Source organism: Thermoflexibacter ruber, from assembly GCF_900113045.1.
GTDB lineage: Bacteria > Bacteroidota > Bacteroidia > Cytophagales > Thermoflexibacteraceae > Thermoflexibacter > Thermoflexibacter ruber.
In genome coordinates, this window is the sequence record NZ_FONY01000017.1 from 1 (window position 1) to 110,877 (window position 110,877).

Below are 110,877 nucleotides of genomic sequence, written 5' to 3' on the forward strand. Positions count from 1 at the left end.
AAGACTAATATCTTAGCTATTGGCGATAAAGGGTATGTAGGGTTGGGAAAAAGGCTTGAGAATACACTTGATTATGAGCTAATTATACAAAATAGAGCAAACCAAGTAGCTAATACTGCTACTGAAAAAGCATTTCTTGGTATTTTTCGTAAAACCATTGAAACAGTAAACTCAATACTGACAGAGCAGTTTAACATACAATATACACGTGCAAAGAGTGCTTGGGGACTAACAAATAGAATTATCGCAAAAATAACATCCCTAACTTTTGCTATTTATTTAAACTTTATAACTCAACAACCTATCTTAGATATAAAAAACTTTATATTTTAACTAGCACAATTGGTTGAAATAATCTTCTCCTAAGGACTGAGCGATGCGGTCAGGAAAAGGTAACATAGCATTTTGGATACGCTTTGCATAGTTGATACTATCAGTAAGGTCTTCATTCTTCTTTTGCAACTCGGCAGTGCGTTCTGCTATTTTCAGTTCAAGCTCTTGGTTGTAGCGAACTAATTGTTCATTTTTTATCTCTAATTCCCTATCTGCCTGATATTTGCCAAGTGCTTCTTTTACTGTCATTATCAAATCGCTCTGTTCCCAAGGTTTGCTGATATAGCGGTACAGACTTGCTTTGTTTACTACATTTCCTATGGCTTCTACGTTGGCTTGCCCTGTAAGCATAATTTTCAAAGTAGATTTGGAAATAGCGTGTACTTTGATGAGCAATTCATCACCTTGCATATTGGGCATGATGTGGTCAGAAATGATGATGGGAAAAGGTGCGCCTGAAGACAAAATATTCCGAATTACATCTAAGGCTTCCTCTCCACTTTCAGTAATTTCTATAGAGTAATCTTTGCCAAATTGACCACGTAGCTGGGCTTTTAGGCTATTCAAAACAAAATGTTCATCATCTACGCAGAGAATTACTGGTTTTTCCATTCTTATTCGTGCAAATTCGTGTAATTAGTGGCTAAATATATTCATTCGTACAAACTTGTGTAATTAATGGCTAATCCAGACCTAATCGTTTCCACTAACTCCTCCTCTTCCCAAGGCTTATAGATAAACCTATGCAAGTTTGCATTTTCTTGTGCATTTTTTATAGCCTTTTCTGCCGCCTGCCCAGAGAGCAAGACCTTGACTATCTGAGGGAAACGCTTATGCACTGCAATTAAAAACTCATCTCCCTTCACATCAGGCATGAGCCAATCGGACACAATAATAAGAATTTGTGTGCCATGTGCCACTAATTCCTCAATAATTTCAAAGCCCTCATCTGCACTTTCTGCAAACTCATATTGGTATTCACTACCAAAGTTTTTTCGTAACTGCCCTTTTAGACTCTCCAAAACGATTCTTTCATCATCTATACACAAAATTGCTTTTTTCATATTCTTATTCTTCTGATAATAAAGCATCAATCACGACTTCAAAGCCAACTAAAACATCTTCTCCTGTGATAAGTTCGGAGAAAGGAATAGTTTTTAACTCTCTATCAGGGCGATAGATATAAGTTTGCTTGTGTTGGGGGACTACTAACCATGCTAATTTTACGCCTTGTTTCATGTAAAAATCCATTTTTGCTTGTGCTTCTTCCCAATCATCATAGGTAGAAAACCACTCCACCAAAAAAGTAGGAGTAACTGTAATAAAACTTTTTTGAGGGATAAGTTTAAGTTCTGATTTTAAGATGTAGGTAATATCAGGCTCTTTTTTGCTTCCATCGGCGAACCTTACTGTGCTATTAGAATCATAAAATTGCCCTTGTTTGTTGTTTTTGATTCTATTCCAATAAAAAAGTTCATCTAAGAGATTAGATAAACCTCTTTGGTTTTCTTCATAGTTAGGCATATATTTTAAGATAAGAGAGGTATGGTTTTCAGTTTCTATTTTGAGCAAGGGATTCTCAGAGGAGAGTTTTACCAGAAAATCATCGCTGACATCTCCTAAGTCTTTGAGCGCAAGTCTGATACTTCGGCGTTTTAACCTTGCTCCATGAAAACTCAAGCTATCTGCAATGTGCCTTATTAAGGCTTCCGTCTCCGCTTGCTCTACTGCCCAATCTACTTCTTCATCTGTGAATATTTCCATTTGTTTGAAATATATAAATTCATATTTAACTTATCAAAAATAAGAAAAACTTTACAAAATCACCAAACTTTCCACAAACTTGATGCTTTACACTCTTATTTACCCCTCTATTGGCAGCCGTACCCAAAAGGTCGTCCTCTTGCCTATAACTTTCTCAAAGAGATAAAAAAGTAAGCATGTTTTGTAGCTCTTCTAAGTCTCCTACTTTGGCAACTAATGCTGTGTTCTTATGCACTCAACAATACTCATTTGCAGGAGATGAACAAGTCCAAAAAAAACCAAAGGAGCAGACTTGCGAAGAGGTTTGGGACTTACCCTAAATCTTACTCTTTCCTTTATGATTTTTTTACTAAGCTATGAATTTTTGTTTTGATGAGTTCGAAATAATCACCTTTCACCATACTAAATTTTTTGATAATCTTGCTTTGGTGGATGGTAAAAAGTTTGTGTGCCTTTACTATGGAACTTTCAGGTAGGATTCCTATTTCTAAGTCATGATTTGACAAATCCACTGAGTATGCATCCTTATAGTCATTGCTTGTAATCACACAAACAAGTACATCTTCAAAGGATTGATTGTAATCATTGTTTGAAACAATCAATACAGGTCTCTTTTTATTGTTACTCAAATCGGAGTAGGGAAAAGGTACTAATACGATTTCTCTTTGCTTATACATTATCCCAAGCAGAATTTTGGCTGTCCCAAGAGTTATCTATTATACATTCTGTCAAGTCATCAGTGAAATTACCCATATAAAGACCATATTTGTCTTGAAAGAGTAAGTCTATTAACCGATTCATTTTAATAAGTAAGTCGGTATTTTTAAGTAGATTAATTTCTTCTTGCAAACTTTGGTACTCTGTAAGTGGTAGTTGGATTATTTCCATAAAATTTTTTTCTTTCTCCAAAAATAACAAAATAGCATTTGAAAAGCAAAAGAAAAAGAATCAAAGTCTTTGAAAATTTGATTCTTTTTGCAATCTCCCCAAGAAAGTAACAGTATTTTGCAGATTTTCTAAATTTCCCACTTTGGCGACCAGTTCTATATCCTTTATACACTCACCTACACTTGATAGATAGGGAAAATGGAGGAAAAGTTCTTCTGCACCCCAGCCATAAGCTAAATGGAAAGTAATTAGCTCGGATACTTTGAGGTTGGCGCCCTTTATAATTGCCTTTTCCTCAGCATTAATAGAAAGGTGAGGATAATGTATTGCCACTTCAACCATATTGTTTTCTATTTTTTCAAAGATAGGAAATTTTACCCAAACATGGAGAAAATCATCAAACTTTCCACAAGTTTGGTGATTTACCCCTCTATCGGCAGCCTCACCCAAAACCTTGTTCCCCTGCCTACTTCGCTTTCAAAGCCCATTTCGCCATTGTGTTTTTTCACTATTTTCTGGCATATATCCAGCCCCAAACCACTGCCTTCGCCTACGGGTTTGGTGGTGAAAAAAGGTTCAAATATCTTGGGTTTGATGTCATCAGGAATCCCCTTGCCTGTATCTGCAAAACTCACTATCAGGTTATTGTTTTCTTGCTTCATGCCTACGGTCAGCTTGCCTTTGTGGTTCATGGCTTGCAAGGCATTGTGAATCAGGTTTGTCCATACTTGGGCAAGTTCGTCGGGGTAGCACCAAAACTCAGGATTAGCCTCGTATTCTCTCTCTACTTCTACTCCTTGCTTTAAAAGGTTGTGGTACAAAGTGAGTACGGTTTCTAAGCCATTTTTCAAGGTTGCCTGTACTTTTTCGCCCAAGTGGTCTTGGCGGGCATACGTTTTCAGGGCAAAAACTACCTTAGAGGCTCTGTCCACCGCAACCTGTATGTTTTCTGTGCTTCTCTGTTGGTTTACAAGGTGATAGGCAGTTTGCAAAATCAGGCGGGCTTCCTTGTCTCTGAACAGAGGAAGAAAATCCATGTAGCCTTCGTACAAGCCCATAGCTGTTAGGTCATAAGCGATTTCATCTGCATCTGCTACGCCCAGAGGCTCTAAGTCATCTTGCTGCTTCCTTCTGATTTGCCTTTCCTCTCTGGAAGAAACCAACTGCTTGTTAGCTAAGGCTTTGGCTACGAGGGCAAAAAAGAGGTTTTTCTTTTCCTCATCTAAGATTTCAAAGATTCTGGGCAGTTCGGTAATGGATTGGTTCAAGTCAGTAACGATATTTCCCGCAGAGGCACGGATAGCACCCAAAGGAGTATTGATTTCATGGGCTACATTGGCAACCAACTTACCCACCACAGCCAAGCGTTCCGATTGGACTAATTGGTCTTGGGTGGCTTGGAGGTTTTCCAAAGTAGTCAAGATTTCCTCTCTTTGGGTATTTATTTCTGCATTTTTGAGTTGGATTTCGTTAAAGCTTTCTGCATTCTCTAAGGCAATGGTGGTGTAAGTCGCTAAGTTTCGCAAGATGTTCAGGTGATAATCTGAATACGCATTTTTTTGGAAAGATTGTACCGTAATCAGCCCAAATACCTTGTCTTGATTTTTCATCAAGGGAAGGTAAATCAGCGATTGGGGTTCTTCTGCTGCTGTTCCGTCCTCTAAGGTAACATTATTAATGACCGTTGTTTTTCCATTTTCCTTGTCTAAGTCATTGATAAAGATTTCTTTTTTCTGCTCTATGCACTGCACCGCCCATTGTGTTTTGTCTTGCATACTGCGGCTATAGGGTAGGTAAGCTACGCCTCTTTCCATTGCCAACTCATACCTGATTTCCTGCTGATTTTCTTTGTAAATACCGATGCCAAAAATAGTAGCGTCCATGAGTTGGTTGATGCTTTGGTAGAGTTGGGCAAAAATGACTTCAAAGTTCAGGGAGGAGGTGATTTTTTTCCCAATCTCATTGAGCAGTTCTACATTCTCATACGATTTTTGCAAGCTGTCCCTTTGGGCGAGTACTTCTTCGTTGATTTGGTAGAGTTCTTCGGATTGCTGGGCAATCTCTTCGTTTTTTTCTTGTAAAAGTTGATTAGCTTGTTTTTGACGGAGGCTATTGCGGTAGGTAATGCCTAAAATAAGTAAAACGACTAAAAAGCCGCCCCCTGCTATTGCCCAATACAACCTTTGCACCTGCTTTTCTTTTTCTGTCTCAGCTTTTTCTGCCATACGCCTTTCCTCTTCCAAATTTTTCCGCACCGCTTGCATGGCTTTCTGTGCTTCGGGCTTATAAAGTTCCCTTTCTCTCAAATCTTGGTAAATAATTCTGTACTGGTAGGCTTTTTCATAGTCTTTCTTTTGGGCATACAACTCGTTTAATAGCCTGTATAAACCAGATGACGTAGGTTTATTGAAAACGGCTTTTTCTTCTGCTAATAGTGTTAATGCTAATTTTTCTGCCTCTAAAAGCTCTCCTTTATGAAGCAATATCTCGGCTTTATCCAACTTGGCATTAAATTTTTCTCTTGCACTATTAAACTTAGTAGCTAACTGCTCTAATTCGGGTAAAAAAGAGTCAGCAAGACTATCTTGTCCAAGCTGTATGTAAGTAGATACTATATTGGATAATACGGTAGCTAAACCTAATTCTTCTTTATTTTTTCGCCTAATGGCTTCTGCCTTTTTATAGTAGCTTAAAGAGAGTAAGCACAAGCTATCATGTACAGCTTTATCCTTGCTAAACTCTGCTTCTCCTGCATACATAGAGCCTATGTTGTTATAAACTACGGCTAATCTCTCTTCATTTTTTAATCTAATAAATATTTCCTCTGCTTTTTTAAAAAAAGACAGTGCTTCTTCTATATCTCCCATAGTACCACTTAGGCTTGCCAAACGAAGATATGCAAATGCTTTTTCAAACAAATGGTTGCCCTGAGTAGCTACTTTTAGACTTTTTTGGGCATAGTGCAAAGCCGATACATAGTTGCTCTTTTCTGTTTCGCTAAAAGCAATCATGCTTAAGGCAAAACTTTCTCCTTTGGTGTATTGTAGCTTTTCCGCAAGGGCAAGTGCTTTTTGACAATAATAAATAGCAGTATCAGAACTGGAATAGATATATGCCCTTCCTAAATCAATCAAAATTTTGACTTGGTTGGTATCGGACTGGCTGGCAGAGAGCAAGCGATTCAGGCTGTCCAGGGCTTGGGCATTTTGGGCTGAGGTAGGCATCGCGCTCAAGAGAAAGAAAGCAATAATAATAGAAAGTTTAACAAGTTTCATGGCGATTTGGGTTAGTAAAATTAGTTTCTCTAAAATTAAGAGAATAAATTTTTAAAAAGCAAAATTTTTGAAAAAAAGAGAAGAATGATTTGAAGTGAGTTTTAAAAAACAAAAGGAGCAGGCTTTGCGAAAAGGTTTGATGCCCTACTTTTTATTAAGAGTATGATTGATGTACTTGTTACAATGTATCTGCTAACTCAAAAATCTTCCCTATCATTGTTTCCCAACTAAAACGCTTTTTTTCTAACTTAATATTCTCAGCAAATTCTTTATCCCTCTGATTATCAAAAAAATCTAATATAGCGTTTTTAATTTCTACGGATTCAGGCTTTACTACATAACCTACTTTTTGGTGTGATACTATTTCTGCTAAGCCACCTACATTGGTTACTAAGATAGGTTTTTCAAAATGATAAGCTATTTGAGAAACGCCGCTTTGTGTAGCAGTCTTATACGGTTGCGCCACAAGGTCTGCGGCACAGAAGTAGTTGGCAACCTGCTCAGTGGGGATAAAGTGAGTATGTCTAATAATTTGATTTTCAAGTTGATACTTTGTTATTATCGCTTCGTATTTGCTCATATTTTCATAAGGCTCACCCGCAATGATGAGTTTTATCTTTCGTTTTTTCAATTCTCCCTCTCCAAAGGCTTCCAACAGCAAATCAAGCCCTTTGTAAGCACGAATCAATCCAAAAAACAAAACATATTGAAAGTCAGGGCTTAGTCCTAAGTTTTCAAGTGCTTCTTCCCTGCTGATAGGCGTGCCATAGTTGTCATAAATAGGGTGAGGGGTGTAGATTTTGGGCTTGTCTGGCTCAAAAAGGGCGATGTCATTAAGTACGGATTTTGCCATAGCAATAAAGCCATCGCAAGATGAAAGAAAATAGCGGGTAAGCAGTTTATCACCTAACCTTTTTTCGTGGGGAATAACATTGTCGGTAATAGCGATGAACTTTGTTACATTTCTCTGACTCCAACGCATAATACGGCTAAAAGTACCTAAACAGGGTGCCATAAAAGGTAGCCAAAAGCGAAAAATAACTATATCAAACGACTTTTTTCTGTACTCATTTCCTACCCGAAGCCAATTGAGTGGCTGGATAGAGTTAAGTTTTGGACTAATCAGTAAGGTAGAGGGGGCAGGCTCGTCAGTAAATTGGGAAGTACCCGGAAAAAGAAAATCAGGATACTGTAAGCTAAAACTTAGTATCTCTACCTGATGTCCTGCTTGTTGTAAACTTTTAGCTAACTGCTCATTAAACGTGGCAATGCCTCCCCTAAGAGGGTGAGCAGGACCTACAATAAGGATATTACTCATTACAATTCATTTTTGGTAGGCAAGATAGGCAAAAAGCAGAGAGTAAAACAAGCCTATCCGTTATTTTCACTTTAATAAATTTTATACAATTTGTAAATCTCTTTCTCTGAAAAAAATATTTTCTTAAAAAATTCCCTTTATCTTTGCAGTCCTAAAATTTTACATTAAAGCAGTTATCAATAAAAATACAAAAGGATAAATGATAGTGAATGGTAAGTAGTTATGAATTATTAGTTATAAGTTGTGAATTAATACAAAACATTAATAATCAATGTCTTAGTAAACATTTATAGTATAAGCTAATTTTGCAGGGCTACTTAACTACAAATAACAACTAACTATTCAACTATTTAATTATCAATTAAATCAAACATGGAACAGCAACAAGAAGGACTTTTTCAGAAAATTATTGCTCATGCCAAAGAATATGGCTTTGTTTTTCCTTCAAGCGAAATATACGACGGCTTACAAGCGGTTTATGACTATGGTCAGAACGGCGTCGAACTCAAAAATAATATCAAGCAAGCATGGTGGAAAACCATGACTCAACTTCACGATAACATTGTAGGCATTGATGCGGCGATTTTTATGCACCCTAATACTTGGGTTGCTTCTGGACACGTAGCAAGTTTCAATGACCCGATGATTGATAACAAGGACTCTAAAAAACGCTATCGGGTCGACCACCTCTTAGAAGGCAAGGCAGACCAGTTGGTGGCAGAAGGCAAGCAAGCAGAAGCAGATACACTACTGAGAAAAATGAATGATTTGCTTAATGCCAATGATTTTGATGCACTCAGAGAGTTGATTATCAATGAGAAAATTGCTTGTCCTATCTCTGGGACGGTGAATTGGACAGAAATCCGTCAATTTAATCTGATGTTTTCTACGCAAATGGGAGCGGTCGCCCAAGATGCTGATACTGTCTATCTGCGTCCTGAAACTGCTCAAGGTATTTTTGTAAATTTCTTGAATGTGCAGAAAACAGGAAGAATGAAGATTCCCTTTGGTATTGCTCAAATCGGGAAGGCATTTAGAAATGAGGTAGTGGCACGTCAGTTTATTTTCCGTATGCGGGAGTTTGAGCAAATGGAAATGCAGTTTTTTGTGCGTCCCGGTACAGAAATGGAATGGTACAATTTCTGGAAAGAAACCAGAATGAAGTGGCACAGGGCGATTGGTATTCCTGCGGAAAAGTTGAAGTTCCACGACCACGAAAAGTTGGCTCACTATGCCAATGCCGCATTGGACATAGAATTTGAGTTTCCTTTTGGATTTAAAGAAGTAGAGGGTATTCACTCCCGTACAGATTTTGACTTGGGCAATCACCAAGAATTATCTAAGAAAAAACAGCAATACTATGATAATGAGGTGAATAAAAACTATGTGCCTTATGTCGTAGAAACCTCCATTGGGGCTGACCGTACTTTCCTTATGGTTCTTTGCAATGCTTATACCGAAGAGATAGGCAAAGATGCAGAAGGCAACGAGAAGATTCGCACTTTCTTGAAGTTGCACCCCGCTCTTGCACCTATCAAGGCGGCTATTTTCCCGTTGGTGAAAAAAGATGGCTTGCCAGAGATAGCTCAAAAGATTTATAATGATTTGAAATTGGACTTTAAAGTATTCTATGAGGAAAAAGACGCTATTGGGAAACGCTATACTCGTCAAGATTTGATAGGTACGCCTTTCTGCATAGCTGTCGACCACCAAACCCTCCAAGATGAAACAGTTACAATCCGTCATAGAGATACTACGGAGCAGGAAAGAGTAAAAATCAGCGAGTTACGTAATATTATCGAGAAAGAAGTTTCCTTAAAAAGGATTTTTGAGGCAATAGTATAGCAAATAAATACAATAAAAAAACCTCCTTCAAAATTTACTTTGAGGAGGTTTTTTGTTGCTGTGGAGCATATCGGAGTCGAACCGATGACCTTTTGCATGCCATGCAAACGCTCTAGCCAGCTGAGCTAATGCCCCTTTCTTATTTGTATTGCAAAATTAGCAAGGGAAGATGAAAAAACAAATTATCTGACCAAATTCAATGCACCAGACCATTTTCTTCTGCCATTTTCTGCGGAGATAAAATAAAAATACGTGTGTGTAGGCAAGACTTGCCCGTTGTAAGTGCCGTCCCATGCTTTGGCATATCCCTGTGAATAAAATACTTTTGTTCCCCATCGGTCAAATATTTCTACCACTGCATCAGGTTGAAATAGGATATTTCCTATTTCCCATGTATCGTTTACTCCATCGCCGTTAGGGGTAAAACCATTAGGAATAAGCAATTCTCGCCTTACTGTAACATTCACATTATCTGTTACCTCACAGCCTACGTCAATAGTAACTTTGACAGTGTAAGTAATACTTTCTTGAGGGGTTGCTACGGGGTTAGGAATGTAGGGATTGTCCAAGTAGGTCTTAGGCGACCATTCATACCGCAAGTGAGGAGTGCGACTATTTGGGTTTGCTTCCAAATTGGTAGTGAGGGCAACGGCAGTATTCATTAGTGCACTGAGTTGGATACTTTCTCCTAAGGTAATAGCTACATCTTCGCCTGCATACACAGGAGTAGCGGGTGGCCTGATATAGACATCTGCCTGTATCTTGGCACTCACACAACCAAACTCTTCGTTGGCTACATAAAACGTAGTATTCCTTTTCAAGTCCTCAGTGGTGTAAGTGCTAAAATTGGCACCCTTGATAGGATAGAAGTTTGCGTCGTACCATTGGTACTTGCCTTCTTTGCCTCCTTGTGCTTTGAGTGTAACTTTGCCTTCCCCGCATCGACTTACAGGGCTACAAGTGGGAGGGGGAATCTTAGCTTTGAGGCTAACTAATACAGGTTCTGAAGTTGCAGAGGCACATTTATTGGAAATGGTTACAGTGTAGTCCCCTGGTTCAAAAGCTAACAAGGCACGGCTATTGACCGTACCTACTTTTCTGCCATTTCTTTTCCACTCATACTCTACGCCTTCTATGAAGGGAGTAGTTAGTTCTACGTAAGTTCCTTCGCAAAGAGCCAGAGAACCATTGTGCTGAACCTTAGGGACTGCAATGCTATTAGCAACGATTTGTACAGCATTAGAGGTAATCGTACACTCTGTTTGTCTATCCCTTGCCGTTACACTATACACACCCGGTTTAGAAACAGTAATGGTCTGTGTCGTTTGCCCGTCTGACCATCTAAATTCATTAGAAGAACTGATGGCTTTGAGAGTAACGGTTTCTCCATCGCAAAGATTAGTTGAGCCTGTAACTTCAACACTTACAGTAGGTGCAGGTCTAATGATGATGTCTTTGCCATTATCTCCGTCTTCGAAATAAGGAGCTGTAGCTATTACTCTAATGCGGTATCTTTCACTTGGTACAAGCAAGATAGGTAATCTTGCTCTTACCCCTCCGCCTGTTCTTCCTATGGCATTGGTCAATCTGCCTATGGTGCTGGCTCTGCTAAAACTTCCTCTCTCATCGCTCAACTGAACTGTAAACTCCGCAGAAACGAAGTTAGTGCTAAACTTTACCTCTATTTCCGAACCTGCACAAATCGCAGAATTATCTACAAAGGTGTGAAGAAAATCTTTCCTTTTTTTTGAAGTACCTGAAAAAGAATCAAAAGGCAAGAAAACAGTGAATAATAGGATAGAAAGAATAGTAAGATTTCGCATATCACTTTCATATTTTAACGTACTCTACTTATTGTTCAGGAGTAGTGTTTAATAATTAAGCGAAATTTACGCAGTATTTGCAAGGAAAGCAAAAAGCAAATGTATTTTTCAGTAATATTTGCTTTTTAACAAAATAAGAAAGGCTGCTTGTATTTGTCAGACAGCCTTTCTTGAAAAATCTAAAGTTCAGAGATGAAAACTTATTGGATTACTACTTTCCTCACAAAGTTATCCGTAGGTGTAGCTACCGAAAGTGTATATAGACCTTTGGCAAAGTTAGAAGGAACTTGGATAACTCCACCACCAAACTTAGTACGTTGGTAATATACCTCTTTGCCAAGTGCATCAACCATCTTCAGCTCGATTTCTGCACCTATCTGAGTAGGGACAATCACGTTAAAGCCTGTATTTTCATCACTTGGGTTTGGATAGATGATAAGTTCACCTCCGTCGCCTTCAAATAGGATAGCTACCACATTGGTCAAGGTTTCTGAACCATCTATATCTACTTGCAACAAGCGGTAGTAGTTCATACCCTGATGCGGCTTAGTGTCAGTAAAGAGATACTTTTGCGTAGTATTGGCATTCCCTTTTGCTACTACCTTGCCTATGGTAGTGAAGTTCTTACCATCTGTGCTGCGTTGAACGTTGAAGTGGCTGGCTCCTCTTTCTGAAATGGTTTCCCATTTTACATCTACCACTTTATTATTTCTTATTGCGTCAAAACTCAAGAACTCTACAGGTAGAATCTCACTTGTACTTACAGGTCCAAATTTGGAGAAAGAGTTAAAGTTGTCGCGTCTGCCGGCACTGACATAACAGCTATTCGCAAAACCCCACGGAGATGCTCCATTGGTTTGTTTCATAAAGGTAATATTTGCGTTACTGCATACAAAAGCACCTGAATCTATGGCAGGAAGTATGAGATTGTAGCTCGGTCCTGTTTCTGTTACTTCTGCACCATTGGCATTCGTAGTCTTCAAATCCCAATGCCCGCCGGTACATAGGTCATAAAGGAAGCTATTATTTGCACAAGCGTCTGTTACTGTACCCGGCAAATTAGGGGTGCCTGCTGGAGTTTCCGATGCAAAATAGGTTCTCAGGCTACTTGCTGTAGTCAAAGGCTGATTCAGTGTAATCGTCAGTAATCTGTAGCCGTTAAGAGGTCCTGCGGGGTCGCTATCTCCTGCGTTGCTTTCTCCACCTACAGGGAAATCATAAGTTCCTGTATGATTTACGTTTCTTCGCAGGGTCAGATTATTACCAGTCAAGGTCGTAATGATGTAGCTTGCATCTGAGTGATTCGCAATCGCACCAACATCAGAATTGCTTACATAGACCTCCTTGGCAGGGGTTGCTAAACTTGTGAAGATGTGTCCCTTATTCAGCACTAATTGATTTTCTATTATCAAATTTCCTAATTGTAAATTGACATCTCTGGTTTCATCTTGTTGATTGACAATGAAGTTGTTGAAAGCTTCCCTACAATCATCGCAAGCTACGGGCTGTTCTCTGTAATAAATCTGGTCGCCTACGGTAGATTTTCTAAACTCTACTGTTCCGCTACCATGCTCAAAACTTGCTCCCGGAATACCTCCACCAAGCGTAGCAAAATCATCATCAGTCGCAATTGGAGATGAGGAACCAAAGCTATTAAAAGTACCATAGTTGTTGTTTGTGTATCCATTTGGATATATAGTACTATTTTTACTGATACCATTAATGAACTTCTCACCACTAAACAATATATACTTCTGATTTGCGTCTAAAGTACCATTGATAATAGCTAAATCATTCCTTACATCTATGTCGTCTTCTAATTGTACCACCTGCTCTGGAGTTTTCTTTCTTACTACAAAACTTGCAAAGCTATTGTCTTCACCTACACCATTATTGGTAAAGTTACCTATGATTTTGGCAGTGTAAGGACTTGTCCCTGTAGCTGTAAATGTAACTGTAGCCCCTTCTTCTGCTACTAAACCTTCTTTGATAACTGGAGGGAAAGCCACATTCTTAGCATTAATAAAGTCGCCGCATACGTTCAAATTCCAACCATTTCTAATTGTAACCTTTGCTCCATACTCTATCCTAATAGTCCTTACCTGAGCTATATTCCTCCAATTGTCATTTCTACCTGTAGGATTAGCATTTGCCCATGCAGGGTGTCCACTTCCATAAGTATCTGGCTGAGAGGTGGCACTGCTTTCTTGAATAATAGGGAAGAAGTAAGGCACACCTGTATTAGTGGAAGTGGCAGGGATAATTACATCTGAGTTACAATCCGGAATAGTACAGTTACCCCAGTTATCAGCGTTGAACCAGTCAGTATTTAAACCTCTCCACACAAACTTGTTGGCAGTAGGGAAAAAGTCAGTATTGCCATCGCAACGGTAGAACATGATGTCATCTATGGACAAGTCATTTCCTGACCTTACCGTACTGGTATTGCGTATAGATAATTCTACGGTAGAGAGTTCGCCGCTATTCCAAAGGAATGTATATTGTCGCCAAACACATCGCGTAGTATTTCCACTGAGTACAATATTATTCCCAATTTGAGAACAGTTCGCATATACACCGTAGTTAGAAGATACATTGTTAAGGTTTACTGCCCAAAAACTAAATACATAGTCTGTATTTTTCCTCACTTTGAATCGCTGCGACCATACTTTATTGGCGGTAAATGGACTGGCATTGGCAGTGAGAAAACGATTTCCACTGGGGGAAAAGTTACCATTAGGGTAAGTAGCGGCTGCACCTGCGGGGGTACTGCCAGAAGTTATCACCTCAAAAGGAGTACTGATAAAAGGAGGTCCTTGCGTTCCTAAGGAAGATCCCATGCCGGGTACTCCTGCTCTCCATTCTCCTGTATTATTAGTCCCACAATTAATTGGGGCAGCCCCGCCTGTGGCATTACAGAAATTAGAGTGGTAGCGTCTGGGATTATCGGTAACAGCCCAAGTATTTTCTGGGTTCATAGAACCGCTACATACACTTGCTCTAAGCTCAGCTTCTCTACCCATATCTCTATCATAGTCATTAGGGCTTGCATTCACATTATCAGGTACGTGAGGTGGAGTATAAGAACTATTGGAATAACCATATTCTGTGCTGAAGCCATAAGGCGTATTGAAGCGAAGTTGTGCAGTTCCCCCAGCTAAGTAGCCTGCGGTATAAGTTTGTACCCGTGAGTTGTAAGCGTTACCTGCGGCATTAGGGTCAGTAACAAAGTACATATCTCCTAAGGGGGCACCGTAACCTCCGTTTCCATTGTAAGGAATCACCCCTTCTGCATCATTATTATTAGGGTCGGGTAGAGCCGCAGGGAAAATTCCTGTAGTAGTCCCTACAAAGCCCGAGCCTGAAGCAGGTCCTGCCTCGAAATCCCCATTAAAAGTAATATTCTTAGGACAGGCAGAAGCCGCAGAATTTTTTGCACAACCTGCACATTCTAAGATGATTCGTACTCTTTGAGTTTCCCTTGTACCGCAACTTGTGGTATTTACTTCGCAGAACAATTCATACACACCTACTCCCTCAGGGAAATGAATACCTGCACTTGCCATCATAGAGTTATTAAACTTAGTTCCGTCAGCTTGGAAGGTAGCAGAAGTTGCTCCTACTATGTTGTAAGTGCCTCCGCCTACTTTGGTTACTTTCCATTGGTAAGTGTTTATGCCTGAGCCATTTACCCTGAATACGTCAGTAAACTGATTGGGCGGTGTAGTGGTGATAGCTTGCGTAACCGGCAGTGAACTATCCACATCTCTTACAATACTATAAGAACGAATAGCTAAGTCATTTAAACTCCTTTCAGCCACCATAGGCGGGTCTGTACTGATTACCCTAATCCTAAAATTAGACCCCGTTGCCATGGTAGGCTGTATAGTGGCAGGGATAATCAAATTCACGCTTCCATTTAAAGAAGTAGCGGCTTTTCTACCCACCTCTGTAAAGTTTGTAAAAGAACCATCTGGAGCGGATAAGTGGAATATAAACTCATTTTTAGGATTGTAAACAAAAGAAGCAGGAGAATTAGTGCTGTAAGGGGCAGCAGTACCTCCATTAAGCGTAATGTTAAAATCTGCTCCTAAGTTGATACACAAAGGATTAGAACCCAAATTTGTTTGTGTATAAGTTCCTGTAAGAAGTTCTGCAATAGGATTGACTTTGATATTTTCCAAAGTAAAGCTACCGCTACCATTGTCGAGGATAATTTTTAGTGCATTCATAGCGGCACTGTTAGTTACTACCCCCAAAGTAGTTGCTGTATAGCGTGTAGTTCCGTTCCATACATGTACTTGGTTAGCAGGTAAGGTTACAGTAGTACCGCCATTAGGGGGGGTATAGTTTAGACTGCCCGCTGAGGTATTGATAAACCAAGTAATCGTTCTTCTGCGAGAGCCTGTATTGGGTAGAAAGTCACCTACTACCCCTGTGTTGGAAGGCTGATGAGTAATACTTACCTGATTGCTATTGCGGAAGTTAATGTCTAAACGAGCAGCTACTGTCCCGTCTATCGTGGCATTATCTCCAAAACCATTCCCTATAAGTATCTTAGCGGCAGAGTTTGCAACTGCACTGTTTACCGCACCTACTATGTCAAATCTTACTACTGCTCCATTAGCTACATCTGGAATATTGACATTTCTTACCGCATATACCGAACCTGCTCCTGTCCTATTGAATCTAATGTCATTCAGATGGCTCGAGGTAATCTCATTACTTCCATTATTGGAAGCTCTCATGGCATTAAACTTCCCTGAGAAGTTACTTGCCAAATACAAATCCGCAGGCGTACCCGGACCGTTGTAGCGAGAAATATCCCCATTGCCATTCGTATCTGTACTATCATTAGGAATGTAAGAATATCTCGCACCAGTCCTAATATTTACTCTTTGGTTGAGTAACCTACCATAACGCTGACCCGCTGGACTTTCATCATTCACATTAAAGATAGTTCCATCTCCTTCCACGGATAGCAAGCCTGTTACGTTATAAAATTGTTGGTTTACATTGATAGTTTTGGTTGTATTGGCTACGGCAGAGCGAGCAGTCAAGTTGAAGTAATTGGTAGGATATACCAATTGGTCAGCACCTAAGTCGTAAACTACCGTATTGTTAGTGGCAGTAGCTACCAACTTATTGGGCTGTCCTGTAAAAGGAACAGCGGTTCCCCTATACACCAAGCCTGCATTGGTACTATTAATAAATTGGCTACCTACTGCCGCATCGGCAGAGAGCGTATTCAACACGATGACTGCCCTTGGGGTAGTTACACTATAAGGAGCTACGGTACTAAAAACTACATTATTAGTAAGCCTTGCATTGCTTGTAATGTTTAAATCATTAGACACAAAGAAGGGAATACTATTAATCACATTCGTAGCCGCATTAGTCAAACTCATGTTATAGAAAGTAACATTTACCAGAGGATTGGTTACTGTAGAGTTCATTAATTGGGTCTTGTTCCCGTCGAAAAGAATAGTACTCGGCGAAGTAGCTGTAAAATTGGCAGCACCAGAACTATTATTGGCAAAATTTCCTCTGATTCTAAAATTATTTCTTGTGCTTAATGTACCTCCAGTTTTGTTATACGTAAAGTTATTGAAAATGAAGTTAGTAGAAGATGCACTGCCCTTGATAGCACCAGACAAATTGAGCACAAATGTAATATCGCCTGTATTGGCAGTAAAGGTACCGTGGTTAATCATATCGCGACGAATGCTAATATTCGAGCCTGCATTAGGGCTAAGCGTAGCACCGTCTTCTATGACCAAATCTACGATATTGACTGAACCCCCGGAAGCAGTAGGCATTCCTATATTAGCCGTAATGGTATGCCCTGTACGAATAATGACTGACTGCCCTTCTGCTGGGGTAACAGGTATGCCCTGTCCGGGATAAGTTGTTGCACTTATCCACTGAGACGATGCATTGAAAAACTGCCAATTACTTACGTCACTCCAGTTTCCACTACCTAAGCTTCGATAATCTCCTAGGCTAATAAAGGTAATCGTTCCGCCCCCCACTGTATTAGTAACTGTACCTGGTCCTGGTAGGTCTGTATTGCTGGTATTATTGATAACCCCTGAAGCAATGTTAGTTACGCCCCCGCCTATAGAACTGCCCCATACTTTGAGGTTATACCCCCCTGCAAAGTTAAGCGTCCCGTGTACTTGTAAGGTAATGATGTCCTCAAAGGGAGAAATATCTACGTTCATGGTATGTCCCGCCTTGATACGCACAATTTGTGATGTAGAGATAGGCTTTCTCTCTCCGGGATAGTCTGTAGCTGTACCTATGAGCATGGTGAAAGCCGCATCAGAGAATATCTCCCAATCATTAGGATTCGACCAGTTGCCTGTGGCATTGCGACTTTGATAGTAGGTAGCACTTGCTAAGTAAACAAAATCTGTTTCTGTTACAGTACCACACTGCTGTCCGGTGTCCGTAACATTACGCCCGCTTATCTGAATGCTCGTAGCTGCACCATTCGTAAGCGTACCTCCGTTTTCTACATAGATATTGACGATAGTCTGGGCTGGGGTGGCATTAAAAGTAATGTCATGTCCTGAACGAATAATGATATTTTGTCCTGGAGTAGGTGCGATTGCGCCTGGAGATTCTGGCGCAGCTATCCAAGTAGTTCCGTTGAACTTCTGCCATGAAGCTGCCGCAGACCAGTTACCTGTAGCTACGTTGGAGCGATAATCTCCTATTTTGATTTTGATAAATCGTTGGGCGCCAGTTTCTTCTGAAACACCAGTAATGGCTGGAGTGCCGTCAGGGATTAGCGTAGTGGTACCACGAATTTTAAGGTTGTGGCAAGTAGTCATGTCTATCTTGCCGCTGTACTCTATAAATAAAGCCCCTATGTCTTCTGGTGGGCTGATATTGTGCGTAACCGTATGTCCTGTCCTGACAAATACCCTTGAGTTGAAAGAAGAAGCAGAGGTAGCTCCTGGGTATTCACCTGCGGAAGTACTGTTCCAAGTAGTTCCGTCAAATTCCTGCCAAGTGGCATCTGTTCCCCAGTTTCCGCTTCCTGCGGTACGATAATCTCCTGTAGCTACGACTACATAAGTCCCTGTTCCCGACACGAAAGTACCATTGTTAGTCATGCTATTTCTGGCTCTTAAACTGTATCCCGCTGTGTTGCTAGGATTGTCTATTTCCAAAGTACCACCATTTTCTAAAAACACTCTGCCTATGTCTTCTATTGGGGTAAGGTTGAGATTGACTGTTGTGGTGGCTCTTACAAAGACTTGTTGAGTGTTGCTTAATGGGGCGGTTTGTCCGGGATAGTCGGTGGCACTGACCCAAGTAGTTCCGTTGAACTGTTGCCAAGTAGCTAAGGCACTCCAATTACCTGTCAGAGAGCGATAATCTCCATTGGCAGGAATAACTACTGCGGAAGCACAGGTAGTGCAAGTACCATTGATAACAGGGGCAGTACGAGAACGCATCGTATTCGTTCCTATGAAGTTAAGTGTTCCCCCTGCAAATATTGTTACATTTTGTGTGTCCTCAAAAGGAGTTACGTCTGCGTTAATCGTATAACCGCTCATTATGCTTACCTTAGGAGGATTCACAGAAGTATTTTTAGCAGGATAATCTCCCGGCAATACATCTATCCAATTTGTTCCTGTATATTTTTCCCAAACCCTGTAATCGCTCCATGCATAGCTTGTACTACCTATCAAAGTACCAGCTCCTCCCAGAGTGCCATTATTTCTGAATACATTATTCACGGTAAGCGTTTGGGAAGCGTTGATAGTCAGCGTTCCTCCGGTAGCTATTTCCAAATTAAAAATTCCACTTTGGGAGGCAGTTACTGTTACATTGTGTCCATTTTGAATAAGGACTTTGCCGGAAGACATGGGGGTCTGACCGGGATAATCTGTGGCTGCTACCCAAGTAGTGCCGTTATATCTCTGCCAAGTTGCCACACTGTTCCAGTCCCCTGAACCGTTGCTTCTATAATCTCCAATAGAATCTTTGAATATTTTAGTGCGGTAATCGCCTGCCGTACCAAAAGTAAGCTGTCCCGTAACAGTTCCGTAATTGATTACTGAACCTAAGGCAGTGATAGACTGCCCTCCACTGATAGTTAAGGAAGCAGTAATTTCTATCAATAAATTATTGATTTCTTGCGGAGTGGTAGGGGAGGTTATTGCATGACCCTTGCGGATAACTACTGTACCAGAACTCATTGGGGTCGTTTGTCCCGGGAAGTCTGTGGCAGCTACCCAAGCCGTACCATTAAACTTTTCCCAAGTAGATACGCTATTCCAGTTACCTGTACCAGTGGTTCTGTAATCTCCGATATTTACTTTTACCAACACACCATTGTTAGGCGTATAAGTACCGCAATTCAAAAACTCCCCTCTGTATCTCAAATCGTAATCACCACTAATAGTAAGCGCGCCGCTTGGGTCTATAGAGAGCGTTCCAATCTCTTCCATAGGAGTATCATCTAAGGTAACAGTATGTCCATTTTTAATAAATACTTTCGTTCCTGCGGTAGAGGCATTAAAAGCAGGATAATTGGCTGGAACCCCCCAAGTAGTACCATCAAAGCTTTGCCATGTAGCTGTATTTGTCCAGTTACCTGTGGCTACACTGCGAAAATCACCCACAGCCAAAATAAATACTCTTCCACTATTTGGAATGTAGCTTCCTGCATTGGTAAAAGACAAAGTTTTGACGTTATAGCAACTCATGATGTTGAGCGTACCTAAGTTTTCTACTCTTATGATGACCAATCTCGTGGGTGGGTGTGCCGTCCAAATCAACTGCATGAGAAGGGCGAATGAAAATATTAGGTGTGCCTACCATAACATTTTGACCCGGATAGTTAGTTGCACTTACCCAGTTGGTCCCGTCATATTGCTGCCAAGTGGTTAGATTAAGCCAGTTTCCTGTAAGATTGATAGTTCTGTAATCTCCTGCATTTACTTGTACGGCGGCAGAGGCACAACTGCCTCCAGTACAAGCAGTTCTATATCTTACTTTATTCCCTGAAAATACGGTGATAGAGCCACCTGTAGTATTCAGTGTACGTACATCTTCCATAGGAGTAAGGTCAAGATTGACTGTATGCAATAATGTAACCGTCTGACCTACGACGGGTACATTTTGTCCGGGATAGTCCGTAGCAGGGCTAAAAGTAGCGGGCATACCTGTAGGAGATACCTCCCACACACTTACATCACTCCAATTCCCATTTTTTACAGTTCTATAATAAATAGCATCATAAGTAATGAAACCTGTAGGAACCACCGTAAGCGTGCCACAATTTTTAAGCGTATTTACCTTTAATTCAAAAGGAGAGTTCACCGTAACAGTCCCTCCACTTGAGATGAATACATCTCCAGAGTTATTAGGCACATTGGCATTGACTGAAACGCTATGTCCGCTTTGGATAATGACATCTCTTGTACCTACCAAAGGGTTTTGTCCGGGGTATTCTGTGGCAGCTACCCAGTTTGAGCCATCATAGCGCTGCCAAGTTCCTACTATTCCCCAATCTCCTGTTCCTGCACTCCTATAATCACCTGCTTGGATAGTAACATACCTACCAGGTCCTACATTAAAAGTCCCATTGGAAATAAGAGATTTGAATTGAATTAGCGAACAGTTGGTGATAGACGCACTTCCAAAGTTTTCTATAATTGTATTTCCTGCAATATTTGGCACAGAGGCATTGATAGACATGCCGTGAACACTTCTCACAAACACACGATTATTAAGGTCTGCCACTTCACCAGGGTAGTTAGTCGCTGCACTCCATGTTTTCGTTCCTGCATTAAATACTTGCCAGTTTCCCGCAGTCTGCCAGCTTCCTGAAGCAGAAGTTCTGTAATCCCCTGTAGCTAAATTAAAAACTCTGGTAGCACAATCTGGACAGGATCCTAAGATAGTAGCAGGACCTTCTCGCAAGCGAAGTATATTGCCTGGGTCAAAGGTCAAAGTTCCCGAAGCAGCAACTCGCAGTTTATTTAAGTCATCAAAGGGAGTAGTATTCACCAGCACGTTATGTCTTACTAAGACTTCGCTGGTAGAGGTAGGGGCGCTTTCACCGGGATAGCCTCCACTTACCCAGTTTCCTGAAGGGGCATCATAAGTCTGCCAGATAGCTGCATCTGACCATTCTCCGTTCATTTTGCTTCTTATTAATCCGTCTGAGCTGGCACCAAGAATTTGTAAGTTACCCGGTGTACCAATAGTACCACAGTTCACGGGAAGTGAATTATCAGGTACTTCTAATGGATTACTCACATTTAGCGTTGCACCAACAGCTACAAATATGCCTTTGACTGTATTGGTAACTGTGTGGGCATCTACCGTTACCGTATGCGTATTCCGAATAATGACATTTTGGTTGTTAATAGAAACATTTTGACCCGGATAGGTAGTGGTAGCAGTCCAAGCAGTACCATTGTAAGTTTCCCATGTAGCCGAAGCCGTCCAGTTTCCCGTACCCACAGAGCGGTAGTCGCCGTTTTGGAGTACCATAGTAGCTTTGGAGGAGGGTTCAGTAAAAGTGCCATAGTTCTGCACTGTTGTCGCAGACCTTATGGCGACTCTGCTACAAGTAGAGGTAAGTGTAGAGGTATTTTGTATCACAAGTGTATCTATCGGGGAGGTACTGGTCGTAACGTTGATAGTAACTGTATGCCCTGGTCTGATAAATACTTTTCCATAGGCGACAACGTTTTGCCCTGGATGTTCGGTAGCTGCAGACCAAGTTTTTGATGGAGCGTCATACCTCTGCCAAGTTCCAGCGGCTCCCCAGTTTCCCGTAGCAACACTTCTAAAATTCCCAGTCCCTAAGCGAAAAACACGCGCATTGCACGAACCGCAAGTCCCATTAATTGTCAGTGTACCTCTTAACCTTAGTGTGTGATTAGTATTTAAGTTGAGCGTATTTCCTGTATTTACTACCAAACTACCTATATCCTCATCAGGAGTAACATTAAGATTAAAATTATTTTGAATAGTAACTACCTGATTAGTTGCGGGAGCAAATTGACCTGGATACCCCTGCATAGCGTTAGGTACTACCCAGGCAGAACCATTCCATCTCCGCCAATGAGATAGATTGTTCCAATTACCATTGTTTTGGTTTGTGCGGTAATCGCCTACAGCCTGAGCATGTACATCTAATAAGAATGCAAAAAAGCAAATAAAGAAAGAGGCGATAGCAAAAAGTCGCCGTTGAAACTTTACAGCGTGCATAAGTCCATTCATAATTTTTTTTAATAGATATTTTATCATAGAGCAATTCCTGTTTGAAGTATCATTTTTACAGTAAGAAAAAGACATAGCATTGAAGTAATATATACAAATATAACGACTAATTGTATTAAACGTAGCTTAGGTATGAAGGTTAGGTTTAATGCGTTATGTAAGTTTTAATTAAAGATGAATCATATCATAAACGAATAAGACTGACAAAATCTGCAAATTCCTTAATAATATTTCTCACAATATTCACACCTAAAAAGTAAAAAAAAGCATGATTATTTACATTTAACTTTTAAAAGATTGTTAAAATACAAAGAAAAAACAATAAAATCCAATTTGAATTTGCTGCTTTTTTCATTTTACTAAAAGATGCAGCTAAAACTTACAAGTGTGGATTAGCCTGCAATTTTGGTTTATCTGCAATTTCAATCAAATATCTACAGCCTATTAAGTGGGCTTTGATGAGTCCTTCTGCCTAAGTATAATGAGTAAAGGTAATGCTTTATTGCACATCATATTAAATTTGACAGTTCTTGGAAAAAATTTTTTCCAAAGTGAGTACAAAACTAATGAGGCAGCCTTTATAAGCATAAAGAATACTCAAGAACAGTTATTAAAGTGTATAAACTTTGGAATGACATGACTACAAACAACTACCAAAATTATTCATTAGAGGATTTTCTGGAAGATAAGTATTTCAGAGATTGGGTAAAGTGTCCTAATGAGCAGACTGATGAGTTTTGGAAAAGTATGCAAAAGCAATCTCCAGAAAAAGAAGCGATGATTGCTCAAGCAAGGTTGATTTTATTGGGCTTTATGGTAGAGGAAGAAGTTGTGAGTAAAGAAAACATAGATTTATTATGGCAAAAAGTGCAACAAAAGCAAAAACTTTCAGTTTTTTATAAAAATTCACAAAGACCTCTTTTTTCAAAGCCTTCTGCACGTATGTATAGTGTGGCGGCAAGTTTGGCTTTACTGATGGTTGTTAGCATCGTGTTTTGGTATAATTATATAAGGTTTGTACCTATCGTTTATCAAACAAAGTATGGTCAAATGCAAACGATTGTGTTACCTGATGGCTCAAAAGTAATGTTGAATGCCAATAGCCGTTTGGAGATTCATAAAGAGTGGAAAGAAACTGAAAGTAGAGAGCTTAGTTTAGTAGGAGAAGCATTTTTTGAGGTAGAAAAAAAGCCAGCTACCGAGCAGAAATTTATAGTGCATACGGCAGATTTAGATGTAGTGGTGTTAGGGACAAGTTTTAATGTGAGTGATAGGTATGCCAAAACCAAAGTCGTATTAAAGGAAGGAGCGGTAACACTTAAACTAAATAATAAGCAAGGCGTGAGAAACGAACAGGAAATAGTGATGCAAGTAGGGGAGATGGTAGAGTTTTCTAAAAAAGAAAACAAACTCGTAAAGCAAAAAGTCAATGCGGAAAGATATGCCTCTTGGAAAGAAAACAAGTTAATTTTTGAAGATACACCCATGCGAGAGATTGCCCTCTTAATCCAAGAAAATTACGGATTAGAGGTCAGTTTCGAGGACGAATCTTTGGCGAAACGCAAAATTACTGGTACTATTCCAAGTCAGAACTTACAAATTCTTCTATCCAGTCTGGAAACCATCTTTGATGTGAAAATAACCCAAAAAAATGAAAAACTAATTCTCGGGAAGTGAACCCTTGATAGTTGTAACTTAACAAACGAAAAATAAATTTTAACAAAACCAAATTGTATGAAAATGAAAAAGCGATTACTAACAGTGCTGTGCCTTGGTGCATTGTTACTTTGGCAATCAGCAGGTTATGCTCAGGAAGTAACCTTAGCAAGGCATGATGAAAAGCCTTCTGAAAGAACCTCTTTGGTCAGGAAGCACCTCAAAGACGTGATTCAAGACCTTAAAAAGCGTTTTGACGTAGATTTTATTTACGAGAATGACATTTTAGAGGGTAAGAAAGTTACCTATACGCCTCAAAAAAACGAGCCTATTGAGCATGTACTTGAGAATGTACTAACTTCCGTCAATTTGAGATACAAGAAGATAGACCAGAAAGTGTATGCAATTGTTTCGCAAACGATTGAGAAGAAGAATATCAACAAGTTAGATAGAGGAATAGCCTCCACATCTGAGCAGCAAGGGAAATTTTTTGCTCCTATTATTGAGCTGAATAGCTTTGACAGGAAATTTACTTTGACTCGCTTAGAAAGACGCATCTCAGGAAAGGTTACTTCTGCCGAAGATGGACAGCCCCTGCCCGGTGTAAGTATTTTACTAAAAGGAACTACTACAGGTACAGTTACGGATTCTGAGGGTAGATATGCACTTAGTATCCCTGATGCTGGAGGCACTTTAGTATTTTCTTATGTAGGTTTCGTTACCCAAGAGATAGTGGTAGGCACAAGTAATGAACTTAATATCACTATGGTAGCTGATGTAAGAGCCTTAGAGCAAGTAGTAGTGGTAGGTTATGGTACGCAAAAGCGTGAAGCTATTACGGGTGCTATCTCTACAGTAAGTGCAAAGGAAGTAGCGGCTCTGCCTGTGCCTAACGTAGGTGCGGCTTTGCAAGGACGTGTGGCAGGGGTTACAGTTACCAACAATGGTGCGCCGGGCGAAGCTCCGATTGTGCGTATTCGCGGGATTGGTTCTATCACCTACGGTTCTGGACCTTTGTATGTCATTGATGGTTTCCCCACAGGTGATTTGAATAGCTTTGATACCAGAGATATAGAATCAGTAGAAGTATTGAGAGATGCAAGTGCAGCTGCCATCTATGGCTCGAGAGCTTCAAACGGAGTAATTTTGATTACTACGAAAAAAGGAAAACGCAATAGTAAACTCAATGTCAATGTAGATTCTTATTGGGGTGTACAGTCTGCATGGAGGCAATTAGACCTGCTAAATAGAGAGCAATATGTGCAGTATGCGACTGCCCTACTTACCAATGCAGGTAATGCGCTTCCTCCAAGATTTGCTAACTTTAACGAACCTATTTATCCTGGTGCTTCTCAAACTTTTGCTCAGACCAATACTGATTGGCAAGCGGAGATGTTCCGCAATGCAAGCATTAGGCAACATACGTTAACTATTTCTGGAGGGAATGACAAATCTCGCTTCTTTTCTTCTGGAGGTTATTTTAAACAAGATGGTATTATGCTTGGTACAGGCTATGAGAGGGGCAATTTCCGCTTCAACTCCGACCACCAAATTAGTAATCGTATCACTTTTGGACAAACAATTACTATTGCCTATGATAGTAGATTTAATGAAAATAGCCCCGGTGGACGTACTCAGATTCAAAACATGATGAGGATGACTCCTTATATCCCTGTGATGAACCCTACTAATGTTGGTGGGTTTGGTGGGGCAACAGGGGCTGATGCTTCTGACCCTCAAAACCCTGTGCGTGCCGCTTTGCAAGATATTAACAATACGCAAAGAATGAAGTTGTTAGGTAATGCCTTTGTGGAGGTAGAATTAGCAAAGTTCTTAAGATATAAGTTCACCGCAGGTTTAGACTACGTTTCTGCACGTACTTACCAATTCTCTCCTATTTATAGCGAAGGTTTTAACTCTCGAAACCCAGCTACTATCAACGATAATAGAGATTTATTCTTTTCCCCTATTTACACCAACCAATTGACTTTTGACAAGGCTTTTGGCAAGCATAATATCAATGCGGCAGCCGTAGCTGAAAGACAGGAGTTTACTTTTATTGGCTTAGGTACAAGTGGTCAGTTTTCCTCTAACACTATCAGAGAAATGACAGGTACTACTAACCAAACTTCCTCTGGAAATCGTCAAGTCAATATTTTGGTTTCTTACCTTGGTCGTGTGAACTATGACTACGCAGGCAAGTACCTATTGAGTGCTTCTATTCGTTATGACGGATCTTCTAAGTTTGCACCCGGAAATAAGTGGGGGGCTTTTCCTTCTGCTTCTGTAGGCTGGCGAATAAGTCAAGAAGACTTTATGAAAGATATTTCTCAAATTTCTGAATTGAAATTGAGAGCAAGTTATGGGACTATGGGCTTCAATGGCATAGGTAACTATGATTGGCAAGTAGCGATTAACCCAAATACTTTTGCTGTAATTGGTGGTTCTACCCAACAAGGTGCATTTTTTAACCAATTGGGAAATACAGATTTGAAATGGGAGAAAACCGAAATGACCAATATCGGCTTAGATTTGGGCTTATTTGATAATAAATTTACCTTAGCTGCAGAGTATTACAGAAGATTGACCAAAGACTTGATATTAGCACAGCCCATTCCAAACTCATTGGGTTATTCTCAACCTCCTATAGTAAACATTGGTAGCATGGAAAATACAGGTTTAGAGTTTGTTTTAGGTTACAATAACAAGTTTGGAGATTTGACCTTCAATGCCAATGCCAACATTAGCTTCTTGAATAACAAAGTATTAAACTTAGCTACAGAAACCTCTTCTTTATTTGCGGGGGCTAATCCAGACTTTGGCGGTTTTGATATTACTCGTACAGTAGCAGGTCAGCCTATCCAACATTTCTTTGGTTGGAGGAGAGTAGGTATATTCCAAAGCCAAGCAGAGATAGACGCCGCACCAAGGCAACCTAATGCACGGCCAGGTGATATTCGTTTTGAGGACATTAATGGAGATAGGATAATAGATGCGGCAGATCGTACTATCTTAGGAAGCTACTTGCCTAAGTTTACTTATGGGGCTAATTTCGCTCTAAACTATAAAGGTTTTGACTTGACTATATTCTTACAAGGAGTAGGTGGCAATAAAATCTATAATGCTAACAAGGTAACAGGTCAAGGTATGTTACGATTATTTAATGCCCAAACAGATGTGCTAAGAGCATGGACTCCAAGCAATACCAATACAGATGTGCCAAGAGCAGTAAACGGAGACCCTAATCAAAATAGTCGTACCTCAGACCGTTTTATTGAGAATGGTTCGTATATGAGAATCAAGAACCTTGTCTTGGGTTATTCTGTGCCAAGTTCTTTATTAGATTCCTTTACCAAAGGTTCTATCAAGACAGCTCGTGTATATTTCTCTGCACAAAACTTATTGACTTTTACTAAGTACACAGGTTATGACCCAGAAGTAGGTTCTCGTAATAACAATAACCTCACTAATGGTATAGATTATGGTCAGTTCCCACAAGCACGTACATTGATGTTAGGGGTGCAGTTTGGGTTTTAATTTCATTTAGGTATTCCACTTCTTCTTAACTTAAAGGTGGAATATCTGAGTAAAACTGAAAGTCTAACATTCGTTAAAAAGGCAAAAAACTATAAACAAATTTTGTTACAAAAAGTATAAGCATTAAATTTAACTTACTAAATCATAGTAGATATGTTAAAAAAATATTTTTTTATTTCCATAGCTTCCTTGCTCTTGCTGGTAGCTTGTAGCAAAGGGTTAGACCAATTAGACCCTAACCGCGTAACTACGGATAAGTTCTTTTCCAATGCCAATGAGGTGACGAATGCAGTGAATTCTATTTATGCTATTATTCAGTCCAATAGCTTGGTGGCAAGAGAATACTGGTTTTTGCACGACCTTCGCTCTGATGATGTAGCTTCTGGGGGGGGGCAGTTGGAAACGCCTCGTAATCAGTTATTGATAGGTTCTCATGACCCCAATAACTCCGTGATGAATGATGTGTGGAGAGGGCTTTATCGTGCTATTCACCGTGCTAATTCCGTTGTAGAATTTGCCCCTCGTGCTACTATGGACGACAATCTAAGAAGAAGGTTAGTAGGTGAAGCAAGATTCTGGAGAGCATGGTCTTACTTTGAGTTAGTGTCATTATGGGGAGGAGTTCCTCTTTATACAGAAACCATAAAAACTCCCGCAGGGACAGCAGGAAGAGCAACAGCTGACGCAGTTTATCAGCAAATTATTGCAGATTTGAAAGAAGCTCAGACAGCCCTGCCTGCTCGCTACGAGGGAGCAAATGCTGGGAGAGTAACTTCTGGGGCGGCGAGTGCCTTGTTAGGTAAGGTTTATATGCATCGCAACGATTACAACGCCGCAAAGACAGAGTTGCAAAAAGTGATTAGCTCAGGGGTATATAGATTGGTAGATAATTACATTGATAACTTCTTAGAAGAAACTGAACTAAATGCAGAATCAGTCTTGGAAATAGGTTATTCAAAAATCGGTGATGTAAACTGGGACGGCGATGGTAATGGTGCAGGTAATAACGAAACCACTCCAAGAAGTCAAGAATACGCGGCGATTGGCTGGAGAAACTGTATCCCTTCTGACCGTCTCATCAATGAGTTTGAAACCGTTAAGCGTGGTGATGCCAAAGATGACCCTCGCTATCGCATGAGTTTCTACTTCTTAGGAGACAGGTTCAACAATGATAGGGATGTACTTACGAATGACAGAGTACAAGGTAATCTCTCTACAGTAGATGGAGAAAGAACCAAAGTAAGTTGGAGAAAGTATGCTGCGATGTATAAGACAGCAGATACTTATTATACTTCTGGTATCAATATGCGTTTGATGCGTTATGCAGAAGTACTGCTTATGATGGCTGAGTGCGAAATAGAAACAGGAAACTTAGCAGGGGCAGTGGCTTTGATGAACCAAGTAAGGGCAAGACCCAGCGTAGCTATGCCTCCCTATCCAACAGCTAAGTTCCCTACAAGTACAAAAGACCAAGTATTTGCGGCCTTGGTGCATGAGAAAAGTGTAGAATTGGGTGGAGAATGGATAAGAAATAGAGATTTATTGCGTTGGAGGGCGCAAAATAAACTCACTCGCGAACCTTTCTCTTACTTCCAAAGAAATAAGCACGAGCTACTACCTATTCCTCAGCAAGAAATAGACAATAATAGTAGAGTAGAGCAAAAAGACCAAAATCCTGGCTATTAATCTGAAAACTAAACAACTAAGTAAAAACGAGTTAAGCATCATGTTTAACTCGTTTTTTACTTAATTTCATGAACGAGTCTTTCAAAAATTGTTTTAATCTATCAACGCCAAAAACTAAACTTATGAAAATGAACAAATTAATTATATTTTTATCGACTATATTTGCAATAATGCTTTTGAGCGTTAGTTGCAAAAAAAACATAGATACTGTTCAGAATCCAAAGCCTGATAATAGTACCCCATTTGTACCTGAGCAGACCTTGAAAGAAAAAGCCCCATTCCCCATAGGAGCATCTATTGACCCTACACATTTGAAAACTAACTTACGCTATAAAAATGTGTTGATAAAAGAATTTAATAGCATCACTCCTGAAAATATGATGAAAATGAATATGATACAACCCGCTCCCAATCGCTTTGACTATACTAAAGCAGATGAGTTGGTAAACTTTGCTATTCAAGATAAAAAAAGAATACATGGACATGCACTTATTTGGCACGAGAGCTTACCGACATGGGTACAGAACTTTCAAGGGGATTCCCTTGCTTGGGAAAATTTATTTAAAACACATATACAAACAGTAGTAGGTTACTACAAAGGCAAATTAGCAGGTTGGGACGTTGTAAACGAAGCAATTGGTAACGATGGAGGCACCAGAAATGATAACACTAATCAAGGCAGTATTTGGCGGAGAAAGTTAGGAGCAGACTATGTAGCAAGGGCTTTCTTGTACGCAAGGCAAGCCGATCCTGACGTGTTACTTTTTTACAATGACTATGGGCAAGAAAGCAATCCTAAAAAATTACAGGCTATTATTAGTTTAGTACAGGATTTGAAAAGACGCAATATCCCCATAGACGGCTTGGGCTTGCAGATGCACATAGACATCAATACCTCTGAGGCAGGCATTAACTATGCCATTCAAGAATCTGTAAAAACAGGTTTGAAAATACATATTTCTGAAATAGACATAGCTTTAAATCCCAGCAACAGTACTTTGGAAAAACCTACGGCAGAGATGCTTGAGAGACAGCGACAAAAATACCTAATGGTGGTAAGAGCCTATAAAAACCTCGTGCCTAAAGCGCAGCAATACGGCATTACCCAATGGAATGTAGGTGACGCAGACAGTTGGATTCGCTCTTACCTCAAAAGAAATGATTTCCCTTTGATTTTTGATGTAAACTATGACCGTAAACCGTCCTATTATGGGGTTTTGGAAGGGTTCAAATAAAAATGCAACAAGTGGAAAATAAATGTAAATCGAGTTGCTAAAATACTCTCATAAGTAAAAATTACTCTTTCTCCTCTCAGTCAGGATAGAGAGAGGAGAAAAAGTATAAAAAGCATTTACCAATGTGGTAGATTATTAGTTTTCTCGTGCTTTAAACCCTGCTTTTTCTATAAGTTGGATGAGTTGTTTTTTATCTATATCTCCTTTTACAGTCAGCACTTTCTCGGGGTGTTGAATATCTACTTCCCACGATTGAATATTGGTTGCTGCATTTAAAAAAGGAGTAACCTGTGCTACACACCCCATGCACTTAATATTAGTCTTTAATTTTATTTCCATGATTTTGTTGTTTGATGAATATTGCAATTTTTTGATGTTTCCTAATCATTTTCAAATAGAACACAGATTTGACAGATATAATTGATTTTTACAGATAGAAAATCTGCATTTGTTCAGTCCGTTTTATCTGTGCCAAAACTTTACTTTTTCATGTTGATTTTTGCTAAAAATACAGGAAGCACCAAATCTTTTATTTGACAAAATTAATGGAATCAAGGGAGAAATTGTTTACATACTCTTAGTTATGATGTGTAAAATTTCGTAACTGTTTAGTTAGTCCTTAATTGCACATTGATTTTGGCATTGATATACTCCCTTGCCTTGCTGGCTGGATTGGTAAAGGGCTAATCAAAAATCACTCATCTTGGCTGCCCTGCTCGCTGACTGCCTTTAACTCTCGTAACAGATGTGCATGGTAAAGAGCCTGTTTGCAAGCATCAAAGCTAAAATAGCTTGACCAGCAATCATGAACCACATAAACCCGCAAGAAGGGTAATAAGGACGCATCTCTTGCCAATGCCTCTTTTTTTATCAACAAAGACATAAGTCAATAACTAATTGCAAACCGTATGAAACCAATGTAACTCTCCTGCTACATGCCTTCCCGTTTCATCAGCGTGCGCCACTGCTCAGCTTTGCAAACACACTTTGATTTGCGCTTCTTTCGCTCATATAAACACTCATTGGCACTCACTATCGTCCCCTCATTCAAAGCATAGCCAATATATATATCGGAAAAACATTGGCTTATTTTTTGATGAGGCAAGCGATAAGCTACATTCAACAGGCTCATAAAGGTCTTGGCTCGCTGACCATACTGAACAGGGGCAGCTACCTCCCAAGGGAAACGACCTACATGTGCCTGACCACAGCAAAGCCTACAACTAATCCTATGCGCTATCACCTCTAAGCGTGTCTCGGGTATATCAAATACCTAACGACAAGTAGGCAATAACTCATACGCCTCTTGCTCACTAAACTTACGACCACAACAACGACAAGTCTCAGCATGATGCACTACCACTTCCATTGTACTCCAGAAAGTGCAGAAACGGAGTTTTCTATTCCTTAGATTACTTCTGCTACCTACACTTGGACAACCAACAACCCTAATCTCCAAATCATCAGTGGGCAGGGACTAATAGGATAAGGGTGCTTAGGGCAGGGACTACTTGCCTTAACTATACTGTTTCTGTGAGCTATGATAGCGGCTGTGGGCAACTACGATTACTGCCACTACCAATGGCTCAGTGGGCGTAAGAGTAGCTAACGCTTGTGATGCAGGAGGCAGTCCAGCATTCAAAACGACCTCTATTAGCTGTTCTCCAATCTTAGCAAGTAAGCGGGGAGCAAATAAGGAAAATATAAACCTGTTATACTCACTCCGCTCCTACCCCCAAGTAAGACCTGAGCTTTTCTTTCTCAAATTTTGCCTCTGCCGCTGGCTCTTTGCTCATCAAGGACACTATCCAAGCAGTGAGGAAAGAGGCAGGAATGGAAATCAGGGCTGGATTTTTTAGCGGGAAAATGGCTGTTTCGTATTTTAAAATGTCCACCATAATAGTAGGGCTAAGGATAATCAGTAAAATCGCTGAAGATGAACCAACTATGATGCTTGCCGCAGTGCCTTTGGTAGTTAATTTTTTCCATAAAATAGACAAAAGCAAGGAAGGGAAATTGGCACTTGCCGCTATGGCAAAAGCCAAACCTACCATGAAAGCGACATTTTGTCCTTTGAATATCAAGCCTAAAAGTATGGCAAAAATGCCCAAAGCCAAGGTGGCTCTTTTAGCTACTTTGACTTCGCCTGCTTCATCAGATTTCCCTTTTTTAATCACATTTACGTATAGGTCATGGGAAATCGCTGTAGCCCCAGAGAGCGTCAAACCCGCAACTACTGCCAAAATAGTGGCAAAAGCTACCGCCGCAATGAAACCTAAAAATATACTACCTCCCACATTTTCAGAGAGTAACAAAGCTGCCATGTTGCCACCCTTGTCGAAAGTGCCAATGTTTTCCTGCCCAACTAAAACCATTGCCCCAAAGCCAATAATAAAAGTCAGAATATAAAAATATCCAATAAAACCTGTGGCAACAAAAACCGAAGTGCGCGCCGCTTTTGCATCAGGTACGGTATAAAAACGCATCAAGATATGAGGCAGCCCCGCTGTCCCAAGCATCAAAGCCAAGCCCAAAGAAACCGCATCAAAAGGATTGCTCACATAACTCCCCGCAGAAAGTACCGTATCTGTATATTTTTCTGCCGCTTGGTTAAAAAGTTCCACAGGGCTAAATCCAAACTCTAATAAGGTCATTACTACTAAAATACTCGCTCCCCCCAGCAATAAAACCGCCTTGATAATTTGTACCCAAGTAGTCGCTAACATGCCCCCAAATAGTACGTAAGCAATCATGACACAACCTACAATGATGACAGCCATCTCATAGCTCAAAAAAGGGAAAAGTGTTTTTATCAAACTTCCCGCCCCGACCATTTGGGCGATGAGATAAAAGGTAATGGTCAGAAGCGTCCCGATAGAAGCCGCAATTCGAATGGGCTTTTGCTGTAAGCGGTACGCCAAAACATCGGCAAAAGTATATTTCCCTAAATTTCTTAGCGGCTCGGCGATGAGAAAGGTAATGATAGGCCAGCCCACCAAAAAACCAATAGAATAAATCAAGCCGTCATAGCCTTTCATAGCTACCATGCCTGCTATGCCCAAAAAAGAGGCGGCACTCATGTAGTCTCCTGCCAAGGCAAGTCCATTTTGGAAGCCTGTAACGCTCCTTCCTGCGGCATAAAACTCTGAGGTAGTTTTCGTTTTCTTTGCCGCCCAGTAGGTAATGTAAAGTGTAATAGCTACAAAAATAAAAAACATAATGACTGAAATAGGTTCAGTCTGCCCAAGTGTAGTTTGGATTTGTAGAAGGTTCATGATATTACTTTTGACTTTGTTTGATGTTTAGAATAGTTTAGATATTTTGAGGTGGTGGCTCTGTATAATTGATTTATAAAAAACGCTTATATTTTCTTTTTTATCTCTCCCACAGTTTTATCGTAGCGATTATTTGCCCAATACACATAAATTCCCGTCAGAAGCCAAGAAAAAATAATGATACCTACCCCTAAAATTAAACCAATATTGATATGCAAGCCAATTTTAGTGGCTAAAAAATCTTTGGCAAAGGCAACGGCAAAGATAAAACCTAAATAAACGACTAACATCAAAGCAGTCAAAAAAAGGGCAACTGACCAACGTTGGGAAACCATTTTTTTAAATTCCGCAGATTCCAATATTTGATGTACTTGTTCTGTGCTTTTCATTTTCTTATTGATTTTCTTTTTCCAAATAAAAGAATCATTTAGTAAAAAAACTATTTTTGGGTTCAAAAATCAATAATATGCTTAAAAATCTTCTGCTCGGCAACAAATATTTACAACCTTTATACGAGTTTCTTTTCAAAGTAGCCCTTAAAGGCATGAACTATGATAGAGGGCATATCCCTGACCACAGCGGCGAAAGGTATGTATTAGAACTTTTGCAAAAAAATGCTCAGCAAGACAAACTCATGATTTTTGACGTAGGGGCTAATACAGGTCAGTATGCAGAAGTAGTCATCAATACCTTAAAAAAAGATTTTCAACTTCACTCCTTTGAACCTCAAAAAGAGGCTTTTAATCAATTGAAAAATGTGAGCAATGCACCTTTCTTTTTTCCTCATCACTTGGCTGTCGGGAGCGAACAGGGAGAATTAGAGCTATTTTACAACAGAGAAGGAAGCGTTTTTGCCTCTATGTTTCCTTCCTCTTACCAAAACTACGATATTTCTTTGGACAAATCTCAGAAAGTTCCCGTCATCAAACTTGACGACTTTTGCAAAGAAAACAATATCTATCAAATAGACTTGCTTAAAATCGATGTAGAAGGCTACGAAATAGAAGCGTTGAAAGGTTGCAAGGAACTAATAAGTGATAAAAAAGTGCAAATGATACAGTTTGAGTTTGGTATTGCCTCCATCAAAGCACGTATTTTCTTAGAAGACTTTTTTTTCCTCTTGGCTGACTATGACATTTACCGCATTTTGCAAAACGGCATTAGAAAGATTCACTACAGCGAGTACGCAGAGTTGTTTTTAACTACAAATTATTTGGCGATAAGAAAAAAATAAACCATTACAGGACTTAGATTCCTTGTAATGGTTTAAACTTATATTTGCAACTACTTAGTGATAGCTACCTTTTTCAAAATACCGTCAATAATATCCTTAGTTGTAACGCCCTCAGCTTCAGCTTCGTAGTTAAGAATGATTCTGTGGTTGAGTACATCGTAAGCGATTTCTTTGATATCTTCTGGAAGTACATAATCTCTGCCCTCAAAGAAAGCAATCGCCTTAGCGGCACGATTCATATTAATACTTGCACGAGGGGAAACTCCAAATTGGATAAAGGCAGCTTCCTCATTCAATCCGTACTCTTTTGGGCGGCGAGTAGCAAAGACCAGCTCTATAATGTACCTCTCCAAAGAATCAGATATTTTAACAGCATTAATCGCATCTCTGACTGCAAAGATTTCGCTTTTGGTTAAAACAGCATTGACATTGCTATCAAAAGTAAGATTGGACATACGACGCATGACCTCTAACTCAGACTCCTTGTCAGGATAGCTCACAAAAACCTTCATCATAAAGCGGTCTAACTGTGCTTCGGGAAGTGGGTAGGTACCTTCCTGCTCCACAGGGTTTTGCGTAGCTAATACTAAAAAGGGCTTGTCCAATTGGAAAGTAGTTTCGCCAATCGTTACCTGCTTTTCTTGCATAGACTCGAGCAGAGCGGACTGCACTTTGGCAGGAGAGCGGTTTACCTCATCTGCCAAAATCAAATTGGCAAAAATAGGTCCTTTTTTTACCTCAAACTCTGCTGTTTTTTGGTTGTAAATCATTGTCCCAATAAGGTCAGCAGGGAGTAAGTCAGGTGTGAATTGGATACGCTGAAAATCCAAGTGCAAAACTTTTGCAAGCGTATTGATAGTTAGGGTTTTGGCTAAACCCGGCACCCCTTCCAGAAGAATATGCCCATTAGTAAATAGCCCAATCAAAAGGCGGTTAATCATGTAGCGTTGCCCAACCACTACCTTGTTCATTTCCTCATATACTTGTTGGATTCGCAAACGCAAAGCTGACGCATCTAAGGGGGCTTTACCCCATTCTATATTTTCCATATTTTAAAATTCGTATCTAAGCAATTTTGCCAATTAAATTATTTAGCCCTATTCACTTTCATTTTTAGTTCGTGAAAACAGTAGCTAAATAATACAAGCCGTAAAAATAGAAATCTAATTGCAAATAAAGAACGATAAGTGTGTTAAGAATAGTAAAAAATACTTACAAACTTTCCATCCAAGATTTGTAATACTTCCCATCATCTATTTTCATAGCTTCAGTAGTCAGTTTGAGCGGTCTAAATGTATCGACCATAACAGCTAACTCATTGGTTTCTTTCTTCCCAATACTTCTTTCCATGGCGCCAGGGTGCGGTCCGTGAGGAATCCCGCCGGGGTGCAAAGTCATCTGTCCCTGTCCTATGTCGTTCCTACTCATAAAATCACCGTCCACATAGTAAAGCAATTCCTCTGAATCAATATTGCTATGATTGTAAGGTGCAGGAATCCCCCTTGGGTGGTAGTCATACAAACGCGGGCAAAAGGAACAAACTACAAAAGAATCTGTTTCAAAAGTTTGATGCACAGGCGGTGGCTGGTGTACTCGTCCCGTAATAGGCTCAAAATTGTGAATAGAGAAGCCATAAGGGAAATTATACCCGTCCCAACCCACTACATCGAAAGGGTGAGTAGCATAAACAAGTTGGTGAATCAAATCCTGTTTTTTTACTTTTATCAGGAAATCTCCCTTTTCATCATGAGTTTCTAAGTCTTGGGGTAGCTTGTAATCACGCTCGCAAAAAGGAGAATGTTCTAAAAGCTGCCCAAACCAATTTCGGTAGCGTTTCGGCGTATAAATGGGCTGATGTGATTCCAAGTAAAAAATTCTATTGTCCTGACTATCAAATTCTATTTGGTAAATCATGCCTCTTGGAATGAGCAAATAATCTCCATATTCAAAAGGAATAGTCCCCACCAAAGTTCGTAGTTTTCCAGAACCTTTGTGTATGAAAAGTAATTCGTCAGCATCAGCATTTTTATAAAAATAGCCATCCATAGATTGCTTAGGAGCCGCCACCCCAATCAGCACATCATTATTGAGCATCAAAGGCGTTCTGCTCTCTAAAAAATCCTCTTTGGGACTGACATTAAAGCCCAACATTTTGCGAGGAGTAATATTTTTCTCTACCGCAATCTCAGGTGCTACGCTGTACGCTTCCAAAATTTCCTTGACCATAGTAGGTCGGTAAGTATGGTAGAGCAAAGAAGCCATACCTACAAATCCTTCTGTGCCAAAAAGTTGTTCGTAGTAATACCCTCCATTAGGTTTTTCAAAAATGGTATGTCGTTTTTGAGGGATTTTTCCCAGCTTATGATAAATAGGCATATAGTTTATTGGTTACAATTTGTAAGTTATTTTTGATGTAAAGATAGGAAATTAGCAAAAATAAAGGAAGTTTAGGCAAGATGAAGTTTTTAAAAGAATTTTATAGGACTAACTTCTCCCATTTTTTGAAATAATATCTAATTTTGTCCAAAAGTAAAACCTATGTCAAAGAAAAAATTAGTCGTTTTATCAGGGGCAGGTATCAGTGCGGAAAGTGGAATCCCTACTTTCAGAGATGCAGGAGGACTTTGGGAAGGGCATGATGTCATGGAGGTAGCCTCTCCACAAGGCTGGCGAAAAAATCCAGCTTTGGTTTTAGATTTTTACAATCAGCGAAGAAAAGCCGCCAAGCAAGCCCAACCGAACAAAGCTCACCAGATAATCAAGCAGTTAGAAGACTACTTTGAGGTAACGGTCATTACCCAAAACGTAGATGACTTGCACGAGAAAGCAGGCTCAACTCACGTTATTCACCTACACGGCAGCCTGTTTAAAATGAGAAGTAGCTTAGATGAAAACCTAATTTTTAATATAGAAGGCGATATAAAATTGGGAGATAAATGTCCCAAAGGTTCTCAACTTCGCCCTCATATTGTTTGGTTTGGGGAGTCAGTTCCTTTGATATCTGTAGCCGCAGAGATAAGTGCAGAGGCAGATATTTTTCTCGTGGTAGGGACTTCGTTGCAGGTCTATCCCGCCGCAGGTCTGATAGATTACGTACATAGGGATACTTTGAAATTTTTGGTGGACTTGAATCCTCCTTCTGTCAGTCATATTAGAAATTTGACGGTCATTAGTGATAAAGCAAGTTCAGGTATGGAAAAAGTCATGGAAAAACTCTTAGAGATAAAAGCCTATTAAAGAAGAAGCAAGCAGTATTTACCCTATGAGCAAATGCGTCTTAGGGTACTCATACGCTGTACTAACCGCTTTTTTGCTCAATGCCAAAGCCAGCGTAACCGTGCCTACCCTCCCAATAAACATGGTCATGATGATGATAATTTTGCCTAATAATGAAAGGTCTGCTGTAATGCCCATGGACAGTCCAACCGTTGCAAAAGCAGAGATTTGCTCAAAAGCCACTTGTAAAATATCTTTTTCTGACTCTGTAATAGAAAGCAAAAAAATAGCTAAGCTATTGTAGCTCACGGCAAACATAAGCAAAGCAAAAGCACGATTAACAGCCTCTACTGGGATAGTTCTTCTTTCTATATTAATATTTTTTTGACCTGTAATGTTGGCAATAGAGGAGTATAAAATAACTACAAAAGTAGTGATTTTGATGCCACCTGCCGTAGAGCCAGACCCAGCCCCAATAAACATCATAAACATACACAAAATAAGCGTTGCATGTTGTAGCTTACTGAAATCCATAGAGTTAAACCCTGCTGTTCGCGTTACCACAGATTGGAAAAGAGCAGTAATAAAAGCTTCTATGATGGTTCTATCTCTCAACTTCTCAAACTCAAAAATCATAAATGCTACTATCCCTGTAACTACCAAAATAAAAGTAAAACGCAGTGTAATCCTTGTGTTGTGAGAGAGTTTTTTCCATGGAGTGATTATCCTGCTTTTGATATACTTAGGGTGGAAAACTTCTTCTATCACTGTAAATCCCAGCCCCCCTAAAATAATAAGTAAAGAAAGTACAAAATGTAATGTGTACATTCTTCCTGTTTTCATATCCTCGTCCAACATTCCCCCAGAGAAAAGGCTGAATCCTGCATTGCAAAATGCTGATATAGAATGAAATATAGAGAAAAAAACTTTCTCTCCCAAACTTTTAAACTGTTGGTCTGTGTCCCAAAGCTCCTCATCCCATGAAAAGAAAACAAGCAAAAACCCAATAAATTCTATCAAAAGCGTAATAAACACTACTTTACGCAAAAGTTGTTTGGCAGAAGCTAAATTTTCACTACTCAAAAAGTTTTGCATGATAGACTGTTGCCTTAGACTTACTCCACTTGACAAAAAACTGGAGAAAAAGGTAGCAAAAAGTACGATGCCTAAACCTCCTAATTGAATCAAAAGCATCAGTACCAACTTACCTTTAAAAGTAAAAAAAGTAGCCGTGTCCACCACTATCAATCCTGTAACACAAGAAGCACTCGCCGAGGTAAAAAGTGCATCTATGAAAGGCATAGACCCCTGTACCGTCATAGCGGGAAGCATAAGCAAAAAAGCTCCTCCTAAAATCAAAATCACAAAACTCATGACAAAGGTAGTTGCTGGTTTGAGTTTGAGTTCGGAAATGCGATTAGCACTTTTTGAAATTTCTAAGATAATAATGATAAATAGAAAAACACTGAGAAGATTTTGGTAGGTATTGACAGGATTGTCTATAGAAAATAGGTATAGGTAATACAAAAATAGGCGAAAACCAAACAGCCAATTAGCCAAGCCATATAAAATAATAATACTTGTCAAAAGCAGTTCTAAGCGTTCTCTATTGATAAAATCCCGTCGGTCAAAAGAAAACAGCATGCGTAGCCCAAATAAGATGACATAGATGAGAAATTGGAAATCAAATATTCTGAAAACTTCATTTGCCTCCTCATCTGAAAGCAAAAAACCGTAGCGATAGATAAGCAAAATGAAAGCAATAGAAACATTTATCTGAGATATTCTTCTGATTATCAGATTAATAATTTCGTTTCTTCTTACAATAAAAGTACCTAAGGTTTTCCACATAGAGCCTATTCTTGCTTGAAAGTGCTTTTATATTTTTCTCAAAGCATCAAAAGTATAAAAAATTTTAGTCTTTTCTTCTTAAATCTTTTTTTTCAAAAAGGCTTTTGAGAAACAATGTCAAAATAAGGACTAAATGTATGAAAATCACTTGTAAATGTTTACATATTTTGTACTTCTAAGTAAAATGATAGATTGCTTTTGAAACTTTTTAAGTACTTTTACCAAGAAAAATTTGTTTTTAGTCATGTAGATTTCAAAAAATCTTACTTATTTAGTGGCTAATTTTAAAAATTTCGTGTAGAAAACATTTTATTTTAAATATTTATTAAACATTTTATTTATTTCCTAAAAACAAAAACACTATGAATTTAGCAGTTATTGGAACGGGATATGTAGGTTTAGTTTCAGGTACTTGCTTTGCTGAAACAGGTAATCAAGTTATTTGTGTAGATAATAATGCTACCAAAGTTGCGCGTCTGCAAAATGGTGAAATGCCAATTTACGAACCGGGTTTAGAGGTGATTTTCAACAGAAATACTAAGCAAGGACGGCTTACCTTTACTACCGATTTGGAAAGTGCGGTGAAGTCTGCTGAGGTTATTTTCTTGGCTTTACCTACCCCACCGGGCGAAGACGGCTCTGCTGACCTTTCCTACGTATTGGGCGTAGCAGAACAATTAGGTAAAATTATTGACAGCTACAAAGTAATAGTCGATAAAAGTACCGTTCCCGTAGGGACTGCTGAGAAAGTTCATGCAGCAATCGCTAAAAACGCCAAAGTGGAGTTTGATGTAGTGTCAAATCCTGAGTTTTTGAGAGAGGGAGTTGCCGTAGAAGACTTTTTGAAACCTGACCGAGTAGTGATAGGTACTTCCTCTGACCGCGCTCGCGAAGTAATGCAACGCCTGTACGAGCCTTTTGTACGCCAAGGCAACCCTATTATATTTATGGACGAGCGTTCTGCTGAGATGACTAAATACGCAGCAAACTCTTATCTGGCTATGCGTATTAGCTTTATGAACGAGGTAGCTAACCTATGCGAAAAAGTAGGTGCCAATGTCGACCATGTACGTAGAGGTATTGGTAGCGACAAAAGAATAGGCAATCGTTTTCTATTCCCGGGAGTAGGTTATGGTGGCAGTTGTTTCCCCAAAGATGTTCAAGCATTGCATAAAACCGCTAAAGAATACAACTATGACTTCCGTATCATTGATTCAGTAATGAAGGTAAACCACGACCAACGCTTTATCTTATCAAAGAAAATCAAAGAATACTTCAACAATAACCTCAAAGACAAGAAGATAGCCATTTGGGGGCTTGCTTTTAAACCTAATACAGATGATATTCGCGAAGCACCTGCACTGTATATTATAGAAGAATTGGTAGCCGCAGGCGCAACAGTAACTGCTTTTGACCCAGAAGCAATGGACAATGTACGCCAAGTCATGGGAGATAAAGTAGCTTTGACCTTTGGACATTATGATGCCTTGCACGGAGCTGACGCTTTGGCTATCATTACAGAGTGGAGCCTATTCCGCACACCCGATTTCAACAAAATGGCTCAATTAATGAAAAGTAAAGTCATTTTTGATGGAAGAAACCTTTATGGAGTAGAAACATTGGCAGAGGCAGGATGGTACTACAATAGCATAGGCAGACCGATTGTGATGCCTAACTAATACTTTTGCAAATAAAAATTACTTTTTTACCACTATTCCCAAAAATAGTGGTAATTTTTTTTGTAAATGTTAATTTTTTCACTAACTTCATACATTGAATTAATGTCTTACCTTTCTATCAAATTCCAGTTTTAACGATACTTAATAGAACTTTTCTAAGACGAAATATTGTATTTTGCAGTTGGCATAATGCACACGGCTTGTTTATGTTAAAGAACTATAAATAATTAACAAAGTTCTTACATTCAGCAACTATTAATTCACTATAATCGTATAATATAATGACTTGAATTATAACTGTTTCTGACTTTTAAACTCTGTCTTGTATGATAAAAAATATACTGTCTTGTATTTTAGTTATTTGCACTATTTCTGCATCGCTTGCATTGGGAGGAGAAAATCTTACTATCTTGCCTTTGCAACATAGTACAAGCGATTATTTCTCCGATGATAAATTATTTGTCAATGAGCAAATAGACATTTCTAATATTTATCCTAATCCAGCAAACGATTTAGTAAAATTTAATTATCATATTATAGACACCAATGCGAAGGTAAAAATTACTATTAGAAACGTTTTAGGCAGTATAGTGAAAGAGGAAGAACTCTCTCCCCAAGCACACCAATTAGAAATTTCTGTAAGTGAGTACTCCTCAGGAATCTATTTCTACACTCTATCCATTAATAATAAGAGCATTATTACTAAAAAATTCTTAGTGAGAAGATAAAGCATATTTGTTTATGAAGAAGTACCTAAGTTTGAGTATTTGTCTTGTAATTATAGGCTTAACTTCATGTGAAAAAGAATTTCAAAAAAAAATAGACCCCATAGTAGGCAACTGGCATCTTAGATATATTACTTTTCAATACAGTCAAGCAAGCCCCAATACTCGCTACACCACTCATATTCTTCCTGCTGACTCAAACCGACTCACCCTCTCCGTAGGACGATATTACGAGGCAAAAACAAATCCAAGCTACGATTTTATGTATTTCGTCCGTTTCGGTAGTACATTTCGCGAAAATAGGAGTATAAGACAAGGGGTTTGGGAGTATTATGGAGAGGTTTACAGCCCTAATAATGACCTGACCAGTGGCAAACTGGTTTTTGATAGAGGAAATGCTTTTTATGCCAATCAAGCAGAGATTTTTTTGGACTATGATTTTAAACAAGACAGTTTACGCTTATTTTCTAATACAGCTAACTATGCAGGACTAAGCGTAGTATATCGCTTTTTAGGAGAGCAAGAGGCACGCCGAAAACCTGAAAACACTTTTAGCTATGGATTTAGCATAGGGAGCAAGTGGGCTTTTGCTGAAGGATTTGCAAGAGCAGCAGATAGCCTGAGGTGGAGGGTGCAAAACAGTGCTTACTTAACCGTTTTAAGAGATTATTTTGTTTATTTTCGGCAGGGGGCTTATCTTTCTGATTATGAAGATACTTACCCTACGTTTACTGCTTTTTTGCAAGGCATCAAAGAAGGTAGAAAAGGTAAGTTTCAGGAAGGTTATAATTTTGCGCTTAACCTCAAACCCAACGAGCAACCTCAATATGAAATTTCTTATTATTTCAGTAGATAAAAGTAGATTTTTTTAAATTGATGACTTGACTAAATTTTGCTTTTCAAATAGTTTTTTTAGGTATTTCCCAATAATATCAAATTCTAAATTCACAACTGTACCTACACCAATTTCTTTGAAATTGGTATGCTCGTACGTGTATGGAATAATTGCTACACTAAAACTTCCTTCTGAGGAATCTACTACTGTTAGGCTTACCCCATTGACGGCAATAGAACCTTTCTCCACGGTAAAATTTCCTTTGGAAACCTCATAGGCAAAAGAAAAACGCCAACTTCCATGCTCACTAATTACCGAAGTGCATACTCCTGTCTGGTCGACATGCCCCTGAACAAAATGACCGTCAAAGCGACCGTTAGCAGGCATACATCGCTCTAAATTGACTATTTTACCAACTTCCCAACTTCCCAAATTAGTCTTTTGCAAAGTTTCATAGATAGCAGTAACACAATGCTTGCCTTCGGCAACGGCAGTAACAGTCAGACACACGCCATCGTGAGCTATGCTTTGGTCTATTTTTAGCTCATGGGCAATATTTGATTCCACCCAAAAAATAATATTATCTTGTTGTTTTTCAATGCTATGTATAATACCTTCTGTTTCTATAATTCCTGTAAACATTTGTTTGCTTTTTTTAGAATCCAAAATTACAATAAATTTATTGGAGTAACAACGTGCAACCCTGATATTAGCAATAAGGAACTATTTACCAATAAAGGTCAAAGAGGTTCATTATCATCAAGTTAAATTTTTTGATGCGTTGCTTTTTTAGAAAATAAAAATAGATATTTAGGTTTTTCCAAATAAAAATAAGTACTATATTTTTGATTCATTAGAAAATTACTAATTTGTAGCATAGAAATTATTTTTTTCATTTATGTTATTATTTTAGTTTATGTTGTTCAAAATCAAGCATACTACTCACTATCGTTATTCTTCTGAAGTATTTTTAGAGCCACACCTACTTAGGGTAAGACCTCGTACCGATGCTTATCAAACATTAAAAATATTTGATTTAGATATTCTCCCCTTTCCAAGTACTAAAAATATGAAGGTAGGTCTAAATAATCATAGTGATTATATGCTTTGGTTTGAAGGACATACCACTGAGTTGAAAATTGTAGCCACTTCAGTAGTTGAAACGGAAAATTCCAATCCTTTTAATTTTATTATTTACCCTTTTACAGCTACTCAGTTGCCCATGCGCTATAATGATGCTACTCACATAGAAGTAATGCCTTTTTTGACTCAAGTAAGTAAAGATGAAAAGGTACAAAAATTAGCCAAAGAGCTAATGTTAGATATTGATTTTCAAACACTTCCTTTTATATCTCATCTTACTCGCTATCTGTACGACCACTTTCAGGTAGAAAAACCCAATCCATTTAGTCCTCCAGCTATGCCAGAAGTTACCTTAGAAAAAATGTCAGGTTCTTACAAAGATTTGGCTTATTTACAATTAGCCCTTTGCAGGGAAGCAGGCATAGCAGCACGCTATGTACTTGGCTATCAAGTAGATAATTTTAATTTTCCCAACTCACTTCATGCTTGGGTAGAGGTTTACCTGCCGGGAGCGGGGTGGAAAGGTTTTGATGCTACTACGGGTATGGCAATAGGTGAAAGGCACATAGCCCTTACCGCCGCCCATGTACCATCGCTATGTAATTTAGTTACAGGAACTTATCGGGGTAATGCTTCTTCTCACTTGGATACTTCTATAGAAATAAATCATATATCTTCCTAAGTTTTGGAAATTTTCCATGCAAGATACTTATTAACAATATTAGTTATCACTAAATCTACCCCATTCTATTTTTCGGGAGAAAAACAAAGAAATAGAATTTGCTGAGGAGAGTATAGGATTTTGCTCAAAATCAATCATACGCCGAATCTCCTCCACTAAGGGAACACTATTGGTACTGATGACTACTTTGAAACCTTGATTCACTAAATTGCCTATAAAATTTCCTATAAATATCTGATTATCAATACTTAACCCTTTTTCTGGTTCTCTAATAATTAAGCAGTCCTTAGGCTGTGCCAAATGCCGCAAGTAAAAGCTCAGCGATGGAAAATCATGTGAGATAGTGTCCAATTTATCTGCTAAATAGACAAAAGGCGAGGTTTGCTGTGCTAAATCTTGTACCTCCTGTTCAGAACCCAAGCTAAATTTTTGCTTTGCTTGAAAAATTTGGGTTTGTAAACCTAAAAGACTATGTACTAAACTAATAAAGATATTCATACTGATAGCACTCTGCAAACGCTCAGTAGTAAACTGGTGTTGTGGCGTAACTTCAAAACTCAACATGGGAGAGAGCGAGGGTTTGGAGGCTGTCATAAAATATCCTTTTTGCATATTGCCAAAGTGCGTTTCATAGTTAGAGAGGATAATTTGCCTTTTAATAAACTCATTATCAGCATCTATTACTATCTCTGTATTAATAAAGGACTCTTTGAAGCCTGTAAAAATTTCTCTAATTTTTTCTCTGAGATAAGTAGTCGTAGTAGATAAAATTTGATGCTTGTATGGTAAGAAATAATTATCCACTTTCTCTAATAGATTGATTTCTAATCTATTATTTTCCTGTAATTCCTGTACCAGTTCTTGCAAGTCTTCCCACTGAGCAAACTTAGTCAGTTCTAAGAAAAAGCTGGTATCAAAACTAAACAAATGATAAATGGTATGCGTAAGGTAAGTCTGCCAATAGTCCTGCTCTCCACAAAGCAAAATTAAATCCTTGCTCAAATCAATTTCTGCTTGGTTGATGCTTCCTAAGTTTTTGATTTTTAGAATCATAGTATCACAGCATATATTAAAGTAAACATAATTTTTGCTAAAAACCTTATTTGAGCATCACACTCACAATTAGGCATTGACAAAGGTACAAAAATAATGCAGTAAGCCAAATTAAGCGAGTTTAGATTCCTCACTACTTATAAACAAGAGTAGGAAATCTAAGTTTTGGCTTTTTTACATCTATCCAATTATGAAATAAGCAAGAATATCCGTATTAGAGAAACGAGACAAACTACTTCTAAGCAGTTCCTCTCAAAATCCTGTTCCAATATAGCCAAGAGAGTACTTTTTTCTTCTTGCAAAGATTAAAAGCGAAAATATCCCTGCCCTACTCTCCTCACTTCGTAAAAAAGTAAATATCTTTGAGCCTGACTTCACGATATTTGAAATGAAAATAGACTTTAAAACTTATATCCAAGAACTACAACAAGTTTCGCTTGACCAACTAACAGAACACTCCCAAAGGTCAGTTCTGGAAAATCTGCTCAAACAAGCAGCTCAGATTAACCAGACCCAGAAAATTACAGTCTTGCAAGAACCCAAACGCAAAGAAAACTACGGCTCGCCTGATTTTAAAATCTTTACGGCAAGTGCTATCATTGGCTATGTCGAGAATAAAAAGATTACGGAAAATTTGGATAGAACCTTACAAAGCGAACAGATAAAAAAGTACCGAGAATTATCAAAAAATCTACTCCTTACCAACTATATAGACTTTGTTTGGATAAGAGGAGAAAATATACAGAGCGAAAGTCTGTGTTCCCTATCGGATATTGAAAACAAAAACTACAAAGGCGATGAGGAAAAACAAGAAAAGGTAGAACAACTTTTGCTCAATTTTTTTTCGCAAGTACCTGAAAAAATAACCAATCCTGACCACTTGGCTCTTGCCTTAGCGGTGCGCTGCCGAAATTTGAAAGATTTTATCTATGATGAATTGGAAAGACAAAGCAAGCAAAACGAACAGGAAAGACTATACGACCTATACGATGCCTTTAAAAACAACATTTTTAGCGAGCTAAGCATAGCAGAGTTTGCAGATGCTTTTGCTCAAATGCTCAGCTACGGTATGTTCTTGGCAGGATTGAATGCGGATACCCAGGCAATTTCTCTGGACAGTGTAAAGAAATATATTCCTTCAAGTTTTCAACTTATCAAGGAATTAATCCATTTTCTTGATGAATTGGAAAAACCTGAATACCAAGAAACTAAGTGGATTATTGATGAAATCATTGCTATTATCAACCACATAGAATGGGCAACTTTTCAGCAAAATATGAGCTTTAAAAAAAGAACCTCAGAAGATTGGGACAGCGCAGACCCCTACATTTATTTTTACGAAACCTTCCTTGCCGCCTATGACTATAAGCTGCGAAAAGCCAAAGGTGTTTACTATACTCCTCCCCAAGCAGTGAATTTTATTGTGCGAGCTATTGATGAAATTTTAACGCATACCTTCCAACTCCCTAATGGCTTAGCTGAACACAAGCAAGTAACCGTCTTGGATTTTGCCACAGGAACAGGAACTTTTTTATTAGAAATATTCAGAACAGTATTGGAAAACTTACCCCAACAGAACCCTGAAAAAAGAAAACTACTGATTAAGGAGCATCTCTTGCAAAACCTCTACGGTTTTGAGTACCTAATTGCCCCTTATACTGTGGCTCATCTCAAACTTTCGCAGTTTTTGAAGGAAAATGGCTACGAACTCGAGGGCAAGGAGCGTCTGCAAGTATATCTGACCAATACCTTAGAGCCTGTAAATAGGCAAGTCAGAGTGCCTTTTATGCCCCAACTTTCTAAAGAAACACAGTCGGCTCAGGCTATCAAAGATAAACCAATTTTAGTTATTACGGGCAACCCTCCTTATTCTTATGCTTCTAAAAATAATAGCCTTTGGATTAGCAATAAAATAAAGGACTATTACAAGGTAGATAGTACAAAACTCAACGAACGCAATCCTAAGGGTTTACAAGATGATTATGTGAAGTTCATTCGTTTTGCCCAAGACAAAATGGATAGGGTAGAGCAGGGCGTAGTAGGCATTATTACGAATCATTCTTTTTTGGACAATCCTACTTTTAGAGGTATGCGACAAAGTCTGATGAGTACTTTTAACCAACTCCATTTTATTGATTTGCATGGAAATAGCAGGAAAAAAGAAACTACTCCCGAAGGCAGAAAAGACGAAAATATTTTTGATATTCAGCAAGGCGTATGTATTTCTATTTTGGTCAAGAAAAAAGGATTAAAGAAAGGCATTTTTCATACAGATTTTTGGGGAAGTAGAAAGGAAAAACTCAAGCTCTGTGTAGAAAACTCTTTGAAAACCATTGAGTTTACTGAACTACAGCCCAATGCGCCGTTCTACTTGTTCATACCTCAAAATCAAGCACTCAGGGAGCAGTACGAGCATTTTTGGAGCATAAAGGATATTTTTAACCTCAACAGTGTGGGGGTAGTAACGGGAAACGATGAACTATTCATAGATTTTGAGGAGAAAAATCTGCAAAAAAAGATACGAGAACGATTCAAAGAATATCACAAAGAACTTACTACCTCCATCTTGTATCGTCCTTTTGATGTACGAAAGCTGTACTACGATGCGGACAAGATAGAGCGGTCAAGGAAAAACATAATGATTAATTTTCAAGATAAGAATGTTGCACTCATATCTGTTAGGCAGGTAGCTGAAGGCATATTCAACCATGCTTTCATAACAAGCTTTATTCCCAATTTTAGGGCTACATTAAGTAATAAAGGTGGGGCTTTTATTTTCCCTCTTTACATTCTTAAAAATGGGGTAGAAAAAACATTTTTTGGAGTAGCCGAGCCACAAGCCCCGTATGGAAATGAGAAAGAAGAAAACGGCTTTATCAAGACCGAAAATTTCACTTCTGCCTTTCGCAAGTTTATCAATCAACAATACCAAAAGCATTATAACCCTGAGCAGATTTTAGGTTATATCTATGCCATGCTGCACAGTGAAACGTACAGAACCAAGTATGCAGACTTTTTAAAGATGGATTTTCCCCATATTCCATTTACCAAAAACCAACAAAGTTTTGAGCATCTTGCAGTGCTGGGAGAGGAGTTGATAGAACGACACTTGATGCGAAAAAACTTTGCTTTCAAAGAGTTGGCAGATTTGGGGAACTACCCTGTTGAGGGCGACAATGTAGTGGTGAAACCTGAATTTAAAATCATTAACATACAAGGCAAAACCCACCAACGACTATACATCAACCCAACGCAGTATTTTGAAACCGTACCCAAAGAGGTCTACGAGTTTTACATTGGTGGCTATCAGGTTTTGGACAAGTACCTCAAAGACAGAAAAGGAAGAAGCATTGCAGAGGATTTATTTCACATGACAGAAATTATCAAAATCATATATTTCACTATCAAGCAAATGGAAAAGATTGATGAAGAAACTAAGGAGTGGATTTAGCCTTTATTAACTACTGAACTATCTATTTTAATAGGTTAGAGTTTTATACTCAATCAAAAGTGGTTTTGAAATTTTCTTTACTCCAAAGTCCCTGTTCTCTGACACTTCCTGTGTAAAACTTATATAAGCATTGGACTTTCATCTGCCCTTGACCAACACAGTAGGTGTGCTATTTTTGTAGAAAATAATGAATAAAACCGCGTAGCGGTGGCATATTTCATGCCTACGACCTTGCTATATGTTATATGTTGGTTGGGCTTGCTCTTTTCTACAAAGATGACAGCCCTATGGGCTTAAAGTTACATGTAGTATTGTTCATTGGAAAAAGTGTCAGAGAACCCAAGTCTCTTTCTCAGCAAGAGAAAAGGATTGGAAAATCATTTTATTTGGAGTATCCTGATTTTATTTAACTTTGGATAAATTTTAAATTGATAGAATCTTTGTAATACAAAAACAAAAAGATTTTTTTCATTTTGTTTAATTGTGATTTTTTGTTTATTTTTGGTAAAAAGAAAGCTCGAGCCTATGCCTGCGATACTTGAAAGTGAAAATATCTTTACTCAAATTCCGCCTCTTGACGAAATCCAAGAGGGAGAAGTATTTTACATGAGCGAGGAGGAGTACTTGGAACTCGTTGAAAAACATGAGGGTAGATTTCAATATGAAAACGGAAAAGTAATCCTTATGCCTTACGCACAAAAAAATCACAACATCGTTGAAGCGAATATAATAGGAGAATTATATATCGCTTTGCAAGCAAGCCCACTGATTGTTTCTACCAACGAAACGCTTATTTATGTCCCTGCTTTTGACCTCTATGCCAATCCTGATGTAGTTGTTTTCCAAGAACCTACCGAGTACAGAGAGCGTAAAAAAGGCATACAAGCTCTGCTTAATCCCGTTTGTATCATTGAAATTCTGTCCCCAAGTACAGCCCGCTACGATAGAAGCAAAAAACTCCAAATGTACCAGTCCATTCCAAGTCTTCAGCAGTACGTCATGATTTCCCAAGAGGAAGTCCAAGTAGAAACCCTGACCAAAAACAAAGAAAGAGAGTGGGTGTACCGATTTGCTTTTGAGGCAGACCAAAGCATCAGTATTTTAGACCACCCTATCCCTCTTTCAAAGATGTATGCCAAAGTACAATTTGAAAAAGCTAATACCACCACTACCTAAAACTCAATGATAAAGCCCAAAGACGGTAAAACTGTAGCTTCGTTATTGGACAAAATTAAAGGAATACCATTGGCTCCGTCAGTTCGCAAAGGATTACCGTCAGTAGTCGCAAAGGCGGAATTGTCCGCAGTGCGTTGGAAAGTATATTGCGGGAAAGCAGGTGTTTGGAAACCTAAGGCATTCTGAACATCTAAATACAAGTCAAAAGTGGCTCGGCGAAAATTCCATTTCTTATCTATGCGGAAATCAAACTGGTTAAAAGCGGTTAATCTTTCTGAATTGAGCTTTGAAAAGTCCAAAATCCCTACCCCCAAAGTTGGGTAATTTTTCTGCGAAGCCACCAAATCAAACGGAGTCAGCGGTGCTCCACCTGCAAAGCGGTATCTCATGCCTATTTCCCAGCCTTTGTTGAATTTTTTACCAAAAAGAGCAGAAATCAAATGTCTATTGTCCCAAGCCGATGGCACTAACTTGCCGTCAAGCCCTGCAAACTGACTGCGAACAAAAGTATAAGAAAAGACTGCAAAAATATTTTTGGTAAGTTTTTGCTGGGCATAAAACTCAAAGCCGTAAGCATTGCCTATACCATTGGTGGTAACTTCTTCATTGCCAATAGCCCCAAAGTCGCCCCCTTGATTTGCCAAAGAAATGCCATCTCTGACTGAAACAGGATAATTACGATAACTTTTGTAAAATCCTTCTACGGTAAAGCGTAAGTCATCTTTGGGCAGAAATTCTAATCCGCCTACGTAATGCGTTGAATTGGTGTACTTGGCATCTTTGTTTACTAACTCGCCTTGCTCATTCCTATAACTCAAAATGGTGTAAATAGGTGTTTTGTAATATGTTCCTACTGAGGCATTAAGATTCCACTTGTCTGCCAAAGCATACGAAAGCGAAAGTCGCGGGGAAAGTGTTTCCAGTGGATTATTTCCTGTTTCGGTAAAGCTATTCATGTCTGTTCTTAGTCCCAAAGAAAGCCCTAATTTATTGTTTAGCAGACTTTTAGAAACTTGTCCAAACGCTCCATAGCGGAAAAAGTCTATGTCAGTATTGAAGTTTACGGCGATTTGCGGTTGCAAGAGTTGCCCTTGTGCATCTCTGATTTCCTTACGTATCCTATTGAAAACGTCGTTATTGAACTGCACGTATTGGGCAACTAAGCCGTAAGAAAACTTCCAACCATTTACAAATTTGTTTACATCTATACGTAGCTTATTTTCAGTTTCTTGGGAGCGGGCTTTCAAAATTCGCTTGCTTTCGTTTCCTTCGTCTTTGTCTTCAAATCTATCTAATTGATTATCAAAAGTATTTCTACTCAATGCAATATTGATGTAACCGTTATTTACTAAGCGTTTCAAAGCAAAACCTACGGTGTAGTTCCACTGATTGATGCTTGGGACTGAGCGCAAAATATACTCCTTCTCAGGAGAACTTTGTCTTGGGATAGCGAAAGTAAACTCGTCTATCGCTCCCACACCCAAAGCGGTAATGGAAGTTTTTGCATTGATTTTGTGCGTAATCTTGTACTGAAAATCCCAATAGTTAGGGCGAATAGGCAGGTCAATCGCTTGGAAAAGCAACTGCAAGTAAGACCTTCTTACTGATGCCAAATAGGTAGTTTTAGGGGAAATAGGTCCTTCAAAAGTCGTGGCTAATTCGGTGGAACTCAATCGGATATTGCCTGAGAAACGGTCAGGATTGCCTTCTCTTTGTTTGAATTGGAAGGTGGAAGCGAGAGCATTGTCGTAGCGGGCATCAAAAGCCGAAGAACTCAATTTTACGTCCTCTATGAAAGATACATTCAAAATACCTGTAGGACCGCCTGCACTTCCTTGCGTAGTAAAGTGATTGATGACAGGGATTTCTATGCCATCTAAGTAATATACATTTTCGTTTGGCGCCCCACCGCGAATCACTATGTCATTGCGAAAGCCCCCTACCGAACCACTTGTCCCACCAACACCAGGAAGTACCTGGACTACTCTTGAAATATCAAAATTGCCACCGGGGTTGCTTCTGATTTCTTCTGTAGTCAGGCTTTGCGTGGAAAGCGGGGTAATAATGTCTGCTACTGAAGCTGATTTACTTTGCGTAGCAGTAATTTCTACTTCTTTGAGTGTGCTTACTTCTTCCTCCAATTCAAAGTTGATAATCTGTGCATTGCCCGAAGTCAAGTTGATATTGAACTTGGTGAGGGTTTTGTAGCCTACAAAACTCGCTCTGAGGTTATAACTGCCTACGGGAACTTTGTCCAATTTGTAGTTGCCGTCTGCATCGGTAGTAGTGCCTATTTGCGTGCCTTCTATCAATACAGTAACGCCAATTAAGGCTTCTTGGGTATTTTTATCTTTGACCGTACCGCGAATGATACCGACATTTTGGGCAAAACTTAGAGGTAAATAAAAGAATGATAAAATACTAAAAAATAAAAACTTTTTCATAAAATAAGATGTTTTAATACTAATTTAGTACAAAAACATTTTTATTTGGAAAAGGTTTAAGAAAAATAGTATTTTTTTATACATTTAACTGTAAATTAAAGTGCGCCATCGTAACATATAACCTGTGCCTCTGGTGTACTTATGGTTATTAAAAGTAACAAAAATAGAATGATGAATTACCAACTCATACACGAATTGATAGACCAAGCAGCTGATTTTCAAAAAGAAAATCAGAAAGGAAGTTTGCAGGATTTCTCCGCTTGGCTTTCGCAAAAAATAGAAAATGAAAAGAAATGGCAAAAACAGAATGATGATAAACTGAAAGATAGTTTTCAAGATAGCGATAATCATTTTCAAAACAATGAAGAAGATTTCAAAGAGCAGGAAAACTATTCTGTCCTTGCCCTGATTACTTACCTGTATCGCTATGCGAAGCTCTATGCTAAAAAAGCCTTAGAGGAGCATCAATCTGCTTTTGTAACTTTTGATGAGTTGGTTTATTTAATTACGCTTTATTTTAACCCAAACCCACTGAGCAAGACCCAACTCATAGAAACTAATATACACGAAAAGCCTACAGGCATGGAAATCATCAAGCGCTTGCTCAAAAACAAATTAATAGAACAGTTTGATAGCCAAGAAGATAAGCGAATAAAGTACTTGAGAGTAACCGAAAAAGGCAAAACAGAGTTTATGAAAGTCTTTGGCACGATGCGAGCTATTGCGCAGTTAGTTTCAGGAAATCTGACCAAAGAAGAAGATTATCAACTTTTTCAGTTGCTAAAAAAACTACACCTTTTCCACAATCCTATTTTCTTGCATGAAAAAGAAAAGCCTTTGCAGCAGATTTTGACAAGGGTTTAATACAAGGTTATACTACTTGATAGTTTTACTTTTCAAACTCTATGATATGCTCTGAGGCATACTCGTCGTCGCCCGGTTTGATTCGCTTTACAAAAAATCTTGCTTTTTTGCCTAAGCGTAAGCAGGTGTATTTTTCTTTGATGTCCTCTGGCGTATTTAATGGCTGTAGAGAAGGATACCACAAAATATAACCCTCTTTTTCAAAAAGTAGCTGAGGTTTTGTCCACTCCTGCGTGCTTGCTGGATTAGAAAAATCAGGATTCCTATTGAAAGAAATATATACTTGACTTCCTTGCCAAGAGGGTCCCACTACTTTTCCCATAAGCATAACCCAGCAGTTCAGATAAGTATTCCAACTCACCGAAGGTCCCCAATGAAAGCCTCCCGTAGGCGAAGAGGCAGGACCACCTCCCTCTTCAATAGGAATTTGCAGTGAAGCAATAGGTTTACCGATTCCATTGAAAGGAGCATTAAAGCCTGTGCCGTCCCACCTTTTGGCTTTGCCTTGCGGATTGTCTAAGTCTGCCAGAGCAATCCTTGCTACACTGATGCACTGCCCTGCCCATTCTGTTTGTCGGCTGTAAGTAGCTTCTTCATAGACACCAGGGTAGCCATATTCGCCGTAAAATAGGTACAAATAATCTCCACTCGCTACGGCAGAGGGGTCGCCTACGCCGCCTGCAAAGGTATTGGAAGTATTGTGAGGTTTTAAAATGAGTCTTTCGTTGAGGTCTTCTATGAAGATGCCTTTGTTTTCCCAACTCCTGCCTCCGTCAGTAGATTTCATAATCCCGATACGACAAACTGCCGCAGGGCTGGTAGGTCCTTGCAACCCTTGTGGCCACTTTTCGTTTTTGTATCCTTGCCCTGTAAGAGAATCATAAGGATAGGTAGAGGGGTAATTTTCGTTGTGATAAACGCCGTAGAGCGTTTTTCCAGAGGGGTCTTTGGTATCTTGATAAACAGTTTCAAACCAAACCGCTCCGTGCAAGCCATCTTGCCCAACGGGTACATTAGGAGGCATTTTAGGGTCAAAAAAGCCGTCTTTCCCCTTTCTAAATGCCTCATCTGCGTTTTTTCCATCAGCAAATTTCAAATCTTTGGCATCTCCCCAGAGAGGGTCTTCGCCATATTTTCCGGGGAAAATCCTAAAAGTATCTCCTATCCACGCCTCTGCCATGTTGCAATCTACGAAGGAATTGAACGTTATTTTGTCAGCAGGAAGTAGCTTAAACTTAGGAGCGAAGTTTTCTTTCTCATGGTTTTCTTGGGAGGAGCAGGCGTAGAACCCAAAAATAGCTATGGATACGCTTATAAAAATGGTGGATTTTTTCATTTTCATATTTCTTTACTATGATAGCAAATATAAAAAATTTCCTATATAGATGCTATTTTTGCAGATAAATTAATAGTTTGCCGATTTTATTTTGTTCTATTGTGATTTTCCCGAGAACAGTGAAAGCAAGGCAGAGCTTTCCCTCATAACCACTGCTTTTTCTTGAAAAAGAACAAAGTAATGATAGAGGAAAGCACCATCAAGCCTAAGGCAAACGGATAGCCTCCCATCCAATCCAACTCAGGCATCACTTTGAAGTTCATTCCGTAAATACTCGCTATCAAAGTAGGAGGCATAAAAATCACAGAAACTACCGTAAAGATTTTGATGATTTTATTTTGCTCAATATTGATTAGCCCCATGAAAGTATTTTGCAGGTATTCCAAGCGCTCAAAACTAAAAGCAGAATGGTCTAAGAGAGAGCCTGTATCTTTGATGAGAATACGCAAGTCTTCATAGTTGTACGATTGGAAATATTTGCTTTTTAGCATGGCAGAGAGAACTCTTTGCTTTTCAATCACATTTTGGCGAATAAGCATGGTGCTTTCTTGGAAGTTAGCAATATCTATGATGAGTTGTTCGTCTATACTGCGTTCCAAACTTAGTTTTTTACTCATTTTGGAAATATGACGAGCATTATATTCTATAGTATCTGCATCATTTTCAATGATATGCTCAAAAAAGGAAGTTAGTACATCTATGCCGTTTTGATAATACTTGGAGTTAAGAAAAGTTTTTTGAGAGATTTCTGTAAATACAGAAAGCGAATCTTGGCGAATAGAAAAGAGCGTATTGTCCTTCAAAATGAAAGAAATAATCCCCTGCTCCACATTTGATTGTTTTTGGGAGATGCAGGTAAGGTTAATAAAAAAAGTACTATCCACCTCAAAATAGCGAGATTGGATTTCCTCTGCTTCTTCTCTGGTCAAAAACTCTATTTGGAAAATAGATTGCAATGCCTCTAATTCGTTTGTAGAGGGTTGCAACAAATCTACCCAAATGACAGAAGTGAGGGGAATGTGCTGGAGTATGTCTAACTGATTAGATGAAATAACTTGATTTTCAAACTTATAAAAAATAGTAAGCATATTTTCAAAATCTCTTTTGCAAAGATAGGAATTTTGTATCTTTGAATTCTATTTGTCAAAGTATTTATGAACTTTCAAACACAGACAGATTTTCTTTTTTTGCCCATACTTATCAAGGAAACCATTTATATTCTTGAAAAAGAGGTACAAATACTGCCAGAAGAAGGTGATATTGTTACGAAGCCTGTTTTACCCTTTTTAGTTTTGCATGAGGAGGCAAGTCCTCTGCCTGAATCGCTTGGCGAGCAGCTTCACAATATTTTGAAAGCGATTAATATTCCTCTAAATAAAGTTGAAAAACTGCCAATTGCCACATTCCAACAAGCTATGATGAAAGATAGAGAGTTCATTTTCATATTTTCTAACCATGCACCACCTCCTTTTGTTTCTTTGGAAAAAAATAAAGTACGGAGTATTAGCCAATCTACTAAGGCTTTACTTTCTGATGCTTTAAATGATTTGATAAACGATAAGCAGAAAAAAATAGCTCTTTGGAACGAGTTGAAAAAAAATTTTCCGCAGTAAAGTGATTTACTTTAACCCGACTTGCTTTCGCAGTTCCGCTACTTTTTCTAATTTTAGTTTACGAAGGCGGGCTTCCTGTTCTTCTATCCATTTGATTTCATTGTATTTGCGGTCAGCGTGAACGTCATCGTAGTATCGGTAAGTTACATTGAACTTAGCAAACTCTTCTTTGAGTGCATCTTCTATAATAACAAAGTTTTCATAAATATTTTTTTTGAGTTGGACTATGTCGCTGCGTTCCTGCATGATTTGACTCTCTAAGGTAGCTAACTGCTTCATTTGCATCTCACTTTTTACGGGACGGTTTGTCCCTGCTGCCTTCGTAGGGGGTGTTTCTTTGAATAGGTCTTCTTCGCGTTCTCTGGCTCCTAAAATGGCTTCTTTCTCTGCAATGGACTGTATATAAAGTTCTTGTTTCCAAATTCCTATTTCTTCTAACTCTGCTTTGGTCATGGCAGACCATTTCTTTCCTAAGTACAAAGCCCAAAGAGTTGAGTCATTGGGATTTGTCCTCAATTTTTTCCAAATTTGCGGTTTTTTATAGGGGTCGTCTTGAACCTCTTGTGCAAAAGATGCAGAAGAAATTAAAATTAGAACAGATATAAAAAAGAGTTTAAACAAAGTATTCAAAGGAAAACACGTATTCGTACAAGTCATACTGTAAATCACATTATAATCTACTCAAAGTTAAGTATCTATACCTAAAAAAAAGATTTTGGGTTGCACGTATATTGCTAAATTTTTGAGTAAAGCTAAGCTCATTTTATACATTTTACTCATAAAATTAGGCAGTTGCATACGCTATTTTTATGGATAAAACGACTACTTTGCTTGATAATCCTGCTGGTAATTAGTCTTTTAACACAAAAAAAACTGTATTTTTAACATTTTCAATACATTCAAGAGTAGAAAGCAAAATTTGTAATATTTTACTTTTTATACCCAAAACACACTTTTCAAGATTAAATTCAAATACAATGCCATAGGGAAAGCTAAAAGGAAGGAGAAGAAAAAATCTTACTTTATCGTGCTATGATTTTCTCTATAAGCTCGATAAAATAACTACCTTTTTTACCTAACCAGTTCATTTCTCTGGTTTCATAATGCGGTAGATTGTAATACTCATCTGGGGTAAGATAGCCCATGTAGCTCCCATTAAAACTGGTAATGATGAGTTTTTTATTTTTTTGAAGGGCTGTTTTTTCTACTATTGACATAAACTCGCCTGAAAAATCACAAGGCATTCCCAGCCATAGTATATCGCCTATTTGCAAAATAGCGATGTAGATGTGGTGTTCGGGGTACAGGAACTTAAAAGCCCAATCCGCTAACTTGATGTTATCGCTCACTCTCACATTAGTTGCTCCAAATTCCACAGGTAGTTGTTGAACAGATAGGGGAACGGTGTCTTTCAACAGTACGCTATCAAATTGGTTTAGTAGCTTTTCTGCTAAACCCTGCCCCATTTTACCTATCCATGCTTCATTGTGCAATCCAAAATCCATAGGCGTATGGCTGGCAACCGTGCCTGCACTGAATACCGCTAAGTCGATGGATGTTTGTGTATTCTTTTCTAAGGAATCTACTACCGCTCCTGCATAGTCCCTGCTAAAAACTTCTAACAGCCCATCTGTGCAGGTGGCATGAGCCGAGTAAGACAGCAGGCAAGCAGTTTTTCCTGAGGACTGCTGAATTTTCAAATATCTTACCCAAGTATCTAAGCGTTCTTGATGCTCGTGCAGGCGACTTTTCACAAACTCTGGGGCGTTGACTTTTCCAAAGCCGATGCGTGCAGGCAAAAGGTGATGCTGTGCCTCTTGGATAGCTAAAAAAGTTTGCTTAACAATATTTTCAGTAATCTGAGCATCATACCCTCCTGCAATGAGCCAGCCAGCTACTCCTTTTGCCCAGCCGCCTACGCCATGATGAGTATGCGTGGCAGTAAAAAAAATATGTTCTCTTTTTAATCCTAATTGGGCTAATTCCCCAGCTAAACGATTTACAATCAAAGGAGGGGCTATCAATAAGTCATAGGAAAGAATAACAACTTGCTTTGCATTGCTTTCTAAAACAACGGCACTGACAAACAAGGAGTCATGAATAGCTTGGGTTTTCCCCCTTGCTATGCCATATCCTGCCAAGGGAGCTAATTTTTCAGGGGTAATGCTTCGCCTTGCCCAGCCCGCTTTGAAAACAGTATTTGTATTCTGTACCGTATCAAATTGAATTTGAGAAAGTTGCTTAATGGTTTCTTTGTAATAATTGCTTTCTTGGTAAGCATCTTCTGAGGCTGTGGTGAATAGCACCAAAGCTAACAGGACAGAGAGCAATGCTACAGTAATAAAAAAGCGAAATAGTAGTTTGATGAACTTTTTTTGCATGAGCGTAAGTCGGCAAAAATCAAGTTTAAGGAGGCACAGAAAAGTTGGGTATGCTATGCCAACAATGTTTTGACCATTTCAGAGATTTTTCTGCCGTCAGCCTGCCCTGCGAGTTCCTTATTGGCTACGCCCATGACTTTGCCCATATCTTTGGCAGAAGTAGCCCCTACGCGACTAATGATTTCTTGTAGCTTAGCTTTAAGTTCCTCATCAGAAATAGCTTTGGGAAGAAACTGCTCTATCACAGCCAACTCATCTAATTCTTTTTTAAGCAAATCTTCTCTATTTTGTTGCTTGTAAATCTCTGCGGATTCTCTGCGCTGTTTTGCCGCTTTGGTGAGTAACTTCATCTCCTCGTCTTGGGTCAGTTCTCCACTTTTCCCTTCAGCAGTTTCTGCCAACAGAATCAACGATTTGATGGCTCTTAATGCCCTTAGTGTATCTTGGTCTTTTGCCTTCATGGCATTTTTAATAGCTTCTTCGACTTTACTTTTCAAACTCATAGCATACAAAAATTAAATGTGTATATTCAAAAAATAGGATTGAGCAGACAAAGATAGAGATAAAACTAATTCAACGATAACAAGTGAGGAATAAGTAACAACTTTTTTAATAATATCTCCTGAAATGTGCTAATTTTGGGTTTAAAATGAAAAAAGCATCATGAAACTCAATCAACTTACTTACCTGCTCGTTGCTATTGTAATAGTCGCTATTCTTATCTACACCCTTAGCGAAACAGGAGATACGCCTCAAAAATATATAGAGGAAATACAAAAGGAAAGAACACAAAAAGACAAAGACTTTAAGAGTAATGAGAATATTTCCCCTCTTACCCCAGAAGATAGAACTAAGTTTGAAACATTGAACTACTTTCCACCTGATATTCACTACAAGATAGAAGCCGACTTAGAAGTTTTAAACGAAGATTCGGTAATTAATATGCTTACCACAACTGGCGAAAAGCAAAAGTATGTCAGGTATGCCTACGCACATTTTAGCTTAGCGGGGCAGAAACTCAGACTGACGGTTTATAAATCTATGGAAAGGCTTACTAAGGGCATGTTGTTTTTACCTTTTAAAGACCAAACTAACGGAAAAGAAACCTATGAGGCTGGGAGATATATAGAAGTAAAAAACACTAACGGGAGTACCATAATAATTGACTTTAATAAAGCCTATAACCCATACTGTGCTTATAATGAGGCTTATAGCTGTCCGATTACTCCCAAAGAAAATGATTTGCCTGTGAGCATATTGGCAGGGGAAAAAAATTATAAAAAATAATTTTTTCTTGATTATTTTGATTTTCTATTTTAAATGGCGAATTTTACTAAATATACGTAAAAATAATGGCTTTACTAAGTACAATTACTTTACTCTTTTTTCTTGTCCTTTGTAAAAAAGGATAGAGGGGGTTTTGTACTAAGAATGATATATCGCCTTTCTATCCTGAAAATAGAAAGGTTTTTTTTTACAACGATACAAACCAAATCTCCAAGTATTCATGTATTACAGCGAAAAAACAGTGGTCTTTTACGATGGTAAGTTCGTCAAAGCCAAACAAGTAAGTTGTAGCCCTTTTGCCCAGACTATGCACTACGGCTATGGTATTTTTGAAGGTTTACGCTCTTATCAGACCTCCAACGGAGTATCCATTTTCAATGCGAAGGCACATTTTGAGCGAATGAAGTACGCCGCTCATAAACTTTCTATTCCTTTGCTCTATTCAGTGCAAGACTTAGAAAATATTGCCTATGACCTCTTAGACCAAAACAATTTCAAAGATGCCTATATCCGCCCCTTGCTTTTTTGTCCTGACAATATGCGACTGTCCTCGAGAAGAGAATCTATTTTATTTATGGGAGCGTGGAAATGGCCGCGATACCACGGAAATAACTTGCTTTCTGCCTGTATATCAAGTATTGAGCGACCCAACCCTAAGTCTTGCCCAGTAGATGCTAAAATTAGTGGGCTATACGTCAGTTCTATTATGGCGACCAACGAGGCGCATCTCAAAGGCTATGACGAGGCAATCATGCTCGACCAGTTCGGTAATGTTGCTCAAGCATCAGGAGCTAATGTTTTCTATGAAAAAGAGGGAGAGTTATTTACCCCTCCCAAAGGTCATATCTTGGCTGGTATTACACGAAAGGTCATTATGGATTTGGCAAGAGAAAAAGAAATCAAAGTAACTGAAAAACCAATCTCTCCTAAAGAACTGCAACAGGCAGACATGGTGATGCTTACAGGGACTGCCGTAGAGGTTGCCTTAGTAGGAGCGATTGATGGAATTTCCTTCAAAAAGAATCCTAAGCATACCAAATGTGCGGAGCTTGCCGAAGCCTACTCGGACTTGGTGCATAGTGCTTACGAACCTGCTTATACAATTATTTAATTGGAGAAGTAATTGAAAAACATAAACACTAAATATTTTAAGCTATTCAAATTAGGATTAATCTTTCTAATGGTAGGCTTCTTTTTTGCTTGTAGCGAGAAAACAAATTTTATACCTTCCGAAAGTTTTAATAAGATTTACAATGAACCTTCTTTCTCCGACTTCCAAGCGATTGATATAGCACAAATGGAAGACGGAGGTTATCTGATTTTGGGTTCTATAGAAAATAGCTTTGCAGGGCAGTCTGATGTTCCTTATGTGCTAAGAACAGACAAGGAGGGCAATTTTCTGTGGGATACTAAATTAGATGTGAGCTTGGCAGAGTACACCAATCCCATCCCCAATCTTAGGGCAAGTCAAGGGATTTTTCATTTTTTTTGTGTTAAAAAAGACGCACAGACTCCTGTTTTACTTAGAATTAATGATGCAAATAAAAAGGTAGAGCAAGTACGTGTTTATCCACAAATCGAGGGAGACTTGGTTTATGCGGGACAAGCAAAAGACAATGGCACGTTGCTGACTGTACTATCTGAAAAATGCAAACCTGATAACGACCTGCAAACTCGGAATGTAGAACTTTTTAATCTGAATACCAATTTTAATATTCAGTGGAATAAGTGTTATTCTTATTCTATTTTCATTCCACGCAACCCTGTAAGTCGGAAGGTCAATGATAACTTTTTCTGGAACGGCAGCTTTAATGCCAACGGGAAAGATTATTATTTTGCTACATTCTTAGGGCAGGAAAACTCCTCTGTGGTGATGTTTACAGATAACCAAGGCGAAGTGAAAGGAGTTAGTTTTCTTCCTTTTGTTATTAATTCTATTTCACATATCACCAATAACCGCTTTGCCATGACTTTTGTGAGGCAGCGGGATACCAACATCATCATTAATGCTCAGTTTGACTTAGATAATACTTCTACTCCCTCTATTTTTGGTAGCACTTTCCATGAAATCAACTCACAAGCCCGAACTATTACCAAAAAAATGAATTTAGTTAATAAGGAAGTTGTCATCATTGCAAGTACTTTGGAGAATATCCCTATCCGTGTTTACGCTTTTGATGCCCAAGTAACTACCAATGATTTGCTGAGAGGAACGCTCACGCTTGGCAGAGTCAATCCTTATGAAATTGCTAACATTATCCCTACCACAGACGGAGGCTTGGCAATAGTAACAAATACCTTGGTAGGTGACAGATTTAGGCGCATTGCCCTTCTGAAAGTATCTGCTAACGAAACCAATAGTTTTGTCAATAGCTGCTTATCAACAGGTACATGCAAAGAATAAGGCTATAAAGTGAAGCCCTTACCATTTTTTAAAAACAAAAAAGACAGCTAAAAGGATTAACACAAAACCTACAATGTAGTTCCACCTCACTTGTTCTTTCAAGTAAAAAACAGCAAAGCACATAAATACAATCAAAGTGATAATCTCTTGGATTACTTTGAGTTCTGTGGCATTGAACTGTCCATGCCCTAAGCGGTTAGCAGGAACTTGGAAGCAATATTCAAAAAAGGCAATTCCCCAGCTCACTAAAATAACTTTCCACAAAACAGTTTCTTTAAATTTCAAATGACCATACCAAGCAAAGGTCATAAAAATATTAGAGATAGCAAGTAAAATAATGGTTTTCAATTTTTTAGCAATTTTTATCAAAAATTCACTGCAAAATTAAGAATAAATACGATTGAAAAATATTTTTTTCACAAACTATTTCCTATTTGACATAAAGATAAGTAATATTGTTACTAAAAAGACTGACTTTATTCTGTACCCATGATTTACGACAACCACGGAAGACCGATTAACTATTTAAGACTATCTGTTACAGACCGTTGCAATTTGCGATGTTTTTACTGTATGCCTGAGGATGGGATTAACTACTTGCCTAAAAAAGAATTATTGACCTACGAAGAGATGTTTCGTTTAGTGAAAATAATGTCAGATTTAGGGGTAAGTAAAATCAGGATAACGGGAGGTGAGCCTTTCGTAAGGCGAGAATTGATGTCTTTCTTGTGGAAAATCAGCGAATTAGGAGGAGTTGAGCAGATACACATTACGACCAACGGGGTACTTACCGCGCCCTTAGTGCCAGAACTAAAACAAATCGGCATCAAATCTGTGAATTTGAGTTTGGATACGCTTGATAGAGAGAATTTTAGAAAGATTACGCGTAGAGATGAGTTGCCCAAAGTACTTGATTGCTTAGAGCAGCTGCTCAAACACAATATCGCCGTTAAAATCAATGCAGTTGTCATGGAAGGGAAAAACATAGACGACCTCATTCCTCTGGCAGAACTAAGCAAAAATGCGCCCATAGATGTAAGATTTATAGAGGAAATGCCTTTCAATGGTGAAGGGAATCACTATCCTACCTTATTTTGGACTTATCGCCGTATTCTTGACCTGTTGAAATCCCATTACCCTGATATGTATAAAATTGCGGATAGCCCTAACTCCACTTCTTATAACTACCAAATACCTCATTATCAAGGGACAATAGGCGTAATTGCAGCTTTTACTCGTACATTTTGTGGTACCTGTAACCGCATACGTGTAACCGCACAAGGCATACTCAAAACTTGTTTGTACGATGATGGCGTATTGGACATCAAAAAACTGATGCGAGAGGAAGCAGACGACCAGGCAGTAACTCATGCTTTACTTCATGCTTTTAAGCATAGAGCCAAAGACGGCTACGAAGCAGAGCAAAAACGCCAAAGCCATGCACCCGTTACTGAATCCATGTCCACCATAGGTGGGTAGCCCAAGAACTTCTATGTCAAACAATTTCTTGCTGTTAGGTAGTAGCTCTATCTGCTTGACGATTAAACCAATAATGCCAAAGCAGAAAGATAATCCCATAAACAATGAAGTTAAAAACAAAGTGATGATTGAGGTCGAATAGGTTGCGGTCTATTATCAGAATGTAAAGTAAGGCAATTACACGAATGATGTTGAGGACAAAAATAAGCCCTATTCCTAAGACAGTGAAAATTAGCTTTTGCTGCCAATTTCCCGTGCTGAGCAAGATAAAACACGCATACAGGACGTATAACAAGAAACCATTACAAGGTGCCCCTATGAATACTACCGCTCTATTCCCTAAGTAGAGATAGTGCTGGGATAGAGGTTCTTGGGGAATAATTTTTAGATAGGCTTCGGGACTAATCAGTTTTAATACTTGCTCACTTGTTACACTCAAAACGTAGGTAAGCCAATTATCTATCCTTCCGTCAGGCAGTATATACCATTGGTGAAGAAAATAAATAGAGAGATAAATGCTAATAAGCAAAATAAAAAAACGAAAGGCAGGGGAAATACTTTGAAAAGTATCAATGAGTTTATTTCTTCCTTTTGTCATAAATTTTCTTTGCTCCGTAGATTGCACCTGCGGCTAATAGTCCTAAAACTCCTCCGTCTATGGGAATCTCTGCCTCAGCACCAGGAGGCACGGGGTCGCTCCCTTGTGCAAGCAAATTACCCATAAATAAACAAAGGAAGATAAAAAGGGAAAATAGTTTTTTAAAGGCATTTGAAGTCATAGCATTGTGCGTTTTATGCAAGATAAACATTTGGTTTCAAATTTCATGCAATTACCTATTTTTTACTGAAAATTTTAAACTTTTTATAGAGAAATTATTAGCACATATCACTAATGAGAGGGAAAAACACCCAGTAAAAAACAGGAAGTGGGTTAGAATTGATGCTTGCCAAGCATATTTTTCCAATATCATCAAGCAGCTATTGCTTGTGAGATACCAGAATAAAGCCCGAATCAAATCAGTTTTTCCAAACATTTCAATTAAGATAATTGATTAAAAAATTACGCAAACATTTTATTCCTTATTTTATAAGAAATTCAAGGTTATTAAAGCTTCACGTACCTCTTGCTTAAAATTCTGGTAAGAAGATAATCTCTCCAATGAGCTTAGCTCTAATGATTGCCCAATAATTTGGTATAGGTCTGAGATGTCAAGCTCTCTACCTCTTTGCCTTTGCTTTCTATCTGCTTGTGTGGCTCTAATAATTTCCCGTATCAAATTTTTGGGATTATTAACTTCTTCTGGATTCCTATGCAAGCCCAATTCTGCATCGCTTTGAGTAGTTCCAATTTGCTCTTTTAGTAGAGTAGTATCAGCCAACATCCATGCTTCTGTCATTTGGATAGGTATAATAGCCGCTACTATTTTGCAAAATCTATTTTCGTCAAGACACGATAAAAATTCCTTTGCAGGCTGTATCTTACTTTGCCTAACTTGCCTATCAGTAATATCATCTGCATCTGTATGTACACACAACAGCATAATGCCAAAATCTTCTATACCTTTTTTTGAGGCTTCTTGAACCTGCTCTACGAAATTTAGATTTGTTTTTACAATTTCAATAGTTTTAACCTCTATCTCAATATTGCCTTTACACTCAAAAGCGATTTCTGCTAATGTTTTTTCAACAATAGGTTCTAAAAAGCGAACATCAGTAGTCCCCTCAGTAAAAAGCCCTGCAAACAGTTGTCTATTCATAGGATTTAGGTGCTATTTCATCTTGCTCTAAATATTTTTTTACCATTGCCAAACTTAATTTCTTGTCTTGTTCTGAATATTCCATACTAAGTTGATTATTTTTAGGGATAGGTGTTATCTTGGTCGCATTTAACTTGATTCGTTTAGCATCTAAATCCACTACTTTACTTCTCATTTGTGAAAACCAAATACTCACATTCCTATCTTCTGACCAATGGTATATATTCTCAACCAATTTTGGGGAATGTGTATTTACAATTACTTGACGCAAAGGCATGGTTCTATTTGAAAAATCAGTACTTAAATCTTTGAGTAGTTTTGCCATGGTGCTGATTCTAAAAGGATGTATCCCATTTTCTGGTTCTTCAAAACAAAGCAATCCAGTGTGTTTACTATCATATTCTAAAATGCAAAGAGCCAAAATCCGAAGAGTACCTTCTGAAAGTACACGTGAGGAATACTCGTTTTTTTCACTGTCTTTGAGTTTGATAATATACTGTTTGTTTTCTTTATCATCTACCACACTAACCTCAATAAAATTAGGTAAAAAGCTATTTAGTTTACGAGAAATTTCTTTTAAACTATATTCATTTTCCTGCTTAATTCGGAAAAGGGTCGCCGCTAAATTGCCCCCATTAGTAGTAAGTTTGTCTTCTCCTTTATCTTTGTTGGTAGGTTTTCGCAATTCTTCAGGGTTGAGTTGCAAAAACTTCCAACTTCGCATTTCCTCTTTTGCTGCTAATACATGGGGAAAATCTACTGTATCAAAGCTACTCAGTACTGTTTTATTGGCATTGATTAATGGGAAACGTCTTTTATTTCCCCCTTGTACACCATCTTGAGGGACTAATACAGTGGGAATATTATTTTCTATTTCTGTATTGATATAAGGTGTCCCTCTTTTTCCTGCGCTCACTTTGGGGCGCCAGAAATCTAAACTATCCTTAGGAATACATTGAATCCACCTGTCGTCACTGTGTTTCAAATTTTCTAAGTGTTCCTCCATAACTGCCAAATCCTCGATTCCTATATCATTGGTAAAACGTTTAATTTTTAGTCTATAACGCAAACGAGTATATTTCAAGTCTTTCTGATTCCCCCAATCATCTTTTACTGTTCTATTTACCAGCATTTCTATTTCAAAAGACATTACTTTAGCATATTCATTTTCAGCATATTGGGTAAATAACTCTATAAATTCTCCCCTCTGCTCTTTAAAAGCCTTTTTAAGATTGTCCGACTCCGCTAATCGTGAAAGCAACATCAAAGCATCAAACAGATTACTTTTGCCTGAAGCATTAATGCCCGCTATAATAGTAAGAGGGGTAAACTCCATTTCAAAGTTTTGAAAAGATTTAAACCCGTCTATCTTGATTTTTGTAATCATATTTTCAACAGTTAAATCGCAATAATAAGAAATTTAGACAAAAAATATCTCCCTGTTTTCACATTTTACTGCTACAATAAAAACTTTAAGCTAAGTTTAATTTCCTTTTAAGGTCTTTTTAAGGTCAGTATTGCACATTTGTATTTGAAATAAAATTTAAAAAGTACAAATGCGTATCTTACTGTTTATCATTTTTTTATCCCTTGTTCATTCTTTTTTTGCTTTTTCCCAAACTTCTATTACTCTACGGCAGGCGGAGCAACTTTTCCTGAAAAATAACTTAGAACTCTTAGCAGCTCAATTCAATATTTCGGCTGCCCAAGCCCAAGTCATTCAAGCGCGTTTATGGGCAAATCCTATCTTCTCCGCAGAACTCAATGCTGTCAATCCTGAGCAAAACCGCACTTTTGACATAGGAAAAAGTGGGCAAAAAGCTTTTGAAATAGAGCAACTTATCTATTTGGGTGGAAAAAAAAGAAATGAAATCAATTTTGCCAAAAGCAATGTAGAATTGGCAGAATTGCTCTTTGTCGACCTTTTGAGAAACCTCAGATTTCAGCTAAGGTCGAGTTTTTGCGCAATGTACTACGACAATCTGTCTGTCAGAAACTTAGATGTCCAACTCTCCTTGCTTGATACTTTGGTTCAGGCTTATGCTGCCCAAGCCCAAAAAGGCAACGTGCCTTTAAAAGACTTGGTACGTCTACAATCTTTGTACTTGAATCTAAGAAATGAGAGAAACGACCTGATAAACAATATTTTAGAAGAACAGAAGCAAATACAAGTCCTATTAGGGACAAGCAAAGCCTTTTTTCCTGCTCCCGAAAATAGCGAGTTGGCTACTTATCAAAAAGATATTTCACTTACTGCAAATATATTGTTAGACAGTGCTTTGCAAAACAGACCAGATTTGAAGTTTGCCCAAAAAGCTACCCAATCTGCCGAGTTACTCTTGCGGTGGCAAAAATCTTTGGCTGTCCCTGACCTGAACTTAGGCTTGGCTTATGACCAAAGAGGTGGAGCTTTTAACAACCAAATTAGCCTGACATTAGGTATTCTCCTACCCTTGTGGAACAGGAACCAGAGCAATATCCAGCTTGCCAAAGTGCAATTGGAGCAAAATAAAATACTTCAAAACCAGCAAGAAATACAAATACAAAACCAAGTAAGTACAACTTTGGCACAGTATATAGAAGCCAAGTCAAACTATCAAAAAATCAGTGGCTTTTTCAGTGAAAATTTTGAACAAGTATATAAAGGCACGGTGGATAACTTTCAAAGAGGCAATATTTCTATGCTTGAGTTTACGGACTTTATGGAAAGCTATCAGCAGAACCTGCTCCAACTCAATAAAACACAAAAGATTTTGACCAACAGTTGCGAGCAGTTGAATTGGGTAAGTCATTCGAGTATTTTTTAAAAATAAATACTATCAAGAACATGGGCAAATGTAAAATCATTGATATTAAGGAAAAACTGTTTTTTGACTGTAGCTCCGATTTTCTAAACCTGCATGAAATTGTCAGATATTTTCTGACTTGGAAAGTCAGACCTACAACAAAACGAATATAAAAATAGGCAAAAATTAAGAAAATAATGAAAAAATATATTTTTATACTCCTTATTTTTCTTTGGGCTTGTGATGAGAAAGCCAAGAAGATAGATGCACAAAACAGCAAGGAAACTTTTGTGCTGAGTGAAACTATGCTCAAAACCACAGAAATAGATTCGGTAAAAATGGAGTTTTTGAGGAATGAACTCAAATTCTATGGAAAAATTACCGCAGACAATAACAAACTCATTGAGATTTATCCTATTGTAGGGGGAAATGTTGTAAAAGTATATGTAGAATTGGGTGATTATGTGCAAAAAGGACAAGTTTTGGCAAGTATCCGAAGTACAGAAGTCGCAGGTTTTGAGAAGGAACTCCAAGATGCCAAAAATGATGTCTTGGTAGCTCAGAACAATCTCAAAGTAGCCCAAGAACTTTTTGCAGGGAAAATTAATACAGAAAGAGAAGTCTTAGAAGCTAAAAGCAACTTGGAAAAAGCCCAATCGCAGTTGAACCGTATCCAAGAAACTTACCGCATTTATAGCCTCAAAGGAGGGTCTATCTACGAAGTTACCTCCCCGATTAGTGGCTTTATCATTGAGAAGAAAATCAACCAAGATATGCAACTGCGTAGCGACCGCACTGACAATATTTTTGACATCGCCCAGATAGACGAGGTGTGGGCTATTGCCAACGTCAATGAAAGCGATATTTCGGAAATCAGAGTAGGAGAAGATGCCATAGTAACTGCTCTAAGTTATAAAGACAAGACTTTTGCAGGAAAGGTCGACAAGATTTTCAACGTGATAGACCCAGTAACCAAAGCCATGAAAGTTTTGATTAGACTGAAAAATCAAGATTTCTTGCTCAAACCCGAGATGCGTGCCTCTATCCTCATCAAATACCAAGAGAACAAAAAAATGCTTGCTGTGCCTTCAAAGGCAGTGATTTTTGATAAAAGTAAGCACTTTGTCATGGTTTTTAAAGACCGCTACAACATAGAAACGCGCCAAGTGGAAGTATTTAGGCAAGTTAATGGGATTACCTTTATCGCCTCGGGTTTGCAGGAAGGCGAAAAGGTAATTACCAAAAATCAATTACTGATTTATGATGCCTTGAATGATTAAAGGCAGTAGTGCGATTTCCTAAATCGGATAAGTCCGCTTGACTAAAGGTATATATTAGGTTAGCCCAATTAGTCCCGTTAGAAACGACAGCTTTGTAGCTTAATAGAAAAATAAAACATTCATTATGAATAAATTTATTAGAAATATCATTGCATTTTCCCTTAAAAACAGAGGATTCACCTTCTTTTGGGTAACTGTCTTAGTCATTGCAGGTTTTGTGAGTTTTAGGAATATGCCTATTGAGGCTTTCCCTGATGTTACTAATACGCAAATCATTATCGTTACAGAATGGAACGGCAGAAGTGCTGAGGAAATAGAACGCTTCGTTACTACGCCCATAGAGATTGCCATGAATCCTGTGCAAGGCAAAACAAGTGTGCGAAGTATTACCATGTTTGGACTTTCAGTGATTAAAATTATCTTTGAAGATGAAGTAGAAGACTTTTTTGCTCGCCAGCAGGTCAATAACCAACTCCGCAATGTAAGTCTTCCCGAAGGCGTAGAACCCGAAGTACAGCCTCCTTATGGACCTACAGGGGAGATTTTTCGCTATGTACTCAAAAGCGATAGCAGAGATACCAGAGATTTGCTTACAATTCAAAACTGGTTGATTGACAGGCAGTTAAGAGCAGTAGCAGGGGTGGCGGACTTGGTGGCTTTTGGAGGGCAGGAGAAAACTTATGAGGTAAGCGTCGACCCCAATCGCTTAGCAAAATACGACATTACGCCTTTGGAGGTGTATGAGGCTGTAAATCGCAGTAATCTCAATGTAGGTGGAGATATAATAGAAAAAAATGGGCAAGCGTATGTGGTGCGTGGCATTGGTCTGTTGGAGTCTATCAAAGATATAGAAAATATTATCGTTACAGAAGCAGGAGGTAATCCTATCTTAATCAAGCAGTTAGCCGATGTCAATGTAAATTCACTCCCAAGAGTAGGGCAGGTAGGTTTGAATGATAATGATGATGTGGTAGAGGGGATAGTAGTGATGCGGAAAAATGAAAATCCTAAGGAGGTCTTAGCAAGAGTAAAAGCCAAAATTGAGGAGTTGAATACGCGAATTTTGCCTTCTGATGTAAAAATAGAAACTTTTTATGACAGGGACAATCTGATGAACTATACCACCCATACCGTCATGCACAACTTGACAGAGGGCATTGTCTTTGTTACGGTGATTGTGTTTTTGTTCATGGCGGATTGGCGAACTACTCTGATAGTGGGCATTATTATTCCACTTTCTTTGCTTTTTGCTTTTTTCTGTTTGAATCTCAAAGGATTAAGCGCCAATTTATTGTCTTTGGGGGCTGTGGATTTTGGGATAATCATAGATGGGGCAGTAGTCATGGTCGAGGGAATTTTTGTAGGACTTGACCACCTTGCCCATAAGGTAGGCATGGAAAAGTTTAATCGCTTGGCAAAGGCGGGACTTATCAAGAAAACAGCTACACAAATGGGCAAGGCAATTTTCTTTTCTAAGCTCATCATTATCACTGCCTTGATGCCTATTTTTTCCTTTCAAAAAGTAGAGGGCAAAATGTTTTCTCCTCTGGCATATACTTTGGGTTTTGCTCTTGTGGGGGCATTGATTTTTACGCTGACCTTAGTACCTGTTTTATCTCATATCTTACTGAATAAGAATGTCAAAGAAAAACACAACCCCTTTGTCAATTTTTGGGACAGGATAGTAGAAAAAGGGTTTTCATTTACTTTTTATCATAAAAAAATAAGCCTTTTTGTAGCTACTGCATTTTTGGCTTTGACCTTGTTCTCTGCCAAATTTTTAGGTACAGAATTTCTCCCCCAACTCAATGAAGGGGCTTTGTGGGTAACAGCAGAACTACCTATGAGTATGTCCTTGCCTGCAAGTATGGAAATGACCAATACACTTAGGAAAAAATTGAGGGAGTTTCCAGAGGTCAGAGATGTACTCTCGCAAACAGGACGTAGCAATGACGGCACTGACCCTAACGGCTTTTATTTTGCTCAGTTCCAAGTAGATTTGCTTCCCAAAGAAGAATGGAAAAGAAAAATTACTTTGGAGGAGCTAATTGAAGAAATGGACAAAGAGCTAAGTCAATATCAAGGCATTACCTATAACTACTCGCAACCTATCATCGATAATGTAGCAGAGGCGGCAGCAGGCATCAAGGCGGCAAATGCAGTAAAAATCTATGGAGATAATTTAGATAAGTTAGACGAGTTGGCAAACCAAGTCATTGAGCAAATCAAAAACGTAGAAGGTATCAAAGACGTAGGGATTTTGCGGAATGTGGGGCAACCTGAAATCAGCGTAATCTTAGACCAAGAGCGCATGGCAGCGTATGGCGTTACGATTGCCGATGCCCAAGCAGTCTTAGAAATGGCTTTTGGAGGAAAAACTGCTACACAAAAATATGAAGGAGAACGCAAGTTTGACGTAAGGGTGCGCTACGAAAAATCTTATCGCAAAGACGAGGAGGACATGGCTAATCTCAAAGTTCCTACCCTAAGTGGAGCAAAAGTTCCTTTGAAAAACATTGCAGATATAAAGAAAATTACAGGACCCGCCTTCATCTATCGGGACGATACCAAACGGTTTATTGGAGTAAAGTTTTCAGTAAGAGAGCGAGATTTGGGCAGTACCATTGCCGAAGCCCAAGAAAAAGTAGAAAAAAACGTCAAATTGCCAACAGGTTACACCATAGGCTGGACAGGAGAGTTTGAAAACCAAGTGCGCGCTACTGCTCGCTTAGGACAGGTAGTTCCTATCAGTTTATTAGCAATTTTTATCTTACTGTTTATCCTTTTTGGCAACCTCAAAGATGCTGTTTTGGTCTTGGCAAATGTGCCTTTTGCTCTGATAGGAGGTATTTTAGCTCTGCATTTTACAGGCATCAACTTTGGCATTTCGGCAGGGGTAGGCTTTATCGCTTTGTTTGGGATATGTATCCAAAACGGTGTGATTCTCATTAGTGAATTTCACCATAATTTAGATAGGCGAATGTCTTTGGATATGTCTATCAAGGAGGCTGTCAGAGTGCGTACTCGTCCTGTGGTGATGACAGCCCTCATGGCTTCTATTGGTTTGCTTCCTGCGGCGATTTCTACGGGCATAGGCTCAGAATCTCAAAAGCCTTTGGCAATCGTTATCATTGGAGGCTTGATTACGGCTACGATTTTGACTTTGTTGATTTTCCCTATTATTTTTTGGGTGTTTGATAAGAGGAGAGTAAAGAACGAGGAGGATGCAATGACATAGAGGAGAAGGAATACTTTTGTAAGTACGAAAGTTTAAAATATAAATTTTTTCACATAATCTTTCCATATTTCAAAAAATACCCTTACCTTTGCACCCACAATTCGCTCCCGTAGCTCAACTGGATAGAGCATCAGACTACGGATCTGAAGGTTGCAGGTTCGACTCCTGCCGGGTGCATTTATAAACATATTAGCCCTGTTTATCAGGGCTTTTTTCGTTATATTATGCATATAGATGTTATTACTTGCGTACCTAAACTATTGGAAAGCCCGTTTAACCATTCTATTTTGCTTAGGGCGCAGAAAAAGGGCTTGTTGGAGGTGGTAGTGCATGACCTCAGAGATTACGCCACGAATAACCAAAAGCAAGTAGATGACTATGCTTTTGGCGGAGGGGCAGGCATGGTACTGATGATAGAGCCTATCGCCAAGTGTATCAATGCTTTAAAAGAAAAAAGGCAATATGACGAAGTGATTTATATGACCCCTGACGGGAAGAAATTTCATCAAAAAACCGCTAATCGCCTTTCTCTATTAAACAACCTGATTATTCTCTGTGGGCATTACAAAGGAGTAGATGAGCGAGTGAGAGAAAAATTTATTACCTTAGAATTGAGTATTGGGGATTATGTGCTTTCTGGGGGGGAGTTGGCGGCAGCAGTAGTAGTAGATGCTATAGGAAGGCTTATCCCTAATGTACTTTCTGATGAAACCTCTGCGCTTACAGATTCTTTTCAAGATAACTTGCTTGCTCCACCTGTTTACACGCGACCTGCCGAGTACGAGGGCATGAAAGTCCCAGAAATTTTGCTTTCTGGGCATGAAGCCAACATACAAGAATGGCGATTGGAGCAGTCATTAAAACGCACTCAGGAACGCAGACCAGACCTATTAGACGGTTATGAACTATAAATGATTGACTTATGAGTTTAGAATTGATAAATAAAATCAAAGAAAGACTCCCTTTATTAGAAGATGTTACTTCTAATACTTTTGGCAACACTCCCAGACTGGCATCAGTCATGCTTGCCCTCTACCATATTGATAATGAATTATATTTACCTTTTATCGTTCGCCCTAATTATGATGGGGTACACAGTGGGCAAGTCGCCTTCCCTGGTGGAAAAATGGAAGAAACAGACCCAAGTGCAGTACATACTGCTATTAGAGAAACTTACGAAGAAATAGGGGTGGTTGTGGCACCTGAGCAGGTGATTGGGACTATGCCTAAGATTTATGTAGTCCCAAGCAATATGTTAGTTACGCCTGTCATTGCCTATTTGGACAGCAAACCTGAATTGGTCATAGATCATAACGAAGTGGCTAAAGTATTGGAAATCAAAGTATCAGACCTACTCAATCCTGATAATCACAGCAAGAGGCAAGTCATCATGCCCAATAATATAAAAATGAATTTCCCCTCTTTTTTAGTTCAGGGAGAAGAAATTTGGGGAGCAACCGCCAGGATGCTCTCAGAGTTTTTTAAACTCATTCGTTAAAAAGTATCTCCACTATGCTAAATACCTCTTCTAATTTTTTTTAGTAGGGTAGTTGCTTTTATCATTTATGGTTTTCAGTCGCCATTTTGCCCAAAGTTAATAAAACCTTAACATTGCTTATGGGAAACCCCCTTTATATTTAACGATATTTGCAAAAATACGTCAAATTCTGTTTCCTAATGATGATAAGAGTCAAACTATTTGCATCTTATTTATTTTTTATTCTTTTGAGCAGTCTGAGTGGTTTAGTTGTATGGTGGCTATACGCTCAATATAGGGAAACCTATCATTTCTTTGAAAACTTCAATGACCTTCGCACCAAGATACAGCAGAATATAGCACTTAGCCAGCGTTTCCTCCTATACGAAACGATTAATCCAGAGTACTACATAGAAAAGGAAAGCGAAATACTGGACGAGAGAAAAAATTTGGTGCAAAGTGCCTACCGAAATTGGGAGTCTCTCAAAAAAAATCGGCTTAGCATAGACGAAAAACTCATGCAAGCCATTGATTCTATCAAGTGGTTTTTGGATGAGGATGAAAAAATCATGAAAAGTCTGACAGAAGCTATCCAATTGCGTGGTTTTAAAGACTTTGGCTTGGAAGGAAAGATGCGTAGCTATGCTCATCAGTTAGAGCAAATGAAACAAATAGATTTGGATAGAGTACTGCTCCTAAGACGCTGGGAAAAAGACTATATGCTCCGCAATGATACCATTTATATCCAGCGTTTTAAGAAAGTTTTGGAGAGTTTAAAAGCTGATTTTCAGTATTCTAAAGAAATTACAGAAGCCTTAGACAGCTATTGGGTAAATTTCCGAACTATCGTAAACCTCGATAAAACTATTGGGAAAAAAGTAAATGAAGGACTTAATTCCCAACTGCAAGTGCATGGCATTAATACTGAAAAATACTTGAAAAATATTGCTCACCTGCTCGTTCATGAACAGCAAGAACAAATTGGTCGTTTGCAAAAAGTATTTTGGTTTGCACTTATCTCCATGATAGTATTCGGACTTGTTATCAGTTTTTGGTTTTCAAAAGCCCTCACTAAACCGCTTATTGCTATTTCCTCTATGCTCAATAGTATTGTCAAGAATAATTTTGACGGAAAGACCCCTATAGTAGTGTTGAAAAGCAAAGATGAAGTAGGGCAGATGACGCAAGATTTAGCCCTTATGATTGAGAAAATGAGCGAAAACTTTACTACGCTTAGAAACATGAACCAAAAGCTAACAGAATCGGAAAAGGCATTAAAAGAGTATAACCAAATCAAAGATAAGTTTTTCTCTATCGTTGCTCATGACCTCCGCGGTCCCTTCAATACTCTCAAAGGACTTATTAACCTCCTAATCAATTACAGAGAAGGGCTAAGTAAAGAAGAAGTAGATAATTTTATTTATCAGATTAATCAAACAGTCATCAATCTTTCTAACCTCACCAACAATCTGCTTACTTGGGCTTTAGCACAGACAGAAGGAGTAAATATACAGATGCATACCTTAGACCTGCGAGATGCCGTAGAGGATACTATCAAGCTATTGCAGAGCGGAGCAGAAAATAAGGCAGTTCGCCTGCTCAATTTCGTACCTCCAGACTTAAAAGTAGCCGCAGACGAAAACGTACTTTATTTTGTACTTAGAAATCTCATTTCCAATGCAATAAAGTTTTCCTATAAAAATGGAGAAGTGAAAGTAAGTAGCATGGAAGCCAATGGAAAAGTCTTTGTGCAAGTGATAGACAATGGGGTGGGTATGGAACAGGCATTAGTTGATAGACTATTCAAAATAGGAGAAAAAGTAAGTTCACAAGGCACAGACAAAGAAAAAGGTACGGGTTTAGGCTTAATTCTAAGTAAGGAATTTTTGAAAAAGTGCAATAGCGATATTTCCGTAAGCAGCAAAGTAGGCAGCGGTAGTATTTTCACTTTTTACCTGCCCTTAGTAGAAAAAGAAGTAGTAACAGAGCAAGTAAAGAAATTAAAAGAACAAAACTGATACTCTCATTTCTCCTAATTCACGTACTTTAAGGAGGTTTTGCAAACTTTCTATGTCCTCAATTAATCTCATTGCCACAAAGTAAGATTTTTTCCCTACCTTTGTAAATACCTAAAATAATTACGAAACATCTATGACTCTCCCTATTTTTCTTACAGCACGTTGGGAAAATCTCATCATGGCAAACTACGAGGTCAGTCCTGATATTTTGAAAAAATACCTCCCCGCTCATACAGAATTAGACGAGTGGAATGGAAGGCATTATGTAAGTTTGGTAGGTTTTATGTTCTTAGATACCAAAGTTTTAGGCTTAAAAATTCCTTTTCACGTTAATTTTGAGGAGGTAAATCTGAGATTTTATGTGCGATACAAAGATGAAAGATTCTCGCCTACATGGAAAAGAGGCGTAGTATTTATCAGGGAAATCGTGCCTAAGCATATGATTGCTTTCGTGGCAAACTCGCTCTACGGAGAGAAATACCTCGCCTTGCCTATGAAAAATCAAAAGACTCAAACTGAAGATATGCTTTCTGTAGAATATTTGTGGAAATTTGATAATCAATGGAATAGCATAAAGGTAAATGCTCAAAATCTACCTCAATCTTTGCAAGAGGGAAGCGAGGAGCAGTTTATCACTGAGCATTATTGGGGTTATACTCAGCAAGCAAATAACCAAACTTCAGAGTACCAAGTGGAGCATCCTTCTTGGGAGGTTTATCCTACCTTATCGCATGAAATTACTTGCAACTTTGCAGCTTTGTATGGAAAAGAGTTTGAGCAACTTACTTCCCAGCCCCCTACTTCGGTCTTTTTAGCCAAAGGTTCAGAAATTAGTGTAAGACAAGGAAGAAAATTAAGCGATTTACCCAAAAAATGATTATATTTGTTCGGTTCTGACTTTATTTTAAAAGATGAAAAAAAAGATACTTTTATTTTGTTTGTATATACTTTGGGGGTGTTGCGTACAAGCCCAAGCCCCTAAGTATTGGATTTTCTTGAAAGACAAAATCACAGAAAACTACGACTATCGCCAGCACCTAAGCGAGCAGACGATTCAAAATCGCCTCACTTTTAACTTACCTTTGGTACAGTTTACGGATATTCCTCTAAATCAAGAGTATATACAAACCATACAACAAATAGGAGCAAGAACAGTTTGCCAGTCCAAGTGGCTCAATGCGGTATCGGCTTACCTTACGGCAGAGCAGTTAAAAGAAATCCAAAAACTACCTTTTGTAGAGAAAATCCAACTCATTAGCCAACCAATACAAAGTCTTGCTAATAAAAGTATGACAGAAAAATTGGATTTTAAAGAAAACTATGACGACTTCAAAAAAGAATACGGGACAGCCTTAGAGCAAATGGAAGCGGCTACTTTTGCCTCTGAAAATTTGAATGGAAATGGAGTGGTCATTGGTGTAATAGATGCAGGATACTATGGAGCGAAAAGCAATAAGCACTTGGCTCACCTTTTTGCGGAAAACCGTATTTTAGGGCTAAAAGATATGCTTGACCCCAAAGCTACCGACCAATATACCAACCAAAGGACTTCCTCTGATGACCACGGAACTACGGTCTTACAGATGATAACAGGCTATACAGAAAAAGGTAAACAATACGGCTTTGCCACCAAAGCAAAATTCTACTTGGCACGTACCGACCATGGGGACAGGGAGTTCAGAGCCGAAGAGGACTATTGGGTAATCTCTATGGAGTGGATGGATAGCTTAGGTGTGCGCCTCATCAATACTTCTTTGGGCTATTCTAACGGATTTGATAACCCTGAGGATAACTATAAACCCTCACAAATGGACGGAAAAACAAGCGTAGTGAGTAGGGCTGTGCAAATCGCTTCTGAGGAGAAAGGCTTGCTTATCATTGTTTCCGCAGGCAACGAGGGAAGTGGAAGTTGGGAGATAGTTTCCGCCCCTGCCGATGCCAAAGGCGCCCTTTCTGTAGGGGCAGTGGAGCGAAACGGGCTTAAGTCTTATTATAGCAGTATCGGTCCTGAACACCTTTCCTACACCAAACCCAACGTAGCCTGCCTCGTCCAGATTTCCGCAGGTACATCTTTTTCTGCTCCTGTCATTACAGGCTTTGCTGCTTGCCTTATGCAGAAAAACCCTAAAATGAACAATAAAGAGATTTTCTCTGTTGTAGAGCAATCTTCTTCCCTCTACCCATACGCCAATAATTACATAGGCTATGGCGTACCAAAAGCTTCTTTGGCTCTAAAAATCATGAACGGAGATACCAAAGCGGCAATGAAGGACAAAAAAGAAATTCGGGTCAAAGGCACAGAATACAGCATCAAAAAAATTCGCGAAAAAGAAAAAATTATCGTCTTTCATAAAAAGAATGAAAGCATCGTGATAGACCAAGATTATATTAATGCTAAAAAAGATAGATACAGGATTATAAAAAAGAAAAATGCTAAGCGAACTACTATTATTTATGATGAGAAAGTCATAGAAATTATTTGGGAATAAATTTTGCACTTTGTTTATATTTGTTGCATCTAATCAATTTATTACATCGTACCTCCTTTAAGAAAATGCGTATTTCAAGAAAACTCTAAATTATGGTCAATAATGGTTAATTTGAAAAAGGGTTTTGCCTTTCTTTTATTACTTGTACTACTACTCCTTTTGGGGGTAGTAGAAGGATTCGCTCAGAGAGATAAAAAAGACGAAAAAAGCAAGTTAGAAAAAGAGCGGCTGGAAAGAGAAAAAAAAGATAACGAGAAGAAGGAAGCTGAAAAAAAAGAAAGAAAGGAAAACCGTCTTAAAAATATATTTATGAAGGATTTTGAGCCTACTGCTAAAACAGAGGCTTTTAATCCCTCTACGCTTCGTTTTATCAATATCAATAAAATCCCTTTCTACGTCAATGAGGCAGAACTTTCTGTACTTAATAAATACCAAAGAGATAAAGACTGGAAACGCCTACACCCCGAACTCCTCAAATATGTCTGCAAGTTTGGCATCAATAACTTCTTGGACATGAACAGCATGGACATGGTCTGGCAGTTAGCCCGACTTTCTGAATATTTGGGGAAAAAAGATGTTGCCAAAGATGTTTACCGACTCATTATCAAGCACTATCGTGGAGATATTCAAGAGGCTAAGCGAAGATATGACAGCCTGTCGAGGTTAGAAAAAGACCTATATGTAGAGTTGGATAGATACTATGAAATGGTTGAGCTACGAAAGCATGTGGATACTTTAAAACCTCCTATGGGGGTATTGGTCAATATGGGCGAGGAGGTAAACTCCCAATTCGAGGACTATGGAGTTACTATCTCCAAAGACGACCAAACCCTAATTTTTACCTCTCAAAGGCTACCTGAGGGAGTAGATAAGAGAACAAGGAAAAAATTAGATGAAAACCTTTACATGAGCAAACGTATAGGCGATGACGAGGACTTCTGGGAGCCTGCTTATCCTTTTAAAGACTTAAATTCCCCGTTTAATGAGGGTTCGCCTTGTATCAGTGCTGACGGGAATATGATTATTTTCTCTCGGTGTCATGCTCCTGACGGGCTGGGAGATTGTGATTTGTACGTTTCGCGAAAAATAGAGGGAAAATATTGGAGCAAACCTGAGAACTTAGGACAAAATATCAACAGTGCTACTTGGGATTCGCACCCTTCGCTTTCATTGACAGAAGATACGCTATTTTTTGCCTCAGACCGCGCAGGCGGGTTTGGTGGCATGGATATTTACTTTTCTGCCAAGGACGAATTTGGCAACTGGGGTCCCGCTCAAAATATCGGACCTATTATCAATACACGCAAGCACGAAGTTAGTCCTTTCATGCACCACACCTACAATGTGCTGTACTTCAGTTCAGATGGGCAAATAGTCAATTTTGGTGATTTTGATATTTACAAAGCTTATTGGAGGGATAGTGCATGGACAGAACCTAAGAATATAGGTCCCTTAGTCAATGGAGCGGGACGTGAATTTTACTTTGCTATAGATTCTAAATCCAATAAGATTTACTATGCTAAATCGGAACCGGGTAATGAAAACAACCTCGACCTACATTCCTTCCCAATGCCTATGGAAGCGCAGCCTATGGCAATAGTGCGTTTCTCGGGCAAAGTTACCGAAGCAACCACTGGAGAAGTCTTCGAGGGGATAGTATCACTCATAGACTTAGACACTCGCATAGAGATTATGCCCAAATACCTCAGAGATGACGGCTCTTTTGAGTTTGAACTCATTGATAACAAGCGATATATGCTCATAGTTCAAGGAGAAAACTTTTTCCGAATGGAAGAGATATTTTTACTCAAAGGAGAAAAAGAAGTAGAAATAGCCACAAAAAGCATCAGGGCTATCAAATTTGAATCCATAGAATTTGACAATAATAGTGCAGAACTTAAACCAGAAATGGAAAACGACCTGCACCTCATCGTTAATTTTTTAGTGGACTATCCTGAGTATAAGTTGAAAATCTCTGGACACACAGACTCCAGTGGCAACCCTGCGGCCAATATGCGTCTTTCCCAACAGCGTGCCGATGCAATTGCCAAATATATCCTTGACTATGGGAAGTTGGACAAATCCAGAGTAAAAGCCAAAGGCTACGGAAGTACTCGCCCTATTATAAACCCAGAAACCACAGAGGCAGACAAAAAGATGAACCGTAGAGTAGAATTTAGGATTTACAAAGGCAATGAGCCTACAGAAGATTAATGGAAAAAAGAAAAAACCTTTATAAGACTTTATTCTTACAAAGGTTTTCATTTAACAGAGATACAATCTATTAGTTGTGCAAATCAAAGCGGTCAAGATTCATTACTTTATCCCATGCAGCAATAAAGTCTTGTACGAACTTTTCTTTCGCATCTTCGCAAGCATATACCTCCGCAATAGCACGTAGCTCTGAGTTAGACCCAAAAATAAGGTCGACACGCGTACCTGTCCACTTTGTCTTGCCTGTCAGACGGTCGCGACCTTCAAATACTTCTTGAGAGTCATCAATAGCCCTCCAAGTAGTACCCAAATCAAGCAGATTGACAAAGAAATCGTTAGTGAGGGTTTCGGGTTGTTTAGTGAAAACACCGTGCTGTGACTTATCAAAGTTGGTATTTAACACACGCATACCGCCAACAAGAGCCGTCATTTCAGGAGCAGTAAGCGTTAGTAACTGTGCTTTGTCTATTAGCAGTTCCTCAGTTGTGGCTGTATATCCAGACTTTACTTTTCTATAATTGCGGAAGCCGTCTGCGGCAGGCTCAAGCACTGCAAAGGATTCTACATCGGTTTGCTCCTGAAGGGCATCGGCACGACCTGCTGTAAAAGGTACGGTTACGTTAAATCCTGCACTTCTTGCAGCTTGTTCTATTGCCGCACAACCACCCAACACTATCAAGTCAGCAAGTGAAACTTTTTTATTTCCACTTTGAGCATTGTTAAAATCTCTTTGGATTCTTTCTAACACCTCTAATACTTTTGCAAGTTGGGTAGGATTGTTCACCTCCCAGTATTTTTGAGGGGCGAGGCGGATACGCGCTCCATTAGCTCCTCCACGCTTGTCAGAGCCTCGGAAGGTAGAAGCAGATGCCCAAGCAGTAGATACTAACTCTGAAACAGAAAGTCCACTTGCCAATATCTTAGCTTTGAGTGCTGTAATATCTTGTTCATTAACGAGTTCATGAGTAACAGCAGGGATAGGGTCTTGCCAGATAAGTTCTTCTTGAGGTACTTCTGTACCAAGATAGCGAGCGCGAGGTCCCATATCGCGGTGTGTGAGTTTGAACCATGCACGCGCAAAAGCATCTGCAAACTTGTCTGGGTTTTCGTAAAAGTATCTTGAAATTTTTTCATAAACGGGGTCGACCTTCAAGGCAAGGTCAGTAGTAAGCATCATTGGCGCATGGCGTTTATTAGGGTCATGCGCATCAGGTACTGTGCCTGCGCCTGCATCTCCTTTAGGTTTCCATTGGTACGCCCCAGCAGGGCTTTTTGTCAATTCCCACTCATAACCAAACAAGTTCTCAAAGTAGTTGTTGCTCCACTGAGTAGGGGTAGTCGTCCATGCTCCTTCTAAACCACTTGTAATGGTATGTTCTGCATTGCCTTTCCCAAAAGTATTTTTCCAGCCCAAACTCTGCTCCTCAATGCTTGCCCCTGCAGGTTCTCTACCCACATATTTGCTTGGGTCTGCCGCACCATGGGTTTTTCCAAAAGTATGTCCTCCAGCTATCAAAGCTACGGTTTCCTCGTCGTTCATTGCCATACGACCAAAAGTTTCGCGAATATCACGCGCTGCTGCAAGCGGGTCAGGATTGCCGTTAGGACCTTCTGGGTTTACATAAATAAGTCCCATTTGCACTGCACCCAAAGGATTCTCCAGTTCTCTGTCGCCTGTATAACGCTTATCTCCTAACCATTCCGTTTCAGAACCCCAATAGATGTCTTCCTCTGGCTCCCATACGTCTTCTCTGCCTCCAGCAAATCCAAAAGTTTTGAATCCCATAGACTCTAAGGCACAGTTACCTGCCAGAATCATCAAATCTGCCCAAGAAAGTTTTTTTCCATACTTCTTTTTAATAGGCCAAAGGAGTAAGCGTGCTTTGTCGAGGTTTGCATTATCCGGCCAGCTATTAAGTGGTGCAAAACGCTGTGTACCTGTACCTGCTCCACCGCGACCATCAGCAATACGATACGTACCTGCACTGTGCCATGCCATACGAATGATAAAAGGTCCGTAATGACCATAGTCAGCAGGCCACCAGTCTTGAGAGGTGGTCAGTAATTCATAAAGGTCTTTCTTTACTGCCGCCAAGTCAAGTTTCTTGAACTCCTCTGCATAGTTAAAGTCCTTTCCCATAGGATTGGACAGCGAGGAGTGTTGGCGGAGAATGTTTAGCTTTAACTGATTAGGCCACCAATCGCGGTTGCTTGTGCCACCACCAGCCGCTTTTTTCAGGCTACCATTCATGAACGGGCATTTGCTTTCACCATTGCCATTCTGGTGAGTCAAATCTGCTGTTAATGTGCTTGTATTGTTATTTTTATCCATATTACGAGTATTTTTTTGCAAATATAAAGGAAGTTTTAGGAAAAACATGCAAAAAAAAGCACAATTTTATTTAGGAATTTTACAGAATTTTTTAGCAAGCTTTATTGTAATTTTACATCATAACCTAAGGATTTAATCCATCGCTCAGGGAGGTTGCCATACGTAGCTTCTTGATAATCTTGGTAAGTACAGGGTATGAGTTGATTCCGATTGTAATGAGAGAAGGAAGTGCTTTCTTGGGTTGGAAGGCTCAACCACCATCTATCAGAAAGCATACTTTTATAAAATACTAAGGAAAAATCTTCATTGCTCAAAGGAACAGTGTATTGAATATAAAAATTTTCTCTCAACGGAAATTCACCTTTGCGGTAATAAAATCCTTCTATGAAATACCAAAGCATCACTGAGATTATTTCTGCGGTTTGTTGGTTTTTGTCCAAATCTGCTTGGTAGCCAAAAATACCCAAAGAAGAAAGTTTTTCATTCAACCCTGCATACCAAGCCATTTGCACTGCTTCCTCTCCTGTAAGTCCAAAATGAAAAGAATATGGAGTGGCAGGAGCTTCATTGCGCCGAATAGCCGAAATGTCTATACATAACATATCTGCCATGCGTATCATAGGTTCAGTATCCGCTATATTTTTCCTCAATTCTCCCACACTCATCAAATCAAAATTCAATTTTTTACACATTTCCAGTGCAAGATGATTGTTCAAATAAGTTTGGTAGCCCAACAAACCAAGATTGAACAAATAATTGGGTTGATGCAATAAAATGCGACTAACAAATCTTTCCTCAGCTAACTGACTCTCTTCTTTTATATCTAACTGTTTATCTATGAACAATGTGTAAATTGTTTTCTCTAAGTCTTGATAAGCCCAATATAATCCAAGTGCGTAGTCATTTGTTCCACCTATCAGGATAGGCAAAATATTTTCTTGCAGGAGAAACTTACCTACTTCACTGACTTTGAGATAGTTTTCATTGAGGTCTTGGCTAAGACGCAGATTCCCCAAATCTAAAATATGGTAATTCACGGCACTTTTCTGCAAGCGGTACAACTGCCTCCTGATTGCATCAGCTTCTCCCTTTAAGTTTAACCCAATAATGGCTATATCGATATTTTTCCATTGAAAAGAAGTATCTAAGGCAAAGTAAATGGTATGAAGCAGAGCCTGCTGGTCGCTGATGTCTGCAAAATCTTCTGCTCCAACAAGGTCAAAAAAAAGTTTATAGTTTAGCATGAGGTTTTTATTAAGTCTGTCATCAAATTTTTAAAACTATACACAAAAATAATACTTTAAAATTAGGCATAAACACAGTCCACTCATTTCTCTATCTGCAAGTTATTGGATTTTTTCTCCACATGATAGAACTTTAACAGGCTTTTTTATATCTTTGCGTTTAAATACGGGAGTGTAATGATTGTTTTTAGTCAAAAACTTAAACCCTTTGCTTTTATTCCCAAGCAGCATATACTTTTTATTTGTGTACAGTTTTAAATGATAATCAAGCCAAAACTTCATATCAAAGTCAAAGAAGCCCCAACGGCAGAAACTGACCATAGTAAACCACCTCTCAAAGATATTAGAAAGTTGAGTTTGGAGGAGTTAAAGGTATTCTTTGTAGAACAGGGGGAAAAAGCTTTTCGCGCTAAACAGGTATATGAGTGGCTATGGAAAAAATCTGTTACTGATTTTGAACAAATGACCAACCTGCCTGTAAGTTTGCGTATGCTTATGGCAACACACTTCACGATTAATCCTGTAACCATAGCTCAGGAGCAGATAAGCAAGGACGGCACGGTAAAAGTAGGATTTAGATTGTACGATGGAAATTTAGTGGAGGGGGTTTTGATACCTACCGAAGACCGCATGACTGCTTGTATTTCTTCTCAGGTGGGATGTTCGCTGACATGCAAGTTTTGCGCAACGGGTTACATGGAGAGGGTTCGTAACCTTGACCCTGCGGAGATGTATGACCAAGTAGTATTGATAGACCGTATTGCTCGCCTTACATATCAAATGCCTTTGACCAATATCGTCTATATGGGCATGGGAGAGCCGATGCTCAACTATGCCAATGTGTTGAAATCTACAGAGTTAATTACCTCATCAGAGGGTTTGGGCATGGCGGCTAAACGTATTACCGTTTCTACTGCGGGCATAGCCAAAATGATAAAAAAGTTAGGAGATGACGGTGTGAAATTTAACTTGGCTCTTTCGCTTCATGCGGCAAATGACGTAAAAAGGAATCAAATCATGCCTATCAACGAGAGTAATACTTTGGAAGCCTTACGCGATGCACTTAAATATTTTTATCAAAAAACTAAAAACAAGGTAACTTTTGAATACATTGTATTCAACAATTTTAATGATACGCTCAAGGATGCTGAGGAACTGTACCGTTTCTGCAAGCACCTCCCTGCTAAAGTCAATATCATAGAATATAACCCTATCGCTGAGGCGGAATTTACGAACGCTGAGGAAGATAAGATTAGCAAATTTGCTAAGTATTTAGAAGATAGGGGGATAGTTGTCAATATACGTCGTAGCAGAGGCAAAGATATAGATGCCGCTTGCGGGCAGTTAGCTATCAAAGAAAGAAATAAAGAATAAGGCAAAAAAAAGCACCGCAAAAATTGCGATGCCTTTAAAACTCAAAACAAACAACTAATCAACCAATCAAAAACCTATTCCGTAAAACGCTTTGTCGCCGTTTGGCTCTATGCCTTCTACGATGATTTTATCTTTTCTCGTTCTTAAAGCTGATTTCAAATCAGCTAAGGTTTGTATCTTTAGTTTATCGATATGGGTAATAATAAAACCTTCCATTACCTTACTTTTTTTCAACTTCCCTTCCTTGAGCTTTACTATTTTTACCCCTCCTTCTATGTCGTGCTTTTTCTTATCTGATTGATTCACTTCTGCGACTTCCGCACCCAATTCCTCAAAATTTTCAGTTAATTTAGTAACAACGGCTTCATTATTTTTGTTCTTTAAAGTTAAATAAACTTTTTTCTCCACTCCTCCCCGCTCAAAAACTACTGCAATACGCTCTCCCGGTCTGTGTCGTGCTACTATCTCCTGTAAGGCTGCAACGGTATTTACTTCCACGTCTTCTACTTTGGTAATAATATCACCAATTTCCATGCCAGCCTCATCAGCCGCACTTTTAGGATTAACATTTACTACGAATACGCCTTTGATATTTTTGATACCGTATTGATTTGCCAAACTTGCATCTATGTCTCTGATATTTACCCCTAATAGCCCTCTTTGCACTTCGCCATACCTAAGTAAATCTTCAGCTACTTTTTTAGCTAAGGTAACAGGCACCGCAAAAGAGTAGCCTGCATATCCACCTGTTTTGGTGGCGATTGCCGTATTTATCCCAATTAGTTCTCCTTTGAGATTGACTAAGGCGCCCCCGCTATTGCCCGGATTGACGGCGGCATCGGTTTGGATAAAAGATTCTATTTGTAAGCCATCTCTACTTCTCAAAATATTGATATTGCGTGCTTTTGCGCTGATGATACCCGCAGTAACCGTAGAGGTCAAATCAAAAGGATTGCCTACTGCCAATACCCATTCGCCTATTTTTAAGTTATCAGAATTGCCAAATTCGATAGTAGGTAAGTTTTTTGCTTGAATTTTGATAAGGGCTAAATCTGTGGTTGGGTCTGTGCCTATGATAGTGCCTTGGTAACTTCTTTTGTCGTTCAGGATTACATCAAATTTATCCGATTCGTCTATGACGTGGTGATTGGTCAGAATATAGCCATCTTCTGAAATAATGACTCCCGAGCCAGAGGCAAATCGGGAAAAATCTCCATCACTACGTTCTCTAAACCAGTCGTAATCAGCATGTTTGTAATAAGTACGTATGTGTACTACCGCAGGCGTAACCTTATCTGCCGCCAAGACGAAATTTAGTCCCTCAGGAACGGTAAAGTTATCCAGCAATTTTTTGTTGAAGTTGGTAAGTTGAATATCTTGCTTTTCATTAGGGAGTTGCACAGAGGGGGATTCAAAAAAAGATTTGTACCCCACTAAGGTCAAAATACCACCTAACAAAGAGGCAATGATTAAGGAAAAAAGGTATGAAAACTTGTTCATCATAGATGTTGTTTTTAGAAGATTGGCTCAAATTCAAAAGCAAGCATTATTCCATATATTGGGGAATAATGTGAAATTTAGTAATAATTTTAAATATAACAAATAAAATTACGGTTTGATTTTGTTTTGAATGGCTTTTTTCAAGTTCTGATATTCTTTAATCTCTGGGTGAAGTTTGAGTGCATTGTCTATATCTTGGAGTGCAAGTTTATAGTTTTCCATATTGTAGTAAGCATTGGAGCGGTGGTAATAGCCTTCTGCGTAATTGGGGTTCAAGGTGAGTGCTTTGGTCATGTCCTGTATTCCCTGTTCTTTGAAACCCAATAAGAAACGTGAAAATCCTAAATAGTTATGTGCTTCTGCTATGCTATCATCTAAAAGTACGCACTGATAGAGATTTCTCGCCGCAAAATCATAGTTTTGAAGGTAAAAATAAGCCATGCCTAAGTTGTAGTAAACACTTGGATTTTTAGGGTCTAAACTCATCGCTTCGGCAAAATCGTTAGTTGCTTTTTCAAAACTTCCTAAGCTGGCATGGAGCATTCCACGATTGGTAAAGGCATCAGCATCTTTGGGATTCAACTCTATGGCTTTATCAAAATCTAAGCGCGCATTGAGAAAATCTTGCATTTGAAAATAAGCACTTCCCCTGTTGTTATATGCTCTGGCAAAGTACTCGTCTTTGGCAAGTACTTTATCGTATAGGGCGATTGCCTCTTTGTACTTTTGCTGTTCGTAGAGGGCATTAGCTTGTTTAAAGAGTTCTTCTGCACTTGGCTCTTTTTCGCTCTGTGCAAATAGAGGCAGTGTAAACGCTGAGAAAAATAGATAGGATAATAAAAAAAGTTTTTTATTCATTAAATTAACTTTAAGTTTTGATTTTTAAAATTTTCTAAACTGAACGTAGTTTTTATCGTAAGAAAGGCAGGTTTGTGTTTACACCCATAGCCTACCTCTCCAACCGAAAGAGTAAACTACCACCTAATCAGTGCAGAAGCCCAAGTAAATCCACTTCCAAAGGCACACAAACATACTAAATCACCTTCTTTAACTTTTCCTGATTCGTAAGCCTCACAAAGTGCGATAGGTATAGAAGCGGCGGTAGTATTGCCGTAATTATGGATATTGCTGGCTATTTTTTCGTCAGGAAAACCAAATTTTTGCTGAATCGCTTGGGTAATGCGTGCATTAGCTTGGTGAGGAACGATGTAGTCTAAGTCTTCAGGTTTGTAGCCGTTGGTTTCTAAGGCTTCCATAATGGCTTCGGGCATGCGTGTAACAGCGTGTTTAAATACATAGCTCCCGTTCATTACAGGATAAAAACCGCCTCCCGGTCTGATTTCCTCTGGATTATTCTTGTTTTTTCCGCTTGTATGTGGGTAGATGACTGCCAACTCTTCAGCAAACTTGCCTTCGCAGTGCAAGTGAGTAGATAGAACTCCCTTTTGAGTATCATTTGTTGCTGTCAAGACTACAGCCCCTGCCCCATCTCCAAAAATTACCGAAACATGCCTTCCTGCGTCAGAGTAGTCCAACCCGCTTGAGTGTATTTCAGAACCCACTAATAGCACATTTTTATACATTCCTGTTTTGATGAATTGGTCTGCTACCGAAAGTCCGTAGATAAAGCCCGAACACTGCGCTCTCAAATCTATTGCCGCAATATTGCGAAAATCCATAGAGCGTTGTAACAAGACTCCCGAGCCGGGGAAATAATAGTCTGGGCTGAGCGTAGCATATACTATCAAATCGATGTCTTGGGGGTTAAGTCCTGCGCGGTCTAAGGCTATTTGAGAGGCTTTGACCGCCATACCGTAGTTGGTATCTCCTTTTTCTGGGTCAAAATAGTGCCTTTGTTTAATGCCTGTACGTTCTTGAATCCACTCGTCTGTGGTATTCATAATTTTGGTAAGGTCTTCGTTAGTAACGATTTTGTCAGGTACATGAAAACCAATGCCTACAATTTTAGAGTTTTTCATACGTATAGTCTATATGGTTTGTTTTTTATTGGTATTGAAGTGATAAACACTATGGCTTGCAAAGTTATGGATTGGCTCTCAAAGAATATCAAAATTTGTAAGTAATTCTTAATCTGCTTTCTCCTTTATTAGAGGAGTAAGTATATTAACAAAAATAACCGACCCATCCCCACCCCTTCCTCTCTTAGGGAAGGAAGTTAAGTCTTTGATTATCAATAAATTTTAAAGATATTGATTTAGATTCATTATATGCCCAAACAAAATTAGTTTACGAATTGATTTGAGTGAAAAAGCATTATTATCAATCTTTTACACCTACACAGGTTTGAGGAACTTGTCAGGAGTGAATATAAACTCTCCTCTTAAAATTTGATTTTTGAAATAAGATTCTATATTTTTATGCAGTCCAAACACATCTATTTTTTTCTGGTATCCAAATTACCAAAGGACACAAGTACTATCATGTGTAAATTTTTTAAGTAATGATTGCTATTTCTACTATTGGCAATGTAGTCAATCAGATTGATGACATTGCGTTTATGGATTACAAAGAGGTCTGTTCAGAGATTCATCTTAACGAACTTTTTACCGAAGAGAGTCTAAGAGAACTCGACCAATTTTCTCATTTGGAGGTACTATTTTTCTTTCATAAAATAGGTAAAAGTGAAAGGATTTTTGAAGGTAAACAATCTCTATTGGGCAATTTTCCTAAGGTAGGCGTATTTGCCCTTCGCTCTAATAATCGCCCCAGCCGCATAGGACAATCCATAGTAAGATTAGAAAAAATAGAGGGCAAGGTCTTGTTTGTAAAAGGCTTAGATGCTATCAACGGTACTCCCGTCGTAGATATCAAGCCTGTAGTGCGCGAGTTGTTACCTTCCCCCAATGAGATTATTCAGCCTACATGGGCAAGAGAAATGATGCGCTATTATGCTTAAAAATAAACTTTTTAGATTTGATGTTTGGTGAGCCATTTTTTTACGTGGCTTGCTTCATAGTTTTGCATATTCTCTATAAGTTGTTCTGCATCAGTTTCTATCAACACCATCTCGCGACTTTGCGGCTTTACAAAACCTTCTTCCACAGCAAAATCTATGTAAGCCAATAACTTATCAAAGAAGCCGTTGGTATTGAGCAGTCCTATGGGTTTGCTGTGTAAACCTAACTGCGCCCAGGTGAATACCTCAAAAAACTCGTCCATAGTGCCTATGCCTCCGGGCATGACTATAAAGCCTTGTGCCATGTCAGTCATGCGTTTTTTGCGTTCGTGCATAGTTTTGACCATAATCATCTCGCTTAACCTGCTGTGAGCTACTTCCATTTCTATCAAAAATTGAGGGATAATCCCCACCACTTTGCCTCCGTTCTGCATGACAGTATCCGCCATGATGCCCATCAGCCCTACCCTACCACCACCATATATAAGCCTGATTTGCTTTTTCACAAATAACAGTCCTAATTCTTGTGCAGTTTGCTTGTAAATAGGATTTTTCCCTACCGCAGAACCGCAAAATATGCATATATTTTTCATATTGACCAATCTACCCCCGGTTTTTTAATAAATCTTAGTCTTAGTTCATTTAACACCATACTTACAAAGGAAATGCATAAATAAAAGCCGTTCACACTATTAGGCTGTAAGAATGTTTTTCCAATATCTGTACTTACTAATGAATCAGCGGAAAAAGCAAAGTAGATTTTGCTTTCTGCTCTATTTTCCAATTTGTTTTCTTTTTCTATCTTTATTTCCACAAAAGAAATAGCTACATCTATGCCTACACTTTGCTTAAAATTCAAGATGGCTTGGCGTAGGGGGGCTGTAATTAGGCGCATAGCTTCCAAAGGTTTGTCAGCATAAACAGCATACGCTTGGGAAAATTCCTTATCTTGGTCAAAGGGGACTTTTTGACTTCTCTGAAAATTGTACTTTTTTAATTCCTTGCCTATCAAGTATAAGTTTTGTTCTAAATCATTAGGAATAATCTCTGCGTTCAGTCCCAGATTTCTTTCAAAAGCATTGACTACCATTAGCCCTTTAAAAATATTTTGCCACTCCAATTCTTTTTTCCCTACATTTCTAAAATAGCCACAGTCTATGGTAGAAAACAGTACCAAGTTACTGTCTAACCTTCCTTTGGTAAGATGTCTGCCCTTATAGTCTTCGGGTAACTGCAAAAATAGGCGACTTCGGGCAAAAATGTCGTAGTCCATGCCCTGCTCCTCTTTGTAGAGGGGGCTACCTATCAAAAAAGTAATGCTGTGCTTAATAACCTCATCTTCTAAGTCCTCTACGAGGTTGGGGTCTGTACCAAACTGCCTGTAAATGAAGGAAAAAACGAAAGGAACAAGCAACATAGAAACCATAATGCTCCACAAAGGGGCAAAATCTAACAAAATGACAATAATATGAAAAACAATGAGAATGAGTACAATAAGTAAAAAAGAAATGCGTTTGTTTCCTATTGCCTTGCGCCTTGCTTCTAAGCCTTCTAACTCAGGGAAAAGTGTTTTTTCACAAAACTCGCTATATTCTTTGGCAGACTTCATCTATAAGAGTAAGGGAATCATTACTGCACAAAGTTGCGAAAAAATATATAGTTTTCTTAGTATTTACTTGGAAATTTTTACACCTACTTCACATTGGCTTATAGTAAACTATCAATAAACATCACTTAGGTTTTTAGACAAGCTCACTGCCCTATTTTTTTTGATGAATTTCATGTTTAGCAAGGATTTTGGATTTTATTTTGATGTAAGTATCATAGAAAAATATAAGAAATTTCCTATATTTACTTGGAAAGTTTCAAAAAATTAATTTGGTTGTTGTTACATTTCTTACCTTTTGTCTATTAAGTATCAAATAGTCAATACTTTTCTCAAAAATGAAACGATTTACCCTGTTTATTTATCTATTTTTTCCTTTGGTTGCATTTGCTCAAATCAACGCACAGGAATATTTTGAAAAGGCTTATACGGCAGCAGAGAAAGGCGACTTAGACAATGCAGTAGCTAATTACTCTGAGGTGCTACGTCTATCTCCTTACTATGTTGATGCGTATTACAATCGTGGTTGGTGCTTTATCGAATTAGGAAAATACCAAGAAGCAGTGAGAGATTTTAGTAAAATTATCGAGATAGATAAGGCTCATAAAAATGCGCATTTGAGTAGGGGCTTTGCAAGATATAACTTAGGAGATTACGAAAAAGCCATAGAAGATTACTTGACAGAACTCAAACTTCAACCCAATAATAAATTGTGTTTCAATAATATCGGTGTAGCTAAGGAAAAATTAAATCAGTTTGAGGAAGCTATGATTTACTACGATAAAGCCTTAGAAATAGATGCGGGCTATACTACTGCTTTAGAAAATAAAAATGCACTTCAAAGTCTTTTAGATAGCCTCAATCGCCAACAACAACTGGCAAATAGCCAAACTACTTCCATAGAAAAAGATGCTGTTTTTATTACAGCTAAAGATTATTTTGACCTTGGCTACCAAGCAGGGGAAATAGGCGATTACGAAAGAGCCATAGAAAACTATAACAAAGCTATCAGTATAGACCGCAATTATAGACAGGCTTATGAGAATCGCGGCTGGGTGAAATATCGCTTGGAAAAATATTTTTCTGCTTTGGAAGACTTAAATACTGCGCTGGATTTGGGGATAAACAAGTGGACATACAATCAGAGAGGTCTAATAAAAATCAAATTGGGTAATTTAGAAGGAGCATTAAAAGATTTTGAGAAAGCCTTAGAAATAGATGCCGAGTATGCTACTGCTGTAGAAAACAAACGTCTGGTACAGAAGTCGTTAGATGAAAGAAACCCTAAACTGTACGACAAGACACCTCCAAAAATTTCTATTACTTCCCCTGATTTGACGACTCTGACCAGAGGCATAGGGGTAGTTCGCTTAGATGAAACCGTTACTATCGTGGGGGTAGCCCAAGATGAAAGTGGAGTAAAGGAAGTGATAGTGAATGGGAACAATGCCCAACTCCGCATCAATGGAGAGTTTGATGTGCAAATCCCTCTTAGCCAAGGCAAAAATCCTGTAACAGTGGTTGCCTTTGACCTAAAAGGCAATAGAGCTGAGCAAACTTTTGTAATTGAGCGTCAGCCTAAAGAGGTAGTAGCCTCTACCAAAGAAACTATCTCCACCTACGGAAAAAACTACGCCTTGCTGATAGCTACTGACAAGTACGATGAGTGGGATAACCTAAACAATCCTATTTTTGATGCAAGTAATGTGGCAGAGGAGTTAAAAACATCTTATCAGTTTGAAACTGAACTATTAAAAAATCCTACCAGAGAGCAAATCTTGCTCAAATTAAAAGAATATACCAAAAAAAGTTTTGAACCCAACGACCAACTATTCATTTTTATTGCTGGACATGGGCATTTTGACGAAGACCTCAGAGAAGGTTTCTTAGTAGCCAAAGATAGTAGGAAAAATGATGAAAGTGCCGCTTCCTATATTCCTCATCACAGTTTGCGAAGTACCATCAACAATATCAAATGCAAGCATATTTTCTTGGTAATGGACGTTTGCTTTGGGGGAACTTTTGACCCTGCCATTGCTAAAAGAGGCGGAGCCAATGAATATGATAATATCTCTAAACAAGAGTTTATTGCCCGAAAGTTACGTTTTAAAACTCGTCGCTACTTAACCTCAGGTGGTAAAGAGTACGTGTCCGATGGGCGTCCGGGTATGCACTCCCCTTTTGCTCGTAGATTGTTGGAGGCACTTAGAGGCTTCGGTGGAAGCGACGGGATTCTTACCATTGGCGAAATTATTACTCAGGTGGAAGCACTGAATCCAGAGCCTAAGTCGGGTAGCTTTGGAGATGACGAGCCGGGAAGTGATTTTATCTTTGTAGTAAAATAAAAAGGAAATAAACGCAAGTTTTTAATAAATAAACGCAAGGGTTGCGTTTATCCAGATGTTATGGCACATTTTAAAAAGACAACTCAACTAAAAACAATATAGTATGGACAAGAAAACAGTTCAAGAAACATTAAAGACGACTTTCAACGAGAATTATAAAGACCAAGAATGGATTAATTTAGCCGACTTTGGTTTAAAGTTGAAAGCAAATGGACTAGACTATAAATCACTTGGATTTTTAAAATTGATTGACTTGATTAAAACCCATTCAGACATCATAGAACACCGATACGACAATTCACATAAACTTCCAATAGCACTTATACGACTTAGAAGTAAGCCATCAGAAACAGAAAAGAAAAAAATAATAAGAAGTTCACCTAAGAGTGCTTTGACAGATTGGGCATATTTAGGAAACTACCAGACAACGATAAAAAAACTTAAAGAACTAGCACTCGAAGAAACTTGGCACTACAAAGATTTTAATCCAGAGTATCCTTATCCAATTTTGGTGAATTATCTACATTATACGTATTACAAATTGTCTCAAGAGAAAAACAAAATTTTATTTTCAGACAATTTTGCGGCATTCAATACGGGTTTAGTAGATAAAAGATATGAACCTATTTTTGCATTATTTATTAAGACAGAAGATTTTACTCAAAGTTGGAAGCTATTTGACTTCTGCATTGCAGGGGAAGGACCAGCGGGTAAGAATCTAATTAGATATTTTGAAAAAAAGCCAAGCAGGGCGCATTATTTTGACAATATATCTGATATGCTTTATGATACAAGAGCATCAGAACCAGAAATGGATATAAAGCACATTATTTTAGACAATGTTTCAAGGCTACCTAAGAGTTTCATTTATGAAAATAAACCAAGTGGCTTTGAAATTAAAAATCCCGAGATACTTTCATACCAAGAAAGAAATGAATACCTACTTAAGTTGTCAGAAGCAATTGAAGCTGATACCAAAACTTATAGGAATATGACAAACAGATTTAAAGATGCTTTACAACTTGCAATTAAGAGAGTAGAATGGAACTTTAAAACAGCAATTCCAATGTATTTTCCAACGCAAAACAAAATTACACTCCTATTACCATTGGCTTTGGTTGATGATGAAGTTGTGGACATTGCACTAGTTGTAGAAAAAACGAAATCAGGAAATTATTTGGGTCACACAATTTTACCACTTGCATGGGCATACAGTAACGCAAGACTTGTAGCACGACCAGACAGTGATTGGTTGGTAGCTAGTGAGATTGAAGTGCCTATTGAAACAGATGAAGATTAAAAAAACGTGCCATAACAGCACCTACCCAAAAGGCGGGGTTTCGTGTTCCAAAGACAGTTTTGTGGTTAATGGAACATTAGTTTTTCAAATCAAGTTTTGTGGTAAAAGTCCCGCCCTTCGGGTAGCTGCAAACCGTTGGTAGCCATTGTAAGAAAAAAACAACGATAAAACAAGAAAAAATTTGTAACTTTGCAAGTAATGAAACTTTGTAAAGAACTTCGGAATGAACTACTTAGAGAGAATAAACGAATTACTAAAACCAGTATCAGACCTTGAATTTACGGTTTTAGACTTATTCGCAGGTTGTGGAGGCTTATCATTAGGATTTGAAAGCGTAGGTTTTCAAACTGTTGGCTATGAAATGGACATAAAAGCAACTGAGACCTACAACAGAAATTTAAAAGGAAAATGTTTTGCCGAAAAATTAACCGAACAAACAACATACAAAGATTTTTTTGATGTAGTCATTGGGGGACCACCTTGCCAACCTTTTAGCGTAGGCGGACATCAAAAAGGGATAGATGATGAAAGAAATGGTTTTCCCTCATTTATAAATGCCATTAAACAAATAAAACCCAAAATTTGGCTTTTTGAGAATGTACGAGGAATGTTGTATAGCAACAAATGGTATCTTGATGAAGTGATAGAAACCTTGCAAAACGAAGGCTATTTTATTGAATATAAATTACTTAATGCAGTAAATTACGGTGTTCCGCAAAACAGAGAACGAGTTTTTGTAATTGGACACAAAGGGAAATTTGATTTTCCAAAACCTGAAAACAAAAAAATAACAGTAGTTGAAGCAATCGGAGATTTGATTGAAACCATACAAGACGAAGGTAAAATTTTGACTGCATCAATGGACAGGTATGTAGCCAATTATGAAAAAGCCTCATCTTGTATCAACCCAAGAGATTTACATTTGCACAAACCTGCACGTACTCTGACTTGCCGAAATATTGCAGCACCAACAGGCGATATGCAAAGAGTAAAACTCAAAGACGGAAGACGCAGACGCATATCTATACGAGAGGCTGCACGTTTGCAAAGTTTTCCTGATTGGTTTGAATTTATCGGAACAGAAACACAACAGTATTACCAAATCGGAAATGCTGTTCCGCCTTTATTGGCTTGGCACATTGCAAATAGCATTAAAAATTATTTGTTCAATGATTTTGAGCCACAAGAATTTGTAAAAAAACAATCACAACCATATCAAATCAGCCTGTTTCAATGAAATACTTGACCAAAACAAAAAAATCAAAAAACGTTGCTAAGATTATTGATGAGGCAATTGATATTTTAGTTTCAGTAGGTATTCCCAAAGACGACAAGACAGAAAGAAGTCTTGAACGTATGGCTATGGCGTTTTTGGCAGTGGCAGGTATTACCAAAAAATGGACAGAGGCAGTAGATAATCGTTTCTTGAAAACAAGGGATATTATTACGTTCAACAACACTCATTTTGAAGAAAATATTTCAAGTGGTTCGTATGACGATATTCGCCGAAAAGATTTGAAACTGTTGGTTTTGGCAGGTTTGGTTTTGAACAGTTCAGACAAACCTAATGCAGCCACCAACGACCCAACAAGAGGCTATAATTTGGAAACAAGTTTTATGCGTTTGGTGAAAACCTACGGAACAGATAAATGGAATGAAACTTTGCAAAAATACTTGGAAGGTAAAACGTCTTTGAAAGAACAATTAGCTCGAAAACGTAACATTGAAAAAGTACCTATTGTATTGCCAAACGGAACAGAATTAGAACTTTCAGCAGGACAACACAACCTTTTACAAAAACTTATCATTGAGGAGTTTTTGCCCCGCTTTGGTAAAGGTAGTCAAGTGCTTTATGTGGGCGACACCGCCAACAAAATGCTACACATTGACAAAAAGAAATTAGAGAAAATCAATTTCTTTGAACTTTCACACGATGAACTACCCGACATTATAGCCTACCACGCAAAGAAAAATTGGTTATATTTGATTGAGGCAGTACACAGTAGCGGTTCAATTAGCGAAACAAGACTTTTGGAACTCAAAAAATTGACAGAAAAATGCACCGCAGAACTTATTTATGTTACTGCATTTCTCAATCGGGCAGAATTTCGCAAATGGGCGAGTGAAATTGCTTGGGAAACAGAAGTTTGGATAGCAGACAACCCCGACCATTTGATACATTTCAACGGCGACAAATTTTTGGGACCGTACAAGGACGAATGAAAACAACGGCTACCAACATTATGTTTGCGAAAAGGCGGGTTAATGTGCGTAATTTAGGCTTTTGTACTTTCTATAAACTTTGTGCGTAGGGCAAGGAAAGTGCTACTAAACCCCGCCCTTCGCAAACATTTTTCCGTTAGCGGCAAGCTTAAAAAAAGTGCATCACCCTAAATTAAAAAATTTTGACTCTGCTGTGATTTTTTGACCAGTACTGCGAATAATTGGGAAAATCAAGTTTCACTTTTAATTATTAGCAAAATGGGTGTTTCAAAAATTATTGCAGTATTGACACTTTTCTTGTGTGTTACCACAGTCTCAGGACAGAGCATCTTGCAAGACTATTTCAAAGGGAATAAAGATAGTTTGATAGCGGAGGCAACCAAACTTATCAATATGCCCGACCCTTTTTTTAAAGCTTCGCAGCCAACGAACATTGACCCAGAAGTTATCAAAGAAATGGGGTTTGAACAGGCTTACAAAGTCAATGACTACTACTTCACTGTAAGGGACAAAAGAAAAATATTTGCTTATCAGTTTCCTAAAAAAACCAAAAACACAATTATTCTCGTTCACGGTGTGGCAAGCACCGCATACTTGTACAACAAGACAGCAGGATTGTTGCAAGAGGCAACACAAGCTGAAGTGTTTGCCATAGACTTAAGAGGTCACGGAAAGTCAGAAGGTAAAGCCGGTGACGTTGATTATATCAATCAGTACGCAGATGATTTGGCAGATATTATCAACATTGTTCGTAAGCAAAAGCCAAAGGGAAAGATTATAATTGCTGGACATTCTATGGGGGGTGGCATTACCTTGAATTATGCGATGATGAATAATAAAGTAAAAGTTGATGGTTATATTCTGTTTGCACCTCTTTTAGGGCATAATTCCCCTGCCATTCCAACACCCACAGGAAAGGTTTATCAAGAAGAGCCATTCATGAAACTGCACATCATGCGGATTATTGGCTTGAAAATGTTAAATGATATAAGTAATCATTCACAAGACAGTTTGCCTGTTATGTTCTTAAATTTACCTGAGTCGGATCCTCTTAGATCTTACTCTTATCGTGCTAACCAAAGTATGGCACCAGACGATTATAAAAGAGGGTTGCAATCAGTCAATGTGCCTGCTTTGGTTTTGGTAGGTAATAAAGATGAGGCTTTCTATGCACCTGCAATAGAAAAGGCAGTTCTGGAAAATAGCAAAGCTGATGTTATTGTCATTGAAGGTGCATCGCACAACGGAATTAGACATCATCCGAAATCATATCAAGCCATTAATCACTGGGTAAATAAAAATAGCTTAAGATAGAAAACACTTTAACATTTAGAAATAAGCAAACTTGAAATCTTAAAATTTTAAACAAATGAAAAAAGAATTATTTTTTTGGAGAGCATTTGGCATTGCAACCGCAATAGGTGTAATATTTACTATTACTGCCGCTTTTAATGACAAACAAAAAACAAAATTTTCTGAAATTGATGTAGAACGCATCAATATTGTTGAAAAAGATGGAACTGTTAAATTGGTTATTACGAATGTGGACAGATTTCCGTCTGGTAAACAAAAAATCAATGGATTACCTGTAAACGAAACTCGTAAGAAAAGAGCCGGTATGTTATTCTTTAACGAAGAAGGCAAGGAATGTGGGGGCTTTATTTATGACGGTAAAAAAACAAAAGGTGGTCATACATCGGGTTTATCACTTACTTATGATCAATACAATGGCGACCAAGTAATGCAGTTATTACTTGAAGATGAACGTGAAGGCGAAAACCGCTGGATAAACAATGGCTTGATTTTTATTGACCAACCTAAAAATCAAGACCAACAAACTATGGCAGCTATAAATAAAGAATTAGAAGAGCTAAGACAAAAAGACCCAAAAGCCGCAGATTTAAAATACAAAGAATATGAAGAAAAAGGCTTGGTTGGTACTAGCCCTCGTATGTTATTAGGAAAAAGCAGAAATGGGAAAAATGGACTCTATTTATTGGATAATAAAGGAATGCCTAAAGCAGTATTTTTAATTGATAAAAACAACAATGCAAAATTGGAATTTTATGATGAACAAGGAAATGTTGTTACCTCTTTTCCAGAAGCAAAAAAATAGTCTTCTTCCTTATATTGATGAACTAATTTAACAATGCAGCAATCCGATTTATCACAACAGTTTCTCCAAATTATAGAAACACATAAAGGTATCTTATATAAAGTAGCTAAAACATACTGTCAGAATGATGTTGACAGGCAAGACCTTTTACAGGAAATAATGTTACAAATATGGAAATCTTTGCCAAACTACAATACCCAATTTGCCATTACTACCTGGTTGTATCGTATTGCTTTAAACGTTGCTATTTCATTCTACAGAAAAAGTAATAAAGAGCATAACAAAAATACTTTTTTACTTAATGAAAATCACGCTGCAATACCCGACATGTATGATATTAATCAAGAGGAACGACTCCAGATTTTGGATAAGTTTATTGCCGAACTTAATAATCTTGACAAGGCTCTGATTCTATTATACTTAGAAGACAAATCTCATGCAGAGATTGCCTCCATTATGGGTATTTCAGTAAGTAATGTAGGAACAAAAATTGGCCGTATTAAAGAGAAATTGAAAAACAGATTTACTTAATTAAAAGATATGAACTCATGAACGAAAACGAATTAAAGAATTTATGGAAGTCTGCCAATGCCAAAATAACTGAGAGTTTGGTGTTAAATAGACAGCATATTGAGGAAATTACCAAGATTAAGGCTCAAAGTCTGATTTCCTCAATAAAACCGATTAAAGTTTTTACCATATTGGTAGGTATTACATGGGTTATTAGTTTAGGCGGCTATTTGGCAAATCTTTGGATTAATCAATACACTACCACAAATAAGTTTTTTTTATTTGCAGCCACTGCACAAGTTTTTCTTACCGCTCTGACTATTGGATTTTATGTGTATCAACTCATTTTATTAAACAATATTGACTTTAGTAATACGGTAGTTGAAATACAGGAAAAAATTATAGCCTTAAAAACTTCTACTATCCATGTTGCAAGGCTTTGTTTTCTTCAACTTCCACTTTGGACAATCTTTTACTGGAATGATACAATGTTTAAACCTGAATATTGGGCTTGGTGGTTACTCCAAGGTATTTTTACTATTGGTTTTACTGTATTATCCATATGGTTGTTTTTTAATTTGAAATATGAAAACCGAAAAGCAAAATGGTTTCTATGGCTTTTTTGTGGTAAAGAGTGGCAACCTTTGGTACAAGCTATGGAAATGCTGGAGAACATCAATGAATTTACAAAAGAGTAGCAATTGAATAATAGAAATGAAAAAAATAACACTAATTAACGGTCATCCCAATGCCAACAGCTTTAATTTTGGGCTTTTTGAAGCATATAAAAAAGGGGCTCTATATGCGGATGCTCAAATTAAAGAAATTATTATTAATGATTTGTCTTTTAATCCAAACTTACAATTTGGATATCAAAAAAGAACAGCACTTGAACCCGACCTTTTAGAAGCATGGGAAAAAATTAAATGGGCAGACCACTTAGTTTGGTTTCACCCTGTTTGGTGGGGCGGACTACCTGCCATTACAAAAGGATTCATTGACAGACTTTTTTTACCAGGTTTTGCTTTTCGGTACAAGGAAAATTCTATGTGGTGGGATAAATTATTAAAAGGTAAAACTGCTCATATCATAACCACCCTTGATCAACCAAGCTGGTATTATTGGTTATTTTACGGACGACCAAGTGTAAACCAGTTAAAGAAATCAACGTTAGAATTTTGTGGAGTTAATCCTGTGAAAGTTACTTATGTTGGAATAATCAAAAATGCTGATGAACAGCAGCGAACTAAGTGGCTAAATGAGGTTGAAAAATTAGGTAGAAGAATAAGATAGAACAGAAGAAAGAATAAAAAACTATTTATCACTAATTTTCAAACTTTAAGCATTAAACCTATTTTAATTAGAGGTTGTAACACCCAACTTCTTGCACTAAATGCATAAAATATTAGGGAATAAATGAAAATTATTATAACAATACTTGGACTACTGAATGGAAGCTATATGTTGCTCGACGGGTTGTTCGTTTTATTTAAAGGAAAATACATCGGCCCTGAAAAGCCCGGTCCGTGGGCAATCCTTTTTTACAAACTTAATATTAACGTTTTTAAACTTGCCCCTCTCTTTATCATTTATGGCTTACTTTGGTTACTTTGGCTATTTGCCTTATGGACAAACCAAAGCTGGGCTTATTTATTCGGACTGTTAATTTCAATTTTAACAATTTGGTATATTCCTATTGGGACATTATTTTCTTTAATTATACTTTTTGTTCTTTTATTGACAAAAGACAAATTAGGTTTTTAATTTTTTATTTTCATACTTTAAGAAATTAAAAGCCTGCCGCTAACATCGTATTTGCAAAAGCAGGGCTGGACATTGTAACATCAGCTATGTGCAGGCATTAGCAGCGGTTCGGGCTCGACGTTCAATGTTCAGCTTTAGTTCATAACTTCATCAACATATTTTCAATTGGGCATTTGTTCCGGGCTGGACAATCAATAAATTCCCTGCCTTCGCAAATACTTGAACGTTGCCTGATATTTTAAGAAAGAATAACAACCACAAAGCCTGCAATTTGTAGGCTTTTTTACTAACTTTGCACTATGACAACTGAACAAAAATACCAAACCGTTTTAGACAAAAATACTTTCTATTTCTACAACCCTGTTTTTCAAGAAAAGTACGAGAGTTATATCAATTCTTTGAACGAAACTTTGCTTGTGCTGAAAAACAAAGTGGAAACAGAAGGACTAAAAAAGGATATTTTTGAAAATCTTTTAGCCGAAAAAGAAAACGGTTGGCGTGCATTGTTAGCTTTGACAGGTTTTGCAAATGAAAGTCTAAAAAGGTTGATTACTGTTGTGAGAGTGGCTGAAAATAAGGAACTTGCCAAACTTTTACTCAAAGACAAATGGGGCGAAACTGAAAAATTAGAGGCGGTAAAAGAATGGGGGGACAGTCGTTTGGAAAATATGATAAAGAAAAACGAGTTTTTCAGAAAAGGGCTTGTAAATCTGTTTTTTGAAGGTTCAACTGTTCCATTTTTAGCCCAAACTTTGCCTTTGTTTGAACTTAAAAAGTTGTCTATTTCCAAACTAAATTTTGAAATTCCTGCAATGATTGATACCTTAGTACGCTATAAAGAGAAGGGCAGTTATTCAGGGTAAGCGGAAAACAATCCCGAATTTTTGATAAAAACAATTTTAGAAGACTTGAAAATTCCGTTTGAGAAAGGAGATTTAGAGGAACTTTTTAAGCATAAATTTGATGAAAAACGGACAATGGATTTCATTTTGCCAAGTAAGGCAAACCCGCAAATTATCATAGAAAGTTCGTTTTTGGTAACAACTTCATCAGGACAAGGCGATAAATCCAAAACCGAAGGAAATATCAAAAAATTGATTGAACGGTATTATCCACAAGCCAAATTTATTGGCTTTGTTGATGGCATAGGTTGGTACGTGAGGCAGGGAGATTTGAAACGTATGGTAACGGCTTTTGACGAAGTTTTTACCTTTCACAAAGACGAGATTGAGAGATTTAAGGACTTTTTAAAGCAAAATTTGAAATGATAGAGCCATTTTTGAATAAAATATATCAAGGAGATTGTTTGGATTTATTAAAGCAAATTCCTGATAGTTCGGTAGATATGACTTTTGCCGACCCACCTTTCAATCTCAAAAAGGGCTACAAATCGTATAAAGATAGTTTGGCTTTGCAGGAATATTTGGAGTGGTGCGAAGCGTGGATTTTGGAAATGGTGCGAATTACCAAGCCCACAGGCTCAATTTATTTGCACAATATCCCAAAATGGCTTACTTATTATGCAGGATTTCTCAACAAAGTTGCCGACTTCAAACACTGGATTTCGTGGGACGCACCTACTGCACCCATGGGAAAAACTTTGCAACCTAACCATTACGGAATTTTATTTTATGCCAAAGATGCCAAGCAATTGAAGTTTTACGAAGTCCGCTATCCGCACAAAAGAGATAGAAAAACCAACTTTTTATCCAAAGACTACGGCGGAAAAAAGGCAGGCTTGCACCCTTTTGGCTCTTTACTTTCAGACGTTTGGACGGACATACACCGAGTAAAACACAATAAATACAGAGATGAACACCCTTGTCAGTTGCCTATTCATTTGTTGGAAAGGATAATTTTGATGAGTACAGACGAAAACGACATCGTGCTTGACCCTTTTAATGGAACAGGTACAACGGCACTTGCAGCCAAAAGATTAGGCAGGCAATACATTGGTTTTGAGTTAGATAGCGAATACGTAGAGATTACAAGAAACAAATTAGCACAAGAAAAGCCTAATTCAAAATTAGGGGATTGTTGGGTAAGTTTCTATTTAGACAAAATCGTAACTTTACGAGATTGCGATTGGGAAAAATTGAAAGATTACTTTTTTATTCCAAGCAAACCCGAAGAAATAGACCATACACCAATTGTATTGAAGTCAAAAGTTGCGGTTTCTTCGCCACTTAAAAACGGTTATAAGACAGAAATCAATGAGTTCAGATTATTTGAGAACGAAGTAATTTATTAAATAAACGGAGTGCGTAGCGAAGAATAAAAACATCAGGCAACATTATGTTTGCGAAAAGGCGGGCTGATGTGCGTAATTTTAGCTTTTGTGCTTTTTATAAACTTTGTGCGTAGGACAAGGAAAGTGCTACTAAACCCACCCTGCACAAATGCCTTTCCGTTATCGGTTATTCTAAAAGACAGACTACAATATGGAAAGACTTATAAATTTTGACGACTTTTCTCTCTACAAGGACTTTGAAAAACTTGTTCAGAAAATATTTGAGTTAAACGGTTTCAAGACAGAAATACCATCAAAAGACAAAGGGTTTGACTTTCAAGCAACATACGAAAACACTTTCGCATATGTCGAAGTGAAATTTTACAAAAGTAAACTCCCAAAACTTGACTTATTAAGACAAGCATATCGCAGACTATTATCACAAAAGGACAGCGAATACTCTAAATTAATTCTTGTTGTTTCGAGCTATGTAACACCAAGTTTAAAAGATGAAATATTTAAAGAAAGTGGCGTAATAGTTTGGGACGTAAAACTCTATTTGCACTTGCCTTTGACCACTCGACAACTTACTATGAACTTGAAAGTATTTTACTAAGAGCATTTAATGCAGCAATTGACGACCTTCTTATAGTTGACAGTGATTTCAAAAATCAAATTATACCACAACTTTTAGCAGCACAGACCAGAGTAAAACAGAAAGAAATTGAACGTAAAGGAAAACAGCTTTGTGACGAACTACATAAGTTAAATCCCAGACGAGAAGATGCAACTAAATTTGAAGACAAGTGCATCGAAATTTTAAAGTATTTATTTGACAACAATACAGACCTAACTTTATGGGAAAAGCAACCGACAACAGATGACGGACTTCATAGGTTTGATTTGCTTTGTAAAATAATCTCTTCATACCAAAATAATTTTTGGACAGAATTAGCTAATGACTTTCATACTCGTTATGTTCTATTTGAGTTTAAGAATTACACTGACCCAATCAAACAAGGACAGATTTACACAACCGAGAAATATTTATTCTTAACAGCACTTCGCTCTGCATGTTTTATCATAGCACGAAATGGAGCAGACGACAACGCTGTTAAAGCAGCAAAAGGTGCATTAAAAGAAGCTGGTAAACTAATCGTTATACTGACAGCAAAAGATATTTGTGAAATGCTTGAACTTAAAGACAAAGGAGATGAACCTTCAACGATTTTAATAAATAGAATTGACGAAATGCTAATCACTTTGACACGATGAATGAAAGAAGAACAACCGATAACAGGCGTTTGGCTCAATGGCGGGTGACTTGGTTAATTGAACATTCTACCTCGCATCAGCTTTTGTGGTGTATTGACAGTGAAGTGCTTCTAATGCCCCCACTACGCCAAGCCCTATTCTTCAGCAGTAAGGGCAGGACTACACAACCCAAGATACGCAAAAAAGCCCGTTTCACAGAAGATTAAAGAAACAAAACTTACTCCATCACCAATTTGTAAATACAAATCGGAACATTATTGAGATGATTGTTTGTTTGCATGGTATAACTTTTTACAATGAAACATAAAGAAACTATCAGAGAGTTTTACGCTAATCACGGACAAGAGTATCCCCAAATGGATCAATTCAATGTGTATCGCAGAGAAGAGTTTTTGTGTGCCAATACTTCACTGTTGCCCAACCGCAGGGATTTCTACAAAATTTCTCTGGTAGTGCAAGGCGAAGGCATACTCACTACCGCCGACAAGGCAATCCGCATCCAAGATAATGCTTTGTTATTTATGAACCCATTAATTCCTTATTCTTGGGAGGCATCTTCAGTAAATCAAACAGGTATTTTTTGCCTGTTTACAGAAGATTTTGTGACACCTATACTCAAAGGCAACCCTCTTTCTCAATCACAATTATTTAAAGTTGGAGGCGACCATATATTCTTTCCCGACAAGGAAAGTATGAGATTGCTAAAAGGTTTTTTTGAGAATATGTTTCTGGAAGTAAAGTCTTCTTACTTACATAAAAACGATCTGTTGAGAACCTATGTACAAATAATAATGCACGAAGCTATGAAAATGCAGCCTCCCAAAACCTTCTTTGAGCCTGCGAATGCTTCAAAACGCGTCAGCAATTTATTTCTTGAATTATTAGAAAGGCAATTCCCGATTGACTCGCCTAACCAAACCATTAAACTAAAAAATGCCAATGAATTTGCCTCGCAGCTGAATATTCACACGAATACCTTAAACCGTGCATTGAGAGAAGCTACAGGTAAAACAACCACAGAGTGGATTGCAGAAAGAACAACTATGGAAGCCAAAGCATTGTTGCAATATAGTAATTGGGATATTGCAGAAATTGCATATTCCCTTGGTTTTGAACATTCATCTAACTTTATTATATTTTTTAAAAAACAGACAGGAAAATCGCCTTTGCAATTCAGAAAAGATAGTAATGCTATTTCATAACTATCTGTTTGATTAGCATAATTTGTTAATTTTATCTATGCCTATTTTTGCTTTATAAAATTTACTTTTGATTTTATGAGAGCAATACAACTAAATAGTTATGGCATAGAGAATTTAAAACTTGCAGAAGTTCCTATGCCCTCCTTCGGCGAAAATGAAGTATTGGTAAAGACGACTGCCGCTTCTTTGCAGTATCTCGATCTCATTCTAACCGAAAACACCGCAGGCTTTAACATTCCGTTACCTTTCATCCCGGTTTCAGAAGGCGTGGGTGTGGTAGAAAGCGTTGGTAAAAATGTGAGCCGATGGAAAAAAGGCGATAGCGTAATTATTCCATTTATCCCTCGTTGGGAAGCTGGGAAAACCACGCATTTTCATAATGCCTTAAGAACGGGAATGCAAACCTCTGGAACGTTGGCAGAGTTTACCGTACAACCCGAAAATACATTGGTACGCACACCTACAAACCTTACTCACGAAGAAGCTGCGGCATTACCTGTTGCAGGGCTTACAGCTTGGACGAGTTTGGTAACACAAGCTAACATTAAAGCAGGGCAAACCATTCTAATTCAGGGAAGCGGAGGCGTTTCGTTATTTGCTTTACAGATAGCCAAAATTTTCGGGCTAAAAGTAATTGCCACTACAGGAAGCAAAGAAAAAGAACAAAAATTGAAAGACATAGGAGCAGATGAAGTCATCAATTACAAGGCATTTCCCGAATGGAGCAGTGAAGTAAAACGTTTGAATAATGGTGTGGGCGTTGATGTAACGCTTGATGTAGCAGGAACAGAAACTATTAATCAGAGTATTCTTTCCGTTAGAGAGCACGGTTATGTTGGTTTGATTGGTTTTATGTCAGGAGGTCAGCTTAGCTTTAATATTGTTCCACTGATTATGAACTACATTCGTTTGCAAGGATATTCTGTGGGTAATGCACAAGAACTCAATGACCTTGTGAATGCTGTTGAAAAGAACAATCTCAAACCCGTTATAGACAGTATTTTTCCGATAGAGCATACTCAGGAGGGATTTTACAGACTCAAATCCGGCAAGGCTTTTGGAAAAATTGTTATCAAATTTTAGAACTTTAAAAAGAATACCATATCATGAATTATAGAACTTTAGGTAAAACTAACAACCAACTCTCTGCAATAGGCTTGGGTTGTATGAGTATGGCGAGCAATTTTGCTTATGGTCCGGCTGATGAAAAAGAAAGCCTTGCCACCTTGCATAAAGCACTGGACTTAGGCATTAACTTTTGGGACACAGCAGATATATATGGCAACGGAGCAAACGAAGAATTGATTTCAAAAGTGCTTGTTCCTAACCGTAGCAAGGTATTTATAGCAACAAAGTTCGGTTTCCGGGTTAAAGACAGTGTCGCGGGGCAGGGCGGTGTACCCACGACTTATTTTGATGGCTCTCCTGCTTATATTAAAGTAGCCATAGAGAAAAGTTTGAAGCGGTTGAAAATTGATACTATTGACTTGTATTACGCTCACCGCATTGACCCAAACATCCCCGTAGAAGATATGATCGGGGCAATGGCAGATTTGGTGAAGAAGGGAAAAGTTAGGTACCTAGGATTAAGCGAAGCATCTGCATCTTCCATACGAAAAGCTCACGCAATACACCCTATTGCTGCATTACAGAGTGAGTATTCTTTATTGACAAGAGATGCTGAGGGTGAGATATTGAATACTGTTAGAGAGCTTGGCATTACATTCGTCCCTTATTCGCCATTAGCGAGAGGATTATTAACCAATACGCTGGAAGTAACAACACTTGCGGAGAACGATTTTCGCAGAAAACTTCCACGTTATCAAGATGAGTATGCAGAAAATAACACAAGGTTGGTGAATGAATTTGCGGCAATAGCTGCCAATAAAAACTGTACTCCTGCACAATTGGCATTAGCCTGGGTATTGGCAAAAGGCGAAGATATAATACCCATACCTGGCACAAAAAAATCAAAGTATTTGGAAGAGAATGCATTAGCACTTAATGTGAAATTATCCGCAGAAGAATTGCAAGAAATTGAAAAGGTTGTTATGAAATACCCAAACATAGGGGCAAGATACAGCGATGGTGCTTTAAAATTGGTAAATCGTTAAAATATTAGCAATGAAAAACTTACTAATAATACTTGTTCCTTTATGGGGTTTCTTTGCCTGTAACCATATTGAAAGCGAAGCAGAAAAAACTACTACGGTCATTTCAGCTAATGACGATTTCGTATATCAATATTCTATTATGGACGCATTGCTCGCAGGCGTTTATGATGGGAATATGACTTTTGAAAATCTTAAAAAACACGGTGATTTTGGAATCGGAGGTTTCAACAGATTAGATGGAGAATTGTTGATGAACGAGGGTATCGTTTATAAAATTCGGTTTAATGGTAACATAGAGCAAGTCTCCGACAACGATAGTACAGGCATTGCCTTTGTCAAAGACTTTACACCAGATATACAATTTATCATTCAAGCGAAAGGGCTTAACTACCCTATGCTAAAAGACAGCATTACACAACGAATTAAGGAAAACTCAATTTATGCCATTCGTATTTCAGGCAAACTGAAAACTATGAATGCACGTTCGCCACACCCGAGTTCAAAGCCATATATGCCTTTGGCTGACTATTTATACTCAATAAAAATTGGTTTTGGTTTTAGGGATATGAAAATTCCAAGAAATTAAGGTTTCTAATTCCTGCTTATATTGGGCAATATGGGTAAAAAACTCACAGACCTTTTCCTTGAAATCTTGAAACTTCCTATAAAAACAAGTATCAATGACCTTTTTACGCATAAATTTCCATAATCTTTCAATCAAATTAAGATTAGGCGAGTAAGCAGGCAAGAAAAGCTGTTTTATCCTGCTACTTGCCAATTTTTCTTGTAAGTGCTTATTTTTGTAATATCGTGCATTATCACAAATCACATAAATCTTTTCCTTGTCAGGGTGACATGCTTGCAATTGCTCATAGAGTTTCC

At 38.3% G+C, this 110,877-nt stretch carries 90 protein-coding genes and 2 tRNA genes; 50 read left to right on the plus strand and 42 right to left on the minus strand.

The window, feature by feature from the left end; genetic code table 11:
- Positions 1–333: hypothetical protein (locus BM141_RS22930; protein WP_394331677.1), on the plus strand; the 333-nt coding region annotated here is incomplete at its 5' end.
- On the opposite strand, the gene BM141_RS10390 is transcribed toward BM141_RS22930, so the two are convergent.
- From BM141_RS10390 to BM141_RS10425, 8 genes are all read right to left on the minus strand, one after another.
- The gene (locus tag BM141_RS10390; protein ID WP_091544935.1) at positions 334–945 is read right to left on the minus strand and encodes a response regulator; all 612 of its coding nucleotides are present in this window, start codon (positions 943–945) and stop codon (positions 334–336) included.
- A gap of 41 nt (positions 946–986) precedes the next feature.
- Entirely contained in the window at positions 987–1,397 is a 411-nt protein-coding gene (locus BM141_RS10395; RefSeq protein ID WP_091545070.1) for a response regulator, read from the minus strand.
- 4 nt (positions 1,398–1,401) lie between these two features.
- Entirely contained in the window at positions 1,402–2,097 is a 696-nt protein-coding gene (locus BM141_RS10400) for a Uma2 family endonuclease (RefSeq protein WP_091544936.1), read from the minus strand.
- Positions 2,098–2,432: 335 nt separating this feature from the next.
- Positions 2,433–2,774 carry a type II toxin-antitoxin system PemK/MazF family toxin gene (locus BM141_RS10405; RefSeq protein ID WP_091544937.1) on the minus strand — a complete coding sequence of 114 codons (342 nt, stop codon included), beginning with the start codon at positions 2,772–2,774 and terminating at the stop codon, positions 2,433–2,435.
- Complete coding sequence (locus tag BM141_RS10410) at positions 2,767–2,985, minus strand: hypothetical protein (RefSeq protein WP_143090884.1); 219 nt, start codon at positions 2,983–2,985, stop codon at positions 2,767–2,769. The genes BM141_RS10405 and BM141_RS10410 overlap by 8 nt, the downstream gene beginning before the upstream one ends.
- Positions 2,986–3,045: 60 nt before the next feature.
- Positions 3,046–3,435, minus strand: a complete 390-nt coding sequence (locus tag BM141_RS10415; protein ID WP_091544939.1) for a hypothetical protein — start codon at positions 3,433–3,435, stop codon at positions 3,046–3,048.
- Complete coding sequence (locus tag BM141_RS10420; RefSeq protein ID WP_091544940.1) at positions 3,408–6,260, minus strand: ATP-binding protein; 2,853 nt, start codon at positions 6,258–6,260, stop codon at positions 3,408–3,410. Before BM141_RS10420 ends, BM141_RS10415 begins: the two co-directional genes overlap by 28 nt.
- 178 nt (positions 6,261–6,438) lie before the next feature.
- A complete protein-coding gene (locus BM141_RS10425; RefSeq protein ID WP_091544941.1) occupies positions 6,439–7,578 on the minus strand; it encodes a glycosyltransferase in 1,140 nt (379 codons plus the stop codon).
- A gap of 372 nt (positions 7,579–7,950) precedes the next feature.
- Here BM141_RS10425 and BM141_RS10430 point away from each other — a divergent pair, with 372 nt between their 5' ends.
- The gene (locus tag BM141_RS10430) at positions 7,951–9,423 is read left to right on the plus strand and encodes a glycine--tRNA ligase (protein ID WP_091544942.1); all 1,473 of its coding nucleotides are present in this window, start codon (positions 7,951–7,953) and stop codon (positions 9,421–9,423) included.
- Between the two features lie 61 nt (positions 9,424–9,484).
- On the opposite strand, the gene BM141_RS10435 is transcribed toward BM141_RS10430, so the two are convergent.
- From BM141_RS10435 to BM141_RS10450, 4 genes are all read right to left on the minus strand, one after another.
- Positions 9,485–9,558, minus strand: a tRNA-Ala gene (locus tag BM141_RS10435).
- Positions 9,559–9,605: 47 nt separating this feature from the next.
- Positions 9,606–11,246, minus strand: coding sequence for a T9SS type B sorting domain-containing protein (locus tag BM141_RS10440; RefSeq protein WP_091544943.1), 1,641 nt, complete (start codon positions 11,244–11,246; stop codon positions 9,606–9,608).
- 200 nt (positions 11,247–11,446) lie between these two features.
- Positions 11,447–20,050, minus strand: a complete 8,604-nt coding sequence (locus tag BM141_RS10445) for a T9SS type A sorting domain-containing protein (protein ID WP_143090885.1) — start codon at positions 20,048–20,050, stop codon at positions 11,447–11,449.
- Positions 19,959–22,529 carry a hypothetical protein gene (locus BM141_RS10450; RefSeq protein ID WP_143090886.1) on the minus strand — a complete coding sequence of 857 codons (2,571 nt, stop codon included), beginning with the start codon at positions 22,527–22,529 and terminating at the stop codon, positions 19,959–19,961. Before BM141_RS10450 ends, BM141_RS10445 begins: the two co-directional genes overlap by 92 nt.
- A gap of 609 nt (positions 22,530–23,138) precedes the next feature.
- Here BM141_RS10450 and BM141_RS10455 point away from each other — a divergent pair.
- The 4 genes from BM141_RS10455 (at position 23,139) to BM141_RS10470 (ending at position 30,616) form a co-directional block, all read left to right on the plus strand.
- Positions 23,139–24,179, plus strand: coding sequence for a FecR family protein (locus BM141_RS10455; RefSeq protein ID WP_091544946.1), 1,041 nt, complete (start codon positions 23,139–23,141; stop codon positions 24,177–24,179).
- A 63-nt stretch (positions 24,180–24,242) separates the two neighbouring features.
- Positions 24,243–27,695: a SusC/RagA family TonB-linked outer membrane protein gene (locus BM141_RS10460; RefSeq protein WP_245764041.1), complete on the plus strand. Its 3,453-nt coding sequence runs from the start codon at positions 24,243–24,245 to the stop codon at positions 27,693–27,695.
- 153 nt (positions 27,696–27,848) lie between these two features.
- On the plus strand, positions 27,849–29,381 hold the full coding sequence (locus BM141_RS10465; protein WP_091544948.1) for a RagB/SusD family nutrient uptake outer membrane protein: 1,533 nt from the start codon (positions 27,849–27,851) through the stop codon (positions 29,379–29,381).
- A 128-nt stretch (positions 29,382–29,509) separates the two neighbouring features.
- A complete protein-coding gene (locus BM141_RS10470; RefSeq protein WP_221407666.1) occupies positions 29,510–30,616 on the plus strand; it encodes an endo-1,4-beta-xylanase in 1,107 nt (368 codons plus the stop codon).
- Positions 30,617–30,751: 135 nt separating this feature from the next.
- Here BM141_RS10470 and BM141_RS10475 read toward each other — a convergent pair whose 3' ends face one another.
- The 6 genes from BM141_RS10475 to BM141_RS10495 form a co-directional block, all read right to left on the minus strand.
- Positions 30,752–30,955, minus strand: a complete 204-nt coding sequence (locus BM141_RS10475) for a heavy-metal-associated domain-containing protein (RefSeq protein WP_091544950.1) — start codon at positions 30,953–30,955, stop codon at positions 30,752–30,754.
- Positions 30,956–31,310: 355 nt separating this feature from the next.
- Positions 31,311–31,499 (minus strand): transposase, encoded by a 189-nt coding sequence (locus tag BM141_RS10480; RefSeq protein WP_091544951.1) that lies wholly within the window; start codon positions 31,497–31,499, stop codon positions 31,311–31,313.
- Between the two features lie 48 nt (positions 31,500–31,547).
- Positions 31,548–31,859 (minus strand): hypothetical protein, encoded by a 312-nt coding sequence (locus tag BM141_RS10485; RefSeq protein ID WP_091544952.1) that lies wholly within the window; start codon positions 31,857–31,859, stop codon positions 31,548–31,550.
- A gap of 273 nt (positions 31,860–32,132) precedes the next feature.
- A complete protein-coding gene (locus tag BM141_RS23660; RefSeq protein WP_262509454.1) occupies positions 32,133–32,258 on the minus strand; it encodes a hypothetical protein in 126 nt (41 codons plus the stop codon).
- Positions 32,259–32,334: 76 nt separating this feature from the next.
- A complete protein-coding gene (locus BM141_RS10490; protein ID WP_091544953.1) occupies positions 32,335–33,891 on the minus strand; it encodes a sodium:solute symporter family transporter in 1,557 nt (518 codons plus the stop codon).
- An 86-nt stretch (positions 33,892–33,977) separates the two neighbouring features.
- A complete protein-coding gene (locus BM141_RS10495) occupies positions 33,978–34,280 on the minus strand; it encodes a DUF485 domain-containing protein (protein WP_091545072.1) in 303 nt (100 codons plus the stop codon).
- 77 nt (positions 34,281–34,357) lie between these two features.
- On the opposite strand from BM141_RS10495, the gene BM141_RS10500 reads away from it, so the two are divergent.
- Positions 34,358–35,125 (plus strand): FkbM family methyltransferase, encoded by a 768-nt coding sequence (locus BM141_RS10500; RefSeq protein ID WP_091544954.1) that lies wholly within the window; start codon positions 34,358–34,360, stop codon positions 35,123–35,125.
- A 50-nt stretch (positions 35,126–35,175) separates the two neighbouring features.
- On the opposite strand, the gene BM141_RS10505 is transcribed toward BM141_RS10500, so the two are convergent.
- Entirely contained in the window at positions 35,176–36,174 is a 999-nt protein-coding gene (locus BM141_RS10505; protein ID WP_091544955.1) for an AAA family ATPase, read from the minus strand.
- A 163-nt stretch (positions 36,175–36,337) separates the two neighbouring features.
- The gene (locus BM141_RS10510; RefSeq protein ID WP_091544956.1) at positions 36,338–37,501 is read right to left on the minus strand and encodes a homogentisate 1,2-dioxygenase; all 1,164 of its coding nucleotides are present in this window, start codon (positions 37,499–37,501) and stop codon (positions 36,338–36,340) included.
- A gap of 162 nt (positions 37,502–37,663) precedes the next feature.
- Here BM141_RS10510 and BM141_RS10515 point away from each other — a divergent pair, with 162 nt between their 5' ends.
- Complete coding sequence (locus BM141_RS10515; protein WP_091544957.1) at positions 37,664–38,362, plus strand: SIR2 family NAD-dependent protein deacylase; 699 nt, start codon at positions 37,664–37,666, stop codon at positions 38,360–38,362.
- 18 nt (positions 38,363–38,380) lie between these two features.
- Here the strand turns inward: BM141_RS10515 and BM141_RS10520 are convergent, their stop codons facing one another.
- Positions 38,381–40,192, minus strand: a complete 1,812-nt coding sequence (locus BM141_RS10520) for a TrkH family potassium uptake protein (protein WP_091544958.1) — start codon at positions 40,190–40,192, stop codon at positions 38,381–38,383.
- A gap of 362 nt (positions 40,193–40,554) precedes the next feature.
- On the opposite strand from BM141_RS10520, the gene BM141_RS10525 reads away from it, so the two are divergent.
- The 3 genes from BM141_RS10525 (at position 40,555) to BM141_RS10535 (ending at position 43,452) form a co-directional block, all read left to right on the plus strand.
- Positions 40,555–41,871, plus strand: a complete 1,317-nt coding sequence (locus BM141_RS10525) for a UDP-glucose dehydrogenase family protein (RefSeq protein WP_091544959.1) — start codon at positions 40,555–40,557, stop codon at positions 41,869–41,871.
- A 326-nt stretch (positions 41,872–42,197) separates the two neighbouring features.
- Complete coding sequence (locus tag BM141_RS10530) at positions 42,198–42,599, plus strand: T9SS type A sorting domain-containing protein (RefSeq protein ID WP_091544960.1); 402 nt, start codon at positions 42,198–42,200, stop codon at positions 42,597–42,599.
- A gap of 13 nt (positions 42,600–42,612) precedes the next feature.
- A complete protein-coding gene (locus tag BM141_RS10535) occupies positions 42,613–43,452 on the plus strand; it encodes a hypothetical protein (RefSeq protein WP_091544961.1) in 840 nt (279 codons plus the stop codon).
- A gap of 12 nt (positions 43,453–43,464) precedes the next feature.
- Here the strand turns inward: BM141_RS10535 and BM141_RS10540 are convergent, their stop codons facing one another.
- Positions 43,465–44,073 (minus strand): riboflavin synthase, encoded by a 609-nt coding sequence (locus BM141_RS10540; RefSeq protein WP_091544962.1) that lies wholly within the window; start codon positions 44,071–44,073, stop codon positions 43,465–43,467.
- A gap of 274 nt (positions 44,074–44,347) precedes the next feature.
- Between BM141_RS10540 and BM141_RS10545 the strand changes: the two genes are divergently transcribed.
- The gene (locus tag BM141_RS10545; protein ID WP_091544963.1) at positions 44,348–45,196 is read left to right on the plus strand and encodes a transglutaminase family protein; all 849 of its coding nucleotides are present in this window, start codon (positions 44,348–44,350) and stop codon (positions 45,194–45,196) included.
- A 39-nt stretch (positions 45,197–45,235) separates the two neighbouring features.
- Here BM141_RS10545 and BM141_RS10550 read toward each other — a convergent pair whose 3' ends face one another.
- A complete protein-coding gene (locus BM141_RS10550) occupies positions 45,236–46,249 on the minus strand; it encodes an AAA family ATPase (RefSeq protein ID WP_091544964.1) in 1,014 nt (337 codons plus the stop codon).
- Between the two features lie 388 nt (positions 46,250–46,637).
- Here BM141_RS10550 and BM141_RS10555 point away from each other — a divergent pair, with 388 nt between their 5' ends.
- On the plus strand, positions 46,638–49,700 hold the full coding sequence (locus tag BM141_RS10555; protein WP_091544965.1) for a type ISP restriction/modification enzyme: 3,063 nt from the start codon (positions 46,638–46,640) through the stop codon (positions 49,698–49,700).
- Positions 49,701–50,225: 525 nt separating this feature from the next.
- Complete coding sequence (locus BM141_RS10560; RefSeq protein ID WP_143090887.1) at positions 50,226–50,876, plus strand: Uma2 family endonuclease; 651 nt, start codon at positions 50,226–50,228, stop codon at positions 50,874–50,876.
- Here BM141_RS10560 and BM141_RS10565 read toward each other — a convergent pair.
- Complete coding sequence (locus BM141_RS10565; RefSeq protein ID WP_091544967.1) at positions 50,873–53,320, minus strand: TonB-dependent receptor; 2,448 nt, start codon at positions 53,318–53,320, stop codon at positions 50,873–50,875. The genes BM141_RS10560 and BM141_RS10565 overlap by 4 nt on opposite strands.
- A gap of 168 nt (positions 53,321–53,488) precedes the next feature.
- Here BM141_RS10565 and BM141_RS10570 point away from each other — a divergent pair, with 168 nt between their 5' ends.
- Positions 53,489–54,184 (plus strand): MarR family winged helix-turn-helix transcriptional regulator, encoded by a 696-nt coding sequence (locus tag BM141_RS10570; RefSeq protein ID WP_177217340.1) that lies wholly within the window; start codon positions 53,489–53,491, stop codon positions 54,182–54,184.
- Positions 54,185–54,209: 25 nt separating this feature from the next.
- On the opposite strand, the gene BM141_RS10575 is transcribed toward BM141_RS10570, so the two are convergent.
- Both BM141_RS10575 and corA read right to left on the minus strand, forming a co-directional pair.
- On the minus strand, positions 54,210–55,520 hold the full coding sequence (locus BM141_RS10575; RefSeq protein WP_091545075.1) for a hypothetical protein: 1,311 nt from the start codon (positions 55,518–55,520) through the stop codon (positions 54,210–54,212).
- A 143-nt stretch (positions 55,521–55,663) separates the two neighbouring features.
- Positions 55,664–56,608 carry a magnesium/cobalt transporter CorA gene (gene corA, locus BM141_RS10580; RefSeq protein WP_091544969.1) on the minus strand — a complete coding sequence of 315 codons (945 nt, stop codon included), beginning with the start codon at positions 56,606–56,608 and terminating at the stop codon, positions 55,664–55,666.
- A gap of 66 nt (positions 56,609–56,674) precedes the next feature.
- Between corA and BM141_RS10585 the strand changes: the two genes are divergently transcribed.
- Entirely contained in the window at positions 56,675–57,133 is a 459-nt protein-coding gene (locus BM141_RS10585) for a DNA polymerase III subunit psi (protein ID WP_091544970.1), read from the plus strand.
- Between the two features lie 6 nt (positions 57,134–57,139).
- Here BM141_RS10585 and BM141_RS10590 read toward each other — a convergent pair whose 3' ends face one another.
- The 3 genes from BM141_RS10590 to BM141_RS10600 form a co-directional block, all read right to left on the minus strand.
- Entirely contained in the window at positions 57,140–57,649 is a 510-nt protein-coding gene (locus BM141_RS10590; RefSeq protein WP_143090888.1) for a hypothetical protein, read from the minus strand.
- Positions 57,650–58,155: 506 nt separating this feature from the next.
- Positions 58,156–59,514 (minus strand): neutral/alkaline non-lysosomal ceramidase N-terminal domain-containing protein, encoded by a 1,359-nt coding sequence (locus BM141_RS10595; protein ID WP_091544972.1) that lies wholly within the window; start codon positions 59,512–59,514, stop codon positions 58,156–58,158.
- A 53-nt stretch (positions 59,515–59,567) separates the two neighbouring features.
- Positions 59,568–60,017, minus strand: coding sequence for a GatB/YqeY domain-containing protein (locus tag BM141_RS10600; RefSeq protein WP_091544973.1), 450 nt, complete (start codon positions 60,015–60,017; stop codon positions 59,568–59,570).
- A gap of 160 nt (positions 60,018–60,177) precedes the next feature.
- On the opposite strand from BM141_RS10600, the gene BM141_RS10605 reads away from it, so the two are divergent.
- The 3 genes from BM141_RS10605 (at position 60,178) to BM141_RS10615 (ending at position 63,205) form a co-directional block, all read left to right on the plus strand.
- Positions 60,178–60,801: a DUF1684 domain-containing protein gene (locus tag BM141_RS10605; protein WP_091544974.1), complete on the plus strand. Its 624-nt coding sequence runs from the start codon at positions 60,178–60,180 to the stop codon at positions 60,799–60,801.
- A 220-nt stretch (positions 60,802–61,021) separates the two neighbouring features.
- Positions 61,022–61,912 carry an aminotransferase class IV gene (locus BM141_RS10610; RefSeq protein WP_091544975.1) on the plus strand — a complete coding sequence of 297 codons (891 nt, stop codon included), beginning with the start codon at positions 61,022–61,024 and terminating at the stop codon, positions 61,910–61,912.
- A gap of 69 nt (positions 61,913–61,981) precedes the next feature.
- Entirely contained in the window at positions 61,982–63,205 is a 1,224-nt protein-coding gene (locus BM141_RS10615) for a hypothetical protein (protein ID WP_091544976.1), read from the plus strand.
- An 18-nt stretch (positions 63,206–63,223) separates the two neighbouring features.
- On the opposite strand, the gene BM141_RS10620 is transcribed toward BM141_RS10615, so the two are convergent.
- Entirely contained in the window at positions 63,224–63,553 is a 330-nt protein-coding gene (locus tag BM141_RS10620) for a DMT family protein (RefSeq protein WP_091545077.1), read from the minus strand.
- Positions 63,554–63,694: 141 nt separating this feature from the next.
- Here BM141_RS10620 and moaA point away from each other — a divergent pair, with 141 nt between their 5' ends.
- On the plus strand, positions 63,695–64,684 hold the full coding sequence (gene moaA / locus BM141_RS10625) for a GTP 3',8-cyclase MoaA (RefSeq protein WP_091544977.1): 990 nt from the start codon (positions 63,695–63,697) through the stop codon (positions 64,682–64,684).
- A gap of 34 nt (positions 64,685–64,718) precedes the next feature.
- On the opposite strand, the gene xrtX is transcribed toward moaA, so the two are convergent.
- The 4 genes from xrtX to BM141_RS10645 all read right to left on the minus strand — a co-directional run bounded on the left by xrtX (position 64,719) and on the right by BM141_RS10645 (position 67,828).
- Positions 64,719–65,282, minus strand: a complete 564-nt coding sequence (gene xrtX / locus BM141_RS10630) for an exosortase X (RefSeq protein ID WP_091544978.1) — start codon at positions 65,280–65,282, stop codon at positions 64,719–64,721.
- Positions 65,263–65,463: a PID-CTERM protein-sorting domain-containing protein gene (locus BM141_RS10635; protein WP_143090889.1), complete on the minus strand. Its 201-nt coding sequence runs from the start codon at positions 65,461–65,463 to the stop codon at positions 65,263–65,265. The genes xrtX and BM141_RS10635 overlap by 20 nt, the downstream gene beginning before the upstream one ends.
- A 306-nt stretch (positions 65,464–65,769) precedes the next feature.
- On the minus strand, positions 65,770–66,441 hold the full coding sequence (locus tag BM141_RS10640) for a DUF4276 family protein (RefSeq protein WP_091544981.1): 672 nt from the start codon (positions 66,439–66,441) through the stop codon (positions 65,770–65,772).
- Positions 66,434–67,828 carry an AAA family ATPase gene (locus BM141_RS10645; RefSeq protein ID WP_091544982.1) on the minus strand — a complete coding sequence of 465 codons (1,395 nt, stop codon included), beginning with the start codon at positions 67,826–67,828 and terminating at the stop codon, positions 66,434–66,436. Before BM141_RS10645 ends, BM141_RS10640 begins: the two co-directional genes overlap by 8 nt.
- A gap of 169 nt (positions 67,829–67,997) precedes the next feature.
- On the opposite strand from BM141_RS10645, the gene BM141_RS10650 reads away from it, so the two are divergent.
- The 10 genes from BM141_RS10650 to BM141_RS10695 all read left to right on the plus strand — a co-directional run bounded on the left by BM141_RS10650 (position 67,998) and on the right by BM141_RS10695 (position 81,943).
- On the plus strand, positions 67,998–69,248 hold the full coding sequence (locus BM141_RS10650; RefSeq protein ID WP_091544984.1) for a TolC family protein: 1,251 nt from the start codon (positions 67,998–68,000) through the stop codon (positions 69,246–69,248).
- Between the two features lie 176 nt (positions 69,249–69,424).
- Positions 69,425–70,507, plus strand: coding sequence for an efflux RND transporter periplasmic adaptor subunit (locus tag BM141_RS10655; RefSeq protein ID WP_091544985.1), 1,083 nt, complete (start codon positions 69,425–69,427; stop codon positions 70,505–70,507).
- Positions 70,508–70,631: 124 nt separating this feature from the next.
- Entirely contained in the window at positions 70,632–73,745 is a 3,114-nt protein-coding gene (locus BM141_RS10660; RefSeq protein WP_091544987.1) for an efflux RND transporter permease subunit, read from the plus strand.
- 103 nt (positions 73,746–73,848) lie between these two features.
- Positions 73,849–73,922, plus strand: a tRNA-Arg gene (locus BM141_RS10665).
- Between the two features lie 47 nt (positions 73,923–73,969).
- Complete coding sequence (gene trmD / locus BM141_RS10670) at positions 73,970–74,656, plus strand: tRNA (guanosine(37)-N1)-methyltransferase TrmD (protein ID WP_091544989.1); 687 nt, start codon at positions 73,970–73,972, stop codon at positions 74,654–74,656.
- 11 nt (positions 74,657–74,667) lie between these two features.
- Complete coding sequence (locus BM141_RS10675) at positions 74,668–75,243, plus strand: NUDIX hydrolase (RefSeq protein ID WP_091544992.1); 576 nt, start codon at positions 74,668–74,670, stop codon at positions 75,241–75,243.
- Positions 75,244–75,422: 179 nt separating this feature from the next.
- Positions 75,423–77,240, plus strand: a complete 1,818-nt coding sequence (locus BM141_RS10680; RefSeq protein ID WP_091544994.1) for an ATP-binding protein — start codon at positions 75,423–75,425, stop codon at positions 77,238–77,240.
- A 133-nt stretch (positions 77,241–77,373) separates the two neighbouring features.
- Entirely contained in the window at positions 77,374–78,117 is a 744-nt protein-coding gene (locus tag BM141_RS10685; protein ID WP_091544996.1) for a YqjF family protein, read from the plus strand.
- Positions 78,118–78,151: 34 nt separating this feature from the next.
- Positions 78,152–79,729: a S8 family serine peptidase gene (locus BM141_RS10690; protein ID WP_091544999.1), complete on the plus strand. Its 1,578-nt coding sequence runs from the start codon at positions 78,152–78,154 to the stop codon at positions 79,727–79,729.
- 102 nt (positions 79,730–79,831) lie between these two features.
- Complete coding sequence (locus BM141_RS10695; protein ID WP_091545001.1) at positions 79,832–81,943, plus strand: OmpA family protein; 2,112 nt, start codon at positions 79,832–79,834, stop codon at positions 81,941–81,943.
- A 70-nt stretch (positions 81,944–82,013) separates the two neighbouring features.
- Here the strand turns inward: BM141_RS10695 and katG are convergent, their stop codons facing one another.
- Complete coding sequence (katG, locus tag BM141_RS10700; RefSeq protein WP_091545079.1) at positions 82,014–84,275, minus strand: catalase/peroxidase HPI; 2,262 nt, start codon at positions 84,273–84,275, stop codon at positions 82,014–82,016.
- Between the two features lie 101 nt (positions 84,276–84,376).
- Positions 84,377–85,519, minus strand: a complete 1,143-nt coding sequence (locus BM141_RS10705) for an arginase family protein (protein WP_091545003.1) — start codon at positions 85,517–85,519, stop codon at positions 84,377–84,379.
- Between the two features lie 258 nt (positions 85,520–85,777).
- Between BM141_RS10705 and rlmN the strand changes: the two genes are divergently transcribed.
- The gene (gene rlmN / locus BM141_RS10715; RefSeq protein WP_091545007.1) at positions 85,778–86,893 is read left to right on the plus strand and encodes a dual-specificity RNA methyltransferase RlmN; all 1,116 of its coding nucleotides are present in this window, start codon (positions 85,778–85,780) and stop codon (positions 86,891–86,893) included.
- Positions 86,894–86,959: 66 nt separating this feature from the next.
- On the opposite strand, the gene BM141_RS10720 is transcribed toward rlmN, so the two are convergent.
- The 3 genes from BM141_RS10720 to BM141_RS10730 form a co-directional block, all read right to left on the minus strand.
- Complete coding sequence (locus tag BM141_RS10720) at positions 86,960–88,396, minus strand: trypsin-like peptidase domain-containing protein (protein WP_317039448.1); 1,437 nt, start codon at positions 88,394–88,396, stop codon at positions 86,960–86,962.
- 105 nt (positions 88,397–88,501) lie between these two features.
- Complete coding sequence (locus tag BM141_RS10725; RefSeq protein ID WP_091545012.1) at positions 88,502–89,251, minus strand: tetratricopeptide repeat protein; 750 nt, start codon at positions 89,249–89,251, stop codon at positions 88,502–88,504.
- A 116-nt stretch (positions 89,252–89,367) separates the two neighbouring features.
- The gene (locus tag BM141_RS10730; protein WP_091545013.1) at positions 89,368–90,372 is read right to left on the minus strand and encodes a 3-oxoacyl-ACP synthase III family protein; all 1,005 of its coding nucleotides are present in this window, start codon (positions 90,370–90,372) and stop codon (positions 89,368–89,370) included.
- 482 nt (positions 90,373–90,854) lie between these two features.
- On the opposite strand from BM141_RS10730, the gene BM141_RS10735 reads away from it, so the two are divergent.
- Positions 90,855–91,310, plus strand: a complete 456-nt coding sequence (locus BM141_RS10735) for an SAM-dependent methyltransferase (RefSeq protein WP_091545015.1) — start codon at positions 90,855–90,857, stop codon at positions 91,308–91,310.
- Between the two features lie 11 nt (positions 91,311–91,321).
- Here the strand turns inward: BM141_RS10735 and BM141_RS10740 are convergent, their stop codons facing one another.
- Together BM141_RS10740 and BM141_RS10745 are read right to left on the minus strand one after the other, a co-directional pair.
- Positions 91,322–91,903 (minus strand): LOG family protein, encoded by a 582-nt coding sequence (locus tag BM141_RS10740; RefSeq protein WP_091545017.1) that lies wholly within the window; start codon positions 91,901–91,903, stop codon positions 91,322–91,324.
- Positions 91,900–92,919, minus strand: coding sequence for a DUF3137 domain-containing protein (locus tag BM141_RS10745; RefSeq protein ID WP_091545019.1), 1,020 nt, complete (start codon positions 92,917–92,919; stop codon positions 91,900–91,902). The genes BM141_RS10740 and BM141_RS10745 overlap by 4 nt, the downstream gene beginning before the upstream one ends.
- A 335-nt stretch (positions 92,920–93,254) precedes the next feature.
- Here BM141_RS10745 and BM141_RS10750 point away from each other — a divergent pair, with 335 nt between their 5' ends.
- The 18 genes from BM141_RS10750 (at position 93,255) to BM141_RS10840 (ending at position 110,581) form a co-directional block, all read left to right on the plus strand.
- Positions 93,255–95,261 (plus strand): tetratricopeptide repeat protein, encoded by a 2,007-nt coding sequence (locus BM141_RS10750; protein ID WP_091545021.1) that lies wholly within the window; start codon positions 93,255–93,257, stop codon positions 95,259–95,261.
- Between the two features lie 103 nt (positions 95,262–95,364).
- Positions 95,365–96,561, plus strand: a complete 1,197-nt coding sequence (locus tag BM141_RS10755) for a DUF3825 domain-containing protein (protein WP_091545024.1) — start codon at positions 95,365–95,367, stop codon at positions 96,559–96,561.
- A gap of 223 nt (positions 96,562–96,784) precedes the next feature.
- Entirely contained in the window at positions 96,785–97,798 is a 1,014-nt protein-coding gene (locus BM141_RS10760) for a DNA cytosine methyltransferase (protein WP_091545027.1), read from the plus strand.
- Positions 97,795–98,784, plus strand: coding sequence for a BsuBI/PstI family type II restriction endonuclease (locus BM141_RS10765; protein WP_091545030.1), 990 nt, complete (start codon positions 97,795–97,797; stop codon positions 98,782–98,784). Before BM141_RS10760 ends, BM141_RS10765 begins: the two co-directional genes overlap by 4 nt.
- Before the next feature lie 258 nt (positions 98,785–99,042).
- Positions 99,043–100,098 carry an alpha/beta hydrolase gene (locus BM141_RS10770; protein WP_143090890.1) on the plus strand — a complete coding sequence of 352 codons (1,056 nt, stop codon included), beginning with the start codon at positions 99,043–99,045 and terminating at the stop codon, positions 100,096–100,098.
- 55 nt (positions 100,099–100,153) lie between these two features.
- The gene (locus tag BM141_RS10775; protein ID WP_091545035.1) at positions 100,154–100,900 is read left to right on the plus strand and encodes a hypothetical protein; all 747 of its coding nucleotides are present in this window, start codon (positions 100,154–100,156) and stop codon (positions 100,898–100,900) included.
- Between the two features lie 33 nt (positions 100,901–100,933).
- Positions 100,934–101,431, plus strand: coding sequence for an RNA polymerase sigma factor (locus BM141_RS10780; protein ID WP_091545038.1), 498 nt, complete (start codon positions 100,934–100,936; stop codon positions 101,429–101,431).
- A gap of 17 nt (positions 101,432–101,448) precedes the next feature.
- Entirely contained in the window at positions 101,449–102,108 is a 660-nt protein-coding gene (locus BM141_RS10785) for a hypothetical protein (protein ID WP_091545040.1), read from the plus strand.
- Positions 102,109–102,124: 16 nt separating this feature from the next.
- Entirely contained in the window at positions 102,125–102,703 is a 579-nt protein-coding gene (locus BM141_RS10790) for an NAD(P)H-dependent oxidoreductase (protein WP_091545043.1), read from the plus strand.
- Positions 102,704–103,473: 770 nt separating this feature from the next.
- Positions 103,474–104,037 (plus strand): hypothetical protein, encoded by a 564-nt coding sequence (locus BM141_RS10800; RefSeq protein WP_091545048.1) that lies wholly within the window; start codon positions 103,474–103,476, stop codon positions 104,035–104,037.
- A gap of 21 nt (positions 104,038–104,058) precedes the next feature.
- Entirely contained in the window at positions 104,059–104,442 is a 384-nt protein-coding gene (locus tag BM141_RS10805; protein ID WP_221407667.1) for a DpnII family type II restriction endonuclease, read from the plus strand.
- Positions 104,439–105,425, plus strand: coding sequence for a DNA-methyltransferase (locus tag BM141_RS10810; protein WP_091545051.1), 987 nt, complete (start codon positions 104,439–104,441; stop codon positions 105,423–105,425). Before BM141_RS10805 ends, BM141_RS10810 begins: the two co-directional genes overlap by 4 nt.
- Positions 105,426–105,615: 190 nt before the next feature.
- Positions 105,616–106,020, plus strand: a complete 405-nt coding sequence (locus BM141_RS10815; protein WP_091545054.1) for a restriction endonuclease — start codon at positions 105,616–105,618, stop codon at positions 106,018–106,020.
- Positions 105,945–106,679: a hypothetical protein gene (locus BM141_RS10820; protein ID WP_091545057.1), complete on the plus strand. Its 735-nt coding sequence runs from the start codon at positions 105,945–105,947 to the stop codon at positions 106,677–106,679. Before BM141_RS10815 ends, BM141_RS10820 begins: the two co-directional genes overlap by 76 nt.
- Before the next feature lie 296 nt (positions 106,680–106,975).
- Entirely contained in the window at positions 106,976–107,881 is a 906-nt protein-coding gene (locus BM141_RS10825; RefSeq protein WP_091545060.1) for a helix-turn-helix domain-containing protein, read from the plus strand.
- A 135-nt stretch (positions 107,882–108,016) separates the two neighbouring features.
- On the plus strand, positions 108,017–108,964 hold the full coding sequence (locus BM141_RS10830) for a zinc-dependent alcohol dehydrogenase family protein (protein WP_177217343.1): 948 nt from the start codon (positions 108,017–108,019) through the stop codon (positions 108,962–108,964).
- A 23-nt stretch (positions 108,965–108,987) separates the two neighbouring features.
- Entirely contained in the window at positions 108,988–109,995 is a 1,008-nt protein-coding gene (locus BM141_RS10835) for an aldo/keto reductase (RefSeq protein ID WP_091545065.1), read from the plus strand.
- A gap of 10 nt (positions 109,996–110,005) precedes the next feature.
- Positions 110,006–110,581: an acetolactate decarboxylase gene (locus tag BM141_RS10840; RefSeq protein ID WP_091545068.1), complete on the plus strand. Its 576-nt coding sequence runs from the start codon at positions 110,006–110,008 to the stop codon at positions 110,579–110,581.
- On the opposite strand, the gene BM141_RS10845 is transcribed toward BM141_RS10840, so the two are convergent.
- The coding region (locus BM141_RS10845; RefSeq protein ID WP_177217269.1) for a transposase at positions 110,531–110,877 on the minus strand (347 nt) is incomplete at its 5' end. The two genes, BM141_RS10840 and BM141_RS10845, sit on opposite strands and share 51 nt — an antisense overlap.

Excerpts from the sequence above, each read along its gene's own strand:
- BM141_RS10475 (WP_091544950.1), bottom strand. The coding sequence starts at position 30,955 with ATGGAAATAAAATTAAAGACTAATATTAAGTGCATGGGGTGTGTAGCA.
- BM141_RS10400 (WP_091544936.1), bottom strand. The coding sequence starts at position 2,097 with ATGGAAATATTCACAGATGAAGAAGTAGATTGGGCAGTAGAGCAAGCG.
- BM141_RS10455 (WP_091544946.1), top strand. The coding sequence starts at position 23,139 with ATGACTACAAACAACTACCAAAATTATTCATTAGAGGATTTTCTGGAA.
- BM141_RS10585 (WP_091544970.1), top strand. The coding sequence starts at position 56,675 with ATGAACTTTCAAACACAGACAGATTTTCTTTTTTTGCCCATACTTATC.
- BM141_RS10730 (WP_091545013.1), bottom strand. The coding sequence starts at position 90,372 with ATGAAAAACTCTAAAATTGTAGGCATTGGTTTTCATGTACCTGACAAA.
- BM141_RS10635 (WP_143090889.1), bottom strand. The coding sequence starts at position 65,463 with ATGACTTCAAATGCCTTTAAAAAACTATTTTCCCTTTTTATCTTCCTT.
- BM141_RS10745 (WP_091545019.1), bottom strand. The coding sequence starts at position 92,919 with ATGAAGTCTGCCAAAGAATATAGCGAGTTTTGTGAAAAAACACTTTTC.
- BM141_RS10785 (WP_091545040.1), top strand. The coding sequence starts at position 101,449 with ATGAACGAAAACGAATTAAAGAATTTATGGAAGTCTGCCAATGCCAAA.
- BM141_RS10535 (WP_091544961.1), top strand. The coding sequence starts at position 42,613 with ATGAAGAAGTACCTAAGTTTGAGTATTTGTCTTGTAATTATAGGCTTA.
- BM141_RS10575 (WP_091545075.1), bottom strand. The coding sequence starts at position 55,520 with ATGAAAAAATCCACCATTTTTATAAGCGTATCCATAGCTATTTTTGGG.
- BM141_RS10495 (WP_091545072.1), bottom strand. The coding sequence starts at position 34,280 with ATGAAAAGCACAGAACAAGTACATCAAATATTGGAATCTGCGGAATTT.
- BM141_RS10755 (WP_091545024.1), top strand. The coding sequence starts at position 95,365 with ATGGACAAGAAAACAGTTCAAGAAACATTAAAGACGACTTTCAACGAG.
- BM141_RS10810 (WP_091545051.1), top strand. The coding sequence starts at position 104,439 with ATGATAGAGCCATTTTTGAATAAAATATATCAAGGAGATTGTTTGGAT.
- BM141_RS10560 (WP_143090887.1), top strand. The coding sequence starts at position 50,226 with ATGCCTGCGATACTTGAAAGTGAAAATATCTTTACTCAAATTCCGCCT.
- BM141_RS10395 (WP_091545070.1), bottom strand. The coding sequence starts at position 1,397 with ATGAAAAAAGCAATTTTGTGTATAGATGATGAAAGAATCGTTTTGGAG.
- BM141_RS10645 (WP_091544982.1), bottom strand. The coding sequence starts at position 67,828 with ATGATTACAAAAATCAAGATAGACGGGTTTAAATCTTTTCAAAACTTT.
- BM141_RS10470 (WP_221407666.1), top strand. The coding sequence starts at position 29,510 with ATGAACAAATTAATTATATTTTTATCGACTATATTTGCAATAATGCTT.
- BM141_RS10615 (WP_091544976.1), top strand. The coding sequence starts at position 61,982 with ATGGTAGGCTTCTTTTTTGCTTGTAGCGAGAAAACAAATTTTATACCT.
- BM141_RS10790 (WP_091545043.1), top strand. The coding sequence starts at position 102,125 with ATGAAAAAAATAACACTAATTAACGGTCATCCCAATGCCAACAGCTTT.
- BM141_RS10510 (WP_091544956.1), bottom strand. The coding sequence starts at position 37,501 with ATGCCTATTTATCATAAGCTGGGAAAAATCCCTCAAAAACGACATACC.
- BM141_RS10440 (WP_091544943.1), bottom strand. The coding sequence starts at position 11,246 with ATGCGAAATCTTACTATTCTTTCTATCCTATTATTCACTGTTTTCTTG.
- BM141_RS10725 (WP_091545012.1), bottom strand. The coding sequence starts at position 89,251 with ATGAATAAAAAACTTTTTTTATTATCCTATCTATTTTTCTCAGCGTTT.
- BM141_RS10650 (WP_091544984.1), top strand. The coding sequence starts at position 67,998 with ATGCGTATCTTACTGTTTATCATTTTTTTATCCCTTGTTCATTCTTTT.
- xrtX (WP_091544978.1), bottom strand. The coding sequence starts at position 65,282 with ATGACAAAAGGAAGAAATAAACTCATTGATACTTTTCAAAGTATTTCC.
- BM141_RS10735 (WP_091545015.1), top strand. The coding sequence starts at position 90,855 with ATGATTGCTATTTCTACTATTGGCAATGTAGTCAATCAGATTGATGAC.
- trmD (WP_091544989.1), top strand. The coding sequence starts at position 73,970 with ATGCATATAGATGTTATTACTTGCGTACCTAAACTATTGGAAAGCCCG.
- BM141_RS10390 (WP_091544935.1), bottom strand. The coding sequence starts at position 945 with ATGGAAAAACCAGTAATTCTCTGCGTAGATGATGAACATTTTGTTTTG.
- BM141_RS10640 (WP_091544981.1), bottom strand. The coding sequence starts at position 66,441 with ATGAATAGACAACTGTTTGCAGGGCTTTTTACTGAGGGGACTACTGAT.
- BM141_RS10690 (WP_091544999.1), top strand. The coding sequence starts at position 78,152 with ATGAAAAAAAAGATACTTTTATTTTGTTTGTATATACTTTGGGGGTGT.
- BM141_RS10835 (WP_091545065.1), top strand. The coding sequence starts at position 108,988 with ATGAATTATAGAACTTTAGGTAAAACTAACAACCAACTCTCTGCAATA.
- BM141_RS10545 (WP_091544963.1), top strand. The coding sequence starts at position 44,348 with ATGTTGTTCAAAATCAAGCATACTACTCACTATCGTTATTCTTCTGAA.
- BM141_RS10695 (WP_091545001.1), top strand. The coding sequence starts at position 79,832 with ATGGTTAATTTGAAAAAGGGTTTTGCCTTTCTTTTATTACTTGTACTA.
- BM141_RS10765 (WP_091545030.1), top strand. The coding sequence starts at position 97,795 with ATGAAATACTTGACCAAAACAAAAAAATCAAAAAACGTTGCTAAGATT.
- BM141_RS10605 (WP_091544974.1), top strand. The coding sequence starts at position 60,178 with ATGAAACTCAATCAACTTACTTACCTGCTCGTTGCTATTGTAATAGTC.
- BM141_RS10480 (WP_091544951.1), bottom strand. The coding sequence starts at position 31,499 with ATGTCTTTGTTGATAAAAAAAGAGGCATTGGCAAGAGATGCGTCCTTA.
- BM141_RS10565 (WP_091544967.1), bottom strand. The coding sequence starts at position 53,320 with ATGAAAAAGTTTTTATTTTTTAGTATTTTATCATTCTTTTATTTACCT.
- corA (WP_091544969.1), bottom strand. The coding sequence starts at position 56,608 with ATGCTTACTATTTTTTATAAGTTTGAAAATCAAGTTATTTCATCTAAT.
- katG (WP_091545079.1), bottom strand. The coding sequence starts at position 84,275 with ATGGATAAAAATAACAATACAAGCACATTAACAGCAGATTTGACTCAC.
- BM141_RS10425 (WP_091544941.1), bottom strand. The coding sequence starts at position 7,578 with ATGAGTAATATCCTTATTGTAGGTCCTGCTCACCCTCTTAGGGGAGGC.
- BM141_RS10500 (WP_091544954.1), top strand. The coding sequence starts at position 34,358 with ATGCTTAAAAATCTTCTGCTCGGCAACAAATATTTACAACCTTTATAC.
- BM141_RS10685 (WP_091544996.1), top strand. The coding sequence starts at position 77,374 with ATGACTCTCCCTATTTTTCTTACAGCACGTTGGGAAAATCTCATCATG.
- BM141_RS10515 (WP_091544957.1), top strand. The coding sequence starts at position 37,664 with ATGTCAAAGAAAAAATTAGTCGTTTTATCAGGGGCAGGTATCAGTGCG.
- BM141_RS10550 (WP_091544964.1), bottom strand. The coding sequence starts at position 46,249 with ATGATTCTAAAAATCAAAAACTTAGGAAGCATCAACCAAGCAGAAATT.
- BM141_RS10490 (WP_091544953.1), bottom strand. The coding sequence starts at position 33,891 with ATGAACCTTCTACAAATCCAAACTACACTTGGGCAGACTGAACCTATT.
- BM141_RS10775 (WP_091545035.1), top strand. The coding sequence starts at position 100,154 with ATGAAAAAAGAATTATTTTTTTGGAGAGCATTTGGCATTGCAACCGCA.
- BM141_RS10740 (WP_091545017.1), bottom strand. The coding sequence starts at position 91,903 with ATGAAAAATATATGCATATTTTGCGGTTCTGCGGTAGGGAAAAATCCT.
- BM141_RS10680 (WP_091544994.1), top strand. The coding sequence starts at position 75,423 with ATGATGATAAGAGTCAAACTATTTGCATCTTATTTATTTTTTATTCTT.
- rlmN (WP_091545007.1), top strand. The coding sequence starts at position 85,778 with ATGATAATCAAGCCAAAACTTCATATCAAAGTCAAAGAAGCCCCAACG.
- BM141_RS10830 (WP_177217343.1), top strand. The coding sequence starts at position 108,017 with ATGCCCTCCTTCGGCGAAAATGAAGTATTGGTAAAGACGACTGCCGCT.
- BM141_RS10750 (WP_091545021.1), top strand. The coding sequence starts at position 93,255 with ATGAAACGATTTACCCTGTTTATTTATCTATTTTTTCCTTTGGTTGCA.
- BM141_RS10505 (WP_091544955.1), bottom strand. The coding sequence starts at position 36,174 with ATGGAAAATATAGAATGGGGTAAAGCCCCCTTAGATGCGTCAGCTTTG.
- BM141_RS10760 (WP_091545027.1), top strand. The coding sequence starts at position 96,785 with ATGAACTACTTAGAGAGAATAAACGAATTACTAAAACCAGTATCAGAC.
- BM141_RS10705 (WP_091545003.1), bottom strand. The coding sequence starts at position 85,519 with ATGCTAAACTATAAACTTTTTTTTGACCTTGTTGGAGCAGAAGATTTT.
- BM141_RS10610 (WP_091544975.1), top strand. The coding sequence starts at position 61,022 with ATGTATTACAGCGAAAAAACAGTGGTCTTTTACGATGGTAAGTTCGTC.
- moaA (WP_091544977.1), top strand. The coding sequence starts at position 63,695 with ATGATTTACGACAACCACGGAAGACCGATTAACTATTTAAGACTATCT.
- BM141_RS10405 (WP_091544937.1), bottom strand. The coding sequence starts at position 2,774 with ATGTATAAGCAAAGAGAAATCGTATTAGTACCTTTTCCCTACTCCGAT.
- BM141_RS10540 (WP_091544962.1), bottom strand. The coding sequence starts at position 44,073 with ATGTTTACAGGAATTATAGAAACAGAAGGTATTATACATAGCATTGAA.
- BM141_RS10655 (WP_091544985.1), top strand. The coding sequence starts at position 69,425 with ATGAAAAAATATATTTTTATACTCCTTATTTTTCTTTGGGCTTGTGAT.
- BM141_RS10780 (WP_091545038.1), top strand. The coding sequence starts at position 100,934 with ATGCAGCAATCCGATTTATCACAACAGTTTCTCCAAATTATAGAAACA.
- BM141_RS10460 (WP_245764041.1), top strand. The coding sequence starts at position 24,243 with ATGAAAAAGCGATTACTAACAGTGCTGTGCCTTGGTGCATTGTTACTT.
- BM141_RS10555 (WP_091544965.1), top strand. The coding sequence starts at position 46,638 with ATGAAAATAGACTTTAAAACTTATATCCAAGAACTACAACAAGTTTCG.
- BM141_RS10770 (WP_143090890.1), top strand. The coding sequence starts at position 99,043 with ATGGGTGTTTCAAAAATTATTGCAGTATTGACACTTTTCTTGTGTGTT.
- BM141_RS10420 (WP_091544940.1), bottom strand. The coding sequence starts at position 6,260 with ATGAAACTTGTTAAACTTTCTATTATTATTGCTTTCTTTCTCTTGAGC.
- BM141_RS10720 (WP_317039448.1), bottom strand. The coding sequence starts at position 88,396 with ATGATGAACAAGTTTTCATACCTTTTTTCCTTAATCATTGCCTCTTTG.
- BM141_RS10570 (WP_177217340.1), top strand. The coding sequence starts at position 53,489 with ATGATGAATTACCAACTCATACACGAATTGATAGACCAAGCAGCTGAT.
- BM141_RS10430 (WP_091544942.1), top strand. The coding sequence starts at position 7,951 with ATGGAACAGCAACAAGAAGGACTTTTTCAGAAAATTATTGCTCATGCC.
- BM141_RS10465 (WP_091544948.1), top strand. The coding sequence starts at position 27,849 with ATGTTAAAAAAATATTTTTTTATTTCCATAGCTTCCTTGCTCTTGCTG.
- BM141_RS10825 (WP_091545060.1), top strand. The coding sequence starts at position 106,976 with ATGAAACATAAAGAAACTATCAGAGAGTTTTACGCTAATCACGGACAA.
- BM141_RS10525 (WP_091544959.1), top strand. The coding sequence starts at position 40,555 with ATGAATTTAGCAGTTATTGGAACGGGATATGTAGGTTTAGTTTCAGGT.
- BM141_RS10520 (WP_091544958.1), bottom strand. The coding sequence starts at position 40,192 with ATGTGGAAAACCTTAGGTACTTTTATTGTAAGAAGAAACGAAATTATT.
- BM141_RS10445 (WP_143090885.1), bottom strand. The coding sequence starts at position 20,050 with ATGCAGTTGATTTGGACGGCACACCCACCCACGAGATTGGTCATCATA.
- BM141_RS10410 (WP_143090884.1), bottom strand. The coding sequence starts at position 2,985 with ATGGAAATAATCCAACTACCACTTACAGAGTACCAAAGTTTGCAAGAA.
- BM141_RS10675 (WP_091544992.1), top strand. The coding sequence starts at position 74,668 with ATGAGTTTAGAATTGATAAATAAAATCAAAGAAAGACTCCCTTTATTA.
- BM141_RS10840 (WP_091545068.1), top strand. The coding sequence starts at position 110,006 with ATGAAAAACTTACTAATAATACTTGTTCCTTTATGGGGTTTCTTTGCC.
- BM141_RS10600 (WP_091544973.1), bottom strand. The coding sequence starts at position 60,017 with ATGAGTTTGAAAAGTAAAGTCGAAGAAGCTATTAAAAATGCCATGAAG.
- BM141_RS10800 (WP_091545048.1), top strand. The coding sequence starts at position 103,474 with ATGACAACTGAACAAAAATACCAAACCGTTTTAGACAAAAATACTTTC.
- BM141_RS10815 (WP_091545054.1), top strand. The coding sequence starts at position 105,616 with ATGGAAAGACTTATAAATTTTGACGACTTTTCTCTCTACAAGGACTTT.
- BM141_RS10450 (WP_143090886.1), bottom strand. The coding sequence starts at position 22,529 with ATGATAAAATATCTATTAAAAAAAATTATGAATGGACTTATGCACGCT.
- BM141_RS10660 (WP_091544987.1), top strand. The coding sequence starts at position 70,632 with ATGAATAAATTTATTAGAAATATCATTGCATTTTCCCTTAAAAACAGA.
- BM141_RS10530 (WP_091544960.1), top strand. The coding sequence starts at position 42,198 with ATGATAAAAAATATACTGTCTTGTATTTTAGTTATTTGCACTATTTCT.
- BM141_RS10595 (WP_091544972.1), bottom strand. The coding sequence starts at position 59,514 with ATGCAAAAAAAGTTCATCAAACTACTATTTCGCTTTTTTATTACTGTA.